General features: G+C 71.4%; 111 protein-coding genes, 3 tRNA genes and 1 pseudogene (1 of these 115 only partly in view). 58 read left to right on the top strand and 57 right to left on the bottom strand.

All coding sequences use genetic code 11. From position 1 onward, the window contains the following. The 3 genes in view from AC4NMM_RS00575 to AC4NMM_RS00565 are tightly spaced (at most 18 nt apart) and all read right to left on the bottom strand, a layout consistent with a single transcriptional unit that may run on beyond the window. On the bottom strand, positions 1–263 hold the 5' portion of the coding sequence (locus AC4NMM_RS00575) for a segregation and condensation protein A (protein WP_096393804.1). It extends 781 nt beyond the left edge of the window; the window shows 263 of its 1044 coding nt (coding positions 1–263); the start codon lies at positions 261–263; its stop codon lies beyond the left edge, outside the window. After that, a complete protein-coding gene (gene smc, locus AC4NMM_RS00570; RefSeq protein WP_491923266.1) occupies positions 256–3840 on the bottom strand; it encodes a chromosome segregation protein SMC in 3585 nt (1194 codons plus the stop codon). Before smc ends, AC4NMM_RS00575 begins: the two co-directional genes overlap by 8 nt. Positions 3841–3858: 18 nt before the next feature. Beyond that, positions 3859–4320: a DUF7518 family protein gene (locus tag AC4NMM_RS00565; protein WP_096393806.1), complete on the bottom strand. Its 462-nt coding sequence runs from the start codon at positions 4318–4320 to the stop codon at positions 3859–3861. A 158-nt stretch (positions 4321–4478) separates the two neighbouring features. On the opposite strand from AC4NMM_RS00565, the gene AC4NMM_RS00560 reads away from it, so the two are divergent. From AC4NMM_RS00560 to AC4NMM_RS00545, 4 genes are all read left to right on the top strand, one after another. After that, positions 4479–5084, top strand: a complete 606-nt coding sequence (locus AC4NMM_RS00560) for a double zinc ribbon domain-containing protein (RefSeq protein WP_096393807.1) — start codon at positions 4479–4481, stop codon at positions 5082–5084. Positions 5085–5300: 216 nt separating this feature from the next. Further along, complete coding sequence (gene cdrS, locus AC4NMM_RS00555; protein ID WP_004595187.1) at positions 5301–5480, top strand: transcriptional regulator CdrS; 180 nt, start codon at positions 5301–5303, stop codon at positions 5478–5480. A gap of 4 nt (positions 5481–5484) precedes the next feature. Further along, positions 5485–6720: a cell division protein FtsZ gene (gene ftsZ / locus AC4NMM_RS00550; protein ID WP_096393808.1), complete on the top strand. Its 1236-nt coding sequence runs from the start codon at positions 5485–5487 to the stop codon at positions 6718–6720. Positions 6721–6907: 187 nt separating this feature from the next. After that, positions 6908–7933 (top strand): zinc-dependent alcohol dehydrogenase, encoded by a 1026-nt coding sequence (locus tag AC4NMM_RS00545; RefSeq protein WP_096393809.1) that lies wholly within the window; start codon positions 6908–6910, stop codon positions 7931–7933. 13 nt (positions 7934–7946) lie between these two features. On the opposite strand, the gene AC4NMM_RS00540 is transcribed toward AC4NMM_RS00545, so the two are convergent. The 3 genes from AC4NMM_RS00540 to AC4NMM_RS00530 all read right to left on the bottom strand — a co-directional run bounded on the left by AC4NMM_RS00540 (position 7947) and on the right by AC4NMM_RS00530 (position 11245). Then, the gene (locus AC4NMM_RS00540; RefSeq protein WP_096393810.1) at positions 7947–8717 is read right to left on the bottom strand and encodes a CDP-alcohol phosphatidyltransferase family protein; all 771 of its coding nucleotides are present in this window, start codon (positions 8715–8717) and stop codon (positions 7947–7949) included. Positions 8718–8797: 80 nt separating this feature from the next. Next, positions 8798–9184: a DUF7475 family protein gene (locus tag AC4NMM_RS00535; RefSeq protein WP_096393811.1), complete on the bottom strand. Its 387-nt coding sequence runs from the start codon at positions 9182–9184 to the stop codon at positions 8798–8800. A 69-nt stretch (positions 9185–9253) separates the two neighbouring features. Then, positions 9254–11245 (bottom strand): aldo/keto reductase, encoded by a 1992-nt coding sequence (locus tag AC4NMM_RS00530; RefSeq protein WP_491923265.1) that lies wholly within the window; start codon positions 11243–11245, stop codon positions 9254–9256. Between the two features lie 129 nt (positions 11246–11374). Here AC4NMM_RS00530 and AC4NMM_RS00525 point away from each other — a divergent pair, with 129 nt between their 5' ends. The 4 genes from AC4NMM_RS00525 to AC4NMM_RS00510 all read left to right on the top strand — a co-directional run bounded on the left by AC4NMM_RS00525 (position 11375) and on the right by AC4NMM_RS00510 (position 14837). Beyond that, a complete protein-coding gene (locus AC4NMM_RS00525) occupies positions 11375–12250 on the top strand; it encodes an alkaline phosphatase family protein (RefSeq protein WP_096396142.1) in 876 nt (291 codons plus the stop codon). A 102-nt stretch (positions 12251–12352) separates the two neighbouring features. Further along, positions 12353–12730, top strand: a complete 378-nt coding sequence (locus AC4NMM_RS00520) for a 6-pyruvoyl trahydropterin synthase family protein (protein ID WP_096393813.1) — start codon at positions 12353–12355, stop codon at positions 12728–12730. Beyond that, positions 12727–13836, top strand: a complete 1110-nt coding sequence (locus AC4NMM_RS00515; protein WP_491923264.1) for a glycosyltransferase family 4 protein — start codon at positions 12727–12729, stop codon at positions 13834–13836. The genes AC4NMM_RS00520 and AC4NMM_RS00515 overlap by 4 nt, the downstream gene beginning before the upstream one ends. After that, positions 13833–14837, top strand: a complete 1005-nt coding sequence (locus tag AC4NMM_RS00510; RefSeq protein ID WP_491923263.1) for a hypothetical protein — start codon at positions 13833–13835, stop codon at positions 14835–14837. Before AC4NMM_RS00515 ends, AC4NMM_RS00510 begins: the two co-directional genes overlap by 4 nt. Before the next feature lie 46 nt (positions 14838–14883). Here the strand turns inward: AC4NMM_RS00510 and ncsA are convergent, their stop codons facing one another. Beyond that, positions 14884–15882: a tRNA 2-thiolation protein NcsA gene (gene ncsA / locus AC4NMM_RS00505; RefSeq protein WP_096393816.1), complete on the bottom strand. Its 999-nt coding sequence runs from the start codon at positions 15880–15882 to the stop codon at positions 14884–14886. A gap of 665 nt (positions 15883–16547) precedes the next feature. Here ncsA and AC4NMM_RS00500 point away from each other — a divergent pair. Further along, positions 16548–17066, top strand: coding sequence for a DUF4442 domain-containing protein (locus AC4NMM_RS00500; protein WP_096393817.1), 519 nt, complete (start codon positions 16548–16550; stop codon positions 17064–17066). 24 nt (positions 17067–17090) lie between these two features. On the opposite strand, the gene AC4NMM_RS00495 is transcribed toward AC4NMM_RS00500, so the two are convergent. The 3 genes from AC4NMM_RS00495 to AC4NMM_RS00485 form a co-directional block, all read right to left on the bottom strand. Next, positions 17091–18044, bottom strand: a complete 954-nt coding sequence (locus AC4NMM_RS00495; protein ID WP_096393818.1) for an alpha/beta fold hydrolase — start codon at positions 18042–18044, stop codon at positions 17091–17093. Positions 18045–18167: 123 nt separating this feature from the next. Further along, a complete protein-coding gene (gene meaB / locus AC4NMM_RS00490) occupies positions 18168–19397 on the bottom strand; it encodes a methylmalonyl Co-A mutase-associated GTPase MeaB (protein WP_491923262.1) in 1230 nt (409 codons plus the stop codon). Further along, complete coding sequence (locus AC4NMM_RS00485; RefSeq protein WP_004595202.1) at positions 19398–19817, bottom strand: cobalamin B12-binding domain-containing protein; 420 nt, start codon at positions 19815–19817, stop codon at positions 19398–19400. Positions 19818–19938: 121 nt separating this feature from the next. On the opposite strand from AC4NMM_RS00485, the gene AC4NMM_RS00480 reads away from it, so the two are divergent. Continuing rightward, entirely contained in the window at positions 19939–20886 is a 948-nt protein-coding gene (locus AC4NMM_RS00480) for a VOC family protein (protein ID WP_491923261.1), read from the top strand. 485 nt (positions 20887–21371) lie between these two features. Here the strand turns inward: AC4NMM_RS00480 and AC4NMM_RS00475 are convergent, their stop codons facing one another. From AC4NMM_RS00475 to AC4NMM_RS00455, 5 genes are read right to left on the bottom strand one after another with little or no spacing between them, the layout of a single operon-like run. After that, the gene (locus AC4NMM_RS00475) at positions 21372–22073 is read right to left on the bottom strand and encodes a phosphate signaling complex PhoU family protein (protein ID WP_096393821.1); all 702 of its coding nucleotides are present in this window, start codon (positions 22071–22073) and stop codon (positions 21372–21374) included. Beyond that, a complete protein-coding gene (gene pstB, locus AC4NMM_RS00470; RefSeq protein WP_096393822.1) occupies positions 22074–22910 on the bottom strand; it encodes a phosphate ABC transporter ATP-binding protein PstB in 837 nt (278 codons plus the stop codon). 3 nt (positions 22911–22913) lie between these two features. Then, on the bottom strand, positions 22914–24536 hold the full coding sequence (gene pstA, locus AC4NMM_RS00465) for a phosphate ABC transporter permease PstA (protein ID WP_096393823.1): 1623 nt from the start codon (positions 24534–24536) through the stop codon (positions 22914–22916). 1 nt (position 24537) lies between these two features. Then, positions 24538–25539, bottom strand: coding sequence for a phosphate ABC transporter permease subunit PstC (gene pstC / locus AC4NMM_RS00460; RefSeq protein WP_096393824.1), 1002 nt, complete (start codon positions 25537–25539; stop codon positions 24538–24540). A 48-nt stretch (positions 25540–25587) separates the two neighbouring features. After that, positions 25588–26601 carry a PstS family phosphate ABC transporter substrate-binding protein gene (locus AC4NMM_RS00455; RefSeq protein ID WP_491923260.1) on the bottom strand — a complete coding sequence of 338 codons (1014 nt, stop codon included), beginning with the start codon at positions 26599–26601 and terminating at the stop codon, positions 25588–25590. A 222-nt stretch (positions 26602–26823) separates the two neighbouring features. On the opposite strand from AC4NMM_RS00455, the gene AC4NMM_RS00450 reads away from it, so the two are divergent. Beyond that, positions 26824–27120 (top strand): DUF7853 family protein, encoded by a 297-nt coding sequence (locus tag AC4NMM_RS00450; RefSeq protein WP_096393826.1) that lies wholly within the window; start codon positions 26824–26826, stop codon positions 27118–27120. Between the two features lie 42 nt (positions 27121–27162). Here AC4NMM_RS00450 and AC4NMM_RS00445 read toward each other — a convergent pair whose 3' ends face one another. The 4 genes from AC4NMM_RS00445 to AC4NMM_RS00430 form a co-directional block, all read right to left on the bottom strand. After that, the gene (locus tag AC4NMM_RS00445; protein WP_491923259.1) at positions 27163–29343 is read right to left on the bottom strand and encodes a (Fe-S)-binding protein; all 2181 of its coding nucleotides are present in this window, start codon (positions 29341–29343) and stop codon (positions 27163–27165) included. A 110-nt stretch (positions 29344–29453) separates the two neighbouring features. Further along, positions 29454–30167 carry an energy-coupling factor transporter transmembrane component T family protein gene (locus AC4NMM_RS00440; RefSeq protein WP_096393828.1) on the bottom strand — a complete coding sequence of 238 codons (714 nt, stop codon included), beginning with the start codon at positions 30165–30167 and terminating at the stop codon, positions 29454–29456. After that, a complete protein-coding gene (locus AC4NMM_RS00435; RefSeq protein ID WP_096393829.1) occupies positions 30164–30958 on the bottom strand; it encodes an energy-coupling factor ABC transporter ATP-binding protein in 795 nt (264 codons plus the stop codon). The genes AC4NMM_RS00440 and AC4NMM_RS00435 overlap by 4 nt, the downstream gene beginning before the upstream one ends. A 30-nt stretch (positions 30959–30988) precedes the next feature. Continuing rightward, the gene (locus AC4NMM_RS00430) at positions 30989–31570 is read right to left on the bottom strand and encodes a biotin transporter BioY (protein ID WP_096393830.1); all 582 of its coding nucleotides are present in this window, start codon (positions 31568–31570) and stop codon (positions 30989–30991) included. A gap of 146 nt (positions 31571–31716) precedes the next feature. On the opposite strand from AC4NMM_RS00430, the gene AC4NMM_RS00425 reads away from it, so the two are divergent. Together AC4NMM_RS00425 and AC4NMM_RS00420 are read left to right on the top strand one after the other, a co-directional pair. Beyond that, positions 31717–31932, top strand: coding sequence for a ribbon-helix-helix domain-containing protein (locus AC4NMM_RS00425; RefSeq protein WP_096393831.1), 216 nt, complete (start codon positions 31717–31719; stop codon positions 31930–31932). After that, positions 31925–32644, top strand: a complete 720-nt coding sequence (locus tag AC4NMM_RS00420; protein ID WP_096393832.1) for a queuosine precursor transporter — start codon at positions 31925–31927, stop codon at positions 32642–32644. The genes AC4NMM_RS00425 and AC4NMM_RS00420 overlap by 8 nt, the downstream gene beginning before the upstream one ends. A 39-nt stretch (positions 32645–32683) precedes the next feature. Here AC4NMM_RS00420 and AC4NMM_RS00415 read toward each other — a convergent pair whose 3' ends face one another. Next, the gene (locus AC4NMM_RS00415; RefSeq protein ID WP_491923258.1) at positions 32684–33748 is read right to left on the bottom strand and encodes a hypothetical protein; all 1065 of its coding nucleotides are present in this window, start codon (positions 33746–33748) and stop codon (positions 32684–32686) included. 157 nt (positions 33749–33905) lie between these two features. On the opposite strand from AC4NMM_RS00415, the gene AC4NMM_RS00410 reads away from it, so the two are divergent. Continuing rightward, complete coding sequence (locus AC4NMM_RS00410) at positions 33906–34637, top strand: DUF5781 family protein (RefSeq protein WP_096393834.1); 732 nt, start codon at positions 33906–33908, stop codon at positions 34635–34637. A 582-nt stretch (positions 34638–35219) separates the two neighbouring features. Here the strand turns inward: AC4NMM_RS00410 and AC4NMM_RS00405 are convergent. Further along, positions 35220–36644 (bottom strand): hemolysin family protein, encoded by a 1425-nt coding sequence (locus AC4NMM_RS00405; protein ID WP_491923257.1) that lies wholly within the window; start codon positions 36642–36644, stop codon positions 35220–35222. A gap of 150 nt (positions 36645–36794) precedes the next feature. On the opposite strand from AC4NMM_RS00405, the gene AC4NMM_RS00400 reads away from it, so the two are divergent. From AC4NMM_RS00400 to AC4NMM_RS00390, 3 genes are all read left to right on the top strand, one after another. Further along, positions 36795–37124, top strand: coding sequence for a glutathione S-transferase N-terminal domain-containing protein (locus tag AC4NMM_RS00400; RefSeq protein WP_096393836.1), 330 nt, complete (start codon positions 36795–36797; stop codon positions 37122–37124). A gap of 1 nt (position 37125) precedes the next feature. Next, the gene (locus AC4NMM_RS00395; protein ID WP_096393837.1) at positions 37126–37635 is read left to right on the top strand and encodes a redoxin domain-containing protein; all 510 of its coding nucleotides are present in this window, start codon (positions 37126–37128) and stop codon (positions 37633–37635) included. An 89-nt stretch (positions 37636–37724) separates the two neighbouring features. After that, positions 37725–38354: an L-threonylcarbamoyladenylate synthase gene (locus AC4NMM_RS00390; RefSeq protein ID WP_172863934.1), complete on the top strand. Its 630-nt coding sequence runs from the start codon at positions 37725–37727 to the stop codon at positions 38352–38354. A 33-nt stretch (positions 38355–38387) separates the two neighbouring features. On the opposite strand, the gene AC4NMM_RS00385 is transcribed toward AC4NMM_RS00390, so the two are convergent. The 4 genes from AC4NMM_RS00385 to AC4NMM_RS00370 form a co-directional block, all read right to left on the bottom strand. Then, positions 38388–38654, bottom strand: coding sequence for an HAH_0734 family protein (locus tag AC4NMM_RS00385; RefSeq protein ID WP_096393838.1), 267 nt, complete (start codon positions 38652–38654; stop codon positions 38388–38390). A 110-nt stretch (positions 38655–38764) separates the two neighbouring features. Beyond that, on the bottom strand, positions 38765–39508 hold the full coding sequence (locus tag AC4NMM_RS00380; protein ID WP_096393839.1) for a creatininase family protein: 744 nt from the start codon (positions 39506–39508) through the stop codon (positions 38765–38767). Positions 39509–39560: 52 nt separating this feature from the next. Next, entirely contained in the window at positions 39561–41381 is a 1821-nt protein-coding gene (locus tag AC4NMM_RS00375; RefSeq protein ID WP_096393840.1) for a ribosome biogenesis/translation initiation ATPase RLI, read from the bottom strand. 1 nt (position 41382) lies between these two features. Next, a complete protein-coding gene (locus AC4NMM_RS00370) occupies positions 41383–41691 on the bottom strand; it encodes an EMC6-like membrane protein (protein WP_008443028.1) in 309 nt (102 codons plus the stop codon). Positions 41692–41975: 284 nt separating this feature from the next. Between AC4NMM_RS00370 and AC4NMM_RS00365 the strand changes: the two genes are divergently transcribed. Then, a complete protein-coding gene (locus AC4NMM_RS00365) occupies positions 41976–42257 on the top strand; it encodes a MarR family transcriptional regulator (protein WP_096393841.1) in 282 nt (93 codons plus the stop codon). 104 nt (positions 42258–42361) lie between these two features. On the opposite strand, the gene AC4NMM_RS00360 is transcribed toward AC4NMM_RS00365, so the two are convergent. Further along, positions 42362–42667, bottom strand: a complete 306-nt coding sequence (locus AC4NMM_RS00360; protein WP_491923256.1) for a DUF7536 family protein — start codon at positions 42665–42667, stop codon at positions 42362–42364. A gap of 163 nt (positions 42668–42830) precedes the next feature. Here AC4NMM_RS00360 and AC4NMM_RS00355 point away from each other — a divergent pair, with 163 nt between their 5' ends. Beyond that, positions 42831–43805 (top strand): C-terminal binding protein, encoded by a 975-nt coding sequence (locus AC4NMM_RS00355; RefSeq protein ID WP_096393842.1) that lies wholly within the window; start codon positions 42831–42833, stop codon positions 43803–43805. A 36-nt stretch (positions 43806–43841) separates the two neighbouring features. Here the strand turns inward: AC4NMM_RS00355 and AC4NMM_RS00350 are convergent, their stop codons facing one another. Then, the gene (locus AC4NMM_RS00350) at positions 43842–44702 is read right to left on the bottom strand and encodes a DUF6663 family protein (RefSeq protein WP_491923255.1); all 861 of its coding nucleotides are present in this window, start codon (positions 44700–44702) and stop codon (positions 43842–43844) included. Between the two features lie 135 nt (positions 44703–44837). Here AC4NMM_RS00350 and AC4NMM_RS00345 point away from each other — a divergent pair, with 135 nt between their 5' ends. Next, entirely contained in the window at positions 44838–45527 is a 690-nt protein-coding gene (locus AC4NMM_RS00345; protein WP_491923254.1) for a methyltransferase domain-containing protein, read from the top strand. 36 nt (positions 45528–45563) lie between these two features. Here the strand turns inward: AC4NMM_RS00345 and AC4NMM_RS00340 are convergent, their stop codons facing one another. Further along, positions 45564–46010, bottom strand: coding sequence for a type IV pilin (locus tag AC4NMM_RS00340; RefSeq protein ID WP_491923293.1), 447 nt, complete (start codon positions 46008–46010; stop codon positions 45564–45566). Between the two features lie 90 nt (positions 46011–46100). Then, complete coding sequence (locus tag AC4NMM_RS00335) at positions 46101–47426, bottom strand: DUF7094 domain-containing protein (protein ID WP_491923253.1); 1326 nt, start codon at positions 47424–47426, stop codon at positions 46101–46103. Positions 47427–47608: 182 nt separating this feature from the next. On the opposite strand from AC4NMM_RS00335, the gene AC4NMM_RS00330 reads away from it, so the two are divergent. From AC4NMM_RS00330 to AC4NMM_RS00295, 8 genes and pseudogenes are all read left to right on the top strand, one after another. Continuing rightward, the gene (locus AC4NMM_RS00330; RefSeq protein WP_096393846.1) at positions 47609–48883 is read left to right on the top strand and encodes a helix-turn-helix transcriptional regulator; all 1275 of its coding nucleotides are present in this window, start codon (positions 47609–47611) and stop codon (positions 48881–48883) included. A gap of 160 nt (positions 48884–49043) precedes the next feature. Further along, positions 49044–49832, top strand: a complete 789-nt coding sequence (locus tag AC4NMM_RS00325; RefSeq protein WP_096393847.1) for an electron transfer flavoprotein subunit beta/FixA family protein — start codon at positions 49044–49046, stop codon at positions 49830–49832. Next, the gene (locus AC4NMM_RS00320; RefSeq protein WP_096393848.1) at positions 49832–50779 is read left to right on the top strand and encodes an electron transfer flavoprotein subunit alpha/FixB family protein; all 948 of its coding nucleotides are present in this window, start codon (positions 49832–49834) and stop codon (positions 50777–50779) included. The genes AC4NMM_RS00325 and AC4NMM_RS00320 overlap by 1 nt, the downstream gene beginning before the upstream one ends. A gap of 84 nt (positions 50780–50863) precedes the next feature. Then, entirely contained in the window at positions 50864–51787 is a 924-nt protein-coding gene (locus AC4NMM_RS00315; RefSeq protein ID WP_491923252.1) for a DUF5995 family protein, read from the top strand. A 105-nt stretch (positions 51788–51892) separates the two neighbouring features. Beyond that, positions 51893–52876: a replication factor C small subunit gene (locus AC4NMM_RS00310; protein WP_096393850.1), complete on the top strand. Its 984-nt coding sequence runs from the start codon at positions 51893–51895 to the stop codon at positions 52874–52876. 472 nt (positions 52877–53348) lie between these two features. Beyond that, a complete protein-coding gene (locus AC4NMM_RS00305) occupies positions 53349–53876 on the top strand; it encodes a metallophosphoesterase (RefSeq protein WP_491923251.1) in 528 nt (175 codons plus the stop codon). Positions 53877–54259: 383 nt separating this feature from the next. Then, positions 54260–54391 (top strand): annotated as a pseudogene (locus AC4NMM_RS00300) (DUF7859 family protein); the annotation flags it as partial. Then, complete coding sequence (locus tag AC4NMM_RS00295; protein ID WP_491923250.1) at positions 54391–55566, top strand: inorganic phosphate transporter; 1176 nt, start codon at positions 54391–54393, stop codon at positions 55564–55566. The pseudogene AC4NMM_RS00300 and the gene AC4NMM_RS00295, both read left to right, overlap by 1 nt. 36 nt (positions 55567–55602) lie before the next feature. On the opposite strand, the gene ygfZ is transcribed toward AC4NMM_RS00295, so the two are convergent. From ygfZ to AC4NMM_RS00280, 3 genes are all read right to left on the bottom strand, one after another. Further along, complete coding sequence (gene ygfZ / locus AC4NMM_RS00290) at positions 55603–56748, bottom strand: CAF17-like 4Fe-4S cluster assembly/insertion protein YgfZ (protein ID WP_491923249.1); 1146 nt, start codon at positions 56746–56748, stop codon at positions 55603–55605. A gap of 47 nt (positions 56749–56795) precedes the next feature. Further along, positions 56796–57095: a DUF6432 family protein gene (locus AC4NMM_RS00285; RefSeq protein WP_491923248.1), complete on the bottom strand. Its 300-nt coding sequence runs from the start codon at positions 57093–57095 to the stop codon at positions 56796–56798. 74 nt (positions 57096–57169) lie between these two features. Then, positions 57170–57691: an archaemetzincin family Zn-dependent metalloprotease gene (locus AC4NMM_RS00280; RefSeq protein WP_096394005.1), complete on the bottom strand. Its 522-nt coding sequence runs from the start codon at positions 57689–57691 to the stop codon at positions 57170–57172. Between the two features lie 39 nt (positions 57692–57730). On the opposite strand from AC4NMM_RS00280, the gene AC4NMM_RS00275 reads away from it, so the two are divergent. The 3 genes from AC4NMM_RS00275 to AC4NMM_RS00265 all read left to right on the top strand — a co-directional run bounded on the left by AC4NMM_RS00275 (position 57731) and on the right by AC4NMM_RS00265 (position 59866). Beyond that, positions 57731–58234, top strand: a complete 504-nt coding sequence (locus AC4NMM_RS00275; RefSeq protein WP_491923247.1) for a UPF0146 family protein — start codon at positions 57731–57733, stop codon at positions 58232–58234. A gap of 66 nt (positions 58235–58300) precedes the next feature. Then, on the top strand, positions 58301–59164 hold the full coding sequence (locus tag AC4NMM_RS00270) for a TIGR01548 family HAD-type hydrolase (protein WP_491923246.1): 864 nt from the start codon (positions 58301–58303) through the stop codon (positions 59162–59164). Between the two features lie 243 nt (positions 59165–59407). Further along, positions 59408–59866 carry an OsmC family protein gene (locus AC4NMM_RS00265; protein ID WP_092920890.1) on the top strand — a complete coding sequence of 153 codons (459 nt, stop codon included), beginning with the start codon at positions 59408–59410 and terminating at the stop codon, positions 59864–59866. Between the two features lie 79 nt (positions 59867–59945). On the opposite strand, the gene AC4NMM_RS00260 is transcribed toward AC4NMM_RS00265, so the two are convergent. Both AC4NMM_RS00260 and AC4NMM_RS00255 read right to left on the bottom strand, forming a co-directional pair. Continuing rightward, positions 59946–60020 (bottom strand) — tRNA-Ile (locus AC4NMM_RS00260). A gap of 68 nt (positions 60021–60088) precedes the next feature. Continuing rightward, positions 60089–60161, bottom strand: a tRNA-Asn gene (locus AC4NMM_RS00255). Positions 60162–60320: 159 nt separating this feature from the next. Here AC4NMM_RS00255 and cca point away from each other — a divergent pair. Further along, positions 60321–61751, top strand: coding sequence for a CCA tRNA nucleotidyltransferase (cca, locus tag AC4NMM_RS00250; RefSeq protein WP_096394002.1), 1431 nt, complete (start codon positions 60321–60323; stop codon positions 61749–61751). 25 nt (positions 61752–61776) lie between these two features. On the opposite strand, the gene AC4NMM_RS00245 is transcribed toward cca, so the two are convergent. The 4 genes from AC4NMM_RS00245 to AC4NMM_RS00230 form a co-directional block, all read right to left on the bottom strand. Next, positions 61777–62091: a hypothetical protein gene (locus AC4NMM_RS00245; protein ID WP_491923245.1), complete on the bottom strand. Its 315-nt coding sequence runs from the start codon at positions 62089–62091 to the stop codon at positions 61777–61779. 78 nt (positions 62092–62169) lie between these two features. Beyond that, positions 62170–62532 carry a CrcB family protein gene (locus AC4NMM_RS00240; RefSeq protein ID WP_096394000.1) on the bottom strand — a complete coding sequence of 121 codons (363 nt, stop codon included), beginning with the start codon at positions 62530–62532 and terminating at the stop codon, positions 62170–62172. Continuing rightward, positions 62529–62933, bottom strand: a complete 405-nt coding sequence (locus AC4NMM_RS00235) for a fluoride efflux transporter FluC (protein WP_096393999.1) — start codon at positions 62931–62933, stop codon at positions 62529–62531. The genes AC4NMM_RS00240 and AC4NMM_RS00235 overlap by 4 nt, the downstream gene beginning before the upstream one ends. Before the next feature lie 43 nt (positions 62934–62976). Next, positions 62977–64146 (bottom strand): ATP-binding protein, encoded by a 1170-nt coding sequence (locus AC4NMM_RS00230; RefSeq protein ID WP_096393998.1) that lies wholly within the window; start codon positions 64144–64146, stop codon positions 62977–62979. A 122-nt stretch (positions 64147–64268) separates the two neighbouring features. Between AC4NMM_RS00230 and AC4NMM_RS00225 the strand changes: the two genes are divergently transcribed. Further along, positions 64269–64745 carry a DUF7382 domain-containing protein gene (locus AC4NMM_RS00225; RefSeq protein ID WP_096393997.1) on the top strand — a complete coding sequence of 159 codons (477 nt, stop codon included), beginning with the start codon at positions 64269–64271 and terminating at the stop codon, positions 64743–64745. Between the two features lie 30 nt (positions 64746–64775). Here AC4NMM_RS00225 and AC4NMM_RS00220 read toward each other — a convergent pair whose 3' ends face one another. The 4 genes from AC4NMM_RS00220 to AC4NMM_RS00205 all read right to left on the bottom strand — a co-directional run bounded on the left by AC4NMM_RS00220 (position 64776) and on the right by AC4NMM_RS00205 (position 67385). Then, positions 64776–65576, bottom strand: a complete 801-nt coding sequence (locus tag AC4NMM_RS00220) for a protein-L-isoaspartate O-methyltransferase family protein (protein WP_491923244.1) — start codon at positions 65574–65576, stop codon at positions 64776–64778. A 76-nt stretch (positions 65577–65652) separates the two neighbouring features. After that, positions 65653–66285, bottom strand: coding sequence for a protein-L-isoaspartate O-methyltransferase (gene pcm, locus AC4NMM_RS00215; protein WP_491923243.1), 633 nt, complete (start codon positions 66283–66285; stop codon positions 65653–65655). Between the two features lie 55 nt (positions 66286–66340). Beyond that, positions 66341–66754 carry an archaeal heat shock protein Hsp14 gene (hsp14, locus tag AC4NMM_RS00210; protein WP_096393994.1) on the bottom strand — a complete coding sequence of 138 codons (414 nt, stop codon included), beginning with the start codon at positions 66752–66754 and terminating at the stop codon, positions 66341–66343. A 100-nt stretch (positions 66755–66854) separates the two neighbouring features. Continuing rightward, positions 66855–67385, bottom strand: a complete 531-nt coding sequence (locus tag AC4NMM_RS00205; protein WP_491923242.1) for an Hsp20 family protein — start codon at positions 67383–67385, stop codon at positions 66855–66857. Between the two features lie 135 nt (positions 67386–67520). On the opposite strand from AC4NMM_RS00205, the gene AC4NMM_RS00200 reads away from it, so the two are divergent. The 3 genes from AC4NMM_RS00200 (at position 67521) to cysS (ending at position 72265) form a co-directional block, all read left to right on the top strand. Then, a complete protein-coding gene (locus AC4NMM_RS00200; protein ID WP_491923241.1) occupies positions 67521–68906 on the top strand; it encodes a cryptochrome/photolyase family protein in 1386 nt (461 codons plus the stop codon). A gap of 76 nt (positions 68907–68982) precedes the next feature. Then, positions 68983–70257 (top strand): threonine ammonia-lyase, encoded by a 1275-nt coding sequence (gene ilvA, locus AC4NMM_RS00195; protein ID WP_491923240.1) that lies wholly within the window; start codon positions 68983–68985, stop codon positions 70255–70257. Positions 70258–70783: 526 nt separating this feature from the next. Further along, positions 70784–72265, top strand: a complete 1482-nt coding sequence (cysS, locus tag AC4NMM_RS00190) for a cysteine--tRNA ligase (RefSeq protein WP_491923239.1) — start codon at positions 70784–70786, stop codon at positions 72263–72265. A 448-nt stretch (positions 72266–72713) separates the two neighbouring features. On the opposite strand, the gene pheA is transcribed toward cysS, so the two are convergent. The 3 genes from pheA to AC4NMM_RS00175 all read right to left on the bottom strand — a co-directional run bounded on the left by pheA (position 72714) and on the right by AC4NMM_RS00175 (position 75730). Beyond that, positions 72714–73520: a prephenate dehydratase gene (pheA, locus tag AC4NMM_RS00185; protein WP_096393989.1), complete on the bottom strand. Its 807-nt coding sequence runs from the start codon at positions 73518–73520 to the stop codon at positions 72714–72716. Positions 73521–73610: 90 nt separating this feature from the next. Further along, complete coding sequence (locus AC4NMM_RS00180) at positions 73611–74858, bottom strand: DR2241 family protein (RefSeq protein WP_491923238.1); 1248 nt, start codon at positions 74856–74858, stop codon at positions 73611–73613. 2 nt (positions 74859–74860) lie between these two features. Continuing rightward, entirely contained in the window at positions 74861–75730 is an 870-nt protein-coding gene (locus AC4NMM_RS00175; RefSeq protein ID WP_491923237.1) for a CbiX/SirB N-terminal domain-containing protein, read from the bottom strand. A gap of 166 nt (positions 75731–75896) precedes the next feature. Here AC4NMM_RS00175 and AC4NMM_RS00170 point away from each other — a divergent pair, with 166 nt between their 5' ends. From AC4NMM_RS00170 to AC4NMM_RS00150, 5 genes are all read left to right on the top strand, one after another. Next, a complete protein-coding gene (locus AC4NMM_RS00170; RefSeq protein WP_491923236.1) occupies positions 75897–76454 on the top strand; it encodes a DUF7523 family protein in 558 nt (185 codons plus the stop codon). A gap of 70 nt (positions 76455–76524) precedes the next feature. Beyond that, on the top strand, positions 76525–77049 hold the full coding sequence (locus AC4NMM_RS00165) for a copper resistance protein CopD (RefSeq protein WP_491923235.1): 525 nt from the start codon (positions 76525–76527) through the stop codon (positions 77047–77049). A gap of 213 nt (positions 77050–77262) precedes the next feature. Continuing rightward, complete coding sequence (thsB, locus tag AC4NMM_RS00160) at positions 77263–78909, top strand: thermosome subunit beta (RefSeq protein ID WP_096396168.1); 1647 nt, start codon at positions 77263–77265, stop codon at positions 78907–78909. A gap of 352 nt (positions 78910–79261) precedes the next feature. Beyond that, positions 79262–79516 (top strand): glutathione S-transferase N-terminal domain-containing protein, encoded by a 255-nt coding sequence (locus AC4NMM_RS00155; protein WP_096393985.1) that lies wholly within the window; start codon positions 79262–79264, stop codon positions 79514–79516. A gap of 87 nt (positions 79517–79603) precedes the next feature. Beyond that, complete coding sequence (locus AC4NMM_RS00150) at positions 79604–79963, top strand: DUF192 domain-containing protein (protein ID WP_491923234.1); 360 nt, start codon at positions 79604–79606, stop codon at positions 79961–79963. Positions 79964–79979: 16 nt separating this feature from the next. Here AC4NMM_RS00150 and AC4NMM_RS00145 read toward each other — a convergent pair whose 3' ends face one another. The 6 genes from AC4NMM_RS00145 to AC4NMM_RS00120 form a co-directional block, all read right to left on the bottom strand. Continuing rightward, positions 79980–81515: an ATP-binding protein gene (locus AC4NMM_RS00145; protein WP_491923233.1), complete on the bottom strand. Its 1536-nt coding sequence runs from the start codon at positions 81513–81515 to the stop codon at positions 79980–79982. 87 nt (positions 81516–81602) lie between these two features. Then, positions 81603–84200, bottom strand: coding sequence for a DNA topoisomerase I (locus AC4NMM_RS00140; RefSeq protein WP_096393982.1), 2598 nt, complete (start codon positions 84198–84200; stop codon positions 81603–81605). A gap of 102 nt (positions 84201–84302) precedes the next feature. After that, positions 84303–84470, bottom strand: a complete 168-nt coding sequence (locus AC4NMM_RS00135) for a hypothetical protein (RefSeq protein ID WP_006111840.1) — start codon at positions 84468–84470, stop codon at positions 84303–84305. A gap of 1062 nt (positions 84471–85532) precedes the next feature. After that, positions 85533–85614 (bottom strand) — tRNA-Ser (locus AC4NMM_RS00130). A 27-nt stretch (positions 85615–85641) separates the two neighbouring features. Then, a complete protein-coding gene (locus AC4NMM_RS00125) occupies positions 85642–85935 on the bottom strand; it encodes a DUF7981 family protein (RefSeq protein WP_096393981.1) in 294 nt (97 codons plus the stop codon). Beyond that, entirely contained in the window at positions 85936–86316 is a 381-nt protein-coding gene (locus AC4NMM_RS00120) for a Rid family detoxifying hydrolase (RefSeq protein WP_096393980.1), read from the bottom strand. A 204-nt stretch (positions 86317–86520) separates the two neighbouring features. Here AC4NMM_RS00120 and AC4NMM_RS00115 point away from each other — a divergent pair, with 204 nt between their 5' ends. After that, positions 86521–86925, top strand: a complete 405-nt coding sequence (locus AC4NMM_RS00115; protein ID WP_096393979.1) for a DUF7577 domain-containing protein — start codon at positions 86521–86523, stop codon at positions 86923–86925. A gap of 40 nt (positions 86926–86965) precedes the next feature. Here the strand turns inward: AC4NMM_RS00115 and ubaA are convergent, their stop codons facing one another. The 3 genes from ubaA to AC4NMM_RS00100 all read right to left on the bottom strand — a co-directional run bounded on the left by ubaA (position 86966) and on the right by AC4NMM_RS00100 (position 90037). Then, on the bottom strand, positions 86966–87778 hold the full coding sequence (gene ubaA / locus AC4NMM_RS00110) for an SAMP-activating enzyme E1 (protein WP_491923232.1): 813 nt from the start codon (positions 87776–87778) through the stop codon (positions 86966–86968). 156 nt (positions 87779–87934) lie between these two features. Beyond that, positions 87935–89320, bottom strand: a complete 1386-nt coding sequence (locus AC4NMM_RS00105; protein ID WP_491923231.1) for a hypothetical protein — start codon at positions 89318–89320, stop codon at positions 87935–87937. 126 nt (positions 89321–89446) lie between these two features. Continuing rightward, entirely contained in the window at positions 89447–90037 is a 591-nt protein-coding gene (locus AC4NMM_RS00100) for a 50S ribosomal protein L15e (RefSeq protein ID WP_096393976.1), read from the bottom strand. A 318-nt stretch (positions 90038–90355) separates the two neighbouring features. On the opposite strand from AC4NMM_RS00100, the gene AC4NMM_RS00095 reads away from it, so the two are divergent. Genes AC4NMM_RS00095 through trxA form a run of 10 tightly spaced genes read left to right on the top strand, consistent with a single transcriptional unit; the run spans position 90356 to position 100045 of the window. Next, positions 90356–91459 (top strand): nicotinate-nucleotide--dimethylbenzimidazole phosphoribosyltransferase, encoded by a 1104-nt coding sequence (locus AC4NMM_RS00095; protein ID WP_491923230.1) that lies wholly within the window; start codon positions 90356–90358, stop codon positions 91457–91459. Then, positions 91456–92784, top strand: a complete 1329-nt coding sequence (locus AC4NMM_RS00090) for a cobyrinic acid a,c-diamide synthase (protein WP_491923229.1) — start codon at positions 91456–91458, stop codon at positions 92782–92784. The genes AC4NMM_RS00095 and AC4NMM_RS00090 overlap by 4 nt, the downstream gene beginning before the upstream one ends. Beyond that, the gene (locus AC4NMM_RS00085) at positions 92781–93803 is read left to right on the top strand and encodes a CobD/CbiB family cobalamin biosynthesis protein (RefSeq protein ID WP_096393973.1); all 1023 of its coding nucleotides are present in this window, start codon (positions 92781–92783) and stop codon (positions 93801–93803) included. Before AC4NMM_RS00090 ends, AC4NMM_RS00085 begins: the two co-directional genes overlap by 4 nt. Beyond that, positions 93794–94606 carry an adenosylcobinamide-GDP ribazoletransferase gene (gene cobS, locus AC4NMM_RS00080; protein WP_491923228.1) on the top strand — a complete coding sequence of 271 codons (813 nt, stop codon included), beginning with the start codon at positions 93794–93796 and terminating at the stop codon, positions 94604–94606. The genes AC4NMM_RS00085 and cobS overlap by 10 nt, the downstream gene beginning before the upstream one ends. Beyond that, the gene (locus AC4NMM_RS00075) at positions 94606–95310 is read left to right on the top strand and encodes an NTP transferase domain-containing protein (RefSeq protein WP_491923292.1); all 705 of its coding nucleotides are present in this window, start codon (positions 94606–94608) and stop codon (positions 95308–95310) included. Before cobS ends, AC4NMM_RS00075 begins: the two co-directional genes overlap by 1 nt. Beyond that, the gene (locus tag AC4NMM_RS00070) at positions 95307–96374 is read left to right on the top strand and encodes an aminotransferase class I/II-fold pyridoxal phosphate-dependent enzyme (protein ID WP_491923227.1); all 1068 of its coding nucleotides are present in this window, start codon (positions 95307–95309) and stop codon (positions 96372–96374) included. The genes AC4NMM_RS00075 and AC4NMM_RS00070 overlap by 4 nt, the downstream gene beginning before the upstream one ends. Continuing rightward, complete coding sequence (locus AC4NMM_RS00065) at positions 96367–97137, top strand: adenosylcobinamide amidohydrolase (RefSeq protein ID WP_491923226.1); 771 nt, start codon at positions 96367–96369, stop codon at positions 97135–97137. The genes AC4NMM_RS00070 and AC4NMM_RS00065 overlap by 8 nt, the downstream gene beginning before the upstream one ends. Then, positions 97134–97895, top strand: a complete 762-nt coding sequence (locus AC4NMM_RS00060) for a cob(I)yrinic acid a,c-diamide adenosyltransferase (RefSeq protein WP_491923225.1) — start codon at positions 97134–97136, stop codon at positions 97893–97895. Before AC4NMM_RS00065 ends, AC4NMM_RS00060 begins: the two co-directional genes overlap by 4 nt. 16 nt (positions 97896–97911) lie before the next feature. Beyond that, positions 97912–99498, top strand: coding sequence for a cobyric acid synthase (locus AC4NMM_RS00055; protein ID WP_491923224.1), 1587 nt, complete (start codon positions 97912–97914; stop codon positions 99496–99498). Between the two features lie 58 nt (positions 99499–99556). Next, the gene (gene trxA, locus AC4NMM_RS00050; protein ID WP_491923223.1) at positions 99557–100045 is read left to right on the top strand and encodes a thioredoxin; all 489 of its coding nucleotides are present in this window, start codon (positions 99557–99559) and stop codon (positions 100043–100045) included. 20 nt (positions 100046–100065) lie between these two features. Here trxA and AC4NMM_RS00045 read toward each other — a convergent pair whose 3' ends face one another. Continuing rightward, the gene (locus AC4NMM_RS00045) at positions 100066–100761 is read right to left on the bottom strand and encodes a helix-turn-helix domain-containing protein (RefSeq protein WP_491923222.1); all 696 of its coding nucleotides are present in this window, start codon (positions 100759–100761) and stop codon (positions 100066–100068) included. Positions 100762–100948: 187 nt separating this feature from the next. On the opposite strand from AC4NMM_RS00045, the gene AC4NMM_RS00040 reads away from it, so the two are divergent. From AC4NMM_RS00040 to AC4NMM_RS00030, 3 genes are all read left to right on the top strand, one after another. Further along, a complete protein-coding gene (locus AC4NMM_RS00040) occupies positions 100949–101893 on the top strand; it encodes a hypothetical protein (RefSeq protein ID WP_491923291.1) in 945 nt (314 codons plus the stop codon). A gap of 158 nt (positions 101894–102051) precedes the next feature. Beyond that, positions 102052–104154: a formate dehydrogenase subunit alpha gene (gene fdhF / locus AC4NMM_RS00035; protein WP_491923221.1), complete on the top strand. Its 2103-nt coding sequence runs from the start codon at positions 102052–102054 to the stop codon at positions 104152–104154. A gap of 117 nt (positions 104155–104271) precedes the next feature. Next, entirely contained in the window at positions 104272–106023 is a 1752-nt protein-coding gene (locus tag AC4NMM_RS00030; protein WP_491923220.1) for a methyl-accepting chemotaxis protein, read from the top strand. Between the two features lie 49 nt (positions 106024–106072). On the opposite strand, the gene AC4NMM_RS00025 is transcribed toward AC4NMM_RS00030, so the two are convergent. Beyond that, positions 106073–106243, bottom strand: a complete 171-nt coding sequence (locus tag AC4NMM_RS00025; protein WP_491923219.1) for a hypothetical protein — start codon at positions 106241–106243, stop codon at positions 106073–106075. 46 nt (positions 106244–106289) lie between these two features. Further along, entirely contained in the window at positions 106290–106595 is a 306-nt protein-coding gene (locus AC4NMM_RS00020) for a MazG-like family protein (protein ID WP_096393964.1), read from the bottom strand. Positions 106596–106708: 113 nt separating this feature from the next. On the opposite strand from AC4NMM_RS00020, the gene npdG reads away from it, so the two are divergent. The 3 genes from npdG to AC4NMM_RS00005 form a co-directional block, all read left to right on the top strand. Beyond that, positions 106709–107377, top strand: coding sequence for an NADPH-dependent F420 reductase (gene npdG, locus AC4NMM_RS00015; protein WP_096393963.1), 669 nt, complete (start codon positions 106709–106711; stop codon positions 107375–107377). Positions 107378–107926: 549 nt separating this feature from the next. Then, entirely contained in the window at positions 107927–108769 is an 843-nt protein-coding gene (locus AC4NMM_RS00010; RefSeq protein WP_096393962.1) for a polyprenyl synthetase family protein, read from the top strand. A gap of 317 nt (positions 108770–109086) precedes the next feature. Then, positions 109087–109440 (top strand): helix-turn-helix domain-containing protein (locus tag AC4NMM_RS00005; RefSeq protein WP_491923218.1); only part of this gene is annotated, 354 nt, incomplete at its 3' end.

The raw sequence follows: 109440 nt of genomic DNA, 5'->3' as shown, positions 1-109440 counted from the left end.
TCGACCTCGTCGTCGTCGGTCTCGTCCGGGGGCGAGACGTCGGGCACCGGGTCGGACTCGTCGGGCACGTCCGAGCCGGGTTCGTCGGTCTCGTCCCGGTCGGTCGCGTCCGAGCCGGACGCGGCGGCCGAATCGGAACCGCCATCGTCCGGAGCGTCGTCGGCGAACGGGTCGGCGCCGTCGCGCTCGCTCGTCAGGTCGAGGTCCGGGACGCCGCCGTCGGGGTCCGAGCCCGGCGCGCCGTCGCTTCCCTCCTCAGTCATCCGCGCTCACCCCCTCCTCGTCGGCGTCGTCGCCGAACTGCATCCCGGTCACCGCAGAGAGGTTGTCGCCCTGCATCGTGACGCCGATGGCGCGGTCGGAGCGCTCCAACAGCGCCGAGCGGTGGCCGACGACGACGAACTGGGCGTCCTCGGCCAGCTCCTCGATCATCTCGCCGACGCGCTCGGCGTTGACCGCGTCGAGGAACGCGTCGATCTCGTCGAGCGCGTAGAACGGCGCCGGGTTGTGGCGCTGGACGGCGAAGATGAAGGAGAGAGCGGTGAGCGACTTCTCGCCGCCGCTCATCGCGTCGAGCCGCTGGACCGGCTTGTCCGCGGGCTGGGCCTTCATCGTTAACCCCTCCTCGAAGGGGTCCTCCGGGTTCTCCAAGACGAGTTCGCCGCTGCCGGCCGAGAGTCGCGCGAAAATGTCCTCGAAGTGGTCGTTGATCGACTCGAACGTCTCCATGAACGTCTCCTTCTTCGCCGCCTCGTACCCCTCGATGCGCTCCTCGATCGCGTCGCGCTCCTCGACGAGCACGTCCCGGCGCTCCTGGAGCTCGTCGAGCGCCTCCTGGACCTCCTCGTACTCGTCGATCGCGAGCATGTTCACCGGTTCGAGCGCCTCCATCTCCGACTCCAGCTCCTCGATCCGCGACTCCACCTCGTCGAGGTCGGGGATCTCGTCGGCGTCGTAGGCGCCGACCTGCGACTCCAGCTCGTCGATCTCCCACTCCAGGCGGTCGCGGCGATCGGTGAGATCGGAGAGGTCCGACTCGGCCTCCGAGACGAGCGACCGCTGCTCGTCGCGTTTCCGGGTCGCCTCGCGGATCTCCTCGCGAAGCTCCTCGCGCTCTTCTTTCAGGTCCGCGATCTCTTCCTCGAGGTCGGCGATCGACTCCTTCTTCTCGGCCAGTTCGGCCTCCTTCTCCTCGATCGCGGCCTCGTGCTCGGCGATCGCCTCCTCGGCCTCGGCCTTCGCGTTCTGCGCCTCCTCGACGTCGTCGTGGAGGTCGTCCAAGGCGTCCTCGGCGTATCCCTTCTCCAACTCCAGCTCGTTGATCCGGCTGTCGAACGAGTCCATCCGCTCTTCTAAGTCGTCGATCTCCGCGCGGATCTCGTCGGCGCGCTCGGAGAGCTCGGGGATCTTCGAGTCCGCGAGCTCGGCCTCGATGTCGTCGATCTCGGCCGCGAGCTCGTCGATCTCCGCGTCGGTCGCCGCGAGCTCCTCGTCTAACGCCGTCATCTGCTCGTCGACGGACTCGCGTTCCGCCTCCAGCTCTTCGAGCTCGTCTTCCAGCTCCTCGATCCGGGCTTCGGCCTCCGCGAGGTCGTCCTCGGCGCGCTCGACGTCCGCCTCCAGCGACCGGACGCGCTCGGCCGCGTCGGCCTTGCGGTCGCGGGCGTCCTCGATATCGTCGTCGAGCGCGTCTATCTCCGACTGGACCGACTGCCGCTCGTCCTCGAGGTCGGAGATCTCCGTCGCGAGCCGCTCCAGCTTCCCGCCGCCGGACTTCGTGAACGAGTAGCGGGAGCCGCCGCCGGAGCCGCCGGTCATCGCGCCGGACTTCTCGACGAGGTCGCCGTCGAGCGTGACCATCCGGTAGTCGCCCATCAGATCGCGCGCTGTCGACATGTCCTCGACGACGAGCGTCGAGCCGAGCACGTACGAGAAGATCGACTCGTACTCGGCGTCGTAGTCGACGAGGTTCCGCGCGAAGTCGACGACCCCCGGAAGCGAGGGCTTCCGCGGCAGGCTCCGGTCGTCCATCTTCGTGATGGGGAGGAACGTCGCCCGCCCCGCGTTGCGCTGTTTCAGGTAGTCGATACAGGTCGAGCCGACGCCGTCGTCGTCGACGACGACGTTCGCCAGCCGGCCGCCCGCGGCGGTCTCGCAGGCCTCGGCGTACTCGGCCTCGACCGAGCCCAGCTCGCCGACCGCGCCGTGGACGCCGTCGATGCCGCCGTTCTTCACCTCGGTGACCGCCCGGGGCCAGGAGGCGTCGCCGCGCTCGTCGGCGGCCGCCTCCAGCTTGGCGTACTCGTTCTGCTTCTCGCGGAGCGTCTCCTCGATCTTCTCTAAGCGCTCCTCCTTCTCCGCCTTCTCAGAGAAGAGGTCGGCGACCGCGTCCTCGATGGTCTCCCGGTTCTTCTCGGCCTTGTCGAGCTCGCTTTTCAGCTCGGAGATGCGCGCCTTGTGTTCCGGGATCGACTCGCGGGCCTCCTCCAGCTCCTCGCGGGCCTCGCTGACCGCGTTCGAGCGGCGGCGGGCCTCGTCGAGCAGCCGGTCCTTCTCGCGTTGCGTCTCGTTTTTCTCCTCGCGGAGCGACTCGATCGCCTCCTTCTTCTCCGCGAGATCGCTTTTCAGCTCGTCGAACTCCGTGTCCGCGCCCTCGATCTCGGCCTCGACGTCGGCGAGCTCGGAGCGCTTCGTCGCCAATTCCGACTTCACCGACGCCTTCTCCACTTTCGTCTCGCGGATCTCCGCCTCCAGCTCCTCGACCTTCTCCTCTTTGCGATCGATCTGGACGAACGCCTGCCGCCGGTCGTTCTCGGCCGACTCCGCGCGCGACTCGGCGGACTCGATTTTGTCCTCCAGCCGCGAGACCTCGCCTTTGATCTCCTCTATCTCCGAGCGGATCTGGATCTGCTCCTCCTCGCCCTTCGTCTCGATCTCGTGGTTGAGGTCTTCGAGGTCCTCCTCCAGTCGGGTGAGCTTCCCCTGTCTGGCGTCGAGCTCCTCGCGGAGCGATTCGAGGTCCGTCTCGGCCTCGTCGATGTCGCCCTCGACGTCCGCGAGCGCGTCGCGCTTGTCTTCTAACTCCGAGGCCTTCCGGAACCCGCGGTACTCCTCCAGCTCGTCGCGGAGCTCCCGGTACTGGAGGGCGGTCTCGCGCTCGTCGGCGAGCTGGTCGAGCCGGTCCTCTTTCTCGCCGATGCGGAGGTCCGCCTCGCCGATCCGGTCTTCGACCGTGTCCAGCTCCTCGTAGGCGGCCTCCTTCTTCTCGTCGAACTCCGCGACGCCCGCGATCTCGTCGATGATCCCCCGCCGCTGGTACGGGGTCATGTTGATGATCTCGGTGACGTCGCCCTGCATCACCACGTTGTACCCCTCCGGGGTGACGCCCGCGGCCGCGAGCAGGTCTTGGACGTCCGAGAGGTTCACCGAGCGCCCGTTGAGGTAGTAGTACGAGTAGTAGTTGTCCTCGGTCTCCTTCACGCGGCGCTTGATCGTGATCTCGGAGACGTCGCCGATGTTCTCCGTGCCGGCCGCGGAGACGACCTGTGACCGGTCGAGGGTGCCGTCCTCGTTGGAGAGCACGACCGTGACGGAGGCCTCGCTCGGCCCGTCCGCGGCCTCGCCGTCGTCGTGGCCGGGATTGTAGATGAGGTCGGTGAGCTTCTTCGCGCGGATCCCGCGGGTGCGGGCGAGCCCGAGCGCGAACAGCACGCCGTCGATGATGTTCGACTTGCCGGAGCCGTTCGGCCCGGTGACGACGGTGAAGTCCTCGTAGAAGGGGATCCTCGTCGTACGCCCGAAGCTCTTGAACCCGTCCAGAACGACTTCAGTGATGTGCATGGGGTCGGAGGGGACCGCTTACGCGACGATGATGTCGTCGCCCTCGCTCGACTCGCCGTCGTCGTCCTCGGCGGTCTCCTCGCCGTCGGCGTCGGGCGTGGTCGCCGACTGCTCGGGGACGACGACGTCGCCTCCCCCGTCCGCGTCGTCGGTCGCCGCCTCCTCGTCGGCGCCGTCGGACGATTCCTCGACCGACTCGAAGACGTCGACGTGGTCGTCGGAGTGGGTCGTCCGCTCGCCGCCGGACACCGCCGACGCGTCGTCGGAGGCGGACTCCTCGGTCGCGGACTCGTCGGCCGCGGCGTCCGCCGCTTCGGAACCGGCCGTCGCCTCGGCGGCCGCCTCCTCGACCGCGACCGACCGCTCGTCTTCCAGCTGTCGGACGCGCTCTTTCATCTCGACGAGCTCCTCGGTGAGCCCGTTGACCGCCGCCTGTAGCTCCGCGACCTGCCGTTCGAGGTCCTCGACGCGGTTGCTCATATACACACGCATGCTCGCGCGACGCGTATAAATCTGCGTCAGACACATGTGTGACCAAACCGCACGATTCGGCCGCCGCCCGCCGAACGTTTCGGCACCGTGAAACGTGTCAGACGACAGGAGAAGATACTTATACCGACCGAGGGTACACCCGCGGTATGAGCAAGATCACCTTCCGGGCGGACGACGACCTCGTCGACCGGCTGGAAGCGTGTGACGCCTCCAAAAGCGAGGTGATGCGGGAGGCGCTCCGGACCCATCTCGACGGCGAGGGGGACGCGTCCGACGCGTCCGACGCGACGACCGGGAGCGTCGACGACGCCCTCGTGGACCGCGTCGACGAGCTGATCGCGGAGCGGCTCGACGCCGCGCTCGACGAGCGACTCGGTCCGGCGGGCGGTGCCTCGACGCGGGCGTATACACCCGAGAGCGCCGGCGATATCAACGTAAACGTCACGCTCGACGCCCCGGACGCCGGATCGGACGACCGAGACGACGAGGTGCGTGTGACGCGTGAGACGACCGACGAGGCGGAGGCGAGCGCGCGTAAGACGGACCGGGGTCCGGGCGCGCAAACGCGCGAAAACGCCTGCGGCGGATGCGGCGAAACCGTCCCGTCTGACCACGTTTACTGCCCGAATTGCGGTGAAAAGCAGTCGCATAGAGCCTTCTGCGAGTGCGGCGACGAGCTCCGAACCGACTGGGCGTTCTGTCCCGGATGCGGACGCCGGACCCCGGCGGCGGACGTTTTGAAAGATCAATAATCGACTCTGACGGCCCGTATACGCCTATTTTCGGGCGTTTTCACGTTCTGTCTTACACCCTCCGGTAGTTTTATAATGGTTCGCTCGGTGACTTCAATTGCGTAAGACGGTCGTCTTACAGCGGCCGGCCGGTGCGGGGTGTCGCCCCGCAGTCGGGCGGTTTCGCGCTGTAAGACACACGCGTCGCGTGTTCGCCGTCTTACCGGGGGAATACCAATGGAGCGTGTGACACTACGAATCCCGAAACAGCAGATCGACGAGGTCGAACAGATGGTGGAGACGGGCGAGTTCCCGAACCGGAGCGAGGCGATCCGGTCGGCCGTCCGCGACATGTTGAACGAACAGGACGGCGAGCGCGACGAGCGCGGCCGCAACCGCAACTGGGCGAAGGTGTAAACTGATGCAAGATCTCGTTCAGGACGCCCTCGACAACGCGGAGGCGGAGAAGCGCGACATGGACGACGTCGACATGGGCGACGACGAGTTCGGGGACCCCCGGATCGTCATCGTCGGTGCCGGCGGCGCCGGGAACAACACGGTCAACCGGCTCTACAACATCGGCGTCGACGGCGCCGACACCATCGCCATCAACACGGACAAACAGCACCTCAAGATGATCGAGGCCGACACCAAGATCCTCGTGGGCAAGTCGCTCACGCAGGGGCTCGGCGCCGGCGGCGATCCCAAGATGGGCGAGCGCGCCACCGAGATGGCCCAGGGCACGATCAAGGAGGTGCTCGGCGACGCCGACCTCGTCTTCGTCACCGCCGGGATGGGCGGCGGCACGGGCACCGGCGCGGCGCCGGTCGTCTCGAAGATCGCCAAAGATCAGGGCGCCATCGTCGTCGGGATGGTCTCGACGCCGTTCAACGTCGAGCGCGCCCGCACGGTGAAAGCCGAGGAGGGCCTCGAAGACCTCCGCAACGAGGCCGACTCGATTATCGTCTTAGACAACAACCGGCTGCTCGACTACGTCCCGAACCTGCCGATCGGGAAGGCGTTCTCCGTGATGGACCAGATCATCGCGGAGACGGTGAAGGGGATCTCGGAGACGATCACCCAGCCGAGCCTCATCAACCTCGACTACGCGGACATGTCGACGATCATGAACCAGGGCGGCGTCGCGGTCATGCTCGTCGGCGAGACGCAGGACAAGAACAAGACCCAAGAGGTGGTCAACGACGCGATGAACCACCCGCTGCTCGACGTCGACTACCGCGGCGCCTCGGGCGGGCTCGTCCACATCACGGGCGGCCCGGACCTCACGCTGAAGGAGGCCGAGGGGATCGCGAACAACATCACCGAGCGGCTGGAGGCGAGCGCCAACGTGATCTGGGGCGCCCGCATCCAGGAGGAGTACAAGGGGAAGGTCCGCGTCATGGCGATCATGACGGGCGTCCAGAGCGCGCAGGTGCTCGGCCCCTCCACCCAGAAGCAGGCCGACAAGTCCCGCGCCGCGGTCGACGCCGACGACCTCGGCGACTCGCGCTCGCGGGCGGCCGAGGCGAACGAGAGCGCGGGCGCCGCGGGCGAGAGAGGCGAGCCGGCGGTCTCCGGCGGCACCGACCGCGGCTGGGAGTCCGACGGCGGCAGCGACCCGATCGAGAAGAACAACGGGCTCGACGTCATCCGCTGAGCGCCTCGCGACCGCTGCGGTTCGGTTCCGATTCAGTTTTCCGTCGATACCCTTCCGCCCCGCGCACGGCGCGAGGACTTAACATCACACGATCCGTGTAGAGCTACGTGTCACGTCACCAGCCGATCCGGGGGGCGCGACGTCGCTCCGCCCCCGTCCGCGGACGGGCCAGATTCGCGACGACACGATGACCGACGCGGCGCTCTACTTCACGGGTCCGGAGACCGTCGAGGTGCGGGAGACGTCCGTCGGCCCGCCGGACGCCGACGAACTGCTCGTCGACACCCGGGCGTCGGCGATAAGCGCCGGGACGGAACTGCTCGTGTACCGCGACCAGACCCCGGGAGACTTCCCGGCCGACGAGACGCTCGACGCGCTCGACGGCGACCTCTCGTACCCCCTCCAGTACGGGTACGCCGCGAGCGGGGTCGTCAGCGAGGTCGGCGCGGACGTGGACCCCGACTGGGTCGGTCGGTCGGTGTTCTCGTTCGTCCCTCACCAGACGAGCTTCCGGACCACCCCCGACTCGGTGGTCGCGCTCCCGCCGGGGACGGAGCCGGCCGTCGGGTCGCTCCTCCCCTCGGTCGAGACCGCGACGAACATCGTCCTCGACGCGGCCCCTCGGCTCGGAGAACGGGTCGTGGTGTTCGGCGCCGGCGTGATCGGGCTCTGCGTCACCCGGCTGCTGGCCGCGTTCCCGCTGGAGTCGCTCGTCGTGGTCGACCCCATCGAGCGTCGTCGGGCCCTCGCGGCGTCGTTCGGCGCCGACCGGACGACGACGCCGACGGCTCTCGACGATCCCGCCGACGCGGGCCTCGGCGGTTCGGGCGCCGCGCTCGACGACGCGGACCTCGCGGTCGAGCTCTCCGGCCAGCCGAGCGCGCTCGACGACGCGCTCGGCGTCGTCGGCTACGACGCGCGGATCGTCGTCGGGTCGTGGTACGGCACCAAACGCGAGCCGATCGGGCTCGGCGGGCGGTTCCACCGGGACCGCATCGACATCGTCTCCAGTCAGGTGTCGACGATAAGCCCCGAGCTCCGGGGGCGCTGGGACCGCGACCGACGCATGGACGCGGCGCTCGAACGGCTCGGCCGGATCCCCGCCGACGAGCTGATCACCCATCGGATCCCGTTCGAGCGCGCGGCGGAGGCGTACGAGCTGCTCGACTCGGCGACCGACGAGACGGTACAGGTAATCTTAGAGTACGAGTGAACGGCCGTCGCGGTCACCCGCGGTCGGGGAGGCGCCCGCTGACGGCGAGGTAGTCGCGCGTAAACACCGCGAGCGACGGGAGGAGGACGACGGGCGCGACGGTCCACACGAGCCCCGTCGGGACCGGCGGGACGAGCGCGACCGTCACGAACACCATCTGGACGCCCGCGAGGTACTTCCCGAGGTCGCTGTCGGGGAGGTCGCCGACGGGGAGCCCGCGGACGTGGCGCAGCCACACGGCACCGCGGAAGACGTACCGCGCGGCGGAGATCGAGAGGTACCAGACCGGCAGCAGTCCCCACAGGACCGCCACCAGCGGCGCGGCGACGAACCCGAAGGTGTCGAACGCCATGTCGAGCCGGCGGCCGATCTCGGTCTCCCGGCCCACAGTCCGGGCGAGGACCCCGTCGAGCCTGTCGAGGGCGACGCCGGTCCCGTAACACAGCGCCGGCACCCACGCGAGCGTCGTTCCCGACGGGACGACCGCGAACCCGGCGACGACGGCGTACAGCGCACCCCGGACGAGCGTGACCGCGTTCGCCAGCCCGAGCAGCCGCCGCCAGAACCCTCCGGCCAACCGCTCCGGGTCGAGCCGGTAGCCGACGTACCAGAGCTGGCCGGCCCAGCAGCCGCCCGCGACGACGGCGGGAGAGAGCCCCCACCGGCCGGTCGCGTCCATCGGATACAGCCGAAAGAGGAGCGCCGCGAGCGCGACCGCGGCGAAGAGCGGGAGCCCGACGCCGACCCCGACGCGGAGGGAGCGCCGCCGGCGTGCGCCGGCCATCTACTTGTCACCTCCGGCGGCGGTACCCGCGACCCCGGCTGCGCGCCCGCGCCGCGGTCGGCGCTTCCGAGTCGACACGGCTACCGGCGCAGTAGGAGGACCAGTACGGCGATCAACGCGACCTGTGCGACCTTGTCGACGGCGCCGAGCGTCCCGACGTCGGCCGGGAACGACTTCGCTCCCCCGGCGAAGTTGATGACGTACCACAGGACGATCTGGACGAGCGTGAAGGCGATCCCGACGGCGTACACCGTGCGACGCCGGTAGTCGATCGCGAGGAGGACGACGCCCCCGACGAACCCCAGCCCGGCCAGCACGAAGCTGATCCCCATCGGCGAGGGGAACATCCTGACGCCGAGGAGGAGGTGGACGGCGGCGGAGACGAGGGCGGCGGCGATGCCCACCCAGTGGAGGCCGTTCAACGAGCCGATGTCGACCGCGGACTGCCGCGCTTCGGTCGTTGCCATACCACACGCACGGGCTTCACTCACATAGAAATACCGCCCCAGACCCCGGTGTCCGATCGCCGCCGACCGTCACCGCTCGAAGTCGGGGTCCCGAAGGGCGTCGACGCGCGCGATCTCGTCGGCGGCCAGCCGCTCGCTCCCGGCCGCCAGGTTCGAGACGACGTGCGACTCGGTGGTACTCGACGGGATCGGGACGACCCCCTGCGAGGCGTTCCACGCGATCACGACCTCGGCGGGCGAGAGTCCCCGATCCGCCCCGATCGCGTTCAGGGCGGGCTCGTCGAGGAGGCCGGGCGCCGACAGCGGCGAGTGCGCGACCACCCGGATCCCGCGCTCGCGGCAGAAGTCGATCAGATCGTTCCGGGGGCGGTAGGGGTGCCGCTCCACCTGTACGAGCGCCGGATCGACCGTCCCCGCCTCCAGCACCGTCTCCAACTGCGCCCGCGAGACGTTACAGACCCCGAGCGTCCGCGCCCACCCCCTGTCGTGAACGGCCTCCAGGTTCTCCCACGCGGTCGCGAGCGACACGTCGTCGGTCGCTGGCTCGCCGTCCGCGTCCTCGGGGAAGGTGAGCGCCTCCTGCCGCTCGACCGGCCTCTCGGCGAGGCGGCGAAGCTCGCCCCGGTGTTCGAGCGCCGAGGGCCAGTGGAGCGCGTAGCAGTCGAACGCGTCGATCCCCAGCTCCTCGCGGCTGCCCGCGCAGGCGGCGAGCAGGTGCTCGCGGCGGTGGTTCGTGCGCCACGCCTTCCCGAGGAGGAACACGCGCTCGCGGTCGGGCGCGCCCGGCGCGGCGAGCAGCTCCCCGATCCGGTGTTCGTTGCCGTACAGCTCGGCCGAGTCGAGGAGGCGGTAGCCGGCGTCGAGCGCGGTCGCGATCGAGTCGGCGCGCTCGACGTACTCCCCGTCGCGGTAGCGCGAGCAGCCGAAGCCGACGGCGGGGAGTCGGATCGCGGCGGCACCCGTCTCGTCACCGGCGGTCGCGGCGCCCTCACCCGACGCCGCCGGCCGCACCGCCGGCGCCGGCGGCGGGTCGGCGGTCGCGCCGCAGTCGTCGACCGCGACCGGGCCGTCCCCCTCGGCTGCCGCCTCGATCGCGTTGCAGACGGCGACGACGTGGGCGCCCCGTCGTCCCCCCGCCCGCGACGGCGACCCGGCCTCGACCGACGCGGCGAGGCGCTCCACGGCGTCGACGTACTCGTACGGTTCGGTTGGCGAATCTGGCGGCGCGCTCACGTACTCCCGGCCGACGCGGCCGAACCGGACGCCGTCGCGGTCGTCGTCCATCGCGCCGGTCCCCTTCAGGTACAGCGAGCCGTCGTCGCCGTGGAGCTCCAGCCCGTAGAACTCCCGGCTCCGGTGGGGGGCGTAGAAGCTGGCCGTGAGCCTGACGGTCGGCCCCGCCGCGAACGCGAGCGTCGCCTCGACGTGGCTCGGCGTCGACGGCCGCCGCTCCTCCCGGGCGGGCCAGACGTCGAGGGCGTCGGCGACGCGGACGCGCTCGACCGGCCCGAACCACGCCACCAGCAGCGCGAGGGGGTACACCGCCCCGTCGTACAGCGGCCCGATCTCGAGGAAGGAGTCGGGCCGGTCGTGCCAGTCGGTGACGCGGCCGACGTGGGCGTGGGCGTACCCCAGCCCCACCGGGCCGAGCCGCCCGTCGGCGAGGAGTCGGCCCGCGCGGCGCTGCGAGGGCGCTCGCGGCGTCCCGGGCGCGCAGCCGAGGGCGAGCCCGCGGTCGCGGGCGAGCGCCACCAGCGACCGCGCCTCGTCGGCGTCGAGCGCGAGCGGCTTCTGCGAGTAGACGTGGCGGCCCGCTTCGAGCGCGGTCCGCGTCACCGCCGCGTGGGCCGCGTGGCTCGTCAGGTTCACGACAAGCGGCGCGTCGACGCGCTCCAGCGCGGTCTCCAGGTCGGCGAACGACGGGCAGCCGCGGTCCGCGGCGAGGGCGGCGGCGCGGTCGGCGTCGAGGTCGACGACGCCGGCCAGCGACAGCGAGCTCTCGGGCAGGCCGGCGGCGTACTCCGGCGCGATCGCCCCCGCGCCGACGAGCAGGCAGTTCACGGTCGTACCGAGGCGGCGAGACGTATAGGTGTCTCGACGGCGGCGGGGCGTCGACGAGGGCGACGGTGGCGCTCCCCCCGGAGCGGTTTAGTCGCCTCGCGACAACTCACGGTCGTGACGGAGCCGGGCATGGGCCGCCTCGGGACCGCCTACCTGCGGGGGTTACAGGCGATCGGTCGGCGGCTCGACTACGGGACGAACGCCTTCGACCGCGAGTGGGACGTCCTCGTCGTCCTCGACGCCTGTCGGGCCGACCTGCTGCGCTCGGTCGCGCCCGACTTCGAGTTCCTCGGCGAGGTCGAGACGGTTCGATCGGTCGGGAGCTCCTCCTCGGAGTGGTTGGAGAACACCTTCGTTAACCACTCCGAGACGGCGCGGACCGCGATGGTCACCGGGAACACGTGGACCGACCGCTACCTCGACGCCGACGCGTTCGCCGCGCTCGACGAGGTGTGGAAGTACGCGTGGGACGAGGGGGCGGGAACCGTGCCCGCCGCGGCCGTGACCGACCGGGCGATCGCGCTCGCTCGGGAGCGCGACCCAGACCGGCTCGTCGTCCACTACATGCAGCCGCACCACCCGTTCGTCCCCGACCCCCTCGACGGCGACGACGGGCTGGCGCGGACCGGGAGCCACAGCAACGCGGGGAACCCGTGGGTGCTGCTCCGGCGCGGCGAGGTCTCGGTCGAGCGCGTCTGGGCGGCGTACGAGGCGAACCTCCGACACGTCCTCGGCGAGGTCGAGTCCCTCGCGGCGAACGTCGACGGGCGGATCGCGGTCACCGCCGACCACGGCAATTGCTTCGGCGAGTGGGGGCTGTACGGCCACCCGATGCACGCGCCCGTCCCCGCGCTGCTCGCCGTCCCGTGGGCGACGGTCGACGGCGCGGACGAGGGCGGGCGTGAGCCGACCCTGACGCCGCCCGAGCCGCTGCCGGTGTCGCGAGTCCACGGCGGCGAGGGCGAGACGGACCGGGACCGGCTGCGCGCGCTCGGCTACTTATAAACGGCCTCGTCGCCGCTCGCCTCTCGGTATAAATACCCCGGCGCGGCGAGCGTCCTTCCGCCGCCCTCCGGCTTTAGGTTGCTCGCGCCCGTGGATCTGTTCATGTACGCGACGACGGTGCTGACGGACTTCGTGGCCCAGCACTACCTCACGGTCGTCGACGAGGGGCCGGAGAGCGTCCCGCACTCCCACCACTTCGAGGTGGAGCTGACCTTCCGCGGCCCCGAGCTGAACGAGCACGACTACCTCGTCGACATCGACGACGCCGACGCGGCGCTGGCCGAGCTCGCGGACCGCTACCGCGACGAGCTGCTCAACGACCTCCCCGAGTTCGAGGGGAGAAATCCCAGCGTCGAGCGCTTCGCCCGGGTGATATTCGAGCGAGTGACCGACGCGGTGACCGACGAGACCGTGACCGAGCTGGCCGTGACGGTCTGGGAGGACGACGCGGCCGCCGCGGCCTACGACGCGCCGGTATGAGGGTCGGGCTCGCGCTGTACGGCAGTCTCGACGAGCGGTCGGGCGGGTTCCGCTACGACCGGAAGCTTGTCGAGGGGCTCCGAGCCGCCGGCGACGCGGTCGAGATCGTCGAGCTCCCGTGGCGGGCGTACCCGCGCGGGCTGCTGGACAACGCGCTCCCGGGGATCCGCGACCGCCTCCGCGTCGACGTCGACGTAATGTTACAGGACGAGCTCGCGCACCCCTCACTCCTCCGCGCCAACCGCGACCTGCCGTACCCGGTCGTGAGCGTCGTCCACCACCTGCGCGCGAGCGAGCCGCGTCGGCTCTCGCCGCTGTACCGCGTCGTCGAACGCCGCTACCTCGCGACCGTCGACGGCGTCGTCTGCAACAGCGCGGCGACCCGCGACGCCGTCGCCGCCCTCGGCGTCGATCCCGAATCGACCGTCGTCGCGCCGCCCGCCGGCGACCGGTTCGACCCCGCGATCGACGACGACGCGATCGCGGCGCGGGCCGCGTCGCTCGACGGTTCCGACCCCGAGCCCCTCCGAGTCGCGTTCGTCGGCAACGTCGAGCCGCGGAAGGGGCTCGACACGCTCGTCGAGGGGGTCGCCCGCGCCGACGCCGCCGTCGACCTCACGGTCGTCGGCCGGGCGGTCGACGAGTCCCACGTCGCCGACGTGCGGCGACTGGTCCGGGAGCGGGGACTCGGCGACCGCGTGCGCTTCGCCGGCCGGCTGTCGGACGCCGAACTGGCCGACGCGCTCCGCGAGAGCCACGTCCTCGCCGTCCCCTCCCGGTACGAGGGGTTCGGGATCGTCTACCTGGAGGGGATGAGCTTCGGCCTGCCGGCGATCGCCTCGCGGGCGGGCGGCGCGAGCGAGACGGTCGCCGACGGCGAGACGGGCGTCCTCGTCGACCCGGACGACCCGGCCGCCGTCGCCCGCGCGCTCGACGGGTTCGCGGCCGACCCCGACCGGCTCGTCGAGATGGGTCGCGCCGCGAGGCGTCGGTACGAGCGCCACCCGGACTGGGAGGAGACGACGGCCCGCGTCCGTCGGCTCCTCGCCGACGTCGCCGACGCGCCCGACGCCGTCGACGCGGCCGAACCGGAGGTGTCGGCGTGACGGGGACCGACGGCGGTCCCGCGGACGGCGACGCCCTCGCCGCCGACGACGCCGCCTTCCGGCGCTACCTCCGGGCGAAGCGGAGCGTCGACGACCGGGCGCTCGACCGGCGGCTCGTCGGGATCCTCTGCGAGCGGCTGGCGGACCGCGCGGCGGCGCGCGACAGCCCTCTGCGCGTCTTGGAGGTCGGCGCCGGCGTCGGGACGATGATCGCCCGGCTGATCGACTGGGAGGTGCTCCCGCCCGGGGAGACGCGGTACGTCGCGGTCGACCGCGACCCAGACGCGCTCGCCGGGCTGGGTCCCTTCCTCCGGGAGTGGGCGGCGGAACGAGACGCACCGACGTCCATCGACGATGGCGGCAGCGGCGACGACGCGCTCGTCGTCGAGACGGATGAGCGCACGGTCAGGGTCGAACCCGTCGCCGCCGACGCGGTCGCGCACGCCGAGGCGCAGGCCGGGGAGTCCGACGCGCTGATCGGGATGGCGCTACTGGACGTGCTCGGGCTCGACCGGCTCGACCCGCTGCTCGACGCGCTGGCGCCCGGCGGGACCTACTACTTCCCGATCACCTTCGACGGCGGGACCCGGTTCCGCCCGGCACGTCCCGACGACCGGGCGATAGAGGATCTGTACCACCGGCACATGGACGAGAAGCCGGGCGGGAACAGCCGCGCCGGCGGCGCCGCCCTCGCGCGGCTGCGCGAGGCGGACGGCTCGGACCTCCTCGGGGTCGCCGGCTCCGACTGGGTCGTGCGCCCGGCCGACGGCGAGGCCGGCTATCCGAGCGACGAGGCGTTCTTCCTCCGACACATCCTCGACACCGTCGAGGCCGCGGTCGGCGAGGTGATCGCCGACGGGGGCGATCCGATCCCGATCTCGGCCGCCGACCTCGACGCGTGGCACGATATTCGTCGCGGACAGGTCGATTCCGGCACGCTCGTCTACCTCACCCACCAGCTCGACCTCATCGGTCGCGTCGACGGTGATGGCGGCGTGTGAACAGCGCCCCGGTGGCGTCGACGGCGGCGCGTGAACGGCGACCCAATCAGGTCGCCGCCTCGATCGACTCCAGCAGCCGGCACTTCCGGCAGACGTCGCGGCTCGTCTGCGAGCCGCAGCGCTCGCACTCGCGGAGGCCGGAGTCGTCCCCCTCGTCGCCGCCTTCGTCGTTCTCGTCGTCCCCGCGGTACGCCTCGGCCGCGAGCGCCGAGAGCTCCTCGTAGCCGGCCATGATCGAGTGGCGCGCGCCGGGGTGGTTCTCCTCTAACTCGTGGATCGTCGACTGGATCTCGCCGCGGTACGCCTCCTCGGCGTGCGGGCACTCGGCCATGTGGGTCGGGAGGTCGCGGACGTGGCAGTATAAGGCGATCTCCTTTTCGGGCACGTCGCGGAGCGGCTTGGCGCGCGGGACGAACGCGTCGGTCTCCGCGCGCTCGTCGAACGGGCCGAGCGACGCGTCGAAGTGTTTCGCCACCTGCCGCACGTCGCCTTCGAGGAAGTTCATCATCGCCGTCTGCGCCTCGTCGTCGAGGTTGTGGCCGGTGAGCAGCTTGTCGGCGTCGAACTCGGCGGCGTAGTTCTCCAGGAGGTCGCGGCGGAACACGCCGCAGTACGCGCAGGCGGCCATGTCCTCCGGGTCGTCCTCGACGACGTCGTCCATGCGCACGTCGAACTCCTCCTCGTAGGAGACCAGCTCGTGGCGCAGGGAGAGCTCGTCGGCCAGCTCGACGCAGGCGTCGACGCTGGCGTCGCGGTACCCCTCGATCCCCTCGTGGATCGTCAGGGCGAGCATCTCGACGCGGGGGTCCTTCCCGAACACGTCGTCTAAGATCCGCGTCAGGGCGACGCTGTCTTTCCCGCCGGAGAGCCCGATCACCCAGCGGTCGGGGTCGTCGGGCGTCGCGTCCGGATCGAGGAGGCCGTCCTCGCGGACCCGACGCTTCACGCGCTTCTCGACCGACTCCCGGAGGTGGTGGCCGCAGAGGTGCGCCCCGGAGTAGGCGGCGTGGTGGATCGCATCGCTCCCGCACTTGTCGCACTCCATCGGTGTCGGGTTGCGGTCGCGCGGGGATACCCGTTTCGGGCCGGCTACGTGAGGGAGGTACCGGAGGTGGGTGGAAGCGACGTCGATTCGAACGCTCCCGAGGCGACGGCCATTTATAAATGAACAGTCGCTGGCGGAACGACGGCGAACGCGGTCGAAGCCTCAGCCGATCACCTATAAATCGTCACTGGTAGATCGGCTGAAAACGCCTCCAAATCCCCAGTCGTCCATTTATAAATGATTACTGACAGATCGGCAGCGAACACCTCCAAAGCCCCAGCCGCTCGCTTATAAATGAGTGCTGACAGATCGGCAGACAACACCTCCAAAGCCCCAGCCGCGAGGACTCGCGCGGCTCGCTGCGGTCCTCAGTCGCTCGCTTCGCTCGCTCTTTGTGGTCCTTGCATCGCCGTGCTTCGTCCTCGCGGCTGCCCCTTTGAGTCCCGCCCCGCTCCGCGACCGCACCTCACGCCTCCCCAGCCTCGTCGCTCACGCCCTGCGGGCGTTCGCGACTCCCTCGCGCGTGCCGTCTCGCGGTCGCCGGGGGCGACCGCTCACGGGCACGCGCCACGAGGGTAGTGTAAACGAGCGTTCGACGTCGACAACCCCCGGCCGGTTGTCGCCGGTTCCGACACCGGTTTGTCGCCGGGCCGTCCCGGATCGCCGTGAGCGATTCCCCGACCGGGGTCGACCGCGACCCGGAACCCCGTCCCCTGCGCGAGGACCCGCCGGCGGAGAGCCGCCGGACCCGGCTCTGGCGGCTCGGGTTCAACCTCCTCCCGGCATACCGGGGCACGGGCGCGCGCGTCGACCACATCGCGGGCGACTGGCGCTACGTCCGGATCCGCGTGCCGTTCAAGTGGCGCACCCGGAACGCGGTCGGGACGATCTTCGGCGGCAGCATCTACGGCGCGATCGATCCGGTTTACATGACGATGCTTCAGCGGACGCTGGGCGACGAGTTCACGATCTGGGACAAGTCGGCCGCGCTGGAGTTCATCAAGCCCGGCCGCGAGACGTTGTACGCGGAGTTCGACCTCCCGGCCGCCGAGACCGAGGCGATCCGCGACGCGCTCGGGCCGGGCGAGTCGACCGACCGGAAGTACCTCGTCTCGCTCGTCGACGACGAGGGAGAAGTCCACGCGGCCTGCGAGAAGACGCTGTACGTGCGCCGCGACGAGTAGCCGGGTCGAGTCCGGGCGTCGAAGTTAGGCCGCCGCGGCCGCGACGAACGCCTCTTCGACCGTCTCGACGAACCGGTCGGGGTGCTCGACGTGCGGGAGCAGCCGCGCGCGGTCGAAGACGACGAGGCGGGCGTCGGCGGCGTCCGCCAGCTCGCGGCCGTCCGTGAGCGGGCTCACGGTCGCCTCCCGGCCCCAGACGATCGTCGGAGGGACGTCGAGGTCGGCGAGCGCGGCGGCGAGGTCGACCTCGCTGTTGAGCGTCCCGGAGATGAACGAGGCGGGCGCGAACCGCGCGTTCTCGACGTGGGTCGTGCGCCACTCGTAGTCGGTCCACTCCGCGCTCGGGTTCGCGGGGTCGTCGTAGCCGTGGTCGGCGTTGAAGTAGCGGATCGACGGCTTCGCGGTGATGACGTTGAACAGCGCCCGTCCGACCAGCGGCGCGCGGAACAGCTCCCGCAGCCACCCCTTCGCCGGGCTCGGCCCCGCGGTCGCCGTCGGGCAGACGCCGACGAACCCGCTCAGCTCGACCCCGCCCTCCGTGTCTCCGCCGTCGACCGCCGCGGCGGCGTACGCCGCCGACAGCGAGGAGGCGACGACGGCCGGCTCGTCGAACTCGGCGAGGAAGTCGCGGACGAAGTCCTCGTACAGCGCGGCGGAGTACCGGAGCGGCGGCCGGTCGGAGCGGCCGTACCCCGGGAAGTCGGGCGCGACGACGTGGTAGTCGGCCGCCAGGTCGTCGAACACCGCGCGCCACTCCCCGGAGGAGCCGGCGGCGTTGATCCCGTGGAGTAAGAGGAGATCGGGGTCGTCCGGATCGCCCGCCTCGGTGTACGCGACGTCCATCCCGCGCCAGCGGAAGGTGCGGTCGTCGCCGTCGAGCGGGGACTCCAACTCGCCCTCGTACCGGAGGCCGGTGTTGATCGCGGCGAGCGCGCCGACGCCGAGGACGACACTGCCGAGGAGGTTCCTGAGCTTCATGGAAACCTGTTGGTTCGCTGGCGACTTATACTCGTGGGACGCGGCGGCGCCGTCGGTCGGGTCGAGCGGGCCAGTTGGGCCCGCGGCCGCGACGGGCAGGCCGGTCCGCGACGCGCCCGACCCTCAGTCGTCGCGCTCGTCGCCGGCGGCGCGCTCCTCGTCGACGCAGTCGGCTATCGGGCCGACGATCGCCTCCGCGACCGCGTACGGGTCCGTCTCGCGGTCGCGGACCCGCTCCGCGAGCCGGTCGATCCCGCCGTGCCGCTCGATCTCGGCGGTCGCGAGCGCTCCCACGTCCGCGCGCACGAGCGTGCGGATCTCCGCGGCGTACCGGCGCCGCTCGGTCGTCTCGATCTCGCCGGACTCCCGGAGGTACGCCGCGTGCGCGTCGAACGCCTCGATCAGCGCCGCGACCCCCTCGCCGCTGTTCGCGACGGTCTCCAAGACCTCGGGCGTCCACGACTCGTCGGAACCGTCCGCGTGCGCGTCGGCATCGCCCGCGTGCGCGTCGGACTCGCCGTGCCCGGAACCGTCCGCGTGATCGCCGTCGTGGTGGCCGCCCTCGTGGTGGCCGTCGCCGTGCCCCGCCGCGGAGCCGCCCGCGCCGGTCGAGGCCATCGAGGCCGCGCCGTGGTGGCCGGCGCCGCGGCCCGTGGTCCCGCCCTCCCGGCGGTGAACCATCTCCTCCAACTCCGCGACGGTCCGCTGTGCGCCGTCCATGTCGGCCTTGTTGACGACGAAGACGTCGCCGATCTCTAAGATGCCGGCTTTCAGCGTCTGGACGTCGTCGCCGGAGCCGGGCTGGACGAGGACCGCGACCGTGTCGGCGGTGCGGACCACGTCCACCTCGTTCTGTCCGGCGCCGACGGTCTCTAAGACGACCACGTCCTTCCCGAAGGCGTCGAGCGCCTTCACGGCGTCCGCGGTCGCGGTCGAGAGGCCGCCGAGCTGGCCGCGCGCGCTCATCGACCGGAAGAACACGTCCATGTCGCCGACGTTCGACCCCATCCGGATCCGGTCGCCGAGGACGGCCCCGCCGGTGTACGGCGAGGAAGGGTCGACCGCGATCACGCCGACGGTGTCGCCGCGGTCGCGGTAGGCGGCCGCGAGCTTGTCGACGAGCGTCGACTTCCCGGCGCCCGGCGAGCCCGTGATCCCGATCACGTCCGCGCCGCCGGTGTGCTCGTGGAGCGCGGAGACGATCGCCCGGTACCCCGGCGTCCGGTTCTCGATCTTGGTGATGACGCGGGCGAGCGCGCGGTGGCTCCCCGAGAGGAGGTCCTCGACGAGCGCCGCGTCCGCGTCGGTGAGCGACGGCGCGTCCGCGAACGCGGGTGCGTCCGGCCCGGCCATCTACGCGCGCTCCGGGACGTTGTTCCGGATGAACTCGATCGTCTCCTCCATCGGCGTCCCGGGACCGAACACCTCGGCGACGCCCAGCTCCTTCAGCTCGTCCTCGTCCTCGTCCGGGATGATCCCGCCGACGAGGACGAGGGTGTCGTCGAACGCGTCGTACTCCTTCAGCCCCTCGATCACCTTCGGGACGAGCGTGTTGTGCGCGCCCGAGAGGATCGAGATGCCGAGGACGTCGACGTCCTCCTGGACCGCCGCCTGGACGATGTCCTCCGGCGCCCGGTGGAGCCCGGAGTAGACGACCTCGAAGCCGGCGTCGCGGAACGCCCGCGCGATCACGTGTGCCCCTCGGTCGTGGCCGTCGAGCCCGACCTTCGCGACCAGACACCGGACGGCCCGTTCCTGCTGTTCGGCGCTCATACACCCTTCTGGGTCGCGTGCGGGTTTGATTCTAACGGACGATGGGGAAGGTTCGGGCGAGCCCGTCCGAACCGGATCCGCGACCGACGCGTTGAACGCGCGGGCGACCGTACTCCGCCCAATGACCGATAACGCCGAGGGCGACTCCGCCACGGCCGCGAGCGACCGCGACGACCGACTCCCGGCCGAGACGCGGATCGGCCGCGCCGCGCTCCGGGTCGCCGACCTCGACGAGACGACCGCGTTCTACCGGGACGTGGTCGGACTGGCGGTCCTCGACCGCGACGCCGAGCGCGCGACGCTCGGGGTCGACGAGACGCCCCTGCTCGTCTTGGAGCGCGACGCCGACCGCCCCGCCCGGAGCCGGACCGACGCCGGGCTCTTCCACACCGCGTTCCGGGTCCCCTCGCGGGCCGCGCTCGGCGAGGCGCTGGGGCGCGTGCGGGAGCGGTGGCGGCTCGACGGCGCCTCCGACCACCTCGTCAGCGAGGCGCTGTACCTCGACGACCCGGAGGGGAACGGCGTGGAGATATACCGCGACCGGCCCCGGGAGGAATGGCCCGTCGACGACGGCGGAACGCCCCGGATGGCGACCGACCCGCTCGACGTCGAGGGGGTCGCCGCGGCGGCGGCCGGCGAGAGTGAGGAAGGCGGCGCTGACTCCGCCGCCCTCGTCGACCGCGCCCCCGCCGGCACGGACGTGGGGCACGTCCACCTCGAAGTGACCTCGCTGTCGGCGTTCGAGGCCGTCTACGTCGACGGCCTCGGCTTCGAGGTCGGGATGAGCGGCCCGGACGTGCGGTTCGTCGCGGCCGGCGGCTACCACCACCACCTCGGCGCGAACACGTGGCGGGGGCGGACGACCCCCGCCGCGGGGCGCGGGCTCGCGTGGTTCGAGGCGGTCGTCCCCGACGCGGCCGCGCTTGACGCGGTCCGGGACCGACTCGACGCGGTCGGGGCCGACGGCGGCGCCCAGTTCGCGGTCGAAGAGCGAACGGACGGGATCACCGTGACGGACGCCGACGGCATCGAGGTCCGGGTCCGGGCAGCGGAAACCCGGTCCTTATAAAGAAATACGGTGGCGTCGCCGGCGGCGTAGCCGCCGGCTGCCAGAGGCGCGTCGCGCCTCCCTGCGCGCCTGTGAGCGGCCGCCCTCGGCGGCCGCGAAACAGCGCGTGCGAGGGAGTCAGTCGCCTCCGCTTCGCTCCGGCGACTGACGAGGTTGGGGAGGCGTGAGGTGCGATCCCGCGAGCGACCGGAGGGAGCGAGCGGGAGTACGGAAGTCGCAGCCCGCGCAGCGAAGCGAGCAGGACCGTCTTCCGGTAGTGCTGTGCGGGGCGGGACTCAAAGGGGCCAGCCGCGAGGCCGCCGTAGGCGACGTAAGCACTGGAACGAGGGAGCGAACGCAGTGAGCGACCGAGTGAAGCGCGCAGCGAGCGTACGGCGGCCTCGCGGCTGGGGCTTTGGAGGCGTCCACCGTCGATCTCTTGAGGCTTCCGAAGGCGTCGAGACGAAAGCCGGTCCGCCCGCGCCGGGGCGAACCGCGAGCCGCGCTCAGTAGATCAGCTCGTCGTCGTTCTCGATCATGTACAGCGTCCGCGCCGCGACGTTGACCGCGTGGTCCGCGATCCGTTCGAGGTCGCGCACCGCGAGCAGCGCCTGCGACACGTCGTCGAGGGAGGCCTCGAGCGCCTCGCCGTCCGTCGGCGCCGCGCCGTCTCGGGCCGCGTTGCGGGCGCGGTCGGCCTCCAGCAGCTCGCGGACGACCGCCTCGCTCGCCTCCCGACAGCGCTCGTCGAACGCGTCGTCGCTCGCCGCGATCTCGCGACAGGCGTCGGGGTCGCTGGCCGCGTAGGCCGCGACGGCGTCGCTGACCATCTCGCGGGCCGTCTCGCCGAGGGCGCGGGCGTCGACCGCGGGGTGAACGCCGCCCTCCGGGCCGCCGTACGCCGCGAGGTTCGTCGCGAGGTCGGCGACGCGTTCGAGGTCGGTGATGATCTTGAAGGAGGCGGCGACGAGCCGGAGGTCGCCGGCCACCGGCTGCTGGAGCGCGAGCAGCTCCGTACACTCGTCCTCTAAGTCGAGGTACGTCTCGTTGACCTCGTGGTCGCTCTCGATCACCGAGCGGGCGAGCTCGTCGTCGCCCGAGACCGCCGCCTCGACCGCGTCGTCGAGCCGGTCGCAGACGGTCTCGCCCATCGCGACCACGCCGTCCCGGAGCTCGTCGAGCCGCTCCTGGTAGTTCTCGCGGGGCATCTACCCGAACTTCCCCGTGATGTAGTCCTCGACGCGCTGCTCTTCGGGGTCCTCGAATATCTTGGTGGTGTCGTCGTACTCGACGAGCCGGCCACCGGTGAGGAACACCGCGGTCCGGTCGGAGATGCGGGCCGCCTGCTGCATGTTGTGCGTGACGATGATGACGGTGTACTCCTCCGCGAGGTCGTCGATCAGGTCCTCGATCTTCGAGGCCGCGACGGGGTCGAGCGCGGAGGTCGGCTCGTCCATCAGGATGACCTCCGGGTCGGGCGCGATGGCGCGGGCGATACAGAGCCGCTGCTGTTGCCCGCCGGACAGGTCGAGCCCCGAGGTGTCGAGCTGGTCTTCCACCTCGTCCCACAGCGCGGCGCGCTTGAGCGACTCCTCGACGCGCTCGTCGACATCGCCCTCGTATCCTTGAATCTTCAGGCCGTACGCGACGTTATCGCGGATCGACTTCGGGAACGGGTTCGGCTTCTGGAACACGATCCCGATCTTCCGGCGCAGGGCGACCGGGTCGACGTCGTCGTCGTACACGTTCTTGCCGTCGAACTCCACGTCGCCCTCGACGCGACAGACGTCTATCATGTCGTTCATCCGGTTGATACACCGGAGGAACGTCGACTTGCCGCAGCCCGAGGGGCCGATCAGCGCGGTCACGTCGTGCTCGTTGATTTCCATCGAAACGCCGTCTAGCGCCTGTTCCTCGCCGTAGTAAACGTCTAGATCGCGCGTCTCGATGACGGTGTTTCGGGCGGAGAGAGGCGCGCTGCGCGACTCCTCGTCGCCGGTTTCGATCGTCGTCTGTATCTTCGGGGAAGTGTCTGATTCGCTCATTCGTTAGGTCTCACGTGCGTACTTGTTTCGGATAACGATTGCCGTGGCGTTCATTAGCAGCATCAGGATAAGCAACACCACGGCCGCTGCCGGGACGACGCCGTGTCGGAACTCCGGCTTCGCGTTCGCCGACGCGGCGAAGATCTGTAGGGGGAGCGCCGTCGCACTGGAAAACAGCCCGCTCGGCGGGCTGTACTTCGTCGTGGCGACCGCGATGATGACGAGCGGGGCCGTCTCGCCGATCGCCCGCGCCAGCGCGAGGATCGTCCCGGTGAGGGTCCCGGGAATCGCCTCGGGCAGGACGACCTCCCGCAGCGTCTGCCATCGGCTCGCGCCCATCCCGTACGACCCCTGTCGGAGGTCGTCGGGAACGGAGCGCAGCGCCTCCTGCGTCGAGACGATAACGATGGGGAGGATGAGCAGCCCGAGCGTCCCCGCCGCGGAGACGACGACGCCGGTTCCGAAGCCGAGGGTCCGCCGGAACAGCGCGAGTCCGAGCAGCCCGTACACGACCGAGGGGACGCCGGCGAGGTTCGAGATGTTCACCTCTAACAGCGTCGCGAGCCGCCCGCGAAGCCCGGTGTCCGGCGCGTACTCCTCCAAGTAGATCGCCGCGCCGATTCCGACCGGGAACGCGAGGACCGCCATGAACCCGACGATGATTATCGATCCGACGATCTGCGGGTAGACGCCGGCGTTACTCGCGGTCAGCCCGTCCCACGACTCCAGGAGGAGGGTCGGCGTGAGAAACGTGTCCGGATTCTCGATCCCGAACCGCGAGACGACCGCGGCGCCGAGCAGCGTGCCCCCGATCGGGACGAACGGCCCCGCGACGCCGACGCGCCCCTCGGGATTCGTTCGGACCGACCGCGCGACGACGTAGCCCGTGGGGACGACGAACGCCGAGAAGAGGACGACGAAAAGCGACGCGTTGGCTCCGGTAACGATCGACGCCACCGCGACGGCGAACCCGCCCGCGGCGACGGCTCCCCCCGCGACGGCGCCGGCGCGACGATCGCGACGCGAGGCGGTCAGCCACGCGACGAGGAGCGCCACCGGGACCGTGACGAGACCGAAGTACATGATCCACTCCGCGGCGATCCCGAGCGGCCCGCTGATCGGGCCGTCCACCAACGCCGCGAGCCCGATACCGACGAGGATCGACACGGGAACGAGCGGGCCGGTGTATGCCCAGTCGTCCTTCGTCCGATCGTACGCGACGACGAGGACCGGGGGGAGCGACGCGAAGTAGGCGTAGAGAAACACGTCGTAGGGACTGAGCGCGTCGACGACGGCGTACGTGACGAAGCTCAAGAGCAGCCCACCGAACACCGCGGCGAACGTCACGGCGTTCGTCTCCCGCACCGCCGGTCTCCGACGGGCGTACAGCGTGAACGCCGCCGTCGGCGCCACGAGGGTGCCGAAGTAGACGAGGAACCACGACGGCGACGCGGTTCCGGGTTGGAACGCGTCGTTCGAGATCTGCGCGAACAACGCGAGCAACGAGACGATCCCGACGAGCGTCGCCGCGACGAGCGCGACCTCGAAGAGCTGTCCCTTCAGCTGTTGGATCCGGAGTGCGGTGGTTTGCCCGAGTCGGTCGCCGGTAGTGTCTTCGGTTGCCATGTTAGTACTCCTCCCGGAATCGACGCCGGACACCTTCTGCGAGCATGTTCATCGTCAGCGTGATCGCGAACAGCGTGATGCCGAGCGCGAACATCGCCTCGTACGTGGGACCGCTCCCGTACGAGTCGGCGCCGGCGATCTGTACCATCGCCGCCGTGATAGTCTGACTCGACTCCGCGAGGTTGCGGAGGACGTTCGGGAAGTACGGCATCTGCGGGCTCATCCCCATCGCCATCGTGACGGCCATCGTCTCCCCGATGGCTCGCGAGAGCGCGAGCACGTACGACGCGACGATACCGGAGGTCGCCGACGGGACGACGATCTTCGTCGAGACGTCGAACTTCGTCGACCCGAGCCCGTACCCCCCCTGTCGGAGGCTGTCCGGGACCGCACTCAGCGCGTCCTCGCTGATCGACGAGACCATCGGGATGATCATGATCCCGACGACGATACTCGCGGAGAGCGCGTTGAACGTCCCGAGCGACGGCATGACGAGCGTGAACTCCGGGAGGACCGGAACGCCGGCCGGGACGAGCTGTACGGAGAACGGAAGGAAGGCGTCGATCATCGGTGTGACGTACACGAGCGCCATGTAGCCGTAGATCACGGTCGGCACGCCGGCGAGGATCTCCAAGGCCGGTTTCAGTATCGACCGGGCCTTGTCGCTCGCGTACTCGCTGAGGTAGATCGCCGCCGCCAGCCCGACCGGCAGCGCGATGAGCGCCGAGAAGATGGTGACGATGAGGGTCCCACTCACTAGCGGGAGCACCCCGTAGTCTTGAGCGATGACGGGGCTCCAGCTCGTCCCGGTGAAGTACGCGACCGGCGATATCTGCGACCAGAACGAGATGGCTCGTCCCGACAGCGCCAAGATGATCCCGACTGTCACGAGTATCGTCAGGACGGCGCACGCCGCGATCAGACGGCCGTAGAGCCGCTCTTTCCGGACGACGAACCCGCTCCGTTGGAGCGACCCGAGTCCGCTCTCCGATTCCTTGCTCATGTAGATTGGTAAAACGGAAGGTGTGTAATCAGCGTTCCCCTTCGATCCCTACCGGCTGAACTCGTACTCGCCGGCGATCGCCTCTTCGAGGTTGGTGAGGTTGCTCTCGACCATGTCGCTGCTGGCCGGGACGTAGCCGATGTCCTCGGCGACGTAGTCCATCCCGGCCTGATTGATGTAGAACTCGATGAACTCTTGGAGGTGATTCTTCTCCTGGATCTTGCCCATGTGGCCGTAGGTGAACAGCGGCCGGGCGAGCGGGTAGTTCCCGCTCTGTGCGCCTTCGAGGCTCGGCGCGACCGGGTCGTCGCCGCCCTCGCTGAGGCTGAGCGCCTTGACCGAGTCCGGGTTGTTCGTGTAGTACGCGAAGGGGAGGTAGCCGAGCGCGTACTGGTTCCCGGCGACGCCCTGCGCGATCAGGTCGTCCTCCTCGGTCCCCTCGAAGTCCTCGCGGATCGGCTGATCCGCCTCGGTCTCTCCGATGACCGCCTCGATGAAGTAGTCGTACGTCCCCGAGGTGCTCGCCGGGCCGTAGAGGTCGAGCGGCTCGTCGGGCCAGTCGGAGTTGACGTCGCTCCACAGCTCGGGCGCGGTGTCCGGCGACCAGATCGTCGCGAGGTCCTCCAGCGAGATCGAGTCGATGAAGTCGGCCTCGTTGTTGACGACGACGGTGAGCGCGTCCTGCGCGAGGAAGAACTCGACCGGTTCGATACCGTTGTCGCGGCACCGCTGGAGCTCGTCTTCCGTGATCGGCCGACTCGCGTTGTTCATGTCGCTGTCGCCGGGGATGAAGACGTTGTTGAACCCACCACCGCTGCCGTCCCGGGTGAGGTTGAAGTTGATTTCCGAGTTCTGTTCGGCGAACCGACGGGTCACTTCCTGAGCGACCGGATACACCGTACTGCTCCCGGAGATCCGGATGTCTCCGGAGAGCTCCTCTGAGCCATCGGAACCGTCGCCGGACGTACAGCCCGCGAGCGCGAGCGCTCCGGCGCCCGCAAGCGTGGCAAGCGATTTCCGCCGCGTGATCCCCGTTGCGTCCGCGTCGTGGCTGGAAGCCATCACCTGAAGGCAGGCGAGTTCCGGTTAAGTAGTATGCTATGATGGGTATGGGGCGACGCGTACGGCCCCATACGACTATATGCTACTATATACACTATATAGCGACACGCGTTCGCCGGCGCCGCGGTCGTCGCCGCCGTCGGGCCGAGGGGGTGTCCGTCCCTCTCACGGCCCCGAACTGAGACGTGGTTTTAAGTCCCCGTACCGGGAGAAGCCGGACGAATGACCCCTCCCACCACCGACGGGCCGCCGGCGCCGACCACCTCCCGGGAGGAGGCGTGGGTGGCTCACGCCGCGCTGCTCGACGCCGCGCAGAGCGCGACCGACGAGGACGCCGCGTACCGCCGTCCGATCGAGTCGATAGAGCGCGGCGCCGCGCTCGACGACGAGGACATCGCGCTGCTCCGGGACGCGCTCGTCGACTACCTCGGCGACGCGCCGGTCCGCGACCGAGCCCCCGGACGCGCGCTGCTGCGCCGCACCGACGACGCGACGGACGCGCGGTCGCGGCGCGCGTAAGCCCCGGATCCGCCCGCCTCGCAGAAAAACGACCCTCGACCGCTACGAGCCGGCCTCCACCGCCTCGATCAGCAGCTCCGCGACGTCGACGATCTCGACGTCGTCCTCGAAGTTCCCCGTCTTCCGCCCGTCCTCGAACATCGTCGTACACATCGGGCAGGCGACGACGAACTTCTCGATGTCGTCGCCCGCGTCGGTGTCCTCGACCGCCTCGCGGAGGCGCTCCTCGCTCGGCTTCACGTCTTCCTCGTGCTCGGTCCAGAGCCCGCCGCCGCCCCCGCCACAGCAGAACGAGTCGTCCCGGGAGCGCGGCATCTCGTGGAGGTCGGCGCCGGTCGCGCGGATCAGCTCGCGGGGCGCCTCGTACTCGTCGTTGTACCGGCCCAGGTGACAGGGATCGTGGTAGGTGACGGTGTAGTCGAGCTCGTCGCCGGCGAGGTCGAGCCGGCCCTCGCTCACCAGCCGTTCGACCACCTGCGTCCAGTGGAACACGTCGATCTCCCCCTCCGGGTTCCACGGCTCCTCGCGCTCGAACGGCATCATCGGGTCGTCCGCGAACTCCGCGAAGTCGACCTCGGGGTACTCGTTTTTGATGGTGTTGTACGAGTGCGGATCGGTACAGACGATGTTCTCGAACTCGCAGTCCGCGAACGTCTCGACGTGGTGGCCGGCGAGCTCGAGGTAGAGGAACTCCTCGCCGATCCGGCGGATGTCGTTGCCGTCGGTCTTCTCGTCGTCGAAGAGAATTCCGAACGACACGTCGGCCTCGTCGAACAGCCGGGCGAGCGCGCGGGCGACCTTCTTGTTCCGGTCGTCGAAGCTCGGGTAGTCGCCGACGTACCAGAGGTACTCCACCTCCGTCTCGCGGGCGTCCGGGACCTCGACGGCGTCGTCGAGGTCGTCCGTCCAGTCGCCGCGCGCCGACTGCGACTCGCCGAAGGTGTTCCCCTTCTGCATAACGTCCTGGAACACGTCCTGGAGGTTCGAGTCGACCGCCCCCTCGTCGACGAGCTGGCGGTTCATCTTCGTGAACGAGGTGAGGTGTTCGATGTCGACCGGACAGGCGTCCATACACGCCATACAGGACATACACGACTCCATCGACTCGGCGTCGACCACGCCGCCCTCGTCGGCGACGATGGGGACTGTACCACCATCTGCGCTCGCGACGCCGCCGTCCGTCGCCATCGCTTCGCCCCCGCTCCCCGCCACCGGATCGTCGCTCACCGACTCGCGATACGCCTTCAGGTCGAGGATGACGTTCCGCGGGTCGAGGTTGCGACCGACCGTGTCGGCGGGACAGGCGTCGGTACACCGGCCGCACTTCGTGCAGGCGTCGCCGTCCATCAGCTCCTTCCACGTGAAGTCGTCGAGCGACTCCGCGTTGGTGTGGTCGAGGTCGGCGGGGACGTTCGGGAGCCGCGCGCCCGCCTTCTCGTCGCGGGCGACGACGTTCGCGAACGAGGAGATCATGTGGAACGGCTTCGCGTACGGGATCCACGCGACGAACGCGAACGCGAGCAGCGAGTGGCTCCACCAGAGGGCGCCGTAGATCGCCTCGGCGCCGGCGGCCGTGAGCCCGGCCGCCTCCAGCCCGGTCGCGAGCGCCATCCCGACGAAGCTCACCGTCTCGGTCGCGCGCTGCGGCTGCCCGACCATGCTCACGCCCTCGACGAGGAAGCCGCCGACGCCGAGCAGGAACAGCGTCCAGACGAACGCGTCGTCCTCGAAGGAGGTGTGTTTCCCCCACAGCCGCCCCTCGCGCTGCCGGTAGCGGCGGTACGCGGCCATGCCGACGCCGACGACGAACAGCAGGCCGAACGCGTCCACGGCGAACTGGTAGGCGAGGTAGAAGTCGCCGACCCAGAACGACTCGCCCGTGAGCGGGCGGTACAGATCGATGTCGATCCCGAGGATCGTCGTCGCGACGAGTAAGACGAGGAACCCCCACAGCACGAACGTGTGCATCACGCCGGTGTAGAGGTCCCCGTCGAACTGGTTCTCGTTCGCGAGGACGGTCTTCGTCGCGGCGACGACCCGACCGGGGAGGTTCGACAGTCGATCCCGCGGGTCTGCGCTCGCGCGCGCGTACGCCGCGAACCGCGCGTAGACGCCGTACAGGAAGACGAGGACCGCGACGGCGGCGAGCCAGTAGAACGCCGCCTTCCCCACCGGACCGATCGTCCAGAAGGTCTCTCGGGTGGCAGCCTGCAGGGGAGTCATGATCGATCACCGGGATACGGTCGGGTTAAAGCTTGCCACAACGCGGAGTTCGTCGCTCGGGGTTCACGCGGTTCGGGGCTCGGGCTACGCTCCGCCGACGCGCAGCCGCCTCACGCGATCCGCAGGACCGCGGCCGCGAACATCGACGCGGCGAGCGCCAGCGCCGGGGCGTCGACGCGGCGGAACGCCAGCCGCGGGAGCGTCGGGTTCCACGCGAAACACCGGGCGACGAGCGCCGTGCCGAGCCGGTCCGCCCGCGAGAACGCCCGCGAGAGCCCGCCGACCGCGACGAGCCGCATCCGCTCGCGGCGGGAGCGCTCCGCGCCAAGCCGGGCCCGGACCGCCTCGCGCGTCGCGACGAGGTCGCGTTTCAGCAGGGGGAGAAAGCGGAAGACGAGCGCGACGCCGACGCCGAGGAAGACGCCCGGCCGGCCGGGAATCGTCCGCTGGAGCGCCGCGCGCGACTCGCGGACCGGCGTCGAGCGCACGTACGCGGCCGCGACGACGAGCAGCAGGAGGACGCGGTAGCTCGCGAGTCCCGTGGCCGCGGCGCGCTCGACCCGAAACCACGGCGCGCCGAGCGTCGCGCCCGCGACGAGGGGAGCGAAGAGGAGGACCGGGAACGCGACCCGATAGCCCCACAGGTCCCGCGGCCCGCCGTCGGCGGCGACGAGGCAGCCGACCGCCACGAGCGTGAGGAGGGCGAGCCCCCGCGGCGTGGTGTACGCGTACGCGACGGCCGCGAACGCGACCTGAACGAGCAGCTTCGACCGCGGGTCGAGCCGGTGGGCGAACGAGTCGCCGGGGACGAACGAGAGCGTCATCGGGTCGGCGTTCCGAGTTCGCCGCCCTCCGGCACCCGAACGTCCAGCCCGGGCAGCGCCGACACCGCTTCTTCTGGCGGCGCGTCGACCGCGACCCGCCCGTCCGCGAGCCCGAGGATCCGGTCGGCGAGCGCGGCGACGTCGCGGAGGTCGTGGGTGACGACGACGACGCTCGTCCCCTCGCGGTGGAGCGCCCTGAGCCGCTCGACGACCGATCGCCGGGCGGGCTCGTCGAGACCGGTGAACGGCTCGTCGAGGACGAGGTGGTCCGGTTCCATCGCGAGCGCGCCGGCGATCGCGACCCGTTCGCGCTCGCCCCCGGAGAGAGAGTCGATCCGCTCGCGCTCACGGCCCGCCATGTTGACGGCCGCGAGCGCCTCGTCGACGCGCCGATCGATCTCCGAATGCGAGAGGCCGAGGTTCTCCGGACCGAACGCGACGTCGGCCCCGACGGTCGCGGCGACTAACTGGTCGCGGGGGTCCTGGAACACCATCCCGACCGCCGAGCGCGCGGCGACGAGGTCCTCGGCAACCGGGGTCCCGTTCACCGAGACGGTCCCGGCGTCCGGCTCGACGAGGCCGTTGAACGTCCGGACGAGCGTGGTCTTCCCCGACCCGTTCGCGCCCGCGACGACGAGGAACTCGCCGTCGGGGACGGTGAGAGTGACGTCGTCGACCGCGACGGTGGCCGGGGAGTCGGCGTCGCCCTCGTCGGCGTCGCCCCCGGCGCCGTCACCGTCCCCGCTCCCGGACCGGCCGTACCGACACGTGACGCCGTCGAGTTCGATCACGTCGTCACCTCGCGGCGGCGCGCAAACTGCTCACGTCGCGGCGATCGCGTCGGACCTGACGACGCCGACCGCGGCGGCGATCTTCAGCGCCTCGGCCGGGAGGAACGCGACGGCGCCGACCGTGACCGCCTCGACCGGGCCGAGCGAGAGGACGATCATCAGGCCGGCGACGCCGAACCCGTAGATGACGGCGGTGCCGAAGACCAATGCGCCGACGAGCGTCGGGAGGCCGACGGAATCGAGGTCGCGGAGCGCCGCGCCCCGGTGGACGACCGCGCCGACGGCCGCCGCGGCGATCGGGTACGACCAGAGGTAGCCGGCCGTCTGCCCGACGAGCGCGCCGACGCCGGCCGACCCGCCCTCGAAGACGGGCGCCCCGAGCGCCCCGGCCGCGAGGTAGAGGACGAGCGACGCGCTTCCCCAGACGGGACCGAGGAAGATCCCCGCGAGGAAGACGCCGAGCACCTGAAGGGTCACGTCCACCGGCGAGACCGGGTTCGGGAACGTGACGTACGCGAACGCGCCGACGAGCGCCGCGAACAGCGCGGCGCGCGCGAGGTTCGTCGCCGCCTCGTCGCCGACGAGGTCGACGGACTCCGTGTTCGTTGCCATACCCGAACGGACTCGTAAACCCACTTTAACGTAGCGGTTTACGAGTTCGGAGCGGCTCGGCCGAATCCGGGTTCGAGTACCGAGAGGCCCCCTCGATAATCCTCGGATAATAACGTTCATGCCCGGCCGGCGTCCACGACGCGAGTATGCCCAAGATAAGCGTCGAGATCCCGGCGGAGCTGCTCGCCGACCTCGACGAGCACGTCGGCGACGACGGGAAGTTCGTGAACCGCAGCGACGCGGTGCGCGCGTCGATCCGGAAGAACCTCGACCTGCTCGACGAGATCGACGCCCGACACGACCGCCTCGACGGCGATTCCGCGTCGACCGCGGCCGGAGCGGCGGAGGAGACCGATGAGTAGCCGGACTGCTGGCGGGCAGGACGGCCCCTTCCGGACCGATCCGCTAGACCGGTCTGCGGTCGCGGCGGTCGCGCTGATCACGCTGTTCACGGTCGCGCTCGCGACCGCGCAGCTCACGGCCGCGAAGGTGCTCGCGCTGCCGCTGCCGTTCGCGCTGCCGGTGGTCGGTCCGGAGATCCTGCTGCCGGGCGCCGCGCTCGCGTACGCGCTCACGTTCCTCGCCTCCGACTGCTACGCGGAGCTGTACGGCCGGCGGGCGACGCAGGTCGTCGTCAACGTCGCGTTCCTCGCGAACTTCCTCGTGTTGGGACTGGTGTGGTCGACGCTCGCGGCGCCCGGCGTCGACCCCGAGGTGTCGAGCGCCTTCCAGACCGCGCTCGGCCCGGCGGCGAACATCGTCGCCGGCAGCCTGCTGGCGTACGTCGTCAGCCAGAACTGGGACGTGTTCGTCTTCCACGCGATCCGGGACCGCACGGGCGAGGGGATGCTGTGGCTCCGCAACATCGGCTCGACCGCCACGAGTCAGGCGATCGACACCGCCATCTTCGTCGGCGTCGCCTTCTACGCCGCGCCGCTCCTGCTCGGCGTCGGCCCGGTGTTCGACCCGCCGGCGCTGCTCGCGCTCGGCGTCGGCCAGTACCTCCTCAAGCTTGTCATCGCCCTCCTCGACACGCCGGTCGTCTACCTGATCGTCGGCGCCGTCCGGAACTGACCGGTCGGCCGGGACCGCCGTGCGACCCGGTTTCTCCGCTCAGGCGACCGCCAGCGCCCGCGCCGCCCGGTCCGGGAGGTCGGCCGGGACCCGCTCGAAGGAGTCGCCCGCGTCGCGGGTGACGAAGAGTCCCCGGTTCGAGAGCGCCCAGACCGCTCCCGCCGTCCGACCGGACGCGAGGACAGCACGGTACGTGCCCTCGCCGGTCGGGACCCCGCGGTCGTCGAGGCGCTCGAACGACCCGGCGTCGCTCCCTGACTCCGCTCCCGCTCCCTCGCCCCCCTCGCCGCGACGGTAGCGGTACAGGTACGCCTCGCCGCGGCGGTGGGCGGCCGTCGCGCTCTCGGCCGCGCTGACGAGCGCCGTGTCGGGGTCGCCGGGGTCGACCGCGAGCCCCCAGACGTAGCCGTGGTCGAGGCCGGCGTCGCGGACGCCCCACGAGTCGCCGCGGTCGCCGCTCTCGGCGAACCCGTCGCCGGCGGCCGCGTAGACGCGGTCGGGCGCGTCCGGGTGCGTCGCCATCGCGTGATTGTCCCGCCGGGACCCCGGCGGGCGGTCGGTCCACGTCGCACCGCCGTCGGCGGTCACGGCGAGCGCGCCCGCCTCGATGCCGAGGAGCCACCGCTCCGGATCGGCCGGGCAGGGCTCGATCCACCGCACGTGGTGCGTGTCGGGCCGCGGCGGGAACGACCACTCCTCGGCGGAGGGGAGGTCGGTCAGCCCCCCGACGCGCGCCGCCGTCTCGCCGCCGTCCGCGGAGCGGTACGCCCGCGAGGGCTCCGTGCCGACCCAGACGACGTCGGGGTCGTGCGGGCTCGTCGCGACCGCGGTCACCGCGTCGGGGCCGGACCCCTCGGGGCCGAGCGTCGAGGCGGTCGCACGGGCGAACCGCTCGCCGCCGTCGACCGAGCGGAACAGCCCCTCGCCGAACGTCCCGGCGAGCACGCGCGGAGCTGGGTCTCCGGCACCGTCCGCGTGGGCGTCCGCCTCGCCGCGCGCGACCGAGAGGCACTCGACGCGCTGGCCGGCGAGGCGCGTCTCGACCGCGCCGGACGCGGGGTCGACGATCCGGAGCCCGTCGTCGTAGGCGGCGTAGATGCGCATGGGTCGGCGTTCGGACAGGAGGCTCAAAAGGGTACGCCGGGGGGTGCGGGGCGAGGCGTCGGCGCGTCGGGGCCCGGCGTGTCGGGACCCGGCGCGTGCGACCCGGGGGTCCGCGAGCGCAAGAGACTTACCGCCCGCTTCCGTGTGAACTGTACGCATGGATCTTCGCGTTCAGGGGGACGTTCCCCCCGACCCGTTTCTCGGCGCCGCGGACCTCTTCGAGACCGAGCGCTCCGTGGAGGCGCCGGTCCGCGTCGTGGTCCGCGAGGACCCGGACGAGCGGACCTGGGCCGGCCACTACGACGACCACCACGTGCTGAACGTCTCGCGGCGGGCCGCCACGAGCGCGATGGCGCGCGAGCTGGCGGTCCACGAGCTCGCGCACATGGCGCGCTACGAGGAGGGCCACCCCTCGCACCTCCAGTCGACGGAGGAGGCGCTGTACCTCGGGCTCTCCGGCGAGGAGGTCGAGCGCCGGAAGCTCGCGCACTGCTACCAGATAGCGAACCACATGAAGGACATCTACGCCGACGACATCACGCTCTCGGTGGCGCCCGCGGACAAGCTCCTCGGGTTCCTCGAATCGACGCTGGCGGCCGCCGTCGCGGACCGCCCCGACGTGTCGCGCACCGGCTCGCCGCCCGTGACGGCCGGCGCGGACCCCGAGATCACGGCCGTCAACGCCGCGTTCGCGCTCGCTCTCGTCGAGCGGCACGACATCGCCGGCCCCGACCACCGCATCTACGACCTCGCGCGCGCCGCCGGCAGCGACACGGACGCCGTCGACGTCGACGCGTTCAAAGAGCGGTTCCTCGACCTCGGCCACGACCCCTCCGAGAGCGACTACCGGAAGGCGCTCGTCGCGGCCGCCCGCGCCTACGCGGTTTAAAAGATCAATCCCGCACACGGACGTTCGGTTGCGGACTACGCCTTTTGGAGACGAGACCGGCTGCGGCGATTACTTATAAATAAAACAGCGGTGGCGCGTGCCTGCGAGCGGCCGCCCTCGGCGGCCGCGAGACAGCACGCGCGAGGGAGTCGGCGGTCCGAAGCGGAGCGGAGGACCGCCGACGAGGCTGGGGAGGCGTGAGGTGCCGTGCGGTTGCGGTCGGGCGGGACTCAAAGGGGCAGTCGCGAGGGCGGCGCAGACGACGTAAGCACCGCAGCGAGCAGCGCGAGCGAGGAGCGCAACGAGTGTGCGCCGCCCTCGCGACTGGGGCTTTGGAGGTGTTATCCGCCGATCCACAGTCAGTCATTTATAAGTAACCGGCTGGGGCTTTGGAGGTGTTCACCGTCGATCCGGAATCAGCTATTTATACGTGAGCGGCTGGGCTACGACGGTGTCGTCCGCTGATCCACAGCTTGTTATTTATAAATGAGCATCTGTGGTTTCGCCCGTGTTTGCCACTGAAATGCCGACAGCCATTTATAAACGATCGCTCCGCTCCCCGAAAACGCCGCATTCAGCGTCCTATTCCGCGTCGCTCTGCGCGGGTTCGCCGTCGCCGTCCGCCTCGACCGTCTCGCCCTCGTCGGTCGAGTCGGCCGCCTCGACCGGGGCGCTCGACCCCTTCGCCCGCGCGTCTCCGTCGAGGACGGTGACGCGCGCGGACATGATCCGGGTGTTGTCGACGCGCTCGATGCGGATCCGGATCTCGTCGAACTCGATCTCCTCGCCCTCCTCGACGAGGCGCCCGGCTCGGTTGAACACGAAGCCGGCGAGCGTCTCGAACTCCTCGCCCTCGGGGAGGTCGATCCCGAGGATCTCGTTGACCTCGTCGATGTTCACCTCGCCTTGGACGACCGCGACGTTGTCCTCTAAGAACTCCACCGGCGCCTCCTCGTCGCCCTCCAAGATCTCACCGACAATCTCCTCGACCATGTCTTCGAGGGTGATGATCCCCTCCGTGGTCCCGAACTCGTCGATCACCGTCACCATCTGGAGGCGGTTCTCCTGCATCTCCGCGAGCAGCTCGTCGGCGTTCTTCGACTCGGGGACGTGGAGGGTGGGCTTGACGACGCGCTCCAAGGAGGGCGTCCCCTCGGAGTAGCGCAGTTCGCGGACCAAGTCGCGCACGGTGACCACGCCGATGATGTTGTCGAGGTTCCCCTCGTAGACGGGGACGCGCTCGTGGTCGGCCTGGATACACGTCTCGATCGCCTCCTCGACGGAGTCCTCCTTCGCGACGGCGGTGACGTCGAGCCGCGGCGTCATCACCTCCTTGGCGATGGTGTTGTTGAAGCGGAAGATGCGGTCGAGCATCTCCCGCTCCTCCTCCTCGATGACGCCCTCGCGCTCGCCGGTCTCGATGATGTCCTGGATCTCGTCGCGGGTGACGTACGTCGACTCGATGGCCGCCGAGCCGCCGATGATGCTGTTGACCCCCTTGACGATGTAGTCGAAGAGGACGACGAGCGGGTACAGCGCGTACTCGGAGGCCTTCAGCGGCCGGGCGATCTTGAGCGCCCACGACTCGGTGTTCTCGACGGCGTACGACTTGGGCGCGCTCTCGCCGAAGATCAGCACGAGCGTCGTGATCCCGAACGTCGTCGCCAGCACCGACTGGCCGCGGGAGAGGTAGATCCCGAACAGCGCGGTGGCGATGGAGGTCATCGCCACGTTGACGATGTTGTTGCCGACGAGGATCGTCACCAGCAGCCGGTGGGGGTTCTGTTTCATCTCGCGGATCGTCTTCGCGCCCGTCACCCCCTCGTCGACGAGGCTGTCGATGCGGTGTTGCGGGAGCGAGAACATCGCGATCTCGGACGAGGAGAAGAACGCCGAGAGCGCGACTAAAAGGAGGATCGCGACGACGCCGAGTGCGGTGATGACCCCGTCGCCCGGCATCGGTACTTGGAGGACGTCGACCAGCGGCGCAGTAGACGACAAGCCCATGTTCGTTTGTCTTCCGTCGGCCCGCGATTAAAGCGTTCCCTTCGAGTACCCTCGGATCGGCCCGCTCTCCCCCCGCCGCTCGCCGGCCCCGCCGCCGCCGAGGGTGCCGCTGCCGACACGATTACCCGTCTCGCGGGCGAATCACGGGACATGAGCGATCCACAGATCACCCTGTACCGGCTCCAGGCGTGTCCGTACTGCGAGCGCGTGGTCCGGACGCTGAGCGAGCTCGACTTGGAGTACCATTCCCGGTACGTCGAGCCGATGCACTCCGAGCGCAACGTCGTCAAGCGCGTCTCCGGCGCCCGGAGCGTCCCGGCGATCGTCGACCGCGAGACCGGCGTCACCATGTCTGAGAGCGCGAACATCGTCGAGTACCTGAAGGGGACGTACGGCGACGCGGCGACCGATGGGGGCCGCGCAGTCGACGACGCGGCGACCGACGGGGGCCGCGCGGTCGACGCCGAGGGGGGTGCCTGAGATGCCCGACTTCGACGTCGTCTCCCTGCCGGAGACCGACCACGTCGCCGAGGGCGAGGTGGCGCCCGACTTCACCCGCCCGCTCGTGAACGGCGAGTACTGGGAGGACCGCGCGCTCGCTGACGTCGTCGACGGTCCGACCCTGCTCCTCTTCCACCCGATGGACGGCACGTTCCAGGGGACGTACCTCTACAACACGGTCGACGACAACGAGTGGAGCGACGACCTCGACGTCCTCGGTCTCTCGGTCTCGACGCCGTACGCCCACAAGCGCCTGCTCGCCGAGCGCGGCGACGGCGTCCGGATCTTCTCGGACCCGGGCGCGGGCGTGATCGAGGAGTACGGCCTCGCGCACGACATCGACGGGATGACGGGGATCACGGAGAGCCGCCCCGCCGTCTTCCTCCTCGATTCCGACCGCACCGTCGAGTACGCGTGGGTCGCGAGCGAACACCCCGAGTTCCCCGACGCCGAGGCGATCGGCGACGCGGTCGCCGACCTCGTCGACTGATCGGCGCCGCGCCCGCCGACCGACGCGAGCCCGTGCCCGCCGAGCGCACACTCGTCACCCTTTTTCAACTCGACCCCGAACCGTCGCCCGTGACAGCCGACAGGAGCAGCGACCGGCCGGACCGATCCGAGGAGCTGCGCGCGGCGGCCGCCGCCGTCGACCGCGGCGACCTCGTCGTCTACCCGACCGAGACGGTGTACGGGCTGGGCGCCGACGCGCTCGACCCCGACGCCGTCGAGCGCGCCTTCGAGCTGAAGGGCCGCGACCGGTCGAACCCGCTCTCGCTCGGCGTCGCGAGCGTCGACGACGCGCTCCGCTACACCCGGCCGACCGAGCGCGCGGTCGCCTTCGCTCGAGCGTTCCTCCCGGGGCCGGTGACCGTCGTCGTCGAGCGCGGCGACCGGGTGCCCGACGCGCTCACCGCCGGGCGCGACCGCGTCGGGATCCGCGTGCCGGACCACGACCTCGCGCGGGCGCTGCTGGACGAGGCCGGACCGATCACCGCAACGAGCGCTAACGTCTCCGGCACGGGCAGCGTCACGAATCCGGACGACCTCGACGACCGAATTCGCGACGGGGTCGCCGCCGTGATCGACGACGGGGAGGCCCCCGGCACCGAGAGCACGGTCGTCGACCCCGAGGCGGGGACGATCCACCGGCGCGGCGCGATGGCCGGCGCCATCGAGGCGTGGCTGGCGGACCCGCCGGTAGAGGAGTGAGGAGAGCCGGCAAAAGGCGTCCGTCTGTGCCGGTTAGACGGAGAGTTCGCCCTTCGCTTTGACCACGTTCAGGTCCTCGGCGTCGACCGTCTCGACGTCGAGCCAGTGGGGGACGTACTCGCGTTTGTCGTACGCCTCGCGCTCGTCCTCGGTGCCGACGGTACACCAGAGCTGCGGCTCGTCCGGACCGTGCCAGCCGCCCTGAACGTTGATTCCGAAACAGACCAGCTCCTCGCCGTCGTGCTCGATCACCGCGTCCCGCCGGATGTCGGGGTCGCCGCGGATGATGAGGTGGTGCATGTGCCGGCGTTCGCGTGTTCCGGGCTTAATCGCTTCGATACCGCGGATCGGATCGCGGCGGCTCCCCGCGGGATCGAGTGGGGCGGGTCGGCGCACCGCCGGCGTGACGCTCACCAGCCCGCGTCGAGGTCCTCGACGAGCGCGCCGAGGATCTCGCGGGTCGTCGCGGCGACGATCGGTTCGAGCGCGTCCGGGTCGCTGTTCGTCGGATCGCCGAGCCCGCCCAGCTCGGTCACCTCGTCGAAGTACTCGTAGCTCCGGGTGCGGGGCATCTCCGCGGCCTCCTGCGGCTCCTTCTTCTCCGTCCGAACGAGATCCGGACGGTACAGCTCGACGAAGCTCGTCTCGTGGTCGCCGGCGTGACCCCACCCCTCGCCGTACGCCTCCTCGAGATCCTCCTCCGCGAAGTCGGTCCAGTGGACGAAATGAACCGTGAGGTCGGTGTCGCGGCCGAGCCGATCGGCGGCGATCGACAGCGGCTCGCGGTTCCCGCCGTGGCAGTTCACGATCAGTAGCCGGTCGACGCCGTGTTCGACCACCGACTCGCCGATCTCACGGACGACGTCGACGTACGTCTCCGTCGAGAGGGTGATCGTCCCCGGGAACCGCATGTGGTGTTCCGACTGGCCGTACGGCAGCGTCGGGAGCCGTAGCATGTCGAGGTCGAACTCGTCGGCGGCGTCGACGAGCTCGGCGGTGAGGTGGTCCGCGCGGAGCGTGTCTGTCGACACCGGGAGGTGCGGGCCGTGCTGCTCGATACTGCCCGTCGGGAGGACCGCGAAGTCGGCCTCGTCGATCGCGTCTCCCGCCGCTTCCCACGTCATGCCGAACAGGTCGGCGTCCGTCTCTGGCATACCGTCGGGTGCGGCGTCGGGCGAGGAAAAGCTCGGGGTCGAGGCGACCGCCTCAGCCGGAGTAGTAGTACTCGCCGTCGCGCTTCTGCTGGCTGTCGAGCTGCGACCCCGGCTTGTTGATCCGGGGGCGGCCGGTGCGCTCGTCGCGGCGGAAGGTGATCTCCAGGTCGGCGAGGAACTCGTTCATCCCGTCGCGCATGTCCTGCGGCGGCGCGGCGCGGCCGCGCTCCGCCGGCTCGCCGTCGAACACCATCAGGCGGTCCGCGAGGAGGTCGATCATGTAGATGTCGTGGTCGATCACCATCACGGTCGCGTCGTGGTTCTCGGCGTACCGGCGGATCGCGGTCGTCGCCCGCACGCGCTGCTCGACGTCGAGGTGCGCCGAGGGCTCGTCGAGCAGGTAGAGGTCGGCGTCGTCGGAGAGGCACGCCGCGATGGCGACGCGCTGGCGCTCCCCGCCGGAGAGGTCCGAGAGGTTCTGCTCCATGATCCGCTCCAGCTGGAGCGGCTGGGCGATCTCGGTGTTCCAGTAGGAGGAGCCGAACTCGTCGGTGATAGAGGAGAGGAACGCGTCGACCCGCATGTGCTGGTCGATGTCGATGTACTGCGGCTTGTAGGAGATGTCGAGCGCGAAGTCGAGCTCGCCCTCGTCGGGCTCTAAGTCGCCCGTGAACAGCTGCGCGAGCGTGGACTTCCCGATCCCGTTCGGGCCGACGACGCCCAGCACCTCGGAGCGGTTGATCTCGCCGCCCTCGACGCGGAGCTCGAACTCGCCGTCGCCGTACGACTTCCGTAAGTCCGGGTACTCGATCAGCGTCTCGCTGCGGGAGGCGACCCGCGGCGCGTGCTCCTCGAAGGTGATCGCGGACGGGCGGATCCGCATGTTCTCGTTGTCGAGGTACCCCTTCAGGTACTCGTTGATGCCCTTCCGGACGGACTTCGGGTCGGTGATGACCCCGTACGCGCCCGGCTCCCCGTACGCGACGTGGAGCGTGTCCGCGAGCAGGTCGAGGATCGCGAGGTCGTGTTCGACGACGAGCATCGACCGGTCGGCGGCGTCGTCGTCCGCCAGCTCGCGGATGAGCCGCGCGACGATCATCCGCTGGCCGATGTCGAGGTACGGCGTGATCTCGTCGAGGAAGTAGAAGTCGGCGTCGCGGGCGAGACACGCCGCGATGGCGACGCGCTGGAGCTCGCCGCCGGAGATGGAGTCGATGTCCTGGTCCATCACCGGCCGGATGTTGAGCCGGTCGACGAGGGAGTCGAGCGCGCCGCGCTCGTCGGTCCGCTCCAGCAGCTCGCGGGTGTTGCCGTCGAACTGGTTGGGGATCTGGTCGACGTACTGCGGCTTGCGCGCGACGGTCACGTCGCCGTCCCGCAGCGATTCGAGGTAGCTCTGGAGCCCGGTACCGCGGAAGCGGTCGAGCACGCGCTCCCAGTCGCCGTCGGCGGCGTGGTCGCCGAGGTTCGGGACCATCTCGCCGGCGAGCGCGTGGACCGCGGTGGACTTCCCGATCCCGTTCGGCCCGAGGATGCCGGTGACGCTGCCCGGCTCCGGCGTTGGGAGGCCGTACAGCGAGAACGCGTTGTCGCCGTAGCGGTGGACCGGGTCGTCGTCGAGCTCGGAGGGGAGGTTGATGATCTCGATCGCGTCGAACGGGCACGACTGGACGCAGATGCCGCAGCTCTCGCCGAGACAGATCTCCTCGGAGATGTGGATCTGGTCCGGGTCGCCCTCCTCGGCGTCCTCGCCCCGCTCCGTGATACACTCCTTGCCCGTCCGGTTGGGCGGGCAGTCCTTCATACACTCGTAGTTGCAGCGGTCGGGCTGACACCGGTCGAGGTCCACGACCGCGATGCTGTCGTCGGCCATCTCAGACCCCCAGGTCGACGGCGGACGTCAGCAGGACGGTGTAGCTGATAAACCAGAGGGTGAACGTGAGAAACGCCACGTAGAGGTTGTCTTTGATCCCGAGGTCGCCGACGCCGACCGCCTTGAATATCGGGTACTGGGCGATGACGAACGCGCCGAGCACGAAGACCGCGGTGGTGCTCGCGGCGGACGCCGGATCGGTGCCGACGTAGACGGCCGAGACGACGCCGGCCGCGATCCCGGCGAGACAGCAGATGGTCGTGACGACCACGCCGCGCGCGTGGTCGGACAGGCCCGAATCGTCGCTCATGCCTTCGGATCCGCGAGCGCCCGTGAAAAGCCGTTCGTTCCCGCCGCCGCCCGCGGCCGCGACGGGGCGACCGGGGGTTTGCTCCGCTCGTCGACTCGGCGCGCGACGGCGCGGCCGAGGCGCGCGCGAGCTAAATCGCTGACTGACTGGTCAGTCCAGCGGCCGATTACCAGAACGTTCTGCCGGTATTCGGCCCAAAAATCGGCCGGTTTTGCCGGTGAAACCCGCTCAGACGGCGGGACTCCATCAACATTTATGAGCGTGTACGGTTTCGAATCGTAACGATGGAAGGAACTCAAACGGAGGGGCTCGACGACCTCCCACCGAGCGCCAAACTCGTCTTCAAGGTGCTCGAGTACAACGGACCGCTGACCCAGAAGGGGATCGTCCAAGAGTCGATGCTGTCGGCCCGCACCGTCCGGTACGCGCTCGAACGGCTCGAAGGGATCGACGTCGTCGACGAGGACGTCTACTTCGCGGACGCCAGACAGAACCTCTACAAGCTGACGGAGCCGGCACAGGAGTTCACCGCCGACGAGAGCGAGGCCTCCTGTACCGCCGACTGACGCTCCGTTTCCCGTCGTCCGCACGGTCTCAGTCTTTAAAAACCCGCCCGCCGATGACCCCGAGCGGCGCGTCTCCGTCACGCCTGCCGCTCCGCGGTGTTCGGCTACTCCGGCCGCTCCGCTTCGCCCTCGCGTGCGCCGCGGACCGCCGCCGCTATCGTGAGGACGACCGCCACCGACAGCGCCGACGTCGCCGCCAGCACGAACGCGAGCAGGAGGAACCAGACGTCCGGCCCGAACAGCGGGTAGTCGCGCGTGTCGATCACCGGCCCGAGCAGTTCGAAGGTCCGGACGAGGTACAACAGGACCGCGAGCAGCGCCCCGACCGCCGCGCCGACGCGGACGTTGCGGTAGAACGACAGCGACTCCAACAGAACCAGCATCGGCGGCTTCGAACTGTCCTCGCTCACGGGAGGTCGTACGGCCGGCGACCGCAAAGAGCCATCGGAACGCGACCCGCGGTGCGGGCAGTCCGGTGCGAGCGACGGCGGATCCTCACGATCGAAACGGACGTACGAGAACCTGACTCCGTTAGTGACAGCCGTCAAGTGGGTCGGTGGGAAACCGACGCGTATGCCCAGAGTCGTGCTGTCGGCGTTCCCGATGATAGACCCGGAGACGTACCGCGAGGTCCTCGCCGACGCCGTCGACGAGCCGGTCGACGTCGAGGTCGCGGAGCTGGGGTCGACGGAGCGGCTGATCGAGGCCGCGGCCGGCGCCGACGCGGTCGTCACCGACATCGACACCCCCGTGACCGAGGCGGCGCTCGACGCCACTGAACTCGACGTCGTCGTTCGCTCGGCCGTCGGCGTGGACAACGTCGACGTCGCGGCGGCCGCGGCGCGCGGCGTGACCGTCACCCGGGTGCCCGACTACTGCACCGAGGAGGTGGCGACCCACTCCGTCTCGCTGCTCCTCGGCTGCCTGCGCTCGCTGAAGCCGTACGACGACGCGGTCGAGGACGGCGGGTGGAGTTGGGAGGTCGGCGCCCCGACCCGACGAGTGAGCGCGTCGACGATCGGCCTGCTTTCGTTCGGGCCGATCGCGCGGCAGGCGGCCGAGCAGCTCTCCGGGTTCGGCGCCGACCTCGTCGCGCACGACCCGTTCGTCGACGCCGACGAGATGGCCGACTACGGCGTCGAGAAGGTCGCGTTCGAGGCGCTGTTCGACCGCGCCGACCACGTCGGCGTCTACGCGCCCCTGACGGACGCGACGCGGGGGATCGTCGATGCGGACGCGCTTGCGCGGCTGAGCGAAGACTCGGTCGTCGTCAACGTGAGCCGCGGCCCGGTCGTCGACGCCGACGCGCTGCTCGACGCGCTCGAAGCGGACGAGATCAAGGCCGCCGGCCTCGACGTTCTCGCCGAGGAGCCGCCCGAGGACGACCCGCTCGTCGGCCGCGACGATACCGTGGTCACGCCGCACGCCGCGTGGTACAGCGAGGAGGCGAGCGACGACCTGAACCGGAGCGGCGCCGCCGACGTGGCCGCCGTGTTGAACGGCGAGACGCCGGACGGTCGGGTCGACCCCGACGCGGACTGGCTGTAGGCACGGCGGTGGTTGCGGGCGGAGCGACGAGAGGGGCTACAGGCGGTCGAGCGCGTCGAAGTCGTCGCCGTCGTCAAGGTCGTCATCCCCCGAGTCGTCCGGGTCGCCGGCGTCGAGCAGGTCGTCGCCGTCCCCGCCCGGGTAGCTCGCGTCGAGCCCCGCGGCGAGGCCGGCCCCGAGGTCGTAGGTGTCCCGCACCGTCTGCGCGAGGACGCCGTCGCGGTCGAAGACGACGTAGACGGCGACGAACTCGTGTTCAGCGGGGCGTAACACGAACACCTCCCGCGGGTCGTCGTCGTCCCGCGACTCGTTCACGCGGGCGACGAGCGGCTCGATCGGGAGCCGGCCCGTCCGCACCTCGTCGAAGGTGTCGCTGCCGGGCGCGTCGGCGAAGAGGTATAACGCGCCGTTGGGGTCGCCGTCGTTCGATCGGGTCGTGATCGAGCCGACCGGCTCCCCCTCGGCGCGGATCTGTCGCCACGTCTCGACGGCCGCTTCGAACATCCCCTCGACCCCGTCGGCGAAACGGAACCGGGTCTCGCGGACGACCTCGACGTCGCGGAAGCGTGCGGAGCCGTCGGTCCACGCCAGCGTCGCGTCGACGACGAAGCCGGGTTCGAGCGCGTCGACGGCGTCGGCGAGGTCGCCCTCGTACCCCTCCGCGGTGGCGTAGAGGGGGTCGAAGCGGTCCTCGGCGTCGGGGTCCGTCGGGTCGACCGGCTCGTCCGCGAGTTCGACGAGGACGAACTCCTCGGCGCCGTCGACGACGGCCGCGTCAGCCTCGTCGTCGCCGCTCCCCGCCTCGTCGACCGCGTCGGCCGCGCCCGACTCGTCGTCGATGTCCGGCCGTCGGCGGCGGTCGTGGACGCGGAACCGGCCGCTCGTCGTCGGGTCCATACCCGTCGGTGGGGCGGGGGGCGGAAAAGCCGGTCGGAACGGAGCGGTCCGGACGCCCGGGGTTCGGCCCGATCGCGGTCCGACGCGTTCGCGGATCCGTGTCGTTATGGGGGCGCCGGTCCAAGGAATCGGTAAATGGGGATCCTCGAGGACAAGTCGAACGCCCGGCTCTTCTACAAGTACCTCTCGAAGGTGTACGACCGGATCAACCGCTTCAACTGGAACGAGGAGATGCGCGCGGAGGCGCTCTCGTGGCTGGAGTTCGGCGACGACCCGAAGGTGCTCGACGTCGGCTGCGGCACCGGGTTCGGCACCGAGGGGCTGCTCGAACACGCCGACGACGTCCACGGCCTCGACCAGAGCGTCCACCAGATGGAGAAGGCGTTCGAGAAGTTCGGGAGACACGACAGGGTGAACTTCTACCGCGGCGACGCCGAGCGGCTCCCGTTCCGCGACGACGCGTTCGACGTCGTCTGGTCGTCCGGCTCCATCGAGTACTGGCCCAACCCCGTCGAGGGGTTACGCGAGCTGCGGCGCGTCGCGAAGCCGGGCGGGCAGGTGCTCGTCGTCGGCCCCGACTACCCGCACAACCCGATCCTCCAGCGGGTGGCCGACGCGATCATGCTGTTCTACGACGCCGACGAGGCCGACCGGATGTTCGAGGCGGCCGGCTACGAGGAGTTCGAACACCACATCCAGCGGGCGACGCCCCAGAGCCCCCGCGCCATCACGACCGTCGCCCGCGTCCCGGGCGGCGACGAGGCGGGCGGCAATTCCGCGTCGGGCGCCGGGGAGTCCGCGTCGGCGGCGCCCGACGCCGAGTAACGGCGCCGACGCCGACCCCGCCCGAGGCGCGCGTTTTTACCCGGGTTCGACGACCGTCTCCAGCGCCGCGACCGGCTGGCCGTCGGCCGTGATTTCGACCGCGACCCGCCGGCCCGGTTCGAGCGTCGGGTCGTTGGTGTCCGCGACGCGGAACGTCGCCGTCTCCCCGACGCGCAGCGTGTCGCCGCCGGCGGAGTTGAACGCCCCCGTCGGCCCGGGGTGGAAGCCGGCGGCCGAGAAGAACGGGACGGGCGGCTGTTCGTCGAGCGGCTCGCCGTCGACGCTGACGCGGACCGTCACCGCGGAGACGTCGATCGGGTCGCCGCCGCGGTGGTCGATCGCGATCCGGTCGTCGGTCGCCGACAGCGATAGGACCGCCGACGGCGGCACCGTCGCGCTCGAGCCGTCGAGCGTGGCGGCCGCGACGCCGCCGGCTAACACGACCGTGATCGCGATGAGCAGCACGCCCGCAACGGGCGCGATCCCTCGGGCGCGACGAACGACTGGTGGCACGGCGGCCCTGCGGCGGTTTCGGGTAAAAGGGTCGGCCCGGGAGGCGGCCGAGTCGGGCCGTCACTCGTCGTCGACCGGCCGCGGCGTCGGGAGCGGCTCGATGTCGCCGAGGACGACGACGCGGGGCTCGTCGACGACCGTGATGCGGTACGTCTCGGCCGGCGAGAGCGTCCGGACGACGCCCGCGTCGTTCGTGGTGCCGATCGCCTGACTGTCGCCGTCGCCGACCGACTTGGTGACCGTCACGCCAGGGATCGGCTCGCCGGTCTGCTCGTCGAGGACGGTGACGGTGACGGGGCCGCCGGCGTACGTCCGCTCGACGGTGACGTTGAACCCGTCGCCGGCCTCGGAGACCGACTCGCTGTCGGGGAACGAGCCGAGGTCGACCCGCTGGTGCTCGACGAACACCTGCTCGGTCCCGCCGCTGACGAACGTCCGGAGGGTGCCGAACTCGTGCGGGATGGTGATCCGGTGGACGGAGCCCGCGCCGAAGGCGTCGGGCTCGCGGAGCGCCGCCGTCTCGGGGTAGGCGGCCTCGGTCATCTCGATCGCCGCGTCGTTCGTGATGTCGCTGCCCCCGCGGTCCCAGCGGTCGGTGCGGAACACCTCGCGGACGTACTCGCCGTCGACGACCGTCGCCAGCACGACGGCGCCCTGACTCGACTGTACGTAGATGTCGCTCGGGCCGGTTTGTCCGCGAGCGATCGCGAGCGCGTGGTCGCGGACCGGTCCCTCGTACACCTGAAGCGCCACCTGAAGTTCGTCGAGCCGGCCGGGCGAACTGAAGTCGTCGGTCGCCTCGGCGAGCTCGTCGATCGCGTCGAGCCGCTCGTCGTACTCGCGGGCGGTCGCGGCCACGCGGACGAGCTCGTCGACCAGTTCGCGGTCGCTGAGTTCACCGGACGCGTGGGCACTGAACGCGTTCGCCTGTTGGCTGTTGAGCGCCACCTCGGCGCGCTCGACGCGGTTGATCTCCGCGAGGATCTGCTGTTGGCGTTCGACGCCCCCCTCGGCGCGTTCGATCCGGTCGACGACGGCGGCGGTCTCGAAAGCGGCGTCGGCGTCGGCCGTCGCGAACCCGAGCGACGACCCGAGGTCGGGACCGCGAGTGTATTCGCTGACGCGCGTCGCCGCCCCTGGCGGCGTCGAGAGCGTTCGGAGCGTGAGGTTCGCCGTGTCGATCTGCGGCGTCGTCTGCCCGGTGGCGGTCGATGCCGAATCGGCGGACAGCGGGGAATTGACGGAAACGGTCGAATCGACGGACGGCGCCGGATCGGCGGAAGCGGCCGAATCGGCGGAGTGCGAGACGGCGCCGGGCGCGGTGACGCCGGCGACCGGGGCCACGAGCAACAGGACCGCGACCGCGGCGATCGGGAGGGCTCTCATCGTCCGGGAGTTCGACCCGCGACACAAAAATCCACCCACTACGGTCGGCCGGGGGGTGCGGGCCGCTCCGACGCGGTCGAATCCGGTCCAGGCCCCGGTTGCGGCGAGCGTTCTCGCGGACGTCGTGTCAAAAAACAGTGTATGGAAAGCGTTTTGCCCGGCGCGCGAGTTCCCCGGGACGTATGCGGCACCCCGCCTTCCGCGCGCTCCTGATCGCCGTCGTCGCGCTCGCGCTGGTCGCGAGCGCCGGCGGCGCGTCCGACGGCGCGACCACGACCCCCTCCCTCCTCGACGCGGACGAGGCCCCGGCCGACGTTCCGACCGTCGGCGACGACCCCGACGGTCGCGACGCGGTCGGGGACCGCTCGACCGCGGTCCGACAGCAGACCGGCGACGGCGTCGCCTCCCCCTCCGCGACGCGGATCCGAATCGAGCTGAACCCCGACCGCAGCGCCGACTGGACCGTCGCGGTCCGGTACTCGCTGGCGGACGAGAACGAGACGAGGGCGTTCAGAGACGCCGGCGCCCGCTTCCGCGACGGCGAGGTCGGCCCGAGCGCCGAGCTGTTCGAGGGGTTCCGCCGCGAGGCGAACCGGAACGTCGACCGGTCGATGGCGATCGAGGACGTCGAACGCGAGGTCGTCGTCCACGAGAACCCGGGCGAGTTCGACGTCGCCACGGAGGAGGCGGTCGCGGTCGGCGAGCTCCGGCTGCGCTTCACCTGGACGTCGTTCCTCGCGCAGGACGGCGAGAGCCTCGTTCTCGGGGACGCGCTGACGACGCCCGGTAACGAGACGTGGCTCCGGAGCCTCGAAGCGAGCCAGACGATGGAGGTGGCGACGCCGGAAGGGTACACGGTCACCGGGACGCCGAGCAGCGCCGTGACGCAGCTCTCGGACGGCGACGTGATCATCGAGGGGCCCCAGACGTTCGAGGGGGGCGAGCCCGTGGTGATAGTGTACGGGCCCGCCGGAGCGGGGCCCCCGTGGACGATGTTGATGGCCGCGATCGTGCTCGCCGCGGCCCTCGTGGCCGGGAGCGTCGTCGGGTACCGGCGGATCGGCGCCGGGGAGAGCGACCCGAACGAGTCGGCTGCGATCGGCGGCGAGGAAACGGCGAGCGGTCCGAACGCGATGGACGTCGACGACGCCGGCCCGAGCCCGGGAGATGACGCAGGCGCCGACGCGGCCGACGAGGCGGCCGACGGCGACGGGGAGGACCTCTCGCTGCTCTCGGACGAGGAGCGCGTCGAGCGGCTCCTCGACGCGAACGGCGGGCGGATGCGACAGGCCGACATCGTCGCCGAGACCGGGTGGTCGGACGCGAAGGTGTCGCAGCTGCTCTCGGCGATGGCCGACGAGGGGCGCGTCGAGAAGCTCCGGCTCGGCCGCGAGAACCTCATCTCGCTGCCCGACGGCGAGGATAGCGAGGGCGGTGAGGGCGGCGCCGGCGAGTAGCGAACCGGCTGCCGACGAGCGGCGGCACCGGCCGCGCCGACCGGCGGACCGAACGACGGGCGGGCCGGCGGACCGAACGACGACCGGCCCGAGCGGAAACCGATGGTCCGCCGTCGCCCGTTCCGAAAACCATTACAGGGCGAGCGACCGAGTATCGATCATGAAAGTTCTGGTGACCGTCAAGGAGGTCGCGGAGGCGGACGACGACTTCGCGATCGAGGGGACAGACATCGCCGAGTCCGACCTCGAGTACGACCTCAACGAGTGGGACGACTACGCCGTCGAGGCCGCGGTCCAGCTCGCCGAGGCCGGGATCGCGGACGAGGTCGTGACCGTCACCGTCGGCCCGGAGCGCGCCGAGGAGACGATCCGGATGGCGCTCGCGAAGGGCGCGGACCGCGCGGTCCGGGTCTGGGACGAGGCGCTCGACGGCGGGTTCGCCGACGTCGCCTCGAAGGTCGCCCTGTTCGAGGCGGTCGTCGACGAGGAGGAGCCGGATCTCATCCTCGGCGGCGTTCAGGCCGCCGACACGGGCTTCGGCGCCACGGGCGTCGCGCTCGCGGAGCGGATCGGCTTCGAGCACGCGGCGGTCGTCAACCAGCTCGACGTGGACGCGGACGCCGGCGTGGCGCACGTCCACCGCGAGCTGGAGGGCGGCGTCGAGGAGCTAACCGACGTCGACCTGCCGGCGGTGTTGACCGTCCAGACCGGGCTCAACGAGCCGCGATACGCGAGCCTTCGCGGCATCCGACAGGCGCAGCGCAAGGAGATCGCCGCGAGGGACCTGTCCGACCTCGGGCTGACCGCGGACGACGTCGAGAGCGCGCTGACGATCACCGAGATGTACGAGCCGGAGAGCGAGTCCGACGCGGAGATCATCGAAGGCGACGCCGGCGAGTCCGCGGGGCGCCTTGCCGAGGTCCTCCGCGATAAGGGGGTGGGCGCGTGATGGCCGACGTGCTCGTCGCCGCCGAACACCGTCGCGGCGCGCTCCGGGACGTCACCTACGAGGCGATCACGGCCGGGCGGGAGCTCGCCGACGCGCGCGGCGGCGACCTCCACGTGGCCGTCGTCGGCGGCGACGTCGACGGGTTCGCGGAGGAGCTCAACCGCGAGGGCGTCGACGCGATCCACGCCGTCGACGACGGCGAGGAGTTCGACCACAACGCCTACCAGGCGGCGGTCTCGACGCTCGCCGACCGGATCGACGCCGGCGCGGTGGTGCTGCCGAACTCCGTCAACGGGCTCGACTACGCGCCCGCCCTCGCCGAGGCCCTCGGCGTCCCGATCGTGACCGACGCGGTCGGATTCGACTACGACGACGGGCTCACCGTCACCCGCGAGATGTACGGCTCGAAGGTCGAGACGACCGTCGACGTCGCCGGCGACCGGTTCGTCCTCACGGTCCGCGGCGGCGAGTGGCCGCCGGCGGAAGGGGTGGGCGACGCGACCGTCGAGGCGGCCGACGTGGACATCCCCGAGTCGGGCGCCCGCGTCACGGGCTTCGAGGAGGTCGGCGGCGGCGACGTCGACATCGCGGACGCCGACGTGCTCGTCTCGGTCGGCCGCGGTATCGAGGAGGAGGAGAACCTCGAACTCGTCGAGGAGCTCGCGGACGCGCTCGGCGCGACGCTGTCCGCCTCGCGGCCGATCGTCGACAACGGCTGGCTGCCGAAGAACCGGCAGGTCGGCCAGTCGGGGAAGGTCGTCACGCCGGACGTGTACATCGCGGTCGGCATCTCCGGCGCGGTCCAGCACGTCGCCGGCATGAAGGGGTCCGACACCATCGTCGCGATCAACACCGACCCGAACGCCCCCATCTTCGACATCGCCGACTACGGGATCGTCGGCGACCTCTTCGACGTGGTGCCCGAGCTGATCGACGAGTTTGCGTAGGCCGGCGGCGCCGTTCCGGCAGTAACGTTCTTTGACTCCGGTCGAGAACCGGACGGGCAGACGGCGTCCGCCGTCGGCTCCCCGATGATCCCCATCCGCGCCGCCGTCCCGACGACCGAGGAGGCGAGAGCGCTGCTCGTCGGTCTCAGCCGGGCGATCGACGGCGATTGGGACGGGATCGCCGCGGAGCTGGCGGGCGAGGAGCCGGACGCGGCGCTGCTCGATCTGGTGTCGGAGCCGTTCGCGTCCGTCGACGACGTCGCCGAGCGGCTGGCGCGGACCGAGTCGTACCTCCGCGAGCGCGGCGACCGGCGCGCGGTGTTCCTCACGGTGTACAGCCGGATGACGGCGGCCGTCCGGAGCGCAATCGACGACGGCGCGTTCGTCGACTCCGAGTGGGCGGCGTCGTACCTCGTCGCCTTCGCGGAACGCTACCGGCGGGCGCTGGTCGCGTTCGAGCGCCGGTCGTTCGACTCGCTCCCGCGGCCGTGGCTGATCGCCTTCGCCGCCGCGGCCCGCGGAGAGACGCTGGTCGCGCAGGACGCACTGCTCGGCATCAACGCGCACATCACCTACGACCTCACGTACACGCTCGGCGACGCGGGGATCGACCCCGACCGCGACGCCAAGCGCGAAGACCACGACCGGATAAACGCGATCCTCGCGCGGCTCGTCCAGACGGCGCAGGACGCGCTCGTCGAGGCGTACGACGCGGTCGGCGTCGCCGGGATCGACGCGCTGTTCGACCCACTCGACGACCGGCTGGCCCTGCTGGGGTTAAAGGGCGTTCGGGAGTTCGCCTGGCGGAACGCCGTGTTGCGGGCGGACCTCCCGGAATGGGCCGGCGGGCCGTACGTGGACTGGCGGACGGAGACCGTCGCGACCGGCGCCGCCGCGGTCGTGCTCGCGCCCGGGTTCGACGCGGGTGAGATCGCGCGCCTGCGGGACGCGGAGACCGAGGGCGACGCCGCGGGCGGGTTCCGCGAGGCGTTCGGACGGCTGACGTAGGGAACGGAGGAGCGAGCGTCAGGCGAGGGGCCGGGGAGCAAGCGCCGACCGGGTCGCGTCGCGTTCTCGGTTCGTTTATCACCCCGCCGGCCCTCCGATCGGGCAATGAGCGAGGCCGACGAGCAGCCGGCTGCGACCGCGACCGGCCGGGAGATCTGGATCGAGAAGTACCGGCCGCAGACGCTCGACGACATCCACGGACAAGAGGAGATCGTCGAGCGGCTCCAGAGCTACATCGCGCAGAACGACGTGCCCCACCTGCTCTTTTCAGGGCCTGCGGGCAGCGGCAAGACGACCGCTGCCACCGCGATCGCCCGCGAGATCTACGGCGAGGACAACTGGCGCGGGAACTTCCTCGAACTGAACGCCTCCGACCAGCGCGGGATCGACGTCGTCCGCGACCGGATCAAGGGGTTCGCGCGCTCCTCGTTCGGCGGCGACTTCCGGATCGTGTTTCTCGACGAGTCCGACAGCCTCACGGATGATGCACAGGCAGCGCTCCGCCGCACGATGGAGCAGTTCTCCGACAACACCCGCTTCATCCTCTCGTGCAACTACTCGTCGAAGATCATCGACCCGATCCAGTCGCGCTGCGCCGTCTTCCGGTTCTCGCCGCTCTCGGACGAGGCGGTCGGCGGGATGGTCCGCGAGATCGCGGCCGCGGAGGGGATCGAGGTGACCGACGCGGGCGTCGACGCCCTCGTCTACGCGGCCGACGGCGACATGCGCCGCGCGATCAACTCGCTTCAGGCGGCGGCGACGACCGGCGACGTCGTCGACGAGGAGGCGGTGTACGCGATCACGGCGACCGCGCGCCCGGAGGAGATCGAGTCGATGGTGACCGACGCGCTGAACGGCGACTTCGCGCGGGCGCGGTCGACCCTCGACACGCTGCTCACCGAGACGGGGATGGCCGGCGGCGACGTGATCGACCAGCTCCACCGCTCCGTCTGGGAGTTCGAGCTGAGCGAGCGCGAGGCGGTGCGACTGATGGAGCGCATCGGCGAGGCCGACTACCGGATCGCCGAGGGGGCCAACGAGCAGGTCCAGCTGGAGTCGCTGCTCGCGGCGCTTTCATTGGACGAATAAGCTGGTTCCGGGTTTCTGCTCGTTCATTTATAAATAATCGACCGCAGATCAGCGGCAAACGCCTTCAAAGCCCCAGCCGCTCGCTTATAAATGACTACTGACGGATCAGCAGCGAACACCGCCAAATCCCCAGCCACTCGCTTATAAATATCTGATCGCAGGTCGGTGGCGAACACCTCCAAAGCCCCAGCCGCGAGGCGGGCGCACGCTCGCTGCGCTCCTCACTCGTTCGCTCCGCTCACTCGTTCCGGTGCTTGCGTCGCCTACACCCGCCTCGCGGGTGCCCCTTTGAGTCCCGCCCCGCACAGCACCGCAACCGCGCCTCAAACCTCCCCAGCCTCGTCGGTGGTCCTCCGCTTCGCTCCGGACCACCGACTCCCTCGCGCGTGCTGCTCGGCCGCGGGGCGGCCTCGCAGGCACGCGCCACCGCAGCAGGCGCGCTTTTTAAATCGGGGCGGCGCCGACGGTCGGTATGCTCGTCGTCGTCTCCGACACGCACGCACGCGAGGAGTCGAAGCTCCAGGGACGGACCGCTGAGGCGGTCCGCGAGGCGGAGCTGGTGATCCACGCCGGCGACTTCTACCGCGAGCCGGTTCTGGACGCGTTTGGGTCGGCCGCCGCGAGCCTCCGGGCCGTCTACGGCAACAACGACGACGCGGCGATCCGCGACCGGGTCCCCGAGGTGCGGACCGTCGAGTACGCGGGCGTCCGGTTCGCGGTCACGCACCGCCACCGCAGCGGCGACACCGGGCTCGTCATGCTCGGTCGCGGCCGCGACGCGGACGCCGTGATCTGCGGCCACAGCCACCGCCCGCGGTTCGACGACTCGGGCGGGCTTCCGATACTGAACCCGGGCAGCCACGCGCAGCCGCGCGGCAACCGCCCGGCGCACGCAGAGCTGACCGCGTCGGAGGACGGGAGCGGACTTGACGGGAGGCTGGTGACGCCGGACGGCGAGGTCTTCGAGACGTTCCGGATCGCGGGAGGGGGCGAGGAGTAGCGGGAGGGTCGAACGCGGCGGGGACCGATCGCGACGCCCCGCGTGCGGCCGGACCGGTCGACGATCGTGTACACGGTGGCGGACCCGAATCGACGCGGGTGTGGGCGCGGACGCCGGCGGTCGGGCGGAGCGGCCGGGGAGGGGTTCCGGGCAGGGGAGGGAGCGGCCGCGAGTCCGACCGGCCGGCGGGTCGACCGGGGTGTTCGAGCGTGTGAGGGCCGAAGCGGGGGTCGCGACTACACGTAGTGCGGGTACCGACATATACGTGGCCGAGGGACAAAGACGCGTTTTAGTCATCGCTCCGAGCGCCCGCGGGCGGCCGCGGCTCGGAGGGGCGCGACCGGCTAGCTCGAAAGTTATAACCGCGTGCCGACGGATTCGAGCGTATGCTCCCGGTCCAACCGCTGTTCGTGCTCTTATTGGTGGGTCTTCTCGGGCTGTTCTTCTTCGGGTTCCTCCTCGTCCGGCGCACGGTGACCGGGCTGAACGAGGGGTACAACGACGGGCGGAACTGATGGTCGTCGTCACCGTTGCGACCCTGTTCGTCGCCGCCGCGGCCAGCCTCTTCATGGCGTGGTCGATCGGCGCCGGCTCCTCCGGCTCGACCCCGTTCGCCCCCGCGGTCGGCGCGAACGCCATCTCCGTGATGCGCGCCGGCCTGATCGTCGGCGTCCTCGGGCTGCTCGGCGCGATACTCCAGGGCGCGAACGTGACGGAGGCGGTCGGCACCGAACTGATCGGCGGCGTGACGCTCACGGCGGCGGCGGCCATCGTCGCGCTCGTCACGGCCGCCGCGCTAGTCGCGATCGGCGTGTTCGCGGGGTACCCGATCGCGACGGCGTTCACCGTGACCGGGGCGGTCGTCGGCGTCGGCCTCGCGCTGGGCGGCGACCCGGCGTGGCCGAAGTACGCCGAGATCGCGACGCTGTGGGTGCTCACCCCGTTCGTCGGCGGCGGCGTCGCCTACGGCGTCGCCCGGATGCTCACCGGCGAGTCGCTGCCCGAACGGCCGCTCACGGCCGTCCTCGCCGGACTCGTCGGCGCGATCCTCGCGAACGTCGGGTTCGCGCTGCTCGGTCCCGCCGGCGAGCAGGCCTCGGTCGCGAGCGTCCTCGGGTCGGGGCTCGGGATCGGCGGCGCGGGGGCGCCCGCGGTGAGCCTCGCGATCGCCGCCCTGGTCGCGGTCGCCGTGTACGCCGACCTCGGCCGCGACCGCGAGGGCGCCCAGCGGCGGTTCCTGCTCGCGATGGGGGGCCTCGTCGCGTTCTCGGCGGGGGGCTCGCAGGTCGGCCTCGCGATCGGCCCGCTCGTCCCGATCTTCAGCGAGGTCGGGGTCCCGCTGTGGGCGCTGCTCGTCGGCGGGGGCGCTGGGCTGCTGGCCGGGTCGTGGACGGGCGCGCCACGGATGATCAAGGCGCTCGCGCAGGACTACGCCTCGATGGGGCCGCGGCGGTCGATCTCGGCGCTCATCCCGTCGTTCGCGATCGCCCAGACCGCCGTCGCCTTCGGGATCCCCGTGTCGTTCAACGAGATCATCGTCTCCGCGATCGTCGGCGCGGGCTACGCCGCCGGCGACGCGGGCGTGAGCCGGAGGAAGATGGGGTACACGGTGCTCGCGTGGGTCGGCTCGCTCGCCGGCGCGTTCACGCTCGGGTTCGTCCTCTACTCGGCGGTCGACTTCGTCGTGTGAGTGGATTCGACGGCCTCGCGGCCGCTCTCGTCCGTCTCAGGCGCGCAGCTCAGGGTACGTCGGCAGTCGGGCGGACCCCGCGCTCCCGTCGACGAACGGGAGGTCGACGGCGGTCACCGGGACCTCGTCGCCGTCGACGCGGACGGTGACCCCGTCGCGGTCGGCGTCGAACCCGACGAGCGCGAGGGCGATCGGGACGTCGGTCGCGGGGCCGACCGCGGCCCGGGTGACCTCGCCGATCGCCTCGTCGCCGTCGAAGACGGCTGCGCCGGGCGCGGGGAGCGCGTCGTCGATCCCCCGCGGGTCCGCGTTCGCGTCGAGGTCGGCGACGCCGTCGAGTTCGAGGCCGACGAGCCGGCGGCTCGGTCGCCCCTGGTTCTCCACGCGCGAGACGACCTCCTGCCCGACGTAACACCCCTTCTCGAAGTCGAGCGCGTTCCGGAGGCCGAGGACGTTGGGGACAGTCCCCGCCAGCTCGTGCTCGAAGAGGGGCGTCCCGGCCTCGGTCGCGAGAGCGTCCCACGTGCGGTAGCCGAACGGGGCGGCGTTGAGTCCGCGGTTGATCAGGGTGTCGAACACGTCTCCCGCGTCGGCGGCGGCGCAGACGATTTCGTACCCCTCCTCGCCGAGCGGCGCGTCCGTCGCGATCACGGTGACACCGGCGTCGACCATCGACCCGCGGACGAACGAGAGCGGCTCCTCGGGGGCGCCCGGCCCGCCGAGGACGGAGGCGACCTTCTCGGTCGACTTGGGGCCGTGGACGCCGAACACGCCGAACTCGTCGGAGACGTCGTCGATCTCGACGTCTTGAATGAACACGTTCTCCGCCCAGTCGGCGGCGACCGACTCGGCGCGCTCCGGGGGGAGGAAGACGAGCAGTCGCTCGTCGGCGTTGTACACGTACATGTCCGCCTCGATCCCGCCCTGCGGGTCGAGCAGGAGGGCGTACGTCCCCTCCCCGTCCTCGGTCGGGACGCGGTTGGAGACGGCGTTGTCGACGAACTCGACGCGGTCGGCGCCCCTGACGGCGAGGACGCCGTACCCCATCTCGATCACGCCGGCGATGTTGCGGACCGCCTTGCCGACGCGGACGGGCTTCCCGTAGTGGTCGACGACCTCGCGGCCGCCGCGGTCGCGGTACGCGGCGCCGTGCGCGTCGTGGGTGCCGGAGACGAGCGTCATGGTCGGAGAGACGCGATCGAGGGCCAAAAGGCCGCCGTCTCCGGCGGCTACAGTCCGAGGCGGTCGCGGATCGCGTCAACGAGGCTCTCCGAGGGGTCGTCGTCCGGCGCCTCGGGGTCCGGGACGACCCGCTCGTGGGCGTACACCCGGACGCGTTCCTCGGACTCCACGGTGATGAGCGAGTCGTCCTTCAGCGCCGAGAGGGCCTCCTCGACGGCGTCGATGTCGGCGTCGACGGCCGCGCGAAGCTCGAGGACGGTCATCCCCTCGTCGCCGCGGTCGACGAGCGCGTCGAGCAGCGCGACCTCGACGTCCGGCCGGTCGCGGTATTCCGGCTTTGCGGCCATACGTGTCCCTTACGCGGGGCGGACTTTACGTCTACCGGCGAGGAGGAGCGAACGCGACCCGAGCGAGCGGCGCGTCAGCGAACGATCCGAGAACAGGTGCCACAGAGGTTCTCCTCTTTCACGTCGACCTCGCGGACGGTGGGGGAAAACGACATCACGCACTTGCTGTTGTCGCAGTGTTCCAAGCCGAGCGTGTGGCCGATCTCGTGAACGACCTCCTTGCGGACGCGGTCGCCGAAGACGTCGACCGCGGGCTTCGTGGAGACGCCGCCGTCCGAGGAGGTGCGGAGTCGGTGAGTCGAGATGACGGAGCCGCTGCCGTTGAGGTACGCGAGGCCGAACACGTAGTTCCGGCGGCGGTAGTAGAGGTCCTCGGACGTAATTCCGATGTTCTTCTCGCCGCCGCCGACCCGCGTGACCGTCTCGATGAGGTCCTCGGCGCGGTACTGGTCGCGGTCGGCGTCGAACGCGGAGTCGGGGATCGCCTGATCGTCGTGGACCGTCACGTCGCAGTCGTACACGGAACGCAGCGCACCGGAGGCCTCCCGCTTCACTCGGGGGGTGACCTCTCCGACCGGGACGATGTCCACGAGCATGGAACCGCTTTTGACCGCCGCGGTCATAAAGGCCGCGCCGTGGGCCAACCACCGCCGTCGGAACGGGCGCTGGTCGCCGCGCTCGACCGATACGAGCGACTGATCGAGGTCGGCGTCGGGCGGCGCCCGGACGTCGCTCGCGCGCTCGCCGACCGCGGTCGCGAGGTCGTCGCGATCGACGTCGAGGTGAGCGAGGCGGCGCGAGACGCGTCGACGGAGCCCCGGCCGTCGAGCGCGGGGTCGCTCCGCGTCGTCGCCGCGGACGTGACGGCGCTGGCGACGGCTGACGACGACCGATCGACACGGGACGCGCTCGGTCCCGACGCGAACGCCGAGGGCGACGCGGACGCCTCGAAGGCGGCCGCCGGCGTCGACGCCGTGTACGCGCGGAACCTCCCCGCCGAGCTCCAGCGCCCGACCGTGGCGCTGGCGGAGCGGCTCGACGCCGCCTGTCTGTTCACCACGCTCGGCTTCGAGGAGCCGGTCGTCGACGTCCGCCGGCGGTCGGGGGAGTCGGGGACCGTCGTGTACGTGGCGCGATGACGGAACGAACCGGCGACGTCGGCCGCGAACCCGAACGTTCATTCCGCCGCCAGCCGGGGTAGCGGTATGCAGGTCGACGCAGTCGTCCTCGACATCGACGGGGTGTTGGTCGACGTGGCGGACTCCTACCGGCGGGCGATCCTCGAGTCGGTCGACCGCGTCTGCGGCAAGCCGATCGACCGGGACGCGGTCCAGGCGTTCAAGGACGCCGGCGGGTTCAACAACGACTGGGAACTGACGGACGCGGCCGCGCTGTTCGTGTTGGCCCGCCGCGAGGGGCTCCGGATGGACGTCGACGAGTTCACCGACCGCGTCCGCGAGCTCGGCGGCGGCCTCGACAGCGCCAAGGAGGTCGTCGGCGACCTCCCGCGGGTCGCGCAGGCTCGCGTCCGCGACCAGTGGGACCGGGACGCGCTCCGCGAGACGTTCCAGGCGCTGTACCTCGGCGCGGAGCTGTACCGCGAGCTGGAGGGCGGCGAGCCGCCGGTCGAGACGGACGGGTACATCCACGACGAGCCGACGCTCGTCGACCCCGAGACGATCGCCGACCTCACCGAGCGGTTCGACGTCGGCGTCCTCACCGGGCGCCCGGCCGCGGAGGCCGACATCGCCTTGGAGCGCGTCGGCCTCGACGTGCCCGACGACCGCCGGTTCACGATGGACGACTGGGAGGAGGGAAAGCCCCACCCGCGGGCGCTCGTCGAACTCGCCGAGCGGTTCGACGCCGAGCGCGTCGCGTTCGCGGGCGACACCCTCGACGACGTGCGGACCGCGCGTAACGCCGACGAGACAGACGAGACGCGCGTCTACTACGGTATCGGCGTGCTCACCGGCGGACTGACGGGCGAGGCGGGCCGCGAGAAGTTCGCCGAGAACGGCGCCGACGCGGTGGTCGAGGACGTGAACGAACTGGTGGAGTTGTTGGAGTAGTCGGCCGCGCGCTCGCGGCCGCGGCTCCCTGACGGTCGAGCGGTCCGAGATCGTTCCGGGGGCGCGCTCGCAAAAATCTCCGGTGTCCGTGACGCGTCGTGGTGGCGTCAGACGACGAGCGAAGCGGAATCAACGTTCTCAGCGCTTCGAGGCTGCTTCTGCGCGAGGCGGCGGCGTCACGGTCACCGGCACGAACCGGACCGGCTTCGACGGTTTATGCGCCCTCGTCCGCTAACGCAGTCGATGAGTGACGCCAACGCGACGCAGCGGATGGAGGTCAGCGGCGAGAGCGACGGCGAGTCGAAGTTCGTCGCCCGGGCCCGCGACCACGAACTGGTGATGGACGACCCGGAGGCGATGGGCGGCGACGACGAGGGCGCGATGCCCGTCGAGTACCTGCTCGCCGCCTGGACCGGCTGCCTCAACGCGACCGTTCGCGCGGTGGCGCCGGACTTCGACCTCGACGTCGAGGGCGTCGCGGTCGAGGTCGCCGGCGGGTTCGACCCCCGCAAGCACCTCGGCCGCGCCGAGGAGCCCCGGGCGGGCTACCAGGGCGTGGAGGCGTCCGTCGACGTCGACTTCGCCGGCGACGTGGACGACGAGACGTTAGCCGAGTTCACCGCCGCCGTCGAGGCGCGCTGTCCGGTGAGCGACAACCTGGCGAACGAGACCGCGACCGACGTGACGCTTCGACGGGAGTAAACGGCGTCGTGCGCCGCGTTTTCGGCGACCGGACGATCTGATCCGCGGAGGGACCGTCCGGTAACGGGTACACCGTGGATGGGCCCTGCCGGATTCGAACCGGCGATCAACTCGTTATGAGCGAGTCGCTTTAACCGGACTAAGCTAAGGGCCCGTACTCGTCGGTACGTCCGAGACGTTTTTGAGCGTACCGACTCGCGGCGAAGCGGGTGAAACAGAAGGCGCCGAAGCCAGGACTCGAACCTGGGACCGCCTCGTTAACAGCGAGGCGCTCTACCAACTGAGCTACTTCGGCTCACTTCCGGGTACTCGCGTCGTTTTGATAGGGCTTTCGTTTCCGCCCGACGGAGCGGGATCCGCCCGACGAGAGCGGAGAGAAACGCTACCGCGAGCGCGCTCAGCGCGGCCCCGATCCGACCGACACGTTTTCGGCCGGACCGCGAGACCGTTCGGTATGGACGAGTTGGAGGCGGTGCTGTCGCGGGTGCGCGAGCGCGTCCTCCCGGAGCCCGAGGAGCGCGAGCGGCTGCGCGCGACGGCCGCGGAGCTGACCGAGCGGACCCGCGAGGCGATCGCCGACCTCCCGGTCGAGGCCGACGTGGTTCAGGTCGGGTCGACCGCGCGCGGCACGTGGGTCGCGGGCGACCGCGACATCGACCTCTTCGTCCGGTTCGACGCGGACCTCGACCGCGCCGAGCTGGAGGAGTACGGGCTCGAAATCGGCCACGCGGTCCTCCCCGACGGCCACGAGGAGTTCGCCGAACACCCGTACGTGAAGGGGAGCTACGAGGGGTTCGACGTCGACCTGGTTCCCTGTCACGACGTGGAGCGGGCGGCCGAGCTGGTCTCCGCGGTCGACCGCACGCCGTTCCACGACGCGTACCTCTCCGCGCGGCTCGACGACGACCTCGCGGCGGACGTTGTGCTGGCGAAGGCGTTCCTGAAGGGGATCGGCGCGTACGGGAGCGACCTCCGCACCGAGGGCTTCTCGGGGTATCTGACGGAGCTGCTCGTGTTGGAGCTCGGCGGGTTCGTCCCGCTGGTCGAGTCGGCCCGGAGCTGGCACCCGCCGGTGGAGTTCGACCCGGAGGGACACGCCGAGCGGACGTTCGAGGATCCCCTCGTCGTCGTCGACCCCACGGACCCGACGCGGAACGTCGCGGCAGTCCTGTCGGCGGCGAACCTCGCGCGGTTCCAGCACTACGCGCGGGAGCTGCTCGCGGCCCCGAGCGAGGCGCTCTTCGAGCCCGACGACCCCGAGCCGCTCGACTCCGAGGAGGTTCGCGCCCACCTCGACCGGCGGGGGACGACGCCGGTCGCGGTCGTCTTCGACGCCCCCGACGTGGTCGACGACCAGCTGTGGCCGCAGCTTCGGCGCTCGCTGGACGGGGTCGTCGGCGGCCTCAACGAGCGCGGCTTCGACGTCCTCCGGGCGCGGGCGATGACGGACGCCGCGGGAGCGGCGGGCATCCCTGGGACGAGCGACGCCGCGGAGACGGCCGATCGCGACGGATCCGACGAGGCGACGCGGGCCGCGCTGTACGCCGAGCTGGAGGTGACCGAGCGGCCGACCGTCGAGCGCCACGAGGGGCCGCCGGTCGCGGTCCGGAAGCACGCCGCGAGCTTCTACGAGTCGTACGTCGACGACGTCGACCCGGACACGTACGGGCCCTTCATCGACGGCGATCGGTACGTCGTCGAGCGGGAGCGAGAGTTCGCCACCGTCCGGGAGTACCTGGAGAGCGAGGCCGCGAGCGACGTGGCGCTCGGCGCGCGGGTGGAGCCGGCGTTCGCCGACCGCGACGTGCTGGTCGGCGAGGCGGTCGCGACGCTCGCGCCCGCGTTCGGCCGGCCGCTCAGGGAGTTCTACGAGCCGCGGCCGTGAGCGCCGTCGGCGGGAACGTCGATCGTCAGCCGGAGACGCCGTCGAGGAGCCGGTAGACGAGCGCGGCGACGGCGGCGACGATCAGCGCGACCGCCGAGAGGAGGCCGGCGGCGCGGGGGAACGACAGCCAGAACGCGGCGTAGAAGGCGAGCGCGAACGCGAACAGACCGACGACCAGCAGTCCGCGAGAGGGGTTCTGCGCGGCGGCGACGAAGGCGCGCTGGAGGATCGAGAGATCGCCGAACTCGGGGACGTCCTCGGGGTCCGGCTGGTCGGAGAGCGGGCCCGAGTCGGCCGGATCCCCCGACTCGGCGTCGACGGAGCGGTCGGTGTCGGTCACGGGCCCGGATACGGGCCGGAGGATGCTGTACCTATCGCTTGCCGAGCCGGCAGCTGGCAGGCGGAAGGGAACTCTCGATCAGGCGAAGACTCCGGCCACGAGGACCGACCCGAGGAGGAATGCGACCAGCGCGGCCGCGAGGTTCGACGCCGCGACGACCGCGGCCGCACGGCCGCCCGTCTCGCTCGTCGCCCGAACGGTCCCGACCGCGAACGAGGAGAACGTCGTGAACGCGCCGCAGAAGCCGACGCCGAGGAGCAGCGCCGCCGTCGACCCGATCGGCGCGGCGGAGACGGCGCCGAGGGCGAAGCTCCCGAGCGCGTTGACGACGAGGACCGATCGGCGTCCCTCGACGCGGAGCCCGACCGCGTGCCGGGAGACGGCGCCGAGCGCGCCGCCGACGCCGACGAGCGCCGTCGCGAGGAGCGGTGCGGCGGTCATCGGCGATTTCGCCCTCCGAGCGCGAGTCCGAGCGCGGCCGCGGCGAACCCGGTCGCGTAGCTGACGGCGACGTACCACGCGCCGGCGGGCGTTCCGAGCGCGACCGCGTCGGCGACGAACGTGCTGTACGTCGTGAACGACGAGAGCGCGCCGGTTCCGACGAACAGGCGGATCCGGTCGCTCGACGCGCGGGTCAACAGGAGCCCGAGCGCGAACGACCCGGCGACGTTCGCGACGAGCGTCCCCGCGCCGGTCGGCGGTCCGTCGAGGACCGCGAGACCGGTCCCGGCGGCGCCCGCGGCGAGGGCCAGACCGACCCCGACGTCGACGGCGTGTCTGGCGACCGCGCCGAGGAACCCGCCGAGCGCGACGAGCATGAACCCGTACGGCGTCCGTTCCATGCGCGTGAGTGAGGCCGAGACGGCTTGTGCGTTCTGAACCGCGTCACTGGAACGTCGCGTCCGACAGCCGACTCGCTCGGGGGCTCTCCCCCTCGTGTGGCGTCCGCCGCTCTCGGATCCGAACCGTGTGGGCCGTCTCGGTGGCGTCGTCGACCACGAGCGCCTCGCCGACACCCTCGGGGAGCCGCGAGGCGAGGTCGCCGGCGAGGTAGGTCGCCTCCGCCTCCGCCAAGCGGTCGACGTCGCGCGCGGCCGTGAGGCGGTGGGAGACGAGGAGGTCGGACTGGGAGACGGCGACGCTCGGCAGCGCGGCCGGTCGCTGGGTCGCACAGACCAGCGAGACGCCGGGCGCGCGGCCGCGGGTGAGGAGCGTTCGGAGCGCCGGCTCGGCGATCCCGTCGAAGAAGGCGTGCGCCTCGTCGACGAGGAGCCACGGGAGCCGAGGGAGGTCGCCGTCGATCCGCGCGTCGTAGAGGCCGCGAGCGACGGCGCGGACGACGGCCGCCGCGGCGGCGTCGGCCACGCCGGCGAGGTCGAGGACAGTCGGGTTCCCGTCGGCCGCGAGCGACGCGACCGGCGGCGCGTCGGCGTCGAAGACGCCCCACGAGTCCGCCAACCGGAGGTGGTTCGCCGCGGCGCGCCGCGTCTCCGCCGGCGCGTCGGCCGCGTCGACCGCCTCCCGAAGCGTCGCGAGCGAGGGCGAGGAGCCGCCGTCGACCGCGTCCGCGACGACGCGCCAGACGAGGCTCCCGGGGCCGCTCGCCGGGTCGAGCCCGAGCAGGTCCGGCCACGTCGACGGCGGTATCGAGGCGGGACGGACCGCGGGGTCGACGGCGCGACCGCCGGCCGCCTCGAGGCCGCCGAAGACGCCCATCGGGTCGGCGACGATCGGAACGACGCCGTCAGCGTCGGCTATTTCCTCCGCGAGGACGCCGAGCGTGTACGACTTCCCGGTTCCGCGTTTCCCGAACACGACCCCCGCGTGCGGCCGGTCGAGGTCGACCCCCACGGGAGCGCCGGCGCTCCCGTCGCGAGCGAGGAAGGATCCGATCCGTGCGGTGTGCTGGAGACGGTCGGCGTCGCGGTCGCTCTCCCCGCCGAGGGCGGTTTCGGCGTCGCGGTCGCTCACGCTGTCGCGGCTGGTCTCTCCGTCGCTGTCGGAGCCCGTCCCGTCGCGGCCGAGTACGTACACGCGGCCGGGTGGCCGCGGCATCGGATAAAAACGGTCGGGGGCAGTCCGAACTCCTCGACGCCGATCGCGTCTCGCGGACGCCCGGGCCGGCGCCGTCGGGTCCGTCCGACTCTTTATAAGTCATACCGCGGCCAGCGGGCCGTATGTCCGATCGAACACACGACTCGCGCACCGCGAACCGCCGGACGTTCAGCACCGACACCCGCGCGATCGAGGGGCTCCCGGTCCGGCTCGTCATCGCGCTCGTCGTCGGCGTCGCCAGCCTCAGCGTGATGATGGGGATGATCGGCGACATCGACGGGCTGGCCGCGACCGAACTCGACGCGCAGCCGCAGCCGGAGGTGACCACGCCCGGCGACCAGTCGATCGACGTCGCGGTCGTCGATCCCGACGGCTCCCGCGTCGCGGACGCGACGGTCATCGTCCGCGGCGGCTCCGCGCAGATCGACGGCGTCGTCACCGCGAAGACGGACGGCGAGGGGATCGCGACCGTCGACGTCGACCCCGAACTCGGACCGAACCAGGCCGACGGGACGCTCACGATCGACATCAAGCCGCCGGCGGAGGGCGACTACGTCGACGAGCGCGGGAACACCGAGGTGCTCGTCGTCGAGGAGTGACGCCGCGAGCGACGCGGGCGAGAGGGGCTTTCAGAGGTGGTCGTCCCAGTCGATCCAGTCCTGCTCCCACCCGTGCCGGCGCTGACGCCCGCGTTCGGCGCGTTCGGCGTCCTCCCGCCGGGTCCGGTTCCGTTCCGCCCCGGGCTGCTCGCCGTCGACGAGCATCGGCTGGAGCCGCGCCGGCCCGTGCGTCTCGACCGTCTCGAACCCCGCGGGCGCCGGGTCGTCGTCCGCGTCGGAGTCAGATTCGGACGGAGCAGTCAGGTCGGTTTCGGCGGTGGGCGACGGTTCGATCGCCGCGACCGTCTGGACGCCCGCGCCGCGCGGGTAGACGATCCGGCCGCCGGACGCCAGCTGTTCGCGGAGGGAACGCGGCGGCTCGACGACGGCGGTTTCGAGGAGGATCCGGTCGTAGGGCGCGTACGCGGGGAGGCCGTCGGCGCCGTCCGCGCGGTCGACGAGGACCGCCCCGTAGCCGGCCGCGTCGAGGTTCGACCGCGCGGCGTGGACCGCGGACCGGTCGATGTCGATCGCGTGGACGCACCGTGCGCCGGCGATCTCCGCAAGCAGCGCGACCGAGTAGCCGACCCCCGCGCCGACGACGAGGACCGAGTCGCCCTCCGCGGCGTCGAGCGCGGTGACTAACCGGACCAGCGTCGGGAGGGAAAGCGAGTGCGGGTCGTCGCCGTCGACGCCGCCGCGGGGCGAGTCGTCGACGAAGGGGTCGCGCGGGACGCGCTGGAGGGCGGTCAGCACGGGCGGCTCGATCGGCTCGCCGATCTGGTGTTCGAGCCCCTCGATCATGTCCGCCCTGAGCGACGCGTCGTCCATGACCGGTCTCGGGGCTCGGTCCTCTAAAACCGTGCGTTCGGCGGGCCGGGGGCGGACACCCGGGCGGCGCACCCGGTTACCGCATCGGAACGAACCGCACCCCGCCGCGGTCCTCGCGGTCAACGCCGTCCTCGCGGACCGTGAGACGGACGAGCCGCTGGCGGCCCCCCTCGCGGACGGGGGCGACGACGCGGCCGCCCGTTCGGACGCGGTCGACGATCGCGTCCGGGACCGACTCGGGCGCCGCGCAGGTGAGGTAGGCGGCGTCGAACGGGGCCTCGTCGGCGAACGCCTCCCGGCCGTCCGCGGCCGCGACGGTCACGTCGTAACCGAGGCGATCGAGCCGGTCGCGGGCGTTCGCGGCCAGTTCCGGGACGCGCTCGGCCGAGAAGACGTTGCCCGGGCCGACGATCTCAGCGACGACGGCGGCGTGGTAGCCGCAGCCGGTTCCCACCTCGAAGACGCGGTCACCGCGCTCGATTTCGAGCAGGTCGGTCATCAGCGCCACCATGTGCGGCGCGCTGACCGTCTGGTCGTGGCCGATCGGGAGCGGTCGGTCGGCGTACGCCGACGCGCGCTGTGGTTCCGGGACGAACTCGTGGCGCGGGACGGCGCCGATCGCCGACAGCGTCCGCTCGCTCGCGTCGAGGCGGTCGCGGAGCGCGCGCACCAGCTCCTCCCTGGCGGCCGCGTGGTCGGCGTCGTTCATGCGGGTAGTTAGCACTGGGAGCGTGGAGAAAGCACCGGCCGGAGAGGAAGGGGAATTAGTTCACGTCGATCCGGTGACCCTCGTCGGCGTCGACCGCGTCGAGCGGGACCGTCACGGTGAGGACGCCGTGTCGGTACGTCGCGGACGCGTCCTCGGTGCGGGCGGTCGCGGGGAGGTCGATAGTGCGCGTGACGGACTCGTGGCGCCGCTCGCGTCGGAGGTACCGTCGCTCGGTGTCCTCGCGCTCCGCGTCGCGCTCGGCGGCGATGGTGAGCCGGTCGCCGTCGACCCGGACGTCGATGCCGTCGCGGTCGAACCCCGGCAGGTCGGCGGTGACGACGAACTCGTCGTCGTACTCGGCGACGTCGACGTCGGCGGTTCGGAGGTCGCGGCCCCAGGCCCGCTCGCCCGCGAAGGGGGTGCGGCCGAGGAACTGCTCGATCTCGTCGAAGGGATTCGTCGTGTTCATACCAACAGGAAGGCGCCGTGAGGTATTAAACAGCGAGTGACGCGTGCTATCTCGCGATCGCGGCGGCGGGCGAAATCGATACCGACGGCGCGATCGAGGCTCAGCTGACGTCGATCGTGTGTCCGCGGTCGTCGTCGGGCGAGCGCTTGGGGAGCGTGACCGTGAGCACGCCGGCGTCGAAGGTCGCCGTCGCCGCGTCGGCCTCGACCGGTTCGGGGATCGGAACCCGGCGGGAGACGGACCTGAGGCGGCGTTCGCGTCGGTGGTAGCGGACCTCGTCGTCGGCCTCGTGTGCGCCGGCGGCGGCGTCGTCCGCGTCGGTCTCACCGGCCTCGCCGTCGTCGTCCGCGTCGGCGACGTCGAACTCGGTCGCCTCCTCGCGGGATCCGGAGATCACGAGCGCGTCGTCGCGGAACTCGACGTCGACGTCGTCGGCGTCGAACCCGGGGAGGTCGGCGACGACCGTGACCGCCTCGTCGTCCTCGATCACGTCGACGTCGACGTTGCGGGCGCCGGGGAACCGCGGGACGTCGGGACCGGTCCCCTCCAGCGTGCCGCCGAGCTCCTCGAACTCGCGGCCCATCCGTTCGAGCAGGTCCTCGATCTCGTCGAAGGGATCGCGTCGGGTCATACGGGACAGGATTCGGGGCGGAGCGTCTTGAACGTACTGGCGGGACGCGGCGCGGAGCCGCGGGGCCGCGGGGCCGACGAGGGTCCAAACGACGACCGCCGACAGACACTATCCGCTCGCGCCCCAGGCGATCGTATGCGCCTGTACTGGCACCGAGGCGACGCGCGGACGCGGGACAACGCCGGCCTCGCGGCCGCGGCTCGGGAAGGTGAGGTCGTCCCGACGTTCGTGTACGACGCCGACCTGCTCGCGACGGTCGGCGCGCGCCAGCGCGCCTTCTTCCTCCGCAACGTGAAGCGGCTGGAGGCGCGGTACCGCGAGCTCGGAAGCGACCTGATCGTCCGCGCGGGCGACCCGGACGAGGTCCTCGTCGGCCTCGCCGACGAGTACGACGCCGAGGTGGTACACTACAACGAACACTACCGGCCGGCCCGCCGGAACCGACAGCGGGCGGTCGAGGACGCGCTCGCCGACGCGGGCGTCGAGACGGACGCGCGGACCGACCTCGTGCTGGTCGATCCCGGCCGGCTAGAGACGCGCTACCCGAACCACAGCCGGTTCCACGACGACTGGGAGGCCGTGCCGAAACGCGGGCCGTTCGCCGAGCCGGAGCCCGACGATCTCGCCGACGTCCGCGACGGGAAGACCGTCCCCGAGCCCGACGCGGACATCGACCTCCCCGAGGCGGGGTACGAGGCCGCGCGCGAGCGGTTCGACGAGTTCCTCGACGACGGGATCGCCTCCTACAACGACACCCGCGACGACCTCGCGCGAGCCGTCGAGGCGCCGACGCACGCCGTCTCCCGGATGTCCCCGTACCTCGCGACGGGCGCGATCGGGATCCGGGAGGTGTGGGCGGACGCGGGCGACGCGTACGACGCCGCGACCGGCGGCGAGCGGCGCAACGTCGACAAGTACCGGTACGAGCTGTCGTGGCGCGAGCAGATGTACCACCTGTTGTACTACAACCCGGACTTGGCGGTGTCGAACTACGTGTCGTTCCCGAACGAGATCGCGTGGCGCGACGACGACGACGCCTTCGAGGCGTGGACGCGCGGCGAGACCGGCTATCCGCTCGTCGACGCCGGGATGCGGCAGCTGAACGCGGAGGGGTACGTCCACAACCGCCCGCGGCAGGTGGTCGCGAGCTTCCTGACGAAACACCTCCTGATCGACTGGCGGCGCGGCGCGCGCTACTTCACCAAGCAGCTGATCGACCACGACTACGCCTCGAACCACGGCGCGTGGCAGTGGACCGCCTCGACCGGCACCGACTCCGTCGACGTGCGCATCTTCGACCCGGTGAGCCAGATGTCGAAGTACGACGAGAGCGCGCGCTTCGTGACGGCGTACGTTCCCGAACTGGCGGACGTGCCGGCCGACAAGGTCGTCGACTGGCCGACCCTCTCGCGGGCGGAGCGCGAGGAGCTGGCGCCCGACTACCCGCACCCGATCGTCGACCGAGACGAGGGGTACGAGCGCGCCCAGCGCGTCTTCGAGGAGGCGCTCGGGAAGCGGTGAGGCCGGGAGGTCAGCGCGCCTGTACCGCCGTTCCGAAACCGAGTTCTTTTGCGGGGACCGGGCGAACACCGCGCTCATGTCCCCCGTCACGATCGACGACGTCGAGGCCGCCGCAGCGCGGCTCGCCGGCACCGACATCGTCCAGCGGACGCCCGTCGAGCGGAGCCGGTCGCTGAGCGAGCGGTGCGGCGCCGACGTGCGCCTGAAGATGGAACACCTCCAGCGAACGGGCTCGTTCAAGACGCGCGGCGCGTACAACGCGATCTCGCTGGCGATCGGCGAGTCCGGAGAGGGGTCCGAGGGGGAGACCGACGGGCCGGCGATCGGGCGCGTGGTGGCCGCGAGCGCGGGCAACCACGCGCAGGGGGTGGCGCTGGCGGCCGCCGACGCCGGGATCGACGCGACGGTCGTGATGCCGGAGTCGGCGCCCGCAGCGAAGATCGAGGCGACGCGCGCGTACGGCGCCGAGGTCGTCCTCCGCGGGAGCGCGTTCCCCGAGGCGATGGCTCACGCCCGGACGCTGACCGACGACCCCGGGACGCGGTTCGTCCACGCGTTCGACGACCCAGACGTGGTCGCCGGGCAGGGGACCCTCGGGCTGGAGGTGCTCGACCAGGTGCCCGACGCCGACACGGTCCTCGTCCCCGTGGGCGGCGGCGGGCTCGCGGGCGGCGTCGCGACCGCGGTGAAGGCGCGATCCCCGGAGACCCGGGTCGTCGGCGTTCAGACCGAGGGCGCCTCCACGCTCTCGGAGAGCCTCGCGGCCGGGGAGCTGGTGACGCGCGACGAGCCGGACACCATCGCGGACGGGATCGCGACCGGCGGGCTGAGCGATCTCACGTTCGACCTCCTCGACGAGCATCTCGACGACGCCGTCGTCGTGAGCGACGACGACGTGGCGAGCGCGATCCTGCTGCTCTTGGAGCGCGCGAAACAGATGGTGGAGGGCGCGGGCGCGACCGCCGCGGCCGCCCTCTTAAACGACGACGCGGTCGACGAGCTCGACCTCGCCGGCGAGACGGTCGTCCCGCTGCTCTGCGGCGGCAACATCGACGTGACGACGCTGAAGGAGGTGGTGACCCACGCCCTCGTCGACCGCGACCAGCTGATCGAGCTCTTCGTCCGGATCGACGACACGCCCGGGACGATGGGCGAGATCGCGACCCTGATCGGCGGCGAGCGCGCGAACATCCGGACGGTGCGCCACGAGCGCAGCCGCCCCGATCTGCCGGTGGGCGACGCCGACCTCGTGTTCGAGGTGGAGACGAACGGCCCGGCCCACGTCGACCGCGTCCTGTCGGCGGTCCGCGAGGCGGGGTACGAGGTGGCGTGGACGACGCGAGAGGAGTGAGGGAAAGCGTCGTCATTTATAAATAGAACTGCGGTGGCGCGCGCCTCCGAGCGGCCGCCACCGGCGGCCGCGAGGAGCACGTGCGAGGGAGTCGGCGGTCCGGAGCGAAGCGGAGGACCGACGACGAGGCTGGGGAGGTGTGAGGTGCGGTGCTGTGCGGGGCGGGACTCAAAGGGGCAGTCACCGGCGGCTTTGCCGCCCGTGGCCCGTGGCGCGGAGGCCCCCCCGGCCGCGAGGGGAACGGAGGGGGGGCAAGGACAGGGAGGAGGGGGCGAACGCAGTGAGCGACCGAGTGAAGCGCGCAGCGAGCGTACGTCGCCCTCGCGGCTGGGGCTTTGGCGGTGTTCGCCGCCGATCCGTTATCAACCATTTATAAGTGGGCGACTGGAGATTCGGCGGAGTTAGTCACCGATCCGGCATCGACACCGACGATTCACTCTCGAACGGTCGAACCGACAGAGAACACGTCTGCCTCGTCTCGCCCGATCCGACGATTTAAAAGGCTCACCTCGGCAACCACGTCGTAATGAGTCTCGTCGTCACCGACACCCTGGAAGACGAGCGCGTCGAGTTCACCGCGGACGGCGACGTCACGCTGTACGTCTGCGGCCTGACGGTGTCGGACGACCCCCACCTCGGCCACGCCCGGCTGTGGTTCCACGCCGACGTCCTCCACCGGTGGCTCGAACACGAGGGGTACGACGTGCGCCACGTCGAGAACGTCACCGACGTCAACGAGAAGATCACGGCCCGCGTCGGCGAGCGCGACGAGTGGACCGCGGAGCGCGACGTGGCCGAGACGTTCACGGCGAGCGTCTTCGATTCGATGCGCGGGCTGAACCTCAAGCGCGCCGAGGTGTACCCCCGCGTCACCGAACACGTCCCGGAGATAATCGACCTCACCGAGACCCTGATCGAGAAGGGGTACGCCTACGAGTCGAACGGCTCGGTCTACTTCGACGTGACGCGCTTCGACGACTACGGGAAGCTCTCGAACCAGGACCTCGACGCGCTCGAGGCGCAGGGCGAGCCGGACGAGCGCTCGGAGAAGCGCAACCCCGCGGACTTCGCCCTCTGGAAGGCGGACGGCGTGAGCGAGTCCGCGGCGCGCGGGCACGCGAAACACGACCACGGCGCCGAGACGCCGAGCGGCGAGACGTGGCACTCACCGTGGAGCGAGGGGCGCCCCGGGTGGCACGTCGAGTGCTCGGCGATGTCGACGACGCACCTCGGCGACACCCTCGATATCCACATGGGCGGCCGCGACCTCGTCTTCCCGCATCACGAAAACGAGATCGCGCAGTCGGAGGCCGCCACCGGCGAGGCGTTCGCGCGCCACTGGCTCCACGTCGGCTTACTGGAGATGGACGGCGAGAAGATGTCCTCCTCGATCGGCAACTTCTGGACGGTGCCGGACGCCTTAGACGAGCTCGGCGTCAACGTGATCCGCACCTTCTACGCCGGCGCCGCCTACCGCTCCGAGCAGGCGCTCACCGAAGAGACGATGGCGGAGGCGGAGGAGCGCTGGGAGCGCCTCTCGCGCACCTACGACCGCGCGGTCGAGGCGCTCGACTCGACCGACGCCCGCGCGAAGGCCGCGGACGCGGCCCTCCGTGAGGCGGTCGCGACCGCGCGCGAGGAGTTCGCGGCCGCGATGAACGACGACCTCAACCTCCGGGAGGCGACCGCGGCCCTGCTGGACCTCACCGACGCGGTGAACCGGCACGTGGACGCCAACAGCGACTCGGCATACGACTACCGCGGCCTCCGCGAGGCCGTCGAAGCGTTCGAGGCGCTCGGCGGCGACGTGCTCGGCCTCCAGTTCGAGTCGCCGAGCGAGGGCGACGTGGACCTCGCCGGCGAGTTGGTCGAGCTCGTCCTCGACGTGCGCGAGGCCGAGCGCGAGGCCGGCAACTACGAGCGCGCCGACGAGCTCCGCGACGCGCTCCGCGAGGTCGGCGTCGAGATCGAGGACGGCCCGGACGGCGCGACGTACCGGTTCGAATAGGACGCGTACACAAATTTTTCCGAGGCGGCCGGTAGTTAGGTGACGAGTGCCGGTGTTCGTGCGCGGCGTTTTGTTGTTCGCAGTGGCACGGAGAACACCTCCAAAGCCCCAGCCGCGAGGACTCGATGCGCTCGCTGCGGTCCTCGTCACTCGTTTCACTCGTTCCTGCGGTCCTTACGTCGCGCGTCTTCGTCCTCGCGGCTGCCCCTTTGAGTCCCGCCCCGCACAGCACCGCACCTCACACCTCCCCAGCCTCGTCGGGCGGCCTCCGCTTCGCTCCGGCCGCCCGACTCCCTCGCACGCGCTCCTCACGGCCGCCGACGGCGGCCGCTCGGAGGCGCGCGCCACCGCACCGCTGCGTTCATCTATAAATAGTCGTCATCGTCGGATCTGATCATATAAATATCTGATCGGCGGCGTTGAATCGTAATCTCCCGAAGTCGAGCCCTCAGTCCAATACGTGCTCGGTATCGTACGAGCCGAGCACCTTCACCCACCCGTTGTCCGCGATGGCCTCCACGTCTTCGACCGCCTTCGCCATGTGGTCCTCGTAGAGGCCGGCGTCCACGTCGAAGTGGAAGAGGTAGTCGCCGAGGCGCTCGCCGCTCGGGCGCGACTCGATCCGCGAGAGGTTGAGGTTGCGGTCGGCGAACGCCTCCAGCAGTTCCAGGAGGAGGCCGGGGTAGTTCGCGTTCGGGTAGACGATCAGCGTGGTCTTCCCGCCGGCGTCCGAGCGCGCGGACTCGGGCGCGACGACGAGGAACCGGGTCGCGTTCGAGGTGCGGTCCTGGATGTCCGCGGCGAGGATGTCGAGGTCGTCGCCGGCGTTGTCCGGGTGGCCGATGCCGGCGACGCGGGCGTCCTCGCGGGCGCGCTCGACCCCGCGGGCCGTTGAGGCGACCGCTTCGAGGCCGGCGTCCGGATAGTTCGCCTCCAGCCAGTTGCGGCACTGCGCGAGCGCCTGCGAGTGGCTGGCGACGACCTCGAACGCGTCGTCCTGCGCGAGGAGGGCGTGGCGGATCGGCGTGACGACCTCGCGGGTGACCGACACGTCGTAGTCGGCGAGCGCGTCGAGGCTCTCCGTGACGGACCCCTCGATGCTGTTCTCGATGGGGACGACCCCGCGCTCGAACTCGCCGCTCGCGACGGCGTCGACGATGGCGGTGACCGACTCCCGGAACGACACCTCGGCGGCGACGGAGCGCGCGGCGCGGTGCGAGTACGTGCCGGCGGGGCCCAGCGTGACGGCGTTCATTACCCCACCGTACCGGGGGCGGCGAGAAAAGCCTGCGGGGCGCGGCGATGTTTCCGGGGTGCGCCGGTTCGGCGGGGCCGCCGCAGAATCTTATTCGTCGTCCGGGTCGGTCGGCACGCCGCCGAGGTTGCCGTCCTCGTCGAACAGCTTCGCCCGCAGGAAGCGCGTCCGGTAGCGGTTCGCGCCCTCCTTCGTGTCGGCCTCGCGGATCTCGTCGATCCGGCCGTCGGCGACCGCGTCGATGATATCTTCGACCTGCTCCTTCTCGCTCGGCGTCAGCTCGAACTCGTAGGTCCGGGGCTGCTCGCTCTCCAGCCGCGTCCACTTGCGCGCGGCCGACACCACGACCGAGCAGGGCTCGCGACAGGGGAAGACGCCGTCGCCGCCGTCGACGTCGAGGTCGGTCTCGTCGTCGTACTGCCACTCCCGGCGCTTGAGACACTGCGAGTCGTCGCAGCACGCCTCCGCGACCCAGTCGACGTGCTCGTGCCCCTCGCCGCGGTCCCACGTCTTCACGACGCCGTAGATACCCGACTGACGCTCCATCGTCTCGCGCCAGTGAGTCACGTCGAGCTCGCCCTCGCGCTCGCGGTGCCAGTTGGCGACCGTCGCGGGGTAGATCGTCTCGACCGCCTCGTAGAGCTCGCGCGGACCGAGGTCGGGGAAGACCCACCCGCCCGCGAGCGACGGCGCCGTCTTGAGCGGCCGGTACCGCCCCTTCTCGTCGTACGTGACGAGTTCGCGCGCGTCGAGCGGGTCCTCGTACGCGTCGAGGTCGTCGACCGGAACGCCGGCGTCGTCGGCGTGGCGCACGTCGTAGCGGCGCTCCCCGCGGTCGGTGACCGTCGCCGTGATCTTCAGTTCGCCCCAGGCGCGCTCGATCCCCTCGGCGAGCGCCGCGTACCGGGTCGCCACGGTCTCGCCGTCGGCGTCCTCGATCCAGCGGAGAAAGGCGCGTCGCGGGCCGAACTCGCCGACGACCCGCTCGAAGACGTACCAGTCCGTCACCGCGGGCGCGCGCTCGGCGAGCGCCTCGTGGAGCTCGCGCTCGCTCATCCCCGTCGGGCGGCCGCCGGCCGCGAGGACGTACTCGTCGGCCCCGCCGCCGGGCAGGTCCTCGTCGGCGCCCTCGGTGCCGCGCGCGACGCTGAACCCCTCGAACCGGAGGGGCTCGCCCGGCTCGCGGTCGGCGAGCGCGTCGAGGACCGCGTCGAACGCGTCGCCCGGGAGTTCGACGTCGGGAACCGCGGGCTCGTCGTCGGTCGCCTCTCCGTCCTCGGTCGATTCCTCGCCGTCGACCGCTTCGCCGCCGTCGGTCGCGGAGGTGGGGTCGGCCACGGTCAGTCCCCCGTGGCGACGCGGGTCGTCTCGCGCACGTCGTCGAGCGCGGTCCCGAGGTCGGCGCCGGCGTCGGCGGCGCGCTCCAAGACCACGTCGGCCATGAGCGGCTCCGTCCCCACCGCGCCGGCGTACCAGATCCGGGTGCCGTCGACCGTCTCGGGCACGTCGTACCCCTCCGTGTGGTCCTCGCAGAGGCCGACGTCCTCCGGAATGTCCTCCTGGGTGTGGTAGCCGTCGGCGATGAAGAGGGGAACCAAGACGACGTCGTCGCTCTCGAAGTGCTCGGGGAGGTCGTCGACCTCGGGCTCCTCGTCCATGTACAGCGCCTTCACCTCGTCGAAGCGGTCGCGCTCGGCGATCCGGTCGGCGTGGTACTCGATCGCCTTCGCCGAGTTCTCGTTGCGCTCGGTGCCGTGGCCGACGACCGCCAGCCCGAACCCGTCGCCCACGTCGGGGTCGTCCGTCACGGACTCCGCGCGCCGGACGATCACGTCGGTCATCGCGCGGTGGGTCCCCACCGGCCCGCAGTAGTGGACCTCGCGGCCGATGTCCTCGGCGACGAGGGTGGCCTGGTCGGCGGAGAGGCCGTCGGAGTCCCACTCGGAGACGTCCCAGCCGGCGAGGCGCAGCTCGCGGGGGATCACCTGCTCCGTGAAGTAGCCCTCCGAGACGAACAGCGGGACGACGTATATCTCGTCGCCCTCGACGGTGCGGAGCACCTCTCGGAAGTGCGGTTCCTCCTTCCAGAACCCGGTGCGGACCTCGTCGAAGGCACCGGTGGCGCGGATCGTGTCGGCGTGGTCGTACGTCGGCGCGCTCGACTCGGGGTTGAGGTGGGAGCCGTGCGCGACGATGACGAGCGACTGCATACCCACACTGGGGCCGCGCCGCTCTTAGGGACTTCGGAGGCTGCGAGGCGACGAGAACGGCGAGCCGTCGCCGGCGAACGATCCGCGCGTTCCGCCGGGCGATGCGCGCGCCCCGGCGGGGCCCCGGACCGAAACGATCTTGCCCGCCCGACTCACAGCCTCGCGCATGTCGCTGGCAGCCGAGACGCGCGAGGCGGTCAGGGCGCGCCCGTTCGTCCGCGACGCGCTCCGCGCCGGACTGGTGAACCACAGCGCCGCGGCGACCTGGCTCGCCGAGCGGGCCGACCTCGACGGCGACCCGGACGCGATCGCGGCCGCGCTCCGCCGCTTCCGGGAGGACCTGCCGGCGTACGAGACCGAGTCCCGGACCGCGAGCGTCACCATGCGGAGCGGGGTGGGCGTGGTCGACGACGCGGGCGATGGCGATTCCGACGCGGGCGACGGCGACTCCGGCGCGGGCGACGCGGACGACCTCTCGCTCCTCCGCGTCGGCGACGCGGCGGTCGTCGACGGCGGCGATCGCACGGCGATCCTCGCGACCGGCGACGTCGACGCCGCGGCGCTGGCGGACGCGCTCGGCCGACTCGCCGCCGCGGACGTCGGCGTCGCCGCCGCGGGGGTGGCGGGCGACGCGCTCGTCTGCGTCGTTCCCCGGCGCGACGGCGCGAGCGCGGTGCGGGTCGTCGAGGCGGCGCTGGGGGCGGTGCCGGTCGACGAGGGCTAACCGGCCGGCGAAGCGCTACCCGATCCTGTCCGGGACGGTCTTTTTCCCGCTCTCGTGCCCACCCGATCCCGTGCTGCTCGCGACCGCCTTCGTCCTCCACGTGCTCTCCGGCGCGCTGTGGACCGGCGCGACGCTGTACGTCGTCTACGCGACGCTGCCGCGGGCGACCGACGGGACGCTCGGCCGCGCCGCGTTCGTCGACGCCGCCCACCGCCTCCTCACGGTCACGCGCTGGACCGGGGTGGTCCTCCCGGTCACCGGCGCGTACATGGTCTGGCGGCTGTACACGCCGCTGGAGCTGCTCGCGACGACCCCGAGAGGATGGGCCGTCCTCGCGATGCTGTCGCTGTGGGGCGCGATGAACGGGCTCGTCGAACTCGGCGTCCTCCGGATGCGCCGCGAGATCGATCCCGACCTCGGGTGGGCTCGGTACATGGCCGAGGGGTTCCCGGTCGACGCGCTCGCCGGAGTCGGGGGCGTCCCCGGGTCCGCTCGGTTGGCGTCGGTCGCGCGCCCCTACCTGCTGGCGAGCGCCGGCCTCGCCGTCCTGCTGCTCGTCGACGCCGCGCTCCTCGCCGGCGGGGTACCCGGGTGAGGTTGAAATAAACGGAGTATATAAACGGCGTCGGATCGCCGTTCTCACGGCGACAGAGATCAATGCTAACTCTCCGCATGAACTGGAGGCGAACACCGCCGTGTCAGGTGGTTTTTCGCGAACGACCTCGTCGCGGGGGGTCTGCGCCTGACGGCCCCTCACCGAGAGGTTTATATAGAATCACAATCAATCAAACGCTGTATGAGTCAGCGAATGCAGCAGGGCCAGCCGATGATCATCATGGGCGAGGACGCCCAGCGCGTCCAGGACAAGGACGCTCAGGAGTACAACATCTCCGCGGCGCGCGGCGTCGCCGAGTCGGTCCGCTCGACGCTCGGACCGAAGGGGATGGACAAGATGCTCGTCAACTCGATGGGCGACGTCACCATCACCAACGACGGGGTCACCATCCTCCAGGAGATGGACATCGACAACCCGACCGCCGAGATGGTCGTCGAGGTCGCCGAGACCCAGGAGGACGAGGCCGGCGACGGGACGACCAGCGCGGTCGCCATCGCGGGCGAGCTCCTGAAGAACGCCGAGGACCTCCTCGAACAGGACATCCACCCGACGGCCGTGATCAAGGGGTTCAACCTCGCGAGCGAGTACGCCCGCGAGCAGGTCGACGAGGTCGCGACGGCCGTCGACCCCGACGACACGGAGACGCTGCGTAACGTCGCCGAGACGTCGATGACGGGCAAGGGCGCCGAGCTCGACAAGGAGACGCTCGCCGACCTCGTCGTCCGCGCGGTACAGGGCGTCACCGTCGAGGCCGACGACGGTTCCCACGTGGTCGACCTCGCGAACCTTAACATCGAGACGCGCACCGGCCGCGCGGCGGGCGAGTCCCGCCTCCTCTCCGGCGCGGCGATCGACAAGGACCCCGTCCACGAGGACATGCCGACCGACTTCGAGTCGGCGAACGTCCTCCTCCTCAACGACCCGATCGAGGTCGAGGAGGCGGACGTCGACACCTCCGTCAACGTCGACTCCCCGGACCAGCTCCAGAAGTTCCTCGATCAGGAGGAAGAGCAGCTCCGCGAGAAGGTCGATCAGATCGTCGAGAGCGGCGCCGACGTCGTCTTCTGTCAGAAGGGCATCGACGACCTCGCGCAGCACTACCTCGCGAAGGAGGGCGTCCTCGCGGTCCGGCGCACGAAGAAGTCCGACCTGACGTTCCTGAAGAACGTCCTCGGCGCGCCGATCGTCACCGACCTCGACTCGCTTTCCGCCGACGACCTCGCGGTCGGCTCCGTCACGCGCGACGACGACGAGGAGCTGTTCTACGTCGAGGGCGAGGACGCCCACGGCGTCACGCTCCTCCTGTACGGCACCACCGACCACGTCGTCGACGAGCTCGAACGCGGCATTCAGGACGCGCTCGACGTGGTCTCGACGACCGTCTCCGACGGCCGGACGCTGCCCGGCGGCGGCGCGGTCGAGGTCGAGATCGCGCGTCGCCTGCGCGACTACGCCGACTCCGTCGAGGGCCGCGAGCAGCTCGCGGTCGAGGCGTTCGCCGACTCCCTCGAACTGATCCCGCGCGTGCTCGCCGAGAACGCGGGCCTCGACGCCATCGACCTGCTGGTCGACCTCCGCGCGGCCCACGAGGCCGGCGACCAGAACGCCGGGCTCGACGTGTTCGCCGGCGAGGTCGTCGACACGGCCGACGCGGGCGTCGTCGAGACGGCCCACGCGAAGGAGCAGGCGATCGCCTCCGCGGCCGAGGCGGCGAACCTCGTGCTGAAAATCGACGACATCATCTCGGCGGGCGACCTCTCGACGTCGGGCGGCGACGACGAGGGCGGCGCCCCCGGCGGCGGCATGGGCGGCATGGGTGGCATGGGCGGCGCGATGTAAGCGAGGTTCTGAAAGAACCTCGAACGGCGAGCGGGGAGCGAGAGCGACCCGCGAGCCGGAAATCTGTCGGAGACAGATTTCCATAGACCGTCAGGCTCCGCCTGACGCAGTCGATGTAAGCGAGGTTCCGACGGAACCACCACACCCACGCCGACCGCGATCGCCCCGACGACTTCCCCCGTTCGAACGCTCCGATTTTCCCCCGTTTTCGCGCACTACCCGGGAGGCTCCCTTATCCCCGAATTCACGGCCGAGACGGGACGATCGTCGACGCGCCCGCCCCGACCGCCCGTGCGCGTCCGACGCATCCGCGGCCGCACCTCTTTACGGATCCGAGCCGTACGCGACGGTGATGGCGAACCTAACGCTCTACGAACTGGAAGGCTGTCCGTTCTGCGCGAAAGTCAAGACGAAGCTGTCGGAGCTCGACTTGGAGTACGAGTCGGTGATGGTGCCGCGTTCGCACGGCGACCGGACGGAGGTGGAGGAGGTCTCCGGGCAGACCGGCGTCCCGGTCCTCGTCGACGAGGAGCACGGGATCGAGGGGATGCCCGAGAGCGACGACATCGTCGAGTACCTCGAAGAGACGTACGGCGGCGCGAGCTGAGCCCGGCGCGCTCGGCCCGCGTCGGAGCCGGCGGACCGCGGCCCCGCAACGAGAGGCTATTTATCCGCCCGCGGCGAGGTAGCGGGCGTGCGACTCGTTCATCGCCCCGCGCCGGGGAGCGACCGGACCGAGACCGTCCTCGCGAGCGACGTCGACGTCGCGCGCTCGACGCTCGAACAGGCGCGAGGCCTGATGTTCCGACGCTCTATCCCGGACGACTACGCGCTGGTCTTCCCCTTCGACGAGCCCGACGCGCGGTGGCTCCACATGCTGTTCGTGCCGTTCGCGATCGACGCGGCCTGGCTCGTCGACGGCGAGGTGACGGCGACGAAACGGCTCGCGCCGTTCGTCGGGCTGGGTCGCGGCCGCGCGGACACGGTCGTCGAACTGCCGGCGGGCGCGGCCGAGTCGGTGGCGGTCGGTGACGAACTGCGACTCGACGAGTGAGAGTTCCTCGACCGACCTACGCCCCGTCCCCGAACTCGTCGGGATCGAACAGGTCCGCGTCCTCCGGCGGTTCCTCCGCGGCGCGCAGCGACAGCTCGATCCGGCTGCCGCCGGCCTTGCTCTCGGCGATGTCGAGGCTCCCGCCGCCCGCGGTGACGATCCAGTTCACGTACCAGAGGCCGAGCCCGCTCGCGTGTTCGAGCGGCGTCTCCTCGCCGGTGAGCACGGCGCGCTCGGCCGGCGGGATCCCCGGCCCGTCGTCCGCGACGACGAGCGAGACCCACGACTCGCTGGGCAGCTCCGCGGCCGAGATCCGGACTCGGGGGGCGTCCGCGTCGCTGTGGCGGACCGCGTTGTCGACGAGCTCGGTGATCGCCTCGGGAAGGAACGCGACCGCAGAGACGGCGAGCCCCTCGGGAACGTCGACATCGACGGTCGCCCGGGCGCGGATCTCCTCGTCGAGCGATTCGAGCGCCGCGTCCACCGCGGGCGCGAGCGCGACCGGCCGCGGCGAGGGCCGATAGGAGAGCAGCCGCTCCACCTTCCGGGAGGTCTCGCCGAGCCGGAGCAGTCGTTCGGCGGTGTCGACGACGCGTTCGAGCTCGGCGACCAGGTCGGGGTCGTCGACCGCCTCGATGGCCCGCCCGGTGAACCCCGTGACCACGTTGAGGTCGTTCCGGAAGTTGTGCCGCAGGACGCGCGTCAACACCGCGAGCCGCTCCTCCCTGAGCGACGCCTCGGTGAGATCCTCGCCGACGCCGACCGCGCCCACGACCCGATCGCCGTCGGTGACGGGCCCGAGCGAGAGCCGGTACGGGACGCGCTCGCCGGAGCGGGTGAGCAGCTGCGCCTCGCAGGAGGCGGGTTCCCCCTCGCGGTACACCCTAGAGAGGGAGTCGCTCACGAGGCCGCTCGTCTCCTCGTCGAACAGCGAGGTGAGCGCACGCCCCGACAGCGACTCGGGGTCGTATCCCGAGTCGGCCGCGAGCCGCTCGTTCCACCGCGAGAGCGTCCCCTCCTCGGTACAGCGGAACAGCGCGAGCGGGACGGTCTCGGCGACGGCGTCGACCAGTCGGCGCTCGGCGGCGCGCTCGGCCTCGGCGGCGACGCGGGCGGTGGCGTCGGAGAGGCCGACGACGAGCCACTCGTCGCCGGCGATCGTCGCCGCGCGGAGCGCCGCGTCGACCCGCAGTCCCGGATTCCCGAGCCGGAGGTCCCACTCGAACTGCTCGACCGCGGCGCCCGAGTCGGCGGAAGCGGGGGATCCCGCGGCCGGCGCGGCGGCAGCGACGTCGGCGATCGACTCGCCGGAAACGGTGACCTCGTTCTCGCCGACGTCCGGGAGACCCATCAGCGTCAGCGTGCCGCGGTCGTGCCCGAGGAGGTCGGCCGCGGGCGCGTTCGCGGCCCGGATCGTCAGCGTCTCCGGATCGCAGACGAGCGTCGGGGTGGGGACCGCCTCGACGAACGCCCGGAGGATCCCGGTCGGGGCGGCGTCGCCGCTCGGCGACGGTCGGTCGTCGGCCGACGGATCTCCCCTGCGGTCCCCCATCTGTCGATGATCGAGACACTCCGTCCATATGTGTTTATGGTTTTATGAGTCCTGTCGGTCCGGAAACAGCTGTCGGCCCGAAACCGGTCAGTCCGCTTTGGCCTGCCAGTCGCGGACGGTGTCGGCGCCCACGCCGTCGACGTCGCTCGCGAGGGCGTCCGGGTCGGCCGACTTGAGCTCGTCGACGCCGTCGACGCCGGCGTCCTTCAGCTTCGCGGCGGTCTTCTCGCCGATCCCCTCGACCGCCTGAAGCTCCGACCCCTCCTGGCGGGCCGTGAACTCGCGGTAGTTACAGATCGGACAGCCGAGCTCCCACGGCTCGTCGCCGGAGTGGACGCGGAGGTGGGGGAGGTCGTGGTCCTCGCAGGTCTCGTCGGTGATTTCGATCTCACCGCGGCGGGGGAGCGGCAGCGAGTAGTCGCAGTCGGGGTAGCGCGTACAGCCGACGAGCCGGGAGCCGGAGCGGAGGCGCTTGATCGCGAGCTCCCCGCCGTGTTCCGCACCGCAGTCCGGACAGACGCCGATCACCTCGTCCTCCTGCTCGTCGGCCTCGTCCGCCTTACACTGCGGGCAGCCGTGGACGAACGTCTTCCGGCCGGCGAGCATCTTCACGTGGCGGAGCCCGTGCTCCTCGCAGGTCTCGTCGAGGATGAGCGGCTTCCCGGTCGAGGGGAGCGGGAGGGTGTACTCGCAGTCCGGGTAGCCGTCGCAGCCGACGAAGTACGACCCCTGTCGCGACTTCCGGACGAGGAGGTCCGCGCCGCACTCGGGACACGGACCGAGCGTCTTGTCCGCCTTCAGCGAGTTCTGGAGGTGGTCGCCGACCGCCTCGCGCGACTCGGTGAGGTCGTCGAACACGCGCGAGAGCAGCTCGCGGGAGGCCTCGGTCACCTCGTCGTACTCCTTCTCGCCGGCCGCGATGGCCGCCATGTCCTGTTCGAGCTGGGCGGTCATCTCCTCGCTCACGATCCGGTCGGCGAACTCCTCGGCGGCCTCGACGACCGCCTCCGCGAGCCGCGTCGGCCGGGGCGGGTCGCTCTCGACGTAGTTGCGGTCGTACAGCTTCTCGATGGTCCGGTGGCGGGTCGCCTTCGTGCCCAGCTGCCGCTTCTCCATCTCCTCGATGAGCCGCGACTGGCCGTAGCGGCGGGGCGGCTGCGTCTCCTTGCCCTCGGTAACCCGGTTCGACAGCGACAGCGTCTCGCCGACCTCGACGTCCGGGACGATCCGCTCGTCGCTGGAGCGGTACGGGTAGACGTCGTGGTAGCCGGCCTCCAGGAGCCGCTTCCCGTTGGCCTTCAGCCGCAGGCCGCCGTCCGCGACGAGGTCGGCCGGCTTCGACGCGTCGTCCGGATCGCGGAGCGCGGCGAGCCCGTCGGCGCCCTCGGCGATCGGCGTCGCCTCGCCGTTCGCGAGCGCCACGACGCGCAGGCGCTCCCACGTCGCGGGGTCGGCGCAGGTCGCGAGGAACCGGCGAACGATCAGCTCGTACACCTCCCACTCGTCGTCGGAGAGGTCGGAGGCCGAGGGGAGCTCGCCGGTCGGGTGGATCGGCGGGTGGTCCGTCGTCTCCTCGTCGCCCTCGGTCGGCTCGATCTCGCGGTCCTCGGCGAGCAGGCTCGCGGCGTCTTTTCCGAACGTCGAGGCCGCCGAAAGCTCCTCGATCAGCTCCTCGGGCTCCAAGTCGTCGGGGTACACCGTGTTGTCGGTCCGGGGATAGGTGACGTAGCCGGCGGTGTAGAGGTCCTCCGCGAGCGACATGGCGCGCTGCGCGGAGTAGCCGAGCGACCCCGCCGCGCGGATGAACGCGGTGGTGTTGAACGGCGTCGGCGGGTCGTCGGTCTGCGTCCGGCGGGTGACGTCGTCGACGGTCGCTCCCTCGGCCGCGGCGAGCGCCTCGGTGAGCGTCTCGGCGACCGCCTCGTCCCAGACGCGCTCGCGCTCGTTGCCCTCGTCGTTTAAATAGAAGTAGCGCGCCTCGAACGGGTCGCCGCCCGACTTCGCCAGCTCGCCCGTCAGCTCCCAGTAGGACTCGGGGTCGAACGCCTGGATCTCGCGCTCGCGGTCGACGATGAGCTTGAGCGTCGGCCCCTGGACCCTGCCGACGGAGATGAAGTCGTCGCCCATCTGTCGGGCCGAGAGGGAGAGGAACCGCGTGAGCGCCGCGCCCCACGTGAGGTCGATCGTCTGTCGGGCCTCGCCGGCGGCCGCCAGCTCGAAGTCGAGGTCGTCGGGGTTCGCGAACGCCTCCTGGACCTCGTTTTCGGTGATCGACGAGAAGCGCACGCGGTCGACGGGGACGTCCTCGTTCACCTCGCGGACCAGCTCGTACGCCTCCTTGCCGATGAGCTCGCCCTCGCGGTCGTAGTCTGTCGCGATGACGACACGGGAGGCGTTGCGCGCGAGTCGGCGCAGCGCGGCAACGATCCCCTCCTGCGTCGGGGTCTTGGTGACGGGCGCGTCGATCAGCTCGACGGGCTCGACGTCGCGCCAGTCGTTGTACTCGGCGGGGAAGTCCACGCCGACGACGTGGCCGGAGAGCCCGATACACCGCTTGCCGCCCCACTCGTAGACGTTGACGTCGTTCATCCGCTCCGCGGTCGCGGACTCGCCGCTCAGGATGTCGGCGATGCGCCGCGCCGCGTTGTCCTTCTCCGTGATTATCAGCTCGGGGCCGCGACTCATTGCGCCGAGATACGCCGCTCCCGGGTCTAAAGCTTTCGCGACGCGAGATTGCGGGCAGGCTCGGGGACGGATGGCCTCAAAGAACGAATCGGCGCGCGACCGTCACCGGGCCGCGTCGTCGGACTCGGCGAGGAACTCCGCGTCGGTGGCCTCGCGGTACGGTTCCGGCGGTTCGTCGTCCGCGTCGAGTTCGCGCCGTGCGAGGTGGTTCTCGAGTTGGCGGCGCTTGTTCCTCCCTTTCCGCTCGCGGCCCGATTTCGTGTCTGGCATCGTCACCCGTGTCAACTACACCCATACTTATGAGTCTTGTGTCGGTGTGCGGACGTATCCCCAAGCGGCGGGAGCGGACGCCGTCGAAGTAGCGCAGCCCGACAACAGCGACTGGATATTTAAATATCGACAGCCGGCAGCGACGATTACTTATAAATGAACGAGGCGGTGGCGCGTGCCTGCGAGGCCGCTCCGCGGCCGAGCAGCACCGCGCGAGGGAGTCAGTCGCCGGAGCAAAGCGGAGGCGACTGACGAGGCTGGGGAGGCGTGAGGCTGCGGTGCGGTCGCGGTCGGGGTGGGACTCAAAGGGGCAACCGTGAGGAGTTCGGAGGCGACGTAAGCACCGCAGCGAAGGAGCGGAGCGACTGAGCGAGGAGCACAGCGAGCGTCCGAACTCCTCACGGTTGGGGCTTTGGCGGTGTTCGCCGCCGATCCGTAGTCAACTGTTTATAAATAATCACCAGCGACATCGCTCGGTCTCTTATAAATAGGCAGTTAGACAGGAGCGTCGACGCCGAACTCGCTCGTCGCTGTCGCTCCTCGCTCGTATTCGGCGTCGGCAGAACGCCAGGAGAGGGATTTGAACCTCAGTCGTTCCGCTCGCTGCTCGCGGCTTCGCCGCTCGCAATCGAGGTGCTCGCTTCGCTCGCACCTCGCACCGCTCGCTTCACTCCCTGGTTCAAATCTCAGTCTCGGTTTTCGACGAACGGCTCGCTACGCTCGCCGTGTCGTTCGTCGAAAACGCCAGGAGAGGGATTTGAACCGAAATCAGACGTGCTCGCTCACTGCGTTCGCTGCGCGCGACTGATAGGGTTCAAATCCGTCCGCACTTCGCTGTCGCGGTACTCGCTCGTCGCTGTCGCTCCTCGCTCGTTGTTGCGACAGCGAAGCGCCAGGAGAGGGATTTGAACCTCAGTCGTTCCGCTCGCAATCGAGGTGCTCGCTTCGCTCGCACCTCGCACCGCTCGCTCCACTCCCTGGTTCAAATCCCTTTGTTTGGGTTCGTCGACGCCGGACTCGCTCGTCGCTGTCGCTCCTCGCTCGTAGTCGGCGTCGACAGAACGCCAGGAGAGGGATTTGAACCCCCGATCCCGGATGGGAACACGCTTTCCAGGCGTGCGCCTTACCACTCGGCCATCCTGGCTCACGCGGAGATAATCCGGTGCGACTGTTAAGTCCTTCTTTTCGCACGCACCCGGGCTTCGGCGAGGTACGTAAGACCGGCCGACGCGACCGCCACCGCGACCGCGACGAGCGCCAACCCGCCGAAGCCGACCGGCAGCGATCCGGGACCGAGGAGCCGGTACCCCTGCGCGAGGACAAGGAAGGCGAACCCGCCGACGATCCCCCACAGCGCCGCGGAGCGCGCTCTGGCGCGCGGCGTGGCCGCCGCGCCGGGCGCGGGGACGGACCCGTCGGTCGCGGCGTCCGCCTCGCTCTCCGACCCCTCCTCGCCGTCGACCATCTACTCGACGACGGCGACCGCCTCGATCTCGACGCCGGCCCCCTTCGGGAGCGCGCCCGCCTCGACCGCGGAGCGGGCCGGCGGGGACTCGTCGAAGTAGTCGGCGTACGTCTCGTTCATCTCGTCGAAGTCGTCGATGTCGGCCATGAACACCGTCGTCTTCAGCACGTCCTCGGCCCCGGCGCCCGCCTCCTCCAGCACCGCGAGGAGGTTGTCGAGCGCCTGCTCCGTCTGGTCCGCGATCGGCGCGTCGTCGAGCAGGTCGCCCGCGGGCGTCAGCGGAATCTGCCCGGCCGTGAAGACGAGGTCGCCGTCGGTCGTCGCCTGGCTGTACGCGCCCACCGCCGCCGGGGCGTCGTCCGTGTGAATGGTCTCTTTCATGCGGGTGTGCCTTCGACCGGCGGCCTCAAGAGTACTCTGGAGCGGAACCGCCGAACCGGCCGAGCGGAACCGCCGAACCGGCCGAGCGGAACCGCCGAACCGGCCAATCGAGATCGCCGAACCGGCCGAGCGACCCCACCGCACCGCGCCGACCGACCGGTCCCACCGTCAGACACAAAACGCTGGGATGGTAACATTACGCACATGACGGGTGATCAGCTCCTCCCGCTCGCCGCGATCTTCGCCGGCGTGGCCGCGCTCAACCTCGCGGTGACGTGGCTGCTCGTCCGGCGGAACCGCGACCCCGCGGAGCTGTTCGGCTCGGTCGCGACCCGGTCGTCGGACGGCGACGGCGAGGGCGCCGATGTCGGGCCGACGCTCGCGCTCGACGGCGACTCGGACGCCGATCCGACTGGCGAGGCGGGCGACGGAGGCGGTGGGGACGACCCCCCGCCGCTCGACGCCGACGGGGAGACCGTCGTCTGCCGCCACTGCGGCGCCGAAAACCGGGCGGGATATCAGTACTGCCGGTGGTGCGTCCGGTCGGGGTTCGTCGACGAGGACGCCGGCGTCACCGCGGGGAGCGCGATGGCCGACCGGCCGCTGTGAGCGTCCGCGGCGGGTCGGCGAGGACGCCGGCCCGACCCAATCAGGCCGCGTCGATCTGGCAGCCGGCCGCGTAGTCGATCCCGTCGATGCTGTCGATTCCGTCGTCGCCGCACACCGGGCAGTCGGGGTTGCGCGCGTACGGCACCGTCTCGAACGAGAGGTCCATCGCGTCGTAGAACAGCATCCGCCCGACGAGCGGCTCGCCCACGTCCATGATCAGCTTCACCGCCTCCGTCGCCTGGAGGCAGCCGACCGTCCCGGGGAGGACGCCGAGGACGCCCGTGCTGGCGCAGTCCGGCACCGTCCCCGGCTCCGGCGGCTCCGGGAACAGACAGCGGTAGCAGGGCCCCTCGGGCGAGAGCGTCGTCACCTGCCCCTCGAACTTGTAGATCGCGCCGTGCGAGACCGGAACCCCCTCGATCCGGGCGGCGTCGTTCACCACGTAGCGGGTGGCGAAGTTGTCCGAGCAGTCGACGACGACGTCGTGATCTGCGATCAGCTCGCGGGCGTTGCCCGCGTCGAGGCGTAGCTCGTGGCGCTCGACGTCGACGTCGGGGTTGAGGTCGGCGACGAACTCCGCCGCCGAGTCGACCTTCTTGCGACCCACGTCGCCGTCGCCGTGGATCACCTGCCGCTGGAGGTTCGACCGCTCGACGACGTCGTCGTCGACGATCCCGATCGTCCCGACGCCCGCGGCCGCGAGGTACTGGATCGCCGGCGCGCCGAGCCCGCCCGCGCCGACGACGAGGACGCGGGCGTCGAGCAGCCGCTTTTGCCCCTCCGGGCCGACGTCGTCGAGGATGACGTGTCGAGAGTAGCGGTCGAGCTGGGTCGCGTCGAGCGAGAGGCTCATGTCCGCAACCAGTGCCGGCGCGGATATAATCGTGTTCCCGATCGCCGGTCGGGACGCCGCGGCCGGCGCTTCCCGAGCCGCCGCCGCGCGGCCAGCGCTTCCCGGGGGGGCACCGACCGGCCGGCGCTTCCCGAGCCGCCGCCGCGCGGACCGCGTTCACTCCGTCGACGCCGCCACGGCGTCGGTCATCCAGCAGTCGTCCACGTCGCCGAGGGAGCTGTCCGTGTCCCCGCTCCCGCCGCCGACGCGGACGAGCCGGAACTCGTAGCGGCCGGTGACGCTGCCGTTCTCCCGGGTGACGACCTCGACAGAGGCGGCGCCGTCGGCGATCTCGGGAACCGAGTACTCGGCGGTGTCGTACGTGAGCATCGGCGCGTACAGCGGCGTCTCGAACAGCTCAACGTACTCTCCGGTGGAACCGACCAGATCCTTGTTCCGCGGCGACGCGAACGCCCGCAGGGTCCGGATACCGTCGTTCGTCGCGTTGTCGTTGTACCGGAGCGCGTTCATCTGGATCTGGACGACCTGAAGCGCGGACCGCTCGCAGGTGGGCGCGAGGGCGGTGTTCCGCTCGGCCTCGCCTGTCGGGTCGCCGTCCGCGACCGAGACGGTGTTCGCGCCGTCGCCGTCCTCGGTCGACGCCTCGCTTCCGTCGTCGCTGCCGTTCGTCGACCCGGTCCCGTCCGAATCTGTCGCCGACGGGTCGGTCGTTCGGTCGTCCCCGACGCCGGCGACGCCGTCGAGTCCGCCGATTCCGGCGGCGCCGGCGGCGAATCCGGCCCCGGCCGCCGCGACGAGGAGCGCGACGACGGCGACCGCCGCGAGGACGGTCCGGGGAGACCGCCGGTCGCTCGGCGCGTCGCCGGTGACGGACTCGGTCGCCGTCGCCTCGCCGCTCGGATCGGACGCCGGGACGGCGTCACTTGGTCGTTCGTGAGCCCGCGAATCGTCGGGGGAATCGCCTGCGGTCCGGTCGGCGGGGTGGGAGCCGATGTCGCCCCCCTGCGCACCCGACGCGACGGCGCCCATCGCCGCGCCGTCGTCGGCCGCCGTTCCGTCGTCGTCGGTCGGCGCTCCGGCTCCGCCCTCATCCCCCGCGTCGCTCTCCGCGGTGCCGGCGTCCGAATCTACCGCGTCGTACGCTTCGGACCGGACCGAGACGCCGAGGAGTCGGTCGGCGATGGCGTTCGCCTCCGCCGGCGGGACGGCGTAGAGGAGGCGCTCTCGGAGGTCAGCCGGCGTCACTACGTCGGCGTCGAGTTCGGGGCCGAGGTCGTCGAGCGAGTCGCTCGCGACGACGACGGCGTCGACGGGGACATCGGGACCGCCCGAGGCGTCGGGGACGTCTCGGTCCCCGGCCGCGACGACGAGCAGTTCGGTCCGGCGGTCCCCCTCCGACACCGTGACGCGCGGCGCGTCGACCTCGACGTCGTCGGCGGTGGCCGCGTACGTCTCGCCGACGAGCGCCGCGAACGCGTCGCTGTCGAGCGACTCGAGTTCGGTCGCGAACGAGTCGAGGGGAATGGAGCTGCTCCCGGTCACTTGGCGATCGCCACGTACTATTGATAGTATGTGACGCGGTCTCTTTGCTCTTGCGTCGAGGAGAGACGGAGCGGCCGCTCGCCGTGAGAGCGGACCGCGAGTAAAACGTCGGAGCGGTCGAGGGCGCTACTTGCCCTGCCGGTCGTTCGAGGTGACGCTCGGGCGCGTCTTCTCGGTGCCCTTGCCGCGCTTGCGCTGGCCGCGGCCCTTGGTGCCGGCGGAGGTGAGGCCGCGGTACGCGCGGCCCTTGTGGTCGTCCGAGCAGATCCAGTTCAGCTCGTCGTCGTTCTCGATCGCGGGGTGGGCGGGGTCCACGAGGATGACCTCGTGCCACTTCTGCGAGCCGTCCTCACCGACCCAGTAGGAGTTGAGCACGCGGAGATTGCGGTACTTCCGCGAGGCGCGCTCCTCGGCGATGCGCTGGATCGACTTGCGCCGCGAGACGCGGTTGACGCCCTGGCGCTTCGAGCGGCGGCCCGCCTTGAAGCGCTGCTTGCGCGAGCCGCCCTTCCGGACGCTCACGCGGGCGACGATGACGCCCTGCTTGGCCTTGTAGCCCAGTTCGCGGGCCTTGTCCAGCCGGGTGGGGCGCTCGATGCGCTCGATGGCGCCCTGGTCGCGCCACTCCTGTTTGCGCTGCCACTGCAGCTCAGCCAGTTTCCCCTCCTTGGGGGACCGCCACGCCTCCTTGATGTGCGAGTAGAAGCTTCGTGCCATTGTGTGTCCGCGGACGGTTGCGATTCAGCCGCGAGGGGCCACATGTCGTCTCGTCCCGGGGCGCGCGGCGGTCGGTCCGACCGCGTCCCGGCGGCGAGTGCCCGCTGTGTCCGCACCAGCGAGTTGGCAGAGATACCCGCGGTTCGCCCTTAACCGCTTCGCTCCGCGGGTCGCGTGAGAGCTGATGACAATGGAACGCCCCGCCGACTCCGGACCGCCGTGCGTCGATCGATTAAAGTTCACTTGTATCGATGAACCGCCAGTGGTACACATCGACGCCGCGCCGGGAGGCCGCGGGCTCGACGGAGGGGGTTCCGGATGGGCGACGTGAGGCTCGTCGTCGTCGCCGGAACGACCGAGACGGCCGCGATCGACGGGATCAGCGCCGCGGGCGCCGACCCGGAGCTGCGCGTCCACACGCCGAGCGCCGACCTCGAGATCGTCGACGCGGGGCGCCCCGCGCCGGACTCCCCCGTGCCGGTGAGCCCGAACGGCTGTCCGACGCCCGCGGTCGTCACCCGCGCGGTCCGCGAGCTGCTCGGCCCGGAAACCCTTCCCGTCGAGTTCCTCGACGCCGGGCTCGGCGCGCCGACCGCGGCGACGGCCCGCGACGTCGGCGCCGCACCGGGCGGCGACGTCCGCGACCCGGAGCCGGTCCCGGAGGCGGCGACCGTCTTCGAGCGCGCCCGAGAGTTAGCTCCCGAACTGGCCGCGTCCGGTGAGGAGGGCGGCTCCGACAGCGGCGACGAACCGGCCGAACTGCTCGTCGCCGAGACGATCCCCGGCGGGACGACGACCGCGCTCGGCGCGCTGACCGCGCTCGGCGAGCGAGCCGCGGTCTCCTCGTCGCTGCCGGCGAACCCGATCGAGCGCAAGCGCCGCGTCGTCGCCGAGGGACTGGACGCGAGCGGCGTCGACCCGGGCGGCGCGGCCGGCGAGCCGATCGAGGCGGTCCGGCTGGCCGGGGACCCGGTCCTCGCCGCGGTCGCCGGCCTGATCGTCGGCTGCGCGGAGACCGGGATCGGCGTCACACTCGCCGGTGGCACGCAGCTCGCCGCTGCGGCGGCGCTCGCCCGGCACGCCGGCGTCGACCGCCCGCTCCCGCTGGCGACCACGTCGCTCGTCGCCGACGACCCGACCGCCGACCTGCCCGCGCTCGCCGCCGACCTCGACCTGACGCTCGCGGCGGCCGACCCCGGGTTCGCCGAGGGCGACCACCCCGCGATGGCGGCGTACGCCCGCGGCGAGGCGAAGGAGGGCGTCGGCATGGGCGGGGCGCTCGCACTCGCCGACCGCGCCGGCGTCGCCGACGCCGCCGTCCGCGACCGGATCGCCGCCGTGACCGACCGACTGCTCGCCGACCGCGCTGGAACCGGCAAGGGTGACGGACGCCCCGCCGCGAACGGAGGCGACGCGCGGTGAGGGGGCTCGTCCTCGCCGGCACGGCCTCCGGCGTCGGCAAGACGGTCGCGACGCTCGCGACGCTGCGCGCGATCGAGGGCACCGGGCGGACCGTCCAACCGGCGAAGGCGGGACCGGACTTCATCGACCCGAGCCACCACGCGGTGGTCGCCGACCGCCCGTCGCGGACCCTCGACCCGTGGCTTCAGGGGACCGAGGGGCTCCGACGCAACTACGCCCGCGGCGACGGCGACGTCTGCGTCGTCGAGGGGATGATGGGGCTGTACGACGGCAGCGCCGCCAGCACGGCCGGCGTCGCGGCCGCGCTCGACCTCCCGGTCGTCCTCGTCGCCGACGCGAGCGCCGGCATGGAGAGCGTCGCGGCGACCGCGCTCGGCTTCGCGACCTACGCCGACCGGACGGACCACGACCTCGACGTGGCCGGCGTGATCGCCCAGCGGGCCCACGGCGGCCGCCACGAGGAGGGGGTCCGGGAGGCGCTCCCCGACGAACTCGCCTACTGCGGCCGGGTCCCGCCCCGCGAGGACCTGGAGATCCCCGACCGGCATCTCGGACTCCAGATGGGCGAGGAGACGCCGCTCGACGAGGCGGCGCTCGACGCGGCCGCCGAGACGCTCCGGACCGACCGGCTGCTCGACCTCGCCCGGGAGCCGACGCCGGCCGCGGAGGCGGCGACCGAGCCGTCTCCCGGGAACCCCCCGGAGGGCGGCGATCCTCCGCGGATCGCGGTCGCCGACGACGAGGCCTTCCGGTTCGTCTACCCGGCGACCCGCGAGCGCCTGAGCGAGCGCGCGACCGTGGTCCCGTTCGCGCCCGCGGCCGGCGACGACCTCCCGCCCTGCGACGGCGTCTACCTCCCCGGCGGCTACCCGGAGCTCCACGCCGCGGCGCTCGCCGAGGGCCCCGCGCTCGGCTCGATCGCGGACGCGGCGGCCGAGGGGACGCCCGTCCTCGGCGAGTGCGGCGGGCTGATGGCGCTCGCGGAGACGCTGACGACGGTCGACGGCGACACCCACGAGATGGCGGGCGTCCTCCCCGCGAGCGTCGAGCGCCGCGAGCGGTACCAAGCGCTCGACCATGTCGAGCTTCGCGCCCGACGGGACGCGCTCACGGCGAGCGCCGGCGAGCGGCTCCGCGGCCACGAGTTCCACTACTCCGCGGCCGACGCCGCGTCCGACGCGCGGTTCGCCTTCGACGTGGAGCGCGGGACTGGGATCGACGGCGACCGCGAGGGGCTCGTCGAACACCGGACGCTGGGCATGTACTGTCACCTCCACGCCGCGAGCGGGGCGTTCGACGCGTTCCTCGACGAGGTGGAACGGTGACGGGGGTCGGCCCCCTCCCGGCCCCGGCCGTCACGCTCGTCGCGCCGCTTCTCCTCGCCGTCGCGCTGGACCTCGCGGTCGCGGAGCCGCCCCGCCGGGTCCACCCGGTCGCGCTGTTCGGGAGCGTCGTCGAGCCGTTCGACCGGGAGTGGGCCCGTCCGGGGCTCGTCGGCGTCGCGGTCGCGGTCGCGCTCCCGCTCGCCGCGGCCGCCGTTGCGGGCGGAGCCGTCGCGCTCGCGGCCGAGTACGGACCGCAAGTGGGGGACGTGCCGGTCCTCGCCGTGGCGGTCGCGGCCGGCGTCCTCTTCTCGGCCGCGAGCCTGCGGATGCTGTGCGACGCGACCCGCGAGGTCGTCGCCGAGAGCGAGGCGGACCCCGACGCGGCCCGCGAGTCGGTCCGGGCGCTCGTCGGGCGCGACCCCGCCGACCTCTCGCCGGCCGACCTCCGGAGCGCCGCGGTCGAGAGCGCGGCCGAGAACCTGGCGGACGGGTTCGTCGCGCCGCTGCTCTGGTACGCGCTCGGGGCGACCGGCGGCGCGGCGCTGGGCGTGATTTCCGGAGGCACCGCGGGAGTCGCCGAGACCGCCCTCGCCGCGGGAATCGCCGCCGCGGCCTGGGCGAAGGCCGTGAACACGCTCGACTCGATGCTCGGCTACCGCTCGAAGCCCGTCGGCCGGGCGAGTGCCCGCCTCGACGACGCGGTCATGTTCCTCCCGGCGCGGGCCGCGGCGTGCTGCCTCGCCGTCGCCGCTCGGTCGCCGGCCAGCCTGCGGCGCGCACGGTCGCTGGCCCGCGAGCCCGCCTCGCCGAACTCGGGGTGGCCGATGGCGACGGCCGCGGTCGCGCTCGGCGTCCGCTTAGAGAAGCCGGGCGCGTACGCGCTCACCGGAGGCCCCGAGCCGCCGACGCCCGCGGCCGCCCGCGACGCCGTGCGGCTCGTCGGCGCCGCCGGCGGCGTCGCAGTCGCGGTCGCGGCGGGATCGCTCCTCGCGCTCGCGGGGGTGATCGCGTGGTCCTGACGGCCGCCGCGCTCCGGGGCGCGCTCGGGTTCCTCTCGCGGATCCCCGTCGGCCGCGACGACGCGGACTGGGAGGCGTTCCGGCGGACGCCCGCGGCGCTGCCGGCGGTCGCGTACGCGCTCGGCGCCCTGATCGCGCTCCCGGTCGCCGCGGCGGCGCTGGCGCCCGTCCCGGTGCCCTCGCCGACGATCGCGGCCGCGTTCCCCGCGTGGCTCTACCTCGTCACCGGGATCACGCACCTCGACGGCGTCGCCGACCTCGGCGACGCGGCGGTGGTCCACGGCGACGTCGACCGCCGGCGCGAGGTGCTGAAGGACGCCGCTCTCGGCGTCGGCGGCGCGGCCGCGCTCGCGCTCGCGCTGTTCGGCCTCGCGACCGCGGGGACGGTGGCGGTCGACCTCGCCCGCCTCTCGCTCGTCGACGCCGTCGCCCTCGTCGTCGCCGCCGAGGTGGGCGCGAAGGCCGCGACGGCGACGCTCGTCTGCGTCGGCGACGCGTCCCACGAGGGGCTCGGATCCGCACTGACCGAGGAGTCCGGGCCGCGCGCGCTCGTCGGCGTCGCGCTCGTAACGGCCCCCGCGGCGCTGCTCGGCTTCCCGTCGCTCCGCCCCGAGGCCCTCGCGTTCGGGAGCGCCTACTACCCGGCCGCCGCGCTCGCCGCCGCGCTCGCCGTCGCCGGAATAACCTACGCCTGGGCGAACGCGCGGCTCGGCGGCGTCAGCGGCGACGTCCTCGGCGCGACGAACGAACTCGCCCGGGTCGTCGGGCTCCACGCGGGGGTGATCGCGTGGACGCTCTCGTGATGTGCGGCGGCCGGGGGACGCGACTCGGCGACGGCGAGAAGCCGCTCGCGACGGTCGCCGGGCGGTCGATGGTCGACCGCGCGCTCGACGCGCTCGCGGCGAGCCGGGTCGAGACCGCGTACGCGGCCGTCTCGCCGCACACCCCGCGAACGCGAGAACGACTGGTCGAGCGCCAGAGCGGTGGCGGGACCGAGCCGGAACCGGGGTCGGTCGAACTCGTCGTCGTCGACACGCCGGGCGACGGGTATGTCGCGGACCTTCAAGCGGCGCTCGCCGAGGGACCGGCGGCGCCGACGCTCGCCCTCGCGGTCGACCTCCCGCTGCTCGACGGGGCGGCCGTCGACGCGGTCCTCGACGCCCACGCCGCGGCGGCCGCCGACGCGCTGTCGGTCCGCGTGCCCGCGGCGCGCAAGCGGGAGCTGGGCGCGAGCGCCGACGCCGCGACCCGGTACGAGGAAACGCCCGCCGATCGCGTCCCCGCCGGCGTCAACGTCGTCGGCGCGCTCGACGGCGCCGGCGACGAGGCCGCCCGGGTCACCCGCGACGCCCGCCTCGCCGTCAACGTCAACCGCCCGGGAGACCGCCGACTCGCCGAACGGATCCTCGCCGGCGACCCGGACGCGCCCGCGCTCCCGAGCGGCGGGGTCGACTGGCTCGACGCGGGCGACGCGGGCGAGGGGTCGGCGGGAGGTGAGTCGCGATGAACCGGGAGCGCGCGGCGGCGCTCGACCGCGAGCCGCACGGCAGCATCGACGACCCCGACCTGCTCGACTTCAGCGCGAACGCGAACCCCGAGGTCCCCGAGGGGGTCGAGCGCGCCTACCGGGCGGCCTTCGAGCGGGCGCGGGCGTACCCGCCCGAGCCGCCGGCGGCGTTCCGGCGGGCGGCCGCCGACTACGTCGACTGTGACCCCGAGTCGGTCGTTCCGACGCCCGGCGGGCTGGCGGCGATCCGGCTCGGGGTCGCGCTCGCGGTCGACGACGGCGACCGCGCACTCCTGCCGGCGCCGAGCTTCGGCGAGTACGCCCGCGAGGTCCGGCTCCAGGGGGGCGAGCCGTCGTTCGTCGACGCCGACAGCGTCCTCGACGCCGACCCGAGCGGCCACGCGCTCGCGGTCGTCTGCACGCCGAACAACCCCACCGGGACCGGCTACGACCGCGACGCGCTGCTGGGGTTCGCGGAGCGGTGCCGGGCGGCCGGGACCGTCCTGCTCGTCGACGAGGCGTTCCTCGGGTTCACCGAGCGCGCGTCGCTCGCGGGGACCGACGGCGTCGTCGTCGCGCGGGCGCTCACCAAGCTGTTCGGCCTCCCCGGGATCCGGGCCGGCTTCGCGGTCGCGACGGGCGGCCTCGGCGCGGCGCTGCGGGGCGCCCGCCGGACGTGGAACCTGGGCGCCCCGGCGCTCGCGACGGGTGAGTACTGTCTCCGGCAGGAGGAGTTCGTTCGCGAGACCCGCGAGCGCGTGCGGCGGGAGCGCGAGCGGCTGCGCGACGCCCTCGCCGAGCGGTACGACGTGGCCCCCTCCGAGGCGCCGTTCCTCCTCCTCGACGTCGGCGACCGCGACGTCGACCGCGTCATCGAGCGCGCCCGCGACCGGGGCGTCGCCGTCCGCGACGCGCGCTCCTTCCGCGGGCTCGGCTCGCACGTCCGCGTTGCGGTGCGCCGCCCGGCGGAGAACGACCGCCTGCTGGCGGCGCTCGGCGTCGGCGGTGGCGGGGCCGGGGAGGGCGGGTCGGACGGTGACGGAGGGGTGGAGAGCGATGTTTGAGGCGACAGTTCGCGAGGGCGTCCTCCGGCTCCGGCGGCCGGGGACGCGCTGGCTCTCGACCGGGTGGGACGGCGGGCGGTCGCGGGCGGCGACCGCGTACAACGTGACCGTCCCGGAGGGGTTCGACCGGACCGACCTCGCGGCCTACCGCGACGAGCGGCTGGCGCGGGCGGAGTTCGATGCCGAGGGGAACGTCGAGGGGGACCGCGACGCCGCCCCGACGCTGTTCACGGGCGTCTCGATGGCCCACGCCCGGGGCGCGCGGCTCGGCTCGGTCGTCGCGTACGCGACGGTCGGCCTCTCGAACCCCGCGACGCTGCCGATGGTGTCCGGGGCGGAGAGCGCGGCGGCCGCGGGAACGGCGGGCGGGGCCGAGCCGCGCGAGTCGACGGGGCACACCGAGGGTCCCCCAGATCCCGGAACGGTCAACCTGATCGTCGGCACCACGCGGCGGCTCGCGCCCGGGGCCGCGGCGAACCTCGTCGCGGTCGCGGCCGAGGCGAAGGCGGCGACGCTGCTCGCGGCGGCGGGCGTCCCGGGGACGACGAGCGACGCCGTCGTCGTCGGCGACGACCCGGCGGGCGAGCCGGCCGAGTTCTCGGGCAGCGCCACGGCGGTCGGCGGCGCGGCCCGCGCCTGCGTCCGGGACGCGGTCCGCGCGAGCCTGCGGTCGCGGTACCCGGACGGCGACGTGCCCGGTCCGGCGGCCGACGCCGAACACGGCGTCGTCACCGACGAGCGGGCGGAGGTTTTCGACCCATGACAACGAACCACGACGACACGAAACCGGAGGCGGAGGCATCGACCGACGGCGAAACCGAGCGGACCGACGGCGACGGGACGCCGACGAACGACGACCGCGCCGCGCGCACCCCTGGCGGCGGCACGGCGCCCGAGCCGCAACCGATCGAGCCGGCGGCGCCCGAGGAGTTCGGGCTCGTTCAGGCCTGGTGGGGCGACGGCAAGGGGAAGACCACGGCGGCGATGGGAATGGGCTTCCGGGCCGCGGGCCACGGCTACCGCGTCCATATGCTCCAGTTCATGAAGGGGGGCGCGGACAGCGTCGAGGGGGTCCGCGGCGAGTACAACGCGATCGCCGCGGTGCCGGGGTTCTCCTACGAGAACGCCGGCCACTACGGCTGGCACGGCCTGCTCGACGGCTCGGCGGACGACGAACACGAGGCGAAGGCGGCGGCCGCCTTCGAGCGCGCGGAGGCGCTCGTCGCGGGCGCCGCCGACGCGGACCTGACCGAACCGCTCCCGCTCGACGGCGACCCGGAGGCCGGCGTCCACGTGCTGATACTCGACGAACTGCTGTACGCGGCCGACCGCGGCCTCGTCGACCCGGACGACGTCGTCGCGCTCGCCGAGTCGAAACCCGAGGGGCTCGAACTCGTCCTCACCGGGAGCCACGCCGAGCCCGACTACCTCGACGGCGTCGCCGACCTGATAACGAACGTCCGCAAGGTCGCGCACCCGTTCGACGACGGGCAGCGCGCTCGGCGGGGCACGGAGTACTGAGGGGGAAGCCCGAGAGATGTCCGGCTCCGACGCCGACACCGTCCTGATCGCGGGCACCGCGAGCCACGTCGGCAAGAGCACGCTCGCGGCGGGGCTCTGTCGCCTGCTCGCGCGGCGAGGCGTCTCGGTCGCCCCGTACAAGGCCCAGAACATGAGCAACAACGCGCGCGTCGCGCTGACGCCGGACGGCGAGTGGGGCGAAATCGGCGTCTCCCAGCACGTCCAGGCGCGGGCGGCCGAGGTCCCGGCGACGACCGACATGAACCCCGTGCTGCTCAAGCCCCGCGGCGGCGGCGAGAGCCAAGTGATCGTCGACGGCGAGGCGGTCGCGAACGCCCCGGCGTCGGCGTACTACGACGAGCACTGGGACGACGCCCGCGCGGCCGCCGTGGCGGCTCACGAGCGACTCGCGGCCGACCACGACGTGATCGTCGCGGAGGGCGCCGGCAGCGTCGCCGAGATCAACCTCCGCGACCGCGACCTCGCGAACGTCGAGTGCGCGCGGTTCGCGGACGCGGCGATCCTGATCGCGGTCGACATCGAGCGCGGGGGCGCGTTCGCGAGCCTCTACGGGACCCTCGAACTGCTCCCCGACGACCTCCGCGAGCGCGTGTGCGGCGCCGTGATCACGAAGTTCCGGGGCGACCCGGACCTCCTCGAACCCGGCATCGAGGAGATAGAGGCGCGGACGGGGGTGCCGGTCGTCGGCGTCGTCCCGCACGACGATCCGGGGCTCCCCGCGGAGGACAGCCTCTCGCTGCCGGGCGGGGCGACCTCCGGGGGCGGAGACGGGAGCGGGAGCGAGAGCGGTGACGGCTCCGAGAGCGGAGGCGGCCTCGGCGGCGACGACGGCGTCCCCGACGACGCGAGCGTCCGGGTCGGGGTCCCGCGGCTCCCCCGGATCTCGAACTTCACCGACCTGGAGCCGCTGGCGCGCGAACCGGGCGTCCGGGTCGCCTACCTGCCGCTCGACGCCGCGCTCGACGGGGTCGACGCGGTCGTCCTCCCCGGGTCGAAGAACACCGTCGACGACCTCCTAGCGCTCCGCGAGGCGGGTTTCGACGCGGCGCTGCGCGCGTTCGACGGCCCCGTGGTCGGCGTCTGCGGCGGCTACCAGCTGCTCGGCGAGCGGCTCGTCGGCGCCGACGTCGAGGGCGTCGGCGACCGCGAGACGGTGCCGGGGGTCGGGCTCCTTCCCGTCGAGACCGAGTTCTCGACTGACAAGCGCGTCGAGCGCGTGACGTGCGCCGTCGACGGCGTCGGACCGATCGCCGGCGCGGCGGGGCGGGCGACCGGGTACGAGATCCGTGCGGGGCGGACGCGACTCCTCGATGACGCCGCGAGCGACGGCCTAGCGACGGCGCCCCTCGGCGCGGAGAGTGTCGCCACCGACCGAGTCCTCGGCACGTACCTCCACGGGCTCTTCGAAACGGCGGCGCTGCGAGACGCCTTCGTCGAGGCCGTCTTCGCGAGCGCGGGCCGGACGCGACCGGACGCGGGGAGGGCAGAGCGTTCCCCGTACGAGCGGGCGGCGGACCTCGTCGCGGACCACGTGGACCTGGCCGCGGCCGGTCTCGACGGCCTCGGCGGGTCGGCGGAGTGAGGCGTCGAGCGGATCCGGAGGCGGAAGGTATATTGTTCTAAGCACCCAATACTGGTGTATGAGCGACGCAGCCGACGCGAACGATTCGGCGGGGGACGACGCGAAGACGGAGCGCGAGCGCATCCGCGAACGGAAGCGGCGGGAGCTCGAAGCGCGCCTCGGCGACGGCGAGGCGGTCGACGGGAGCGCCGGAACCGATGCCGGCGACGACGGCGGAGCGGCGACTCCGAGCGAGCCGATCCACGTGAACGGAACGGAGGAGCTTCAGCGCACGATCGACGACCACGACGTCGTCCTCGTGGACTGTTACGCCGACTGGTGCGGCCCCTGTCAGATGATGGATCCGACGATCGAGGCGCTCGCGGCCGAGACCGACGCCGCCGTCGCGAAGGTCGACGTGGACGCCAATCAGGCGGTCGCCCAGCAGCTGGGGGCGCGCAGCATCCCGACGCTCGTCCTGTACGCGGACGGCGAGGCCGTCGACCGGTTCGTCGGGGCGCAGGACCGCGCGACGCTCGAATCCGCGATCGACGAGCACGCCGCCTGAGACGGTGTGGAGCGGAGCGGTCAGTTCTCCGCGAGCGTCTCTTCGAGGAGCTTCCGCTGGGCCGTCGCGAGGTGCTCGGCGAACGTCGAGGGGGAGATGTCGAGCGCGTCGGCGACCGCGCTCGCGTTGGCGTCGCGGGGGCGCTCGAAGTAGCCCATGCGGTAGGCGGTCCGCAGCACCTCGCACTGGCGGTCGGTGAGCCGGCCGCGGTCGACGAGCGTGCGGTCGGAGACGTCGTCACCCCGCGACGCGCCGTGGACGAGGTAGCGGACCTCGACGCGCTCCGCGGTCCCGTCGAGCGCCGAGACGATGTCGCGCAGGCGTTCGAGGTCGGGCAAGTGGAGCGTTAAGAGGAGGACGCCGTCCTCGGCGCGCGCGTCGGCGATCGGGCAGTCGAGCCCCTCGATGATTCGACAGGCGCACTCCCCGTCGCTGGGGCGATCGTACCGGTACACCCGCTCGTCGCCGAGGTCGACGACCGACGCGGGCGACGGGACCCCCTCGGCGGCGTCCACCGCGTCGGGGTCGCGGGCGCGGAACTCCTCGGTGTGCGTGTCGCCCGCGTGCGTCCAGTTGACGCCCGTGATCGGACCGTCGTGAGCGGTCGACGCGGCGACGACCGGACAGTTCCCGGTCCCGTGGATCGCGACGCCCGCCCGGACGCCGTTCGGCGCGGCTTCCACGCCGTCATCCGCCGACTTCCCTCCGGATTCCATCGATTCGGGCTTAGAGCGACGGGTACAAAGGCCTGATCCCCGACGGACGGGGGCGCTGTGTCGGGGTACCCGAGAAGGCCCGCAGTACTGAGGGTCGGTCGGTATCGGTAGGCGCCACGGAGCCACGGGCGTGAAACGAGCGATACACGCCCTCGGGGCGACCGCCCTGGCCGGCGCCGGGGGCGCGATGAGCGTCGCGGCGACGGCCGGTCTGATCGCCGACGGCGGAGCGGGAACCGGGACGGACGACGGCGTCGCGCTGCTAGTCTTCGCCCTCGCCGCCGCGGTCGCGGCGACGAGCCTCGGATACACCGTCGCGAAGGAGACTCGATACGCGCTGCGGACGGACGGCTTCCGCGTCACGCGAACCGACATCGGCAACGCGACCGCCGTGGCCGCGGCGGCCCCGGTCACCTACGCGCTCTCCGTCGAGGTGGGCGTGGGGCCGGTCGTGGCGTCGGCGCTCGTCGGACTCTGTGCGTACCTCCTCTCGGAGACGTACGGCGCCCCCGCCTACTGCGGCTCGTTCGTCGGGATGGTCACCCCGGCGGCCGGCGCCGACGTCGGAGCGGTCGTCGCCGCGGGGCTCGCGGCCGCCGTCGCGTTCGTGGCCGCCAAGCGCGCGTTCAACGGGTTCGGCGGCAAGCTCGGGACGACGGCGTTCGTCGGCTGCCTGTCGGTGGCGGCGTTCGGCGGGCTGGCCCCCGGGACGGGGACGGTCCCGGAGCCGCGCGTCGCGGCGGGACTCGTCGTCGCGGCCGCCCTCGCCGCCGTCGCCACGTTCCTCGTGAGCGTCCGGCTCGACCACGGTCCGGTCGTCGCGAGCGCGGTCGTCGGGCTCGTCGCCGGGGTCGTCTGTCCGCCGCTGTCCGCCGCGGGCGACGCGGTCGCGGCGGTCGCCTTCTGCGCGTCGTTCGCCGGGATGGCGACGCCGGAGCGGATCCCCGGCCCCGGCGCGATGCTGCTGGCCGGCGGGACCGCGGGCGTCGCGTTCGTCGGCGCGACGCCGTACTTCGTCGGCTTCGGCGGGAAGCTCGGCACCATCGCGTTCGCCGCCTGCCTCGTGACCTCGGGAGTCCTGTCGCTCGGCAGCCGCGTGGCGCCGGTCGGCGGCGACACCGTGACGGGGTGATCGGTCGGCGGCGACACCGTGACGGGGTGATCGGTCGCCGGGCAGCGTGACTGGGTGATCGGTCGCCGGGCGGGCGGCCGCGGCGAGCGCGCGGCGGCTTAAAACACCACGCAACTCCGGTGGCACGGGGAGGGTCGTGGAGCCCCTACCGACAGGCGATGACCGACCCGACCGAGACGACTGACCGGAGCTTCGAGTCGAACCCCACCGTCTGTCCGTTCTGCGGCGTCGGCTGTAGCGTCGAGTACGCCGGGGGCGGCGCCGCGACCGGCGTCGAGGGACCGGTGAACGGGCGCGGCGAGATCTGCCCGAAGGGGGCGGCCGCGTTCGACGTGGTCGACAGCGACGACCGCCTGACGGAGCCGCTCGTCCGGCACGACGGGCGCTTCGTCACGGCGCCGTGGGACGAGGCGCTCGACCGCGTCGCCGAGGGGATCGGGCGCGTCGTCGACGAGCACGGCCCGGACGCCGTCCAGTTCTTCGCGTCGTCGAACTGTACGAACGAGGAGAACTACGTCCTCCAGAAGCTCGCGCGCGTCCTCGGGACGAACAACGTGGACAACTGCGCGCGGCTCTGCCACGCCTCGACGGTCGCAGCGATGAGCGAGCGGCTCGGGGCGGGCGCGATGACGAACACCTTAGACGACCTCGGGGAGGCCGACTGTCTCTTCGTCAACGGCGCCAACCCGGCCGAGCAACACCCCGTCGCGTTCCGGTCGTACCTCCTCCCGGCGATCCGCGACGGCGCGACGCTGGTCCACGTCGATCCGCGCGCGAACGACACGACCGAGGCGGCCGACGTCCACCTCCCGCTGCGGCCCGGCACCGACATCGAGGTCGCGAACGCGGTCGCCGCGGTGCTCGTCGAGGAGGACCTCGTGGACGAGGAATTTCTCGCGGAGCGGACGACCGGGTTCGACCGGCTGCGCGAACACTTCGCCGAGGTGGACGTCGCCGCGAGCGCCGAGGCGGCCGGGGTCGACCCGGAGACGGTCCGCGAGGCCGCGCGGGCGTACGGCGAGGCCGACCGCGCCGCGATCGTGACGGGAATGGGGACGAGCCAGCACCGCTGCGGCACCGACAACGTCCACGCCCTGCTCAACCTCGCGCTCCTGACCGGCAACGTCGGCCGCCCCGGGACCGGCGTGAACCCCCTGCGCGGCCAGAACAACGTCCAGGGCGCGAGCGACGTGGGCGGGCTCCCGAGCGTGCTCCCCGGCTACGAGCCCGTGACCGACCCGGACGCCCGCGAGCGCGTCGCCGCGGAGTGGGGCGTCGAGCCGCCGGCGGAGCCCGGGTTGACCGAGGTCGAGGCCACGCACCGCTTCGGCGACGACGTGCGCGCCGCGGTCGTCTTCGGGGAGAACCCGGCGGTCACCGAGCCGAACGCGACCGCGGTCGCGTCGGCGTTCGACGACCTCGATTACTGCGTCGTCGTCGACCTGTTCGAGACGCGGACGGCGGCGCACGCGGACGTGGTCCTCCCCGGGAGCGCGTGGGCCGAGAAGGCCGGTACGGTGACGAACACCGACCGCCGCGTGATGCGGATGCGTCCCAACGCCGACCTGCCGGGGAACGCCCGCCGCGACTTCGATATCCTGACCGCGCTCGGCCGGCGGCTGACCGACCGCCCGAAGGCGTTCGACTACGACGGCCCCGAGGACGCGTTCGACGAGCTGACGCGCGTCGCGCCCATCTACGAGGGGATGAGCTACGATGGCATCGGCGACGACTACCAGCGGTGGCCGTTCGACGCCGACGCGGGGCGCGGTACGGAGGTGTTACACGACGAGACGTTCGCGACGGGCGAGCGCACCGCGCCGCTCGCGGTCGTCGACCCCGTCCCGCCCGCGGACGACCTCGCCGCCGGCGAGCTGACGCTGACGACCGGCCGCGTGCTCCAGCACTTCAACAGCGGGGCGCTCAGCCGGCGCTCGGACCGCCTGATGGCGATGCGCGGCGAGGACGCGCTCCAGATCCACCCGGACGACGCGGCCGAGCGCGGGATCGAGGACGGGGACCGGGTGACCGTCTCGAACGAACGCGGGACCGTCGAGGTCGCGGCCGACGTCACCCCGGCGGTCCGCGAGGGCGTGACGTTCTGTACGTTCCACTACGCGGAGCCGCTCGCGAACGCCCTGACGGGTGACGCGCTCGATCCCGAGGCCGGAATCCCGGAGTTCAAGCACTCGGCGGTCACCGTCGAACCGGCCGCCGCCGGCGAGGCGGGCGACAGAAGCGAGGCGGCCGGCGACGACTGACCAGTCGTCGACCCGGCGTGACCGGTCGCCCGTCCCGGAGCGACGCCGCACGACCTCGGTATCACTCGTGAGACGCGGGAGTTTCCGTTTATATAATCCAAGCGGAGAGGGACCGGTATGGCTACATCTGGAGAGTACGGCCGGAAGGACTTCGGCCAAGGCGGCTTGAATGACGGGCTCGACGCGTCAGCCCTGGTCGACGAGATCGGGCTCGACGACGACGAGATCGCGTGGCGGAAGGAGTTCGTCGGCTTCGACGAGGAGGACGAGCGGCGGCTGAGTCGGTACGAGGGCGCGTTCGCGGAGAACGCGGACCAGATCGCCGATGACTTCTACGAGAACCTCACCGGCCACCAGCAGACGGTCGACGTGATCGGCCGGTCGGAGAAGGGGCTCGAACAGCTCAAGCGGACGCAGTCGGCGTACCTGGTGACCCTCGCGGAGGGCGACTACGGCGAGGAGTACTTCGAGGACCGGGCGCGGATCGGCAAGATCCACGACATGCTGGAGATGCCGATGAAACACTACCTCGGGCAGTACGGCGTGTACTACGACCTCATCCTCCCGATCATCGGCGACCGCCTTGCCGACTCGCTCACCGATCGGCTGGCCCCCGACGCCGCCGATGCGACGGTTGACGACGCGACCGCGACGGCGGTCGAGGAGGAGGTCGACGACGCGATCGAGGACCTGCTCTCCGTCCTCCGGATCGTCAACCTCGACATGCAAGTCGTCACGGACACGTACATCCACTCGTACAGCGAGAAGCTCTCGAAGGTCGTCGAGGAGAACGAGCGGCTGATGGCGGAGGTGGAAGACGAGGTCGAAGAGCCGATCGCCGACCTGCGCGAGTCGGCGAGCGACGTCGCCGACAGCGCCGCAGAGGTCGGCGACGCGGCCGAAGACCAGTCAGAGCGGGTCGCCGAGGTCTCCTCGGAGGTGGCGAACCTCTCGGCGACGGTCGAAGAGGTTGCGTCGACCGCCGACGAGGTCGAGCGGACGAGCAGCCGGGCGGAGACGCTCGCGGAGGACGGCCGGGACGCGGCCGACGACGCCGCGGCGGCCATGGACGACATCGGCGACGCCGTCGACGAGGTGGCAGAGGACGTCGAGGCGCTCCAAGAGCGCGTCGAGGAGATCGACGAGTTCGTCGACGCGATCAACGGGATCGCCGACCAGACGAACCTGCTCGCCCTGAACGCCTCGATCGAGGCGGCGCGGGCCGGCGAGGCCGGCGCCGGGTTCGGCGTCGTCGCCGACGAGATCAAGTCGCTCGCGGAGGAGTCGCAGGAACACGCGAGCGACATCGAGTCGATGGTCGACGGGATCCGCACCGACACCGAGGAGACGGTCGAGAGCCTCTCGGAGACGACGGTGCGGGTCGACGAGGGGAGCGAGCGCGTCGACGACGCGACGGAGAGCCTCACGGCCATCGCCGAGGCGGTGACGGAGACGGCGGACGGGATCGACGAGGTCTCCGACGTGACCGACGAGCAGGCCGCCGCAGCCGAGGAGATCGCCGCGACGATCGACGGGGTGGTCGAGCAGTCGAGCCGGATCAGCGAGCGGATGCAGGAGTTAGCGGCCGAAAGCGAGCGCCAGTCCGCGGCGGTCGAGGAGGTGGAACGGACCGTGCGCCGGTTGACCCTTGAAAGCGGGACCGATAGCGGTGTCGGCAGGGCGTCTCTGACGGACGGCGGAACGCGGGTGAAGCGGGCGGACGCGGAGGTGCCTACGGAGGCGGAGGAAAGTCGGTCGCTGCCGGCCGGGCTTCCCGAAGGGACGCCCCAGTTCGTGATCGACCGCCTCTCTGACGAGGAACTGCGTGCGATCGCCGACGGAGAGCTAGAGATGGACGATCTGCGGTGAGTCGACGGGGCTGACCGCTCGACCCGCAATCGGGGGACGCGGACAGAGCTCAGGGTGCGAAGTACGCGTCCGGTCCCCGAATCTCGGGGAGTTCGCGGAGCGCCCGGACGCCGCACCGGCCGCAGGCGGCCGGCTCGTCGGGGTCGGCGGGCAGCGCGAACACCGTCTCGCAGGCGTCGCAGGCGACGTACCGGAGCGCGAGCGACGGAGTCTCGGCCATGGGTCGGGTAGGAGGCCGACGCACTTGAACCGACGCTTCGCGCGTCCTACTGCCCGGAACCGGGGTCGCCCGACGACGCGATCCGCGACTCGTACTTCGCCAGCGCCTCGTCGAGCGCGTCGTCGGCGTCGACGCCGGCCGCCTCGGCGAGCGCGAGCAGCGCGAACAGCGCGTCCCCGATCTCGTCGGTCGCGATCGACGCGGCGGCGGGGTTGCGTCCGTAGTCGGTCGAGGTGGTCACCTCCTTCGCGATCTCGCCGACCTCGCTCTCCAAGTCGAGCGCGTGGTACGCGAGGTCGGTCTCTAACCCGTACTCGTCGACGAACGCCGCGACGCGGTCCTGCTCGTCCATGGGCGTCGCCTCCGCACGTTCCGTCAAAAGTGCCCCGCTCTACGGTCGCCTTCGACCGTGGCGAGGACGGCCGGTCACGCAACCCATAAGCCGCGAGCGACCCCACGGATCGTATGAAAATCGCCATCTTGGGCGGCACCGGTGACATCGGCGAGGGGCTCGCGCTCCGGCTGGCGGCGGACACGCCCCATCGGGTCGCAGTCGGGTCACGGGAGGCCGAGAAGGCCGAGACCAAGGCGGAGGAGTACACCACCGAGCTGGAGAGCCGCGGGCTCGACGCGACCGTCGCGGGCGGCGAGAACGCCGCGGTCGCGGCCGACGCGCGGATCGTCGTCCTCGCGGTCCCGCCGTACCACGTCGGCGACACCGTCGAGGCGGTGGCGGCGTCGCTGGACGACGGCGACGTGCTCGTCTCGCCGGCGACGGGGATGAAACGCGACGACGAGGGGTTCCACTACCACAGGCCCGGCGCGGGCTCGGTGACGAAGATCGTCGCCGACGCGGCGCCCGAGGGCGTCGCCGTCGTCGGCGCGTTCCACAACCTCGCGGCCGCGCGCCTCGCGAACCTCGACGCCGACCTCGGGGTCGACACCCTCGTCATCGGCGACGACGAGGACGCGAAGCGGACGGTCGCGGACGTCGCCGAGGGGATCGAGGGGCTGCGCGCGCTCGACGCGGGCGGCATCGCCAACGCACCCGAAATCGAGGGGTTGACGCCACTTCTCATCAACGTCGCCTCGAACAACGACGGCCTCCACAATCTGGGCGTGCGGTTCGAGTAGACGGTCGTTCTGAGCGGGAGTTGCTTATAAATGAACAGCCGGGCGTTCAGCGTGGCTTATAAACGGGACCGGGCGGCGGGGACGGTCGCCGCTCCGGTGATCGATCACTTATAAATAACTGAACCCAGATCGACATCTGACACCGCCAAATCTTCATCCGCTCGCTTATAAATAACTGATTGTAGCTCGACGGTGAACACCGCCAAAGCCCCAGTCGCGAGGACGCCGCACACTCGTTGCGCTCCTCGGTCGCTCACTGCGTTCGCTCCCTGCGGTGCTTACGTCGTCTGCGGCGTCCTCGCGACTGCCCCTTTGAGCCCCGCCCCGCACGGCACCGCCCCGCCCCTCACGCCTCCCCAGCCTCGTCGCTGGCGCCGTCGGCGCCAGCGACTCCCTCGCGCTTGCTGTCTCCCGGCCGCCGGGGGCGGCCGCTCGCAGGCACGCGCCGCCGCAGTAATAGGGATAAGTGGCGTCGTCGCCGTCGCCCGAATCCGGCGCTCGGCGGGCGTTCCGTTAGGCCTTTGCGCGCCGGGGCCCTCCGAACGGTAGATGGAGTACTTGCAGCGTCGGGTCGGGCTGGTCGAGGACCGGATCGAGTCGGTCATCGACGACGTCGAGCCCGAGGAGCTGTCCGACGAGGTCGGCCACGTCGTCCTCGCGGGCGGCAAGCGCGTCCGGCCCGCGGTGACCGTCCTCGCCTGCGAGGCGTTCGACGGCGACCCCGAGCAGGCCGTCGACTTCGCGGCCGGCATCGAGTTCGTCCACAACGCCTCGCTCGTGATCGACGACATCATCGACCGCTCGGAGGTCCGGCGCGGCACCGCCGCCGCGTGGGCGGAGTTCGGCTACGGCCCGGCGATCATCGCCAGCGACGGCCTGCTCGGCGAGGCGTTCGCGCTGTTCTCCGCCGAGCCGCGCGCGATGCGCACCGTCGCCGAGGCGATGGTCGAGCTCGGCGAGGGCGAGGCGACGGAGCTCGCGGCGCGCCCGACGAACGAGGCGGAGTACATGGAGCTGGCGCGTCGGAAGACCGGCGCGCTGTTCCGCGCCGCGGCCGAGCTGGGCGCGGTCGCGGGCGGCGCGGAGCCGCACGCGATCGACTCGTTCGGCGAGTACGCCGAGCGCGTCGGCGTCGCCTTCCAGATGCGCGACGACGTGTTAGACGCCACCGCCGACGCCGACGACCTCGGCAAGCCGACCGGGCAGGACGCGGAGATGGACCGCCCGTCGGTCCTCCAGGTCACGTCGCTGTCGCCCGAGGAGATAAACGAACGCGCCCGGACGGAGTCGGAGCGCGCGCTCGCCGCCCTCGACGACGCCGACCCCCCGGAGACCGAGGCGATCGAGTACCTCCGCGACCTCGCGGAGTTCGTCGTCGTGCGCGAGCGGTAAGGAGAGAGCGGTAAGAGAGCGGTCCGCGCGGTTCGTTTTACCTGAATTGAGGCGCTAAGGCCCCTTCCTCAACGAACGAGCGAAGAGAGTGAGTAGGGAGGGGATACAGCGCCGCACGGTTCTCAAACACGTTCGACGCTCGGCCCACAGGCCCACGCAATCGAAACAACCATACGCATAGATACGCATAATACGTATGTAGTGAGGCGGAAGAACATCACCATCCGCGAAGACCAAGCCGAGTGGGTCGAGGAGAACCATCTTAACCTCTCGTCGTTCGTTCGCGGACAACTTGACGAACTCATCGAAGAACGCTCGTGAACTACAACTACAGGTATCGACTCCGACCGTCCGACGCTCTCGAAGAACAGTTAGCGTGGACTGTCGATACCTGTAGACAGGTCTACAACCACTTTCTCCACCGACTCAACCGCACCGACGACACCTCGGCGTACTCTGAGCAGAAGCTCCTGCCGAGTCTCAAGAAGTGGTGGAGCGACCTGAAAGGCGTTCACTCGAAGGTACTACAGAAGGTCGTACAACGGCTGTACGATAACCTCTCGACACTACGAGAGCGCAAAGAGAGGGGCTACCGCGTCGGGACGCTCAAGTGGAAGGCACCGGGCGAGTACCGCAGTTTCACCTACAGTCAATCCGGCTTCAAGCTCAAG

The sequence above is a fragment of the Halorubrum sp. SD41 genome (assembly GCF_058630335.1).
This window is presented reverse-complemented; position numbering and strand designations above follow the sequence as displayed.

Excerpts from the sequence above, each read along its gene's own strand:
- AC4NMM_RS00355 (WP_096393842.1), top strand. The coding sequence starts at position 42,831 with ATGCCCAGAGTCGTGCTGTCGGCGTTCCCGATGATAGACCCGGAGACG.
- meaB (WP_491923262.1), bottom strand. The coding sequence starts at position 19,397 with ATGGCCGGGCCGGACGCACCCGCGTTCGCGGACGCGCCGTCGCTCACC.
- AC4NMM_RS00025 (WP_491923219.1), bottom strand. The coding sequence starts at position 106,243 with ATGGCCGAGACTCCGTCGCTCGCGCTCCGGTACGTCGCCTGCGACGCC.
- AC4NMM_RS00450 (WP_096393826.1), top strand. The coding sequence starts at position 26,824 with ATGACCCCTCCCACCACCGACGGGCCGCCGGCGCCGACCACCTCCCGG.
- AC4NMM_RS00430 (WP_096393830.1), bottom strand. The coding sequence starts at position 31,570 with ATGGCAACGAACACGGAGTCCGTCGACCTCGTCGGCGACGAGGCGGCG.
- ncsA (WP_096393816.1), bottom strand. The coding sequence starts at position 15,882 with ATGGAGTGCGACAAGTGCGGGAGCGATGCGATCCACCACGCCGCCTAC.
- AC4NMM_RS00115 (WP_096393979.1), top strand. The coding sequence starts at position 86,521 with ATGACGGGTGATCAGCTCCTCCCGCTCGCCGCGATCTTCGCCGGCGTG.
- AC4NMM_RS00030 (WP_491923220.1), top strand. The coding sequence starts at position 104,272 with ATGGCTACATCTGGAGAGTACGGCCGGAAGGACTTCGGCCAAGGCGGC.
- AC4NMM_RS00070 (WP_491923227.1), top strand. The coding sequence starts at position 95,307 with ATGAACCGGGAGCGCGCGGCGGCGCTCGACCGCGAGCCGCACGGCAGC.
- cca (WP_096394002.1), top strand. The coding sequence starts at position 60,321 with ATGGACGAGTTGGAGGCGGTGCTGTCGCGGGTGCGCGAGCGCGTCCTC.
- AC4NMM_RS00295 (WP_491923250.1), top strand. The coding sequence starts at position 54,391 with ATGGTCGTCGTCACCGTTGCGACCCTGTTCGTCGCCGCCGCGGCCAGC.
- smc (WP_491923266.1), bottom strand. The coding sequence starts at position 3,840 with ATGCACATCACTGAAGTCGTTCTGGACGGGTTCAAGAGCTTCGGGCGT.
- AC4NMM_RS00475 (WP_096393821.1), bottom strand. The coding sequence starts at position 22,073 with ATGCCCCGCGAGAACTACCAGGAGCGGCTCGACGAGCTCCGGGACGGC.
- AC4NMM_RS00140 (WP_096393982.1), bottom strand. The coding sequence starts at position 84,200 with ATGAGTCGCGGCCCCGAGCTGATAATCACGGAGAAGGACAACGCGGCG.
- AC4NMM_RS00060 (WP_491923225.1), top strand. The coding sequence starts at position 97,134 with ATGACAACGAACCACGACGACACGAAACCGGAGGCGGAGGCATCGACC.
- AC4NMM_RS00095 (WP_491923230.1), top strand. The coding sequence starts at position 90,356 with ATGGGCGACGTGAGGCTCGTCGTCGTCGCCGGAACGACCGAGACGGCC.
- AC4NMM_RS00365 (WP_096393841.1), top strand. The coding sequence starts at position 41,976 with ATGGAAGGAACTCAAACGGAGGGGCTCGACGACCTCCCACCGAGCGCC.
- AC4NMM_RS00220 (WP_491923244.1), bottom strand. The coding sequence starts at position 65,576 with ATGGACGACGCGTCGCTCAGGGCGGACATGATCGAGGGGCTCGAACAC.
- AC4NMM_RS00045 (WP_491923222.1), bottom strand. The coding sequence starts at position 100,761 with ATGGAATCCGGAGGGAAGTCGGCGGATGACGGCGTGGAAGCCGCGCCG.
- AC4NMM_RS00540 (WP_096393810.1), bottom strand. The coding sequence starts at position 8,717 with ATGGCCGGCGCACGCCGGCGGCGCTCCCTCCGCGTCGGGGTCGGCGTC.
- cysS (WP_491923239.1), top strand. The coding sequence starts at position 70,784 with ATGAGTCTCGTCGTCACCGACACCCTGGAAGACGAGCGCGTCGAGTTC.
- AC4NMM_RS00320 (WP_096393848.1), top strand. The coding sequence starts at position 49,832 with ATGGCCGACGTGCTCGTCGCCGCCGAACACCGTCGCGGCGCGCTCCGG.
- AC4NMM_RS00280 (WP_096394005.1), bottom strand. The coding sequence starts at position 57,691 with ATGCTCGTGGACATCGTCCCGGTCGGAGAGGTCACCCCCCGAGTGAAG.
- ftsZ (WP_096393808.1), top strand. The coding sequence starts at position 5,485 with ATGCAAGATCTCGTTCAGGACGCCCTCGACAACGCGGAGGCGGAGAAG.
- pheA (WP_096393989.1), bottom strand. The coding sequence starts at position 73,520 with ATGAACGCCGTCACGCTGGGCCCCGCCGGCACGTACTCGCACCGCGCC.
- npdG (WP_096393963.1), top strand. The coding sequence starts at position 106,709 with ATGAAAATCGCCATCTTGGGCGGCACCGGTGACATCGGCGAGGGGCTC.
- AC4NMM_RS00545 (WP_096393809.1), top strand. The coding sequence starts at position 6,908 with ATGACCGACGCGGCGCTCTACTTCACGGGTCCGGAGACCGTCGAGGTG.
- AC4NMM_RS00075 (WP_491923292.1), top strand. The coding sequence starts at position 94,606 with ATGTGCGGCGGCCGGGGGACGCGACTCGGCGACGGCGAGAAGCCGCTC.
- AC4NMM_RS00565 (WP_096393806.1), bottom strand. The coding sequence starts at position 4,320 with ATGAGCAACCGCGTCGAGGACCTCGAACGGCAGGTCGCGGAGCTACAG.
- AC4NMM_RS00310 (WP_096393850.1), top strand. The coding sequence starts at position 51,893 with ATGAGCGAGGCCGACGAGCAGCCGGCTGCGACCGCGACCGGCCGGGAG.
- AC4NMM_RS00415 (WP_491923258.1), bottom strand. The coding sequence starts at position 33,748 with ATGCGCATCTACGCCGCCTACGACGACGGGCTCCGGATCGTCGACCCC.
- AC4NMM_RS00120 (WP_096393980.1), bottom strand. The coding sequence starts at position 86,316 with ATGAAAGAGACCATTCACACGGACGACGCCCCGGCGGCGGTGGGCGCG.
- AC4NMM_RS00010 (WP_096393962.1), top strand. The coding sequence starts at position 107,927 with ATGGAGTACTTGCAGCGTCGGGTCGGGCTGGTCGAGGACCGGATCGAG.
- AC4NMM_RS00350 (WP_491923255.1), bottom strand. The coding sequence starts at position 44,702 with ATGGACCCGACGACGAGCGGCCGGTTCCGCGTCCACGACCGCCGCCGA.
- AC4NMM_RS00330 (WP_096393846.1), top strand. The coding sequence starts at position 47,609 with ATGCGGCACCCCGCCTTCCGCGCGCTCCTGATCGCCGTCGTCGCGCTC.
- AC4NMM_RS00125 (WP_096393981.1), bottom strand. The coding sequence starts at position 85,935 with ATGGTCGACGGCGAGGAGGGGTCGGAGAGCGAGGCGGACGCCGCGACC.
- AC4NMM_RS00040 (WP_491923291.1), top strand. The coding sequence starts at position 100,949 with ATGAGCGTCGCGGCGACGGCCGGTCTGATCGCCGACGGCGGAGCGGGA.
- ilvA (WP_491923240.1), top strand. The coding sequence starts at position 68,983 with ATGTCCCCCGTCACGATCGACGACGTCGAGGCCGCCGCAGCGCGGCTC.
- AC4NMM_RS00535 (WP_096393811.1), bottom strand. The coding sequence starts at position 9,184 with ATGGCAACGACCGAAGCGCGGCAGTCCGCGGTCGACATCGGCTCGTTG.
- AC4NMM_RS00405 (WP_491923257.1), bottom strand. The coding sequence starts at position 36,644 with ATGGGCTTGTCGTCTACTGCGCCGCTGGTCGACGTCCTCCAAGTACCG.
- AC4NMM_RS00170 (WP_491923236.1), top strand. The coding sequence starts at position 75,897 with ATGTCGCTGGCAGCCGAGACGCGCGAGGCGGTCAGGGCGCGCCCGTTC.
- AC4NMM_RS00480 (WP_491923261.1), top strand. The coding sequence starts at position 19,939 with ATGACCGATAACGCCGAGGGCGACTCCGCCACGGCCGCGAGCGACCGC.
- AC4NMM_RS00485 (WP_004595202.1), bottom strand. The coding sequence starts at position 19,817 with ATGAGCGCCGAACAGCAGGAACGGGCCGTCCGGTGTCTGGTCGCGAAG.
- AC4NMM_RS00445 (WP_491923259.1), bottom strand. The coding sequence starts at position 29,343 with ATGACTCCCCTGCAGGCTGCCACCCGAGAGACCTTCTGGACGATCGGT.
- trxA (WP_491923223.1), top strand. The coding sequence starts at position 99,557 with ATGAGCGACGCAGCCGACGCGAACGATTCGGCGGGGGACGACGCGAAG.
- pstA (WP_096393823.1), bottom strand. The coding sequence starts at position 24,536 with ATGGCAACCGAAGACACTACCGGCGACCGACTCGGGCAAACCACCGCA.
- AC4NMM_RS00325 (WP_096393847.1), top strand. The coding sequence starts at position 49,044 with ATGAAAGTTCTGGTGACCGTCAAGGAGGTCGCGGAGGCGGACGACGAC.
- AC4NMM_RS00055 (WP_491923224.1), top strand. The coding sequence starts at position 97,912 with ATGTCCGGCTCCGACGCCGACACCGTCCTGATCGCGGGCACCGCGAGC.
- pstC (WP_096393824.1), bottom strand. The coding sequence starts at position 25,539 with ATGAGCAAGGAATCGGAGAGCGGACTCGGGTCGCTCCAACGGAGCGGG.
- AC4NMM_RS00525 (WP_096396142.1), top strand. The coding sequence starts at position 11,375 with ATGGGCCGCCTCGGGACCGCCTACCTGCGGGGGTTACAGGCGATCGGT.
- AC4NMM_RS00145 (WP_491923233.1), bottom strand. The coding sequence starts at position 81,515 with ATGGGGGACCGCAGGGGAGATCCGTCGGCCGACGACCGACCGTCGCCG.
- fdhF (WP_491923221.1), top strand. The coding sequence starts at position 102,052 with ATGACCGACCCGACCGAGACGACTGACCGGAGCTTCGAGTCGAACCCC.
- ygfZ (WP_491923249.1), bottom strand. The coding sequence starts at position 56,748 with ATGACGCTCGTCTCCGGCACCCACGACGCGCACGGCGCCGCGTACCGC.
- AC4NMM_RS00335 (WP_491923253.1), bottom strand. The coding sequence starts at position 47,426 with ATGAGAGCCCTCCCGATCGCCGCGGTCGCGGTCCTGTTGCTCGTGGCC.
- hsp14 (WP_096393994.1), bottom strand. The coding sequence starts at position 66,754 with ATGAACACGACGAATCCCTTCGACGAGATCGAGCAGTTCCTCGGCCGC.
- AC4NMM_RS00370 (WP_008443028.1), bottom strand. The coding sequence starts at position 41,691 with ATGAGCGACGATTCGGGCCTGTCCGACCACGCGCGCGGCGTGGTCGTC.
- AC4NMM_RS00515 (WP_491923264.1), top strand. The coding sequence starts at position 12,727 with ATGAGGGTCGGGCTCGCGCTGTACGGCAGTCTCGACGAGCGGTCGGGC.
- AC4NMM_RS00410 (WP_096393834.1), top strand. The coding sequence starts at position 33,906 with ATGGATCTTCGCGTTCAGGGGGACGTTCCCCCCGACCCGTTTCTCGGC.
- AC4NMM_RS00495 (WP_096393818.1), bottom strand. The coding sequence starts at position 18,044 with ATGAAGCTCAGGAACCTCCTCGGCAGTGTCGTCCTCGGCGTCGGCGCG.
- AC4NMM_RS00265 (WP_092920890.1), top strand. The coding sequence starts at position 59,408 with ATGAGTGACGCCAACGCGACGCAGCGGATGGAGGTCAGCGGCGAGAGC.
- thsB (WP_096396168.1), top strand. The coding sequence starts at position 77,263 with ATGCAGCAGGGCCAGCCGATGATCATCATGGGCGAGGACGCCCAGCGC.
- AC4NMM_RS00305 (WP_491923251.1), top strand. The coding sequence starts at position 53,349 with ATGCTCGTCGTCGTCTCCGACACGCACGCACGCGAGGAGTCGAAGCTC.
- AC4NMM_RS00385 (WP_096393838.1), bottom strand. The coding sequence starts at position 38,654 with ATGCACCACCTCATCATCCGCGGCGACCCCGACATCCGGCGGGACGCG.
- pcm (WP_491923243.1), bottom strand. The coding sequence starts at position 66,285 with ATGAACGACGCCGACCACGCGGCCGCCAGGGAGGAGCTGGTGCGCGCG.
- cdrS (WP_004595187.1), top strand. The coding sequence starts at position 5,301 with ATGGAGCGTGTGACACTACGAATCCCGAAACAGCAGATCGACGAGGTC.
- AC4NMM_RS00205 (WP_491923242.1), bottom strand. The coding sequence starts at position 67,385 with ATGACCCGACGCGATCCCTTCGACGAGATCGAGGACCTGCTCGAACGG.
- AC4NMM_RS00315 (WP_491923252.1), top strand. The coding sequence starts at position 50,864 with ATGATCCCCATCCGCGCCGCCGTCCCGACGACCGAGGAGGCGAGAGCG.
- AC4NMM_RS00175 (WP_491923237.1), bottom strand. The coding sequence starts at position 75,730 with ATGCAGTCGCTCGTCATCGTCGCGCACGGCTCCCACCTCAACCCCGAG.
- AC4NMM_RS00235 (WP_096393999.1), bottom strand. The coding sequence starts at position 62,933 with ATGGAACGGACGCCGTACGGGTTCATGCTCGTCGCGCTCGGCGGGTTC.
- AC4NMM_RS00560 (WP_096393807.1), top strand. The coding sequence starts at position 4,479 with ATGAGCAAGATCACCTTCCGGGCGGACGACGACCTCGTCGACCGGCTG.
- AC4NMM_RS00375 (WP_096393840.1), bottom strand. The coding sequence starts at position 41,381 with ATGGCCGACGACAGCATCGCGGTCGTGGACCTCGACCGGTGTCAGCCC.
- AC4NMM_RS00225 (WP_096393997.1), top strand. The coding sequence starts at position 64,269 with ATGTCCGATCGAACACACGACTCGCGCACCGCGAACCGCCGGACGTTC.
- AC4NMM_RS00345 (WP_491923254.1), top strand. The coding sequence starts at position 44,838 with ATGGGGATCCTCGAGGACAAGTCGAACGCCCGGCTCTTCTACAAGTAC.
- AC4NMM_RS00420 (WP_096393832.1), top strand. The coding sequence starts at position 31,925 with ATGAGTAGCCGGACTGCTGGCGGGCAGGACGGCCCCTTCCGGACCGAT.
- AC4NMM_RS00455 (WP_491923260.1), bottom strand. The coding sequence starts at position 26,601 with ATGGCTTCCAGCCACGACGCGGACGCAACGGGGATCACGCGGCGGAAA.
- AC4NMM_RS00240 (WP_096394000.1), bottom strand. The coding sequence starts at position 62,532 with ATGACCGCCGCACCGCTCCTCGCGACGGCGCTCGTCGGCGTCGGCGGC.
- ubaA (WP_491923232.1), bottom strand. The coding sequence starts at position 87,778 with ATGAGCCTCTCGCTCGACGCGACCCAGCTCGACCGCTACTCTCGACAC.
- AC4NMM_RS00285 (WP_491923248.1), bottom strand. The coding sequence starts at position 57,095 with ATGGCCGCAAAGCCGGAATACCGCGACCGGCCGGACGTCGAGGTCGCG.
- AC4NMM_RS00200 (WP_491923241.1), top strand. The coding sequence starts at position 67,521 with ATGCGCCTGTACTGGCACCGAGGCGACGCGCGGACGCGGGACAACGCC.
- AC4NMM_RS00230 (WP_096393998.1), bottom strand. The coding sequence starts at position 64,146 with ATGCCGCGGCCACCCGGCCGCGTGTACGTACTCGGCCGCGACGGGACG.
- AC4NMM_RS00520 (WP_096393813.1), top strand. The coding sequence starts at position 12,353 with ATGTACGCGACGACGGTGCTGACGGACTTCGTGGCCCAGCACTACCTC.
- AC4NMM_RS00100 (WP_096393976.1), bottom strand. The coding sequence starts at position 90,037 with ATGGCACGAAGCTTCTACTCGCACATCAAGGAGGCGTGGCGGTCCCCC.
- AC4NMM_RS00155 (WP_096393985.1), top strand. The coding sequence starts at position 79,262 with ATGGCGAACCTAACGCTCTACGAACTGGAAGGCTGTCCGTTCTGCGCG.
- AC4NMM_RS00135 (WP_006111840.1), bottom strand. The coding sequence starts at position 84,470 with ATGCCAGACACGAAATCGGGCCGCGAGCGGAAAGGGAGGAACAAGCGC.
- AC4NMM_RS00020 (WP_096393964.1), bottom strand. The coding sequence starts at position 106,595 with ATGGACGAGCAGGACCGCGTCGCGGCGTTCGTCGACGAGTACGGGTTA.
- AC4NMM_RS00380 (WP_096393839.1), bottom strand. The coding sequence starts at position 39,508 with ATGCCAGAGACGGACGCCGACCTGTTCGGCATGACGTGGGAAGCGGCG.
- pstB (WP_096393822.1), bottom strand. The coding sequence starts at position 22,910 with ATGAGCGAATCAGACACTTCCCCGAAGATACAGACGACGATCGAAACC.
- AC4NMM_RS00395 (WP_096393837.1), top strand. The coding sequence starts at position 37,126 with ATGCCCGACTTCGACGTCGTCTCCCTGCCGGAGACCGACCACGTCGCC.
- AC4NMM_RS00065 (WP_491923226.1), top strand. The coding sequence starts at position 96,367 with ATGTTTGAGGCGACAGTTCGCGAGGGCGTCCTCCGGCTCCGGCGGCCG.
- AC4NMM_RS00400 (WP_096393836.1), top strand. The coding sequence starts at position 36,795 with ATGAGCGATCCACAGATCACCCTGTACCGGCTCCAGGCGTGTCCGTAC.
- AC4NMM_RS00270 (WP_491923246.1), top strand. The coding sequence starts at position 58,301 with ATGCAGGTCGACGCAGTCGTCCTCGACATCGACGGGGTGTTGGTCGAC.
- AC4NMM_RS00425 (WP_096393831.1), top strand. The coding sequence starts at position 31,717 with ATGCCCAAGATAAGCGTCGAGATCCCGGCGGAGCTGCTCGCCGACCTC.
- AC4NMM_RS00440 (WP_096393828.1), bottom strand. The coding sequence starts at position 30,167 with ATGACGCTCTCGTTCGTCCCCGGCGACTCGTTCGCCCACCGGCTCGAC.